Here is a 110217-nt window from a genome sequence, read left to right on the forward strand (position 1 = left end):
CGGGCAGGTCGACCGTGGTGAGCGACGGTATGACATAGGGCGCGAAGGGGTGGCCGCCGTACCCGACGACCAGCACGTCCTCGGGGACGCGCAGCCCCGCCTCGTGCGCGACGCGGTATATGGCCAGCGCGAAGTAGTCGTTCCCCGCGACGAAGGCCATCGGGCGCTCGGCGGCGCCGATCACCTCGCGGGCCATCCGGTAGGCCTCGCTCGGGTCCCACGGCATCGCACTCTGTTCCAGCCGCCTGGTCGGGACCTTGATCACCGTGTCCTGCCGCATCGGCAGCCCGCTTTCGGCCATGGCGCGGCGGTAGCCCTCGACCCGGTCGGTCACCGAGGAGACGCCCAGGTCCTCCTCCAGGAAGTAGATCTTCCTGGCGCCCTGGTCGAGGGCGTGCCTGGCCGCCTCGTAGCCGCCGCGAGCATGATCGACGCCTACGAGGTCCGCGTTCAGTTCGGGGATGTCACGATTGATCAGCACCAGCGGCACTCCGGCCGAGCGGAACGGGCGCCAGTGCTCGGCACCCTCCTGCACGGCCACCATCAGGACCCCGTCGACGCCGCGGCGCAGCAGCTCCTCGGCTGCTCGCCGCTCGTTGTCCAGAGACTCCTCGGTCGCCATCAGCAGCAGCGAGTAGCCGTGCTCACGGCAGTGCTGCTCCATGCCACTGATCAGCTGCGCGTAGAACGGGTTGGACGGATTCGTGATCACCATGCCGAGCGTGGTCGCGGAGCCCAGGACCAGGGAGCGGGCGGTCACGTTCGGCACGTAGCCGAGCCGAGCCGCCTCCGCTTTGACCCGGTTCCTGGTCTCCACGCCGACGCTGTCCTTGTCCAACAGCGCCCGCGACACGGTGTTGACCGACACCCCGAGGCTCTCGGCGATGTCTTTCAGCGTCGTACGGCGTCCCTCAGGCATGATCGGCGGAGACCGTCCTGAACTCGGGCTGGCTGTTGGCCGCCGGGCGGAAGCCCTTGACCGTGGAACGCACGCCGTAGGTGGCGGTCAGCGCCGCCGGGAACACGCCGACCGCGTCGGACCAGATGATCGCGCACGCCTGGCCGTACAGGGCCTTGCGTTTGTCCTGGTCGGCGGTCGACTTGGCCTCAGCCAGGAGCGCGTCGAGCTCCTTGTTGGCGTAGCCCATGCGGTTGGCCGCCGAGGTGTACAGCCGGCCGAGCGTGTAGTCGGCGTCGGCGGTGGTCACGGTGTTGACCTGGAGCTCGATGTCCCAGTCGAGCGCGGTCAGCCGCTTGATCCAGGCGGCCTTCTCGATCTGCTGCGGCTCGACGACCACGCCCACTTTGGCCCACGCGGAGATGAACGACTGGGCCAGCTCGGTAGCCAAAGGCCCGGTGTCCCTGAACCACATCATCGAGGTACGGATGCCGTCCGCGTATCCCGCCTCTGCCAGCTCCTTCTTGGCCAGGTCGGGGTCGTGCTCATAGGGCTTCTGCGGAGCGTGTCCGAACACCGCCGCCGGGATGGGCGCGTCCATGACCGTCGCGGCCTCGCCGTACAGGTTGGCGACGATGCCCTTGACGTCGAGCGCGTGGGAGAGCGCGCGGCGCACCTTGGGGTCGGTGAACGGCTTGCGCCCGCAGTTGAACCAGGTCAGGAAGTAGTTCAGGCCCGGTGTGCTCGCGACGGAGATCCCGGAAACCTGGCGCAGGCGCTTGAGCTCGTCGGGCGGGATGATCCAGGTGACGTCCACCTCGCCGTTCTGCAGCGAGGTCATCCGCGTGGACGCCTCGGGGATGTAGGGCAGGCGCAGGCCCCGCAGCGTGGACGCGCCGCCCCAGTAGTTCTTCACCGGGGTGAGGACCAGCTGTGACGACGGTGTGAACGACTCCACGGCGAACGGCCCGCTTCCCACCGGCTTGCGAAAGAAGCCCGCCTTACCCATCTGGGCCGCTGGGAGGATGAACGCCAGCGTCAGGTTCACCAGCATCGTGCCGAGCGGCTCGGTGGTGGTGATCTTGACGGTCCGCTCGTCCGGCGTCTCGACCGAGGCGACCGCGGCCCACAGCGGCTTCTGCGGCCCGGTCGACTTGACCAGCCGTTCCAGCGAGGCCTTCACATCGGCCGAGGTCAGCTTGCTGCCGTCATGGAAGGTGACGTCCTCGCGGAGCGTGAACACCCACGTCTTGTCGTCGGGCTGGGTCCACGACGTGGCCAGGCCAGGCGCCGGCTCGGCGCCGTTCCTGGTCACGAGGGTGTCGTAGATCTGCCGGTTGGCCAGCAGCGACGCCTCATCGACCGCGCTCGGACCGTGCGGGTCCAGGTCGTTGATGGCCTGGTTGAACGCGGCGCTGAGCGGGGCGTTCTGGTCGGAGCCGGGCCCGCCAGGGGCACATCCTGCGATCAGGACAGTCCCTCCGAGGAGGGTGAGGAACTGGCGCCTGCCTACATCGTCCATGTCGCTTACCTTCTGTCAGCTCTGTCAGCTCTTGAGTGCCAGGTAGATCAGGACCTTCGCCTTCGGATCGCCCCCGCGAAGTGAAGCCCGCAGCCGCAACCAGTGACCGAACTCCCGCACGCGCCAGGACACCAAGCCCGGCTCGGTGGTCACCAGCTCGGGTGTCTCCTCGTCGCACCAGTGCAGCCCGTCAGGGGAGATCTGGGTGACGAGGTGGAGGCTGGGTTGCTCACCTTCGAGCTCCAGCGTCCGCACGAACCATCGGGCTTCGCCCGCCCATGCGGCTTCGTACGGCTCAGTCGTGAAATCTGCGGTGAAAGTGGTGTTCCGCTCGAGTACGGCGGTCTGAGCGTTCTTCATGCCGATGCTCACCAGTCCACGGAGATCAGGGCGGAATCAAGGAAGAGGAAGTTGCGGACGGGAGAATGGGTCCGCACGCTGACGTAGAAGTTCAGCAGGTTCTCCAAGCCGTCATACTTGTCCGGATAGTGCGGGACAGGGACGTCACGTAGATCCATCACCCGGTCGTTGACCTGAAGTTCGACGTTGGTCCGTGAGCGGGTGTCGAACTGCCAGCGCAAGTAGTGCCAGTTGACCTTGGTCGGCACCTCGTTGTAGCAGAGGAACTGCGGCTCCTCGTCGAGCGGGTGCCAGTCCTCGGGGTTGGGCGCGGTGAAGTCCTCGGTCGCCACCAGGTTGTCCTGGTTGTGCAGGTTCTCCTTTGGCGTCGGCTCGGGCACCACCGGGTACACCCAGCGCCTGGTGAGCTTGTTGTCCAGGTCGGTGTTCTGGTAGCGCATCACCGTGTGGTAGCGGACGCCGTCGCCGTCGCACAGGTCGGTCGCGATCGTGAAGCAGCCGAACTGCGCCTCCGATGGGTGCAGGTTTCCGTCCCACTCGATCTCGCCGAAGCGGTTGCCGAGGCTGGACTCTGCCGTCGCCGCCTCGCTCTTGTAGGTGAAATAGGTCTCGAACTGCACGATGCCGCGCCGCGCCATCGTCAGCCGGCGGATCGCCACCCCCGTGTGTCCGGTGACCGGCCTGGTGGCCACCTTGAGCGCGTACGTGCCGCTCATCGCGCCGTGCGTGCCGGTGTCGAAGAAGTCGCACGAGCTGAGCTGCGGCGGACGGAAGTCGCGCATGTGCTTGTCGACGGTGTCCAGGTTGCCGTGGCCGTCATGGTTGCCGATGAGCTCGGTCCAGCCGTGCGTGCCGGTGTTGAACTCGTCGAAGGCGAGGATGCGGGGCAGCGGGTTGAACTTCGACAGCTTCGGATCGGCCGCGATCAGCGCGCGACGCAGATCATCGCTTTCCAAGTCGTCCTCCTACGAACCAAGAGGATTAACGTTCACGTGAACGTTAATCCTGAAGTTCAAGGAAGTTAACTTGTCCCATCCTGGGGCGTCAAGGCTTGGTTACAAACCGGACATCCAACATCTGACGCCTACGGGAGGCATCGGGCGTCACGAGCAGACCGTGCCGTCGGCCGGGACCTTGCCATCGAGCAGATAGCTGTCCACCGCGTCGGTGACGCAGTCGCTGCCGGGGTATGCGCCATGGCCCTCGCCCTTGTACGCGACCTCGACGCCGACGCCCTCGCCGAGCTGTTCGGCCATCCGCCGCGCACCCTCGTACGGGGTGGCCGGATCGCCGGTGGTGCCGATGACGACGATGGGCTCCGCGCCCTTGGCGCTGACCTCGACGGTCCGCGACGAGCCTTCCCTGACCTTCCAGCCGGAGCAGGTGAGCAGGGTCCAGGCCATGGATTCGCCGAAGACGGGCGATGCGTCACGGAAATCCGGGAGCCGGTCCAGGACATCCTGCTCGGTGTAGCGGTCGCTGGAATCGGCGCAGATCACGGCCGTGTAGGCGGACTGGAGATTGTTGTACCGGCCGTTCTTGTCCCGGCCGTTGTAGAAGTCGGCGAGGAACTGGAGCCAGCGTCCGTCCCCGTCCTTCTTCATGGCGTCCCGCAGCCCGGACTTCAGCATGACCCAGGTCTCCTTGCCGTACAGCGCGGCTGCCATGCCGGTGAGTGCCTCGGCCTGGGTGAGCTCGCCGCCGTCCACGCCGGCCTTCAGCGGCTTGCTGTCGAGCCGCTTCAGCAGGGCCGTGATCTTGCGGATCCCCGCGTCGGTGTTCTTACGGGCGGCGGGGCCGGAGCCGGTGGGGCAGTCGGGCTCCTTGGCGCAGTCCTTCATGAAGTTCTCCAGCGCCAGCTGGAAGCCCTTGGCCTGGCTGAGGGCCACGGCCGCATCGTCCTGAGTGGGGTCGACGACGGCGTCGAGGACGGTGCGGCCGACCTTCTCGGGGAAGAGGTGGGCGTAGACGCCGCCCAGTTCGGTGCCGTACGAGATGCCGAAGTAGTTGAGCCTGCGGTCGCCGAGGAGCTGACGCATCAGGTCCATGTCGCGAGCGGCGCTGACGGTGTCGACGTGCGGCAGTATCCTGCCGGAGTTCTTCTCGCAGGCCTGGATGAACGCCTTTGACCTGGTGCGCAGTTGCCTCAGCTCGGTGGCGTCGTCAGGGGTGGTGTCGGCCGCGAGCCAGCGTTCGAGGGCCTTGTCGTCCAGGCAGCGCACGCCTCCGCTGTTGCCGATGCCGCGCGGGTCGAAGCTCACCAGGTCGTAGCGCTCGTGCAGCTTCATGTACTCGTCGGCGGCGAACTGGGGCAGGGAGGCCACTCCGGAGCTGCCGGGGCCGCCGAAGTTGAAGACGAGCGAGCCGATCCGTCCCTTGGACTCGGTCTTCGGTTTGGCCTCGGCCCGGATGAGGGCGAGGTCAATCGTCTCGCCGTCCGGCTTCGCGTAGTCGAGTGGCGCCTTCATGGTCGTGCACTGCCAGGCGGTGCCGTCCGGCAGCTTGCCCGGTCTTCCGTCAGCGCCCTGGAGGACGGACGGGGCTGGGCAGGGCTTCCACCTCAGCTTCTGGGCGGTGAGGGAGGCGGGCAGGGTGACGGAGTCCACCTCGCTTCCGCTGCCGGTTGGGCTGCCGGATGCGGTGCCGGTTGCGGTGCCTTCGGTGCCGGTTGCGGTGCCGGGCTCGGCAGTGGTCCTGCAGGCCGTGGCCGTGGCGGCGATCAGCAGGACGGCGAGGGACAGGACGGTGGTGGTCTTGCGGCGGCGCATAAGGCAGCGTAGCCGTGGCCGTGCAGATCAGGGCGCGCCGCACGCCGTGCGGGCTAGGATCGGGCCATGCCCTTGACCGCGGACGACGTCGACCGGTTCGAGGTCTCCAGGCCGCGCATGGAGGCCATCGCCTACCGCCTCCTCGGCTCCGCGGGCGAAGCGGAGGACGCCGTGCAGGAGACGTTCCTGCGCTGGCAGGCCGCCGACATCGACCGCATCGAGGTCCCCGAGGCCTGGCTGACGAAGGTCCTCACCAACCTGTGCCTCAACCAGCTCACCTCCGCACGGGCGCGCCGCGAGACCTATGTGGGCCAATGGCTTCCCGAGCCCCTGCTCGCCGGGGATCCGATGCTCGGCCCGGCCGACACCGCCGAGCAGCGCGAATCGGTCTCCTACGCGGTCCTCACCCTCATGGAGCGTCTCTCCCCCAACGAGCGGGCGGTTTACGTGCTGCGGGAGGCCTTCGACTATCCGCACCGGGAGATCGCCGAGATCCTCGACATCACCGAGGCCGCCAGCCAGCAGATCTTCCACCGCGCCAAGAAGCACGTCGCGGACGGCAAGGCCCGCACCGAGATCGACAAGGCCGCCGCCCGGCGGATCGTCGAGGAGTTCCTGGCGGCCGCCACCAGCGGCCGGACCGAGCCGCTCGTGCGCCTGCTCACCCAGGACGCCATCTCGATCGGCGACGGCGGTGGCAAGGTTCCGGCCCGCGCCAAGGCGTTCGAGGGCGCCGTCGCGGTCGCGAAGTTCCTGCGGGGCCTGTTCAAGCCCAGCGAGGCCAAGCGGGCCCTGGCCGGCGGCGTGCCCGAGATCTACGCCTGGACCGCCAACGGCGACCCCGCCGTCGTGGCCGTCGTGGACGGGCGGGTCATCGGCGTCATGTGCCTGGATGTCACCGCTGAGGGCATCGTCGCGTTCCGCAACCAGGTCAACCCCGACAAGCTCGAACGCGCGACCGCGCACTGGGCGGGCGTCGACCACGGGGAGCCCCTGTTCAACGGCTTCTGACCGCTTGTGTGAGGTGCTTCACATCGCGTTCCTGTCAGGAAACGGCGGGCCGCCCGGTTCAAGGGGCAAACCCGCGCACGACAGGAGCAAGGACATGCAGCACCGCATCGTCGTCCTCGGAGCCGGATACACCGGAGCCGTCGCCGCCGGCCGCCTCGCCAAGCGACTCCGCCGCGAGGACGTTGCCATCACCCTCGTCAACGCCGAACCCGACTTCGTCGAACGCGTCCGCATGCACCAGTTGGCGACCGGACAGGACCTCAAGCCCCGGCCGTTCAGCGAGATGTTCGCGGGCGCCGGCGTCGAGCTGAGGCTCGCGAAGGTCACCGGCGTCGACGTCGACCGCAAGACCGTCACCGTCATCGACGCGAACGGCGCAGGCTCGAACGCGCCCGAGTCCGGCGCAGCCTTGATCGCGCCCGAGTCCGGCGCAGCCTTGATCGCGCCCGAGTCCGGCGCAGAAGAACTCGCCTACGACACGCTCGTCTACGCCCTCGGCAGCGGCTGGAACGCCCAAGGCGTCCCCGGGACCGCCGAGCACGCCTATGAGATCGCCAGCCGTCCCGGAGCACTCCGGCTGCGCGAGCGCCTGGCCCACCTCGATGCCGGGCAGACCGTGGTCGTCGTCGGCGGCGGCCTCACCGGCGTGGAAGCCTCGACCGAGATCGCCGAGGCCCGCCCGGACCTCGACGTCGCCCTCGCCGCCCGCGGCGGCCTCGGCGACTGGCTTTCCCCCAAGGGCCGCGAGCACCTGCGGAAGGTCTTCGGCAAGCTCGGGATCACCGTGCACGAGCACGCCGCCGTCACCGGCGTCGAAGCCGACCGCATCGCCACCGCCGACGGGACGGCCATCCCGGCCGCGGTCACCGTGTGGACCGCCGGCTTCGCGACCCACCCGATCGCGAAGGCGACCTCGCTGGAGGTCACCGGCAGCGGCCAGATCGTGGTCGACGGGACCATGCGTTCGGTCTCACACCCGGACGTGTACGCCGTCGGCGACGCGGCCATGGTGATGGGCCCAGGGGACAAGCCGCTGCGGATGTCGTGCGCCTCGGGAATTCCGACCGCGTGGCAGGCCGCCGACGCGATCGCGGCGCGCCTGACCGGCGGGAAACTCCCGAACACGCCGATCCGCTACTTCAACCAGTGCATCTCACTGGGCCGCAAGGAGGGTTTGATCCAGTACGTCACCGCCGACGACCGCGCCGTACCGGCGGTCCTGGCCGGACGGCTCGCCGCCGTCTACAAGGAGCTGGTCTGCAAAGGCGCCGCCTGGGGCGTGGCCAACCCGATGCTCGGGCTGCCGACCCGGCGCCGCCGCGTCACCCGGGAGCGGACCGCGGCGGGCTCAGCCGTCAAGGCGCCGGCGTAGAGCACGACGCGAAGCAAGCGCCCTCGATGCGAGGGCGCTTCGCTGTCGGTCTTTCGCGCTACCGCTCGTAGCAGAGGCCTCAAGAGTGCGGGTCGTCAGTGGTGGTAGGCGTGAATGACCGCATGCCCCTTCCCCCGTCCGATGATCCACTTGTTGATCGGCCACGTGACGAGGAACGCGACCAGCAGCGCAAAGGCCAGCGCACCCCAGAACAACACAGACGCGAGACCGGCGTCCATGGCGCCCGGAACGATCACCATGACGCCGTTGTCGACGATCTCCATGACGAGGATTGACAGCGTGTCCGCGGCCAGCGCGAGCCGCAGCGCCTTACGCCAGTCCACGCCGGCGCGGAACAAGCCACGCAGCGTGAGCGCGTACCCGAAGATGAACGCCAGGACGACGGCCAAGATGATGCTGGGCACGTCATGCCAGCCCAGCGCGGTGGCGATCACCATGCCGAGGACCTCGCCAATGGCGCAACCGGTGAGGCAGTGCAGCGTCGCCGACGCGGCCGCTCCCCAGGTCACCTTCATCCGGTGTGCTTCATGATCGCCGCCCTGGGAGTGGCCGTGATCATGCGAGTCGTGATCCTGGTGTTCATACCCAGCGTGGTGAATTGATTCAGACATTGCTACCTTCTAGGTCGATCAAGCGCATCTGGGCGCCAAATTTATACCCCGCTAGGGTATAGACGCAAGTAGAGGTCACGGCAGGCGGAAGCCTGCATCTACGATGATCAATAGGAAGCATCGTTTCGCGACCGTTACGGACGGTCGGCCAACAGCCTCTTCCCGGCCGCTCGACCACGCTTCTGACCCACATAGAAGCAGGTCAGAGGCATAGATGGCCTCACAAAGGAGCCGTGCAGCCGATTTACGGAGTTTACATATTGGGCACTTGTATCTACGGAAAACCTCTATAGAGTCGCATGAAACACCCGTTCGCCCACTGCGGCGGCGATCTCGACCTCTTATACCCCCGGGAGGTTCCGTGTACCGGCAATCGAGGATGTTCATCGCGATGGCGGCCGCACTCTGGTTAGCTCTGGCCGGGTGCGGCGCGGGTACCGAGCCTCCGCAGAGCGGGAAGACCTCCGCTGCCGCCAAGAGCGTGACGATCGCCATCTCCTCGGATGAGGGGACGCTGACCCCGTTCACCAACCAGACCGGTTATCCGGGGAACAACCTGGTGAAGCTGATCTTCGACACGCTGGTCATCGTCCAGGGCGACGGGGTCACCCCGCTGCTGGCCAGGCAGGTCCAGACCACCGACAACAAGATCTTCACCATGCCGCTCAGGCAGGGCGTCACCTGGCACGACGGCAAGCCGCTGACCGCCGACGACGTGGTGTTCAGCGTCGAGTTCTACAAGAAGCACCTGGAGGGTGACTCCTCGATCGACGTGCGGCCGGTGGAGAGTGTGACCGCGAGCGGCGACACCGTGACACTGACCCTCAAGGCGCCCGATCCGGAGTTCCCGCGGCGCATTCTGGCCGACATGGCGATCTTGCCCAAGCACCTGTGGGAGTCGGTGGAGAAGGTCGGCGAGGCCGGGACCGACAAGGCGATCGGCACCGGCCCGTACAAGCTCACGCAGTACGACAACGCCCGCGGCTACACGCTGACCGCCAACGCCTCCTACGCCATGGGCAAGCCGAAGGCCGACACCGTGAAGATCGTGGTCATCCCGGAGGAGTCCACGCAGTTCGCCGCTCTGCGCACCGGCGAGATCCACCTGTCCACCCGTATCGTGCCGCCGCAGCAGCTCCAGGCGCTGGAGCGGCAGCCGAACATCGGCGTGGTGAAGGGCACCGAGTTCGCCTCGACCCTGCTGGCCTTCAACACCACCAGGGCCCCGTTCGACAAGCCGGAGGTCCGGCGCGCCCTGGCGAAGGCGATCGACGTGACCGACCTGGTCAAGACGGCCCTGCTCGGCCAGGGCACGCCCGGCAACCCGGGCTTCATCCACGCCGAATCCCCCGTCAAGCCTGACAGCCTCGCCCCGCTCTACGACGTCGACGCGGCCAAGCGTGAGCTCGACGCGCTGGGGGCCAAGCCGGGCGCCGACGGGATCCGGGTGCTCGACGGCAAGCCCATGTCGTACGAACTGCTGGTCCAGAGCACCTCCACCGACCGGCTGCGCAGCGCGGAGCTGATCCGCGACATGCTCAAGGCAGTGGGTGTGGCCGTGAAGGTGTCCTCGCTCGACCCCGACTCGCTGGATGCGAAGGTGTGGCCCGACTACGACGTACGCAAGGGCCGCAACTACGACATGTCCATGTGGGGCTGGTCCGCTCCGGTGATGCTGAGCAGCGGCACCATTGCGCAACTGGTCGCCTCGGATCCGGAGGACGGCTCCCTCAACGTCGTCGGTTTCAAGGACGACCAGGTCGATTCCGTCGTGAAGACCCTGACCTCGGCCCCTACCATGGAGGACAGGACGGCGGCGGCCAAGCAGCTCCAGGCGCAGATCGCCGAGCAGATGCCGTTCCTGACGCTCTACTACCGCAACGGCGCCTACGCCTTCCGCAAGGACGTCTACAGCGGCTGGGCCTGGCAGAACGGCTCGGCGGTGCTCAACAAGTTCTCCCTCGTCGAGTTCAAGCCGTGATGCCGTGGCGATATGCGGTGGGCAGGCTGGCCGAGTACGCCGCCGTGCTGGCGGTGGCGCTCACGCTGAACTTCGCCCTGCCCCGCGCCCTGCCGGGCGGCCCGCTGAAGTCGTTCGGCAGCCCGGAGGCGCTCGCGAGGCTGACCGACGACGAACGGGCGCAGATCGCCACCCAGTACGGCTTCGGAAAGCCCCTGCACGAGCAGTTCCTCGACTACCTCGGCGGCGTCTTCACCCTCGACCTCGGCACATCCCTGTCCGACGGACGGCCGGTGACACAGGCGCTGGGCGAGGCGTTGCCGTGGACGTTGCTGCTCGTGGGCACCAGCATCATCTGCACTGCGCTGGTGGGCGTGACGTTCGGTGTGCTGGGTGCGCTGCGCCGGCGCGAAGGCAAGGGTTCGGGACTGCTCGGCACGGCCATCGTGCTCGACTCGTTTCCCCAGTTCTGGCTGGGGATGCTGCTCATCGTCCTGTTCGGCGTGCAACTCCAGTTGCTGCCGACCTTCGGGGTGTCGGGCGTCGAAGGCGTGACGGTCTCCGGGGTGTTGCTGCATCTGATCCTGCCGGTGACCACCATGACGCTGACCGGGATGGGCTACCTGTTCCTTTACACCCGCTCGTCGCTGCTGACGGTGTTGACCAGCGAGCCGATCCAGCACGCGCACGCCCGAGGCGTCCCTTATGGGCGGCTTGTCAGGCGGCATGCGTTGCGGCCCGCCCTGCTGCCCGTGCACACGATCCTCATGATGGAGATCGGCTTCCTGGCCGCGGGCTCGATCGTGGTGGAGACCGTCTTCGCCTATCCGGGGCTCGGCCGGCTGACCTTCGACGCGATCACGGCCCGCGACTATCCGCTGATGCAGGGCGCGTTCCTGGTGCTGACGCTGATGGTCGTGCTGATGAACGCGGTGGCCGACGCCACGTACCCGCTGCTCGATCCCCGCGCCAGAACCGGAGGCGGCCCATGATGTTCCTGCGCGCCCCCCGCCGCAGCCTCCTCGGCACGCAAGGGCTGATCGGCGCCTGCATCCTTGTCGCGATCGTCGGCGTCGCCCTTTACGGCACGGTGCTGCCCGACGACGCGGGCCGCGCCCGGGTGGCGCAGCCCTACGCCCCTCCCGGAGCGGGGCTGCCGCTCGGAGCCGACGATCTCGGCAGGAACCTCCTCGACCAGCTCATCGTCGGCGCCGGCACCTCGCTGAGCCTGGCGTTCATCGTCGCCGCGGCCACCACCGCGCTCGCGGCGCTGGTGGGCGGGGCGGCCGGGATCGGGCCGCGGTGGTTGTCGGCCACGCTGATGCGCGGCACGGACGTCATGCTGGTGCTGCCCGAGCTGATCCTCTACATTCTCGCGGCGGCCTTCCTCGGCCAGTCCTTCGGCACGCGGGTGACGATCCTGGCCCTGATCCTCTGGCCGGTCCCGGCCCGGGTGCTGCGGGCCGCCGTGCTGACCGCCTGGTCGCGGGGCCATCTGGAGGTGGCCCGCGCGATGGGGGCGCCCCGCTGGTGGCTGCTCCTGCGGCACGGCTCCTACCTGATCGGGCCGCTGCTCATCCCGGTCTTCGTCCGTACGGCGATGCGTGCCGTCATCTACGACGCGACCCTGTCGTTCCTCGGCCTCGGGGACCCGACCGCGCCGAGCTGGGGCACCACGCTGTTCTGGGTGCAGACCAACGGCGTGTTCCTGTCGGAGGCCTGGCTGTGGTGGGCGCTGCCACCGGGCGCCGCGATCACGCTCACCGTGCTGGCCCTCGCCCTCATCGGCATCGCCGTCGAGGAACGGCTCAACCCCGCGCTCAGGGAGGCCGGCCGATGACGCTGTCACTGCGCGATCTCACGATCAGCTACGGGGACCTGACCGCGGTGGACCGGATCAGCCTGGACGTCGCGGAGGGCGAGGTCGTGGCGCTCGTGGGCGAGAGCGGCTGCGGCAAGACCTCGCTCGCCCGCGCCCTGCTCGGGCTGCTCCCCCGCACCGCTTCCGTCACCGGTTCCGCGCAGCTGGGCGAGGACGAGCTGGCGAGGCGTACCGACTGGAAGGACATCCGAGGCCGCCGGGTCGCCATCGTGCCGCAGGGCGCGATGTCCGGCCTCAGCCCGGTGCACCGGATCGGCGCCCAGCTCACCGAGATGCTCACCCTGCACGGCGGCCACGCGGACCCGGCCGAGCTGCTGGAACGCGTCGGCCTCCAGCCGGCCATGCTGCGGTGTTATCCGCACGAGCTGTCCGGAGGCCAGCGGCAACGGGTCGCGATCGCCCTGGCCCTGGCGGGCGAGCCGCGGCTGCTGATCGCCGACGAGCCCACCACGGGGCTGGACGCGATCACGCAACGGCAGGTCCTCGCCCTGCTCGCGGGTCTCGGCACCACCATGCTCATCGTCTCGCACGACCTCGCCGGGCTGATGCCGTACGCGGACCGGGTCGCGGTCATGTACGCGGGCCGCCTCGCCGAGGTGCGCCCGGCCCGCACGCTGGCCGCCGAGCATGCCCACCCCTACACGGCGGGCCTGCTGACGGCGACGCCTGTCGCGGACCGGCAGGTGCCGTGGGGCAGCATCCCCGGCTCCGCGCCCGCCCTCGACCTGCTGCCGAAAGGGTGCCGGTTCGCCCCGCGCTGTCCCCTGGCCACCAGCCTGTGCAGCGAGGAAGCACCGCCGCTGCGCTCGCACGGCCCGGCGCAGGTAGCCTGTCACCACCACGACAAACCGGCATTCCCAGTGGTGCCGCGAGGCGACCATCCGCTGGGAGCTCCGGTGGTCCGCGTGGCCGATGTCCATCATCGCTACCGGACGCGAACCAGGACCGTGGAGGCGCTGCGTGGCGTCGATCTCGACATCCACGCCGGAGAGATCGTCGCGCTGGTGGGCGAGAGCGGCTCCGGCAAGAGCACGCTGGCCAGGATCATCCTCGGCTTGCTGCGCCCGGCCGGCGGCCGGGTCGAGATCGCGGGTGAGGACCTGACCACGCGGCGAGGCCGTGCGCTGCGCCGCCTCCAGCAGCGGATCGGCTTCGTCCACCAGGACCCTTACGACGCGCTCCACCCCGGGATGCGCGTCGCGAGCCTGGTGGCCGAACCCTTCGTGACGACCGGCGCACCACGGGAACAGCGAGCCAAGCGGGTGCGGGAGGCGGTGAGCGCCTCCGGGCTGCCGGTGTCGGACGAGTTCCTGCAGCGCTTCCCCGGTCAGCTGTCGGGCGGGCAGCGGCAGCGTGTGTCCATCGCCAGGGCGCTCGCCGCCGATCCCCTCCTGCTGGTCGCGGACGAGGCCACCTCGATGCTGGACGTCTCCACCCGCGCCGGCATCGCCACCACGCTCCGCACGCTGGCCGTCGATCGCGGGCTCGCCGTCCTGTTCGTCACCCACGACCTGGGCGAGGCGGTGCAGTCGTGCGACCGGATCGTGGTGCTGCGCAACGGCGCCGTCGTCGAGCACGGCCTGTCCGCCCACCTCGCCAGCGCACCTTCCCATCCGTACACGGCCCAACTGCTTGAAGCAGCTCAGACCTGACAAGGACGGACAGAGTGACGGACGTCTTCGCACGCCTGGAATCCTTCGGCGACCGCTTCCGCCTCCAGCGCGGTCTCGCGCCGGGAAAGGATTGGATCGCCTGCGACCGGCTGCTGGATCCGTGGTCCGGCGAGCTGAAACAGGTGCTCGACGCCGAGCGACGGGCCAGCGGCCAGGTCTCCGATCACGCGACCGCACTGACCGTGATGGCGGTGTACGCGGGCACCGTGACCGCGGCCGCCGTGCTGGCCTGGGCCGTCGACGGCGTGGTGATCGACATGCGCCCGCACAACGTCGCCATCCGGCTCTCCCCGCATCACGGCTTCGAGGGCGTCGGGCTGCGCGAACCCACCGTCACCGACGCGCCCGTGGAGACCCTGGTCACGTGGGTGCTGGACGACCACCTGCTGCCCCTCGCCCAGGCCATGCACGTCCGCACCCGAGCCGGGTTGCGCCAGCTCTACGGCGGCGTGGCCCACGGCTGCGCGGCCGCCTTCTGTATCGCGAGCCGGCGCGGCGGCGACGTCGACCAGCTGGAGAGCGCCTACCAGACCTTTCTGACCGCCGCCACCGGCGGGCTCGACCGCCTCGGCGAGGTGATCCGGCTCGCGGAAGGTGGCCGGGAAGGACTCTTCTACCTGCGCAACACCTGCTGCCTCTACTACACCTCGGCGGAGAAGGTGAAGTGCTCCAGTTGCTGCCTGGACACCGTCGAAGACCGCGTGGCGAACTACCGGCGGGTGCTCGCCGACGGTGTAGTCCCACATTGATGGGTTGGGGGATCAATGTCCGAGCCCTGCCCATCACACCCGGCAAACTGCTGTAGCAACGCATCTGCGTCCCCGCCCGGGCGCAGGTCACGCCCGGGCGGGTCAGACATCAGAGCCGATCAAGGATCTTCTGAAGGTCCTCCACCTCGGCTTGCTGAGCGGTCTCGATGGTCTTGGCCAGTTCCTTGGCCTCCGGGTTCGAGCCGTCGGTCTGCTCGGTGCGGGCCATCTCGATCGCTCCGTTGTGGTGGGCGATCATCTGCTGGGCGAACAGCTTGTCGAACTCCGTGCCCTTGGCCGCCTCGAGCTTCTTCATCTCCTCCTCGGACATGACACCCGGCATCTCATGGCCCATGCCATGCCCCATGTCACCCTCGGGCGCGGCCTTGCCCCACCCGGTCAGCCAGGCCTTCATGGTCTGGATCTCCGGGTCCTGAGCAGCCTTGATCTTGACGGCGAGCTCCTTGATCTCCGGATCGCTCGCCCGCGTCGCCGCCAGGTCGGCCATCTCGACCGCCTGCTCGTGATGCGGGATCATCATCTGCGCGAACGTGACGTCCGCGTCGTTGAAGGCGGCGGCCGGCGAAGAGCTGGCAGGGGTGGCGGCAGGCGCACTGCTACTGCTCATCCCCTCATGTCCCGCCATGGAGTCGCCGTTACTCCCGCAGGCGGTCAGCAGAGCGAGGGCACCCGCGGCAGCGGCGAAGGACAGCTTGCGGTTGATACGCATGGTCGTTTGATCTCTCGATGTTGTCGGAACTTTCGGCCTGTCGCGAACGGCCTCAGAGCTCGTCCGCAGGTCATTGGCCTATATGCGCAATATCGAGAGACTTGCCAGATTCACTGACGTGGGCTTCGGCGGAGGGCGAGCGACCTGCCGCACCGGTGGCACCGCCCCACTGCTGCCCCCGAGTCGTCGCCGCACTCGGACCCAGGCAGCGATCAACAGCACGACCATGAGTGAGGACAGGATGGCCAGGCACACGCTGGTCGGGTCGAGTCCGGGCCTCTTCTGCTCGGGAACGAATGCCTGCAGTCCCGCCGGAACGGTGAGAGGGGGCTCTTGAGCGACGCCCATGCCGTGGGCATCCGGCGGCGAGCCAGCGTGCCGGCCGTCCACGTGTCCCAGGGTGTGCATGCCGCCCACGCCTAGGGCGAGGGCGACGAGCAGGAGACCGCGCGCGACCCGCAACGCGAGGCGTCGCCGTACGACTCCCATCAGCCCTCCCCTGGTGATCGACGTATTCCGAGTCCCATAGTACTAACGAGTCTCGTAGTACTGGCCGAAGCCGGCCGGGTGCCGTCATGAGGAGGTACGGACCCCGGCCGGCCACCGTTCACCAATAGAAGCCGCTTCCACCGGGCATCAGGTCAGGCGGAGGTCAGCTCGTAGCCCGCCTCCTCGACAGCGTCGCGGACAAGCGCCTCGTCAATGGGCGCGTGCCCCGTCACGGTCACCTTGCCGGTGGCGAGGTCCACATCCACGGCCGTCACGCCAGCGATCTTGCCGACCTCGGACTTGACACTGCCGACGCAGTGGCCACAGGTCATTCCGCTCACAGTGTACGTAGCGCTGGTCATCTCAACCTCCTCAATCAATACCCCCAACGGGTATCTGTCGCTCGCACAATACGCCAGCAATGCCACCCCGAACAACCCTAACCCCCTAGGGGTATATGAGACGTAAATCACGCCAACGGCTTATACCCCCTGAGGGTATTCTCCTTCGCATGAGAGAGCTGAATGTCATCGCGGTCGTCGGAGCGTCCCTGGCCGGTCTGCGCGCCGTCCAGGCGCTGCGACGAGAGGGCTTCGACGGAACGATCACACTGATCGGCGCGGAAAGGCATCTCCCCTATAACCGCCCTCCCCTGTCCAAGAGCATGCTCAAGGGCGACGACGAGATCACGCTGCCCGGCGTGGAGGAACTCGGCGACCAATGGTTGAAGGGACGGCACGCGATCGGGCTGAACGCCGCGGAGCGGCGGCTCACCTTGGACGACGGTTCGGAGGTCCGCTACGACGGGCTGGTCATCGCCACGGGCGCCCGCCCGCGACGCCTTCCCGAGCACCCGGAAGGCGTGCACACTCTGCGCACGATCGAAGATTCGCTCGCCTTGCGCGCCGAACTGGCTGCCGAGCCCGGCAACGTGGTGGTCATCGGCGGCGGGTTCATCGGCGGGGAGGTCGCCTCGACCGCCCGCTCCCTCGACCTGCCGGTCACCCTCGTCGACGCGTCCCCGTACCCGATGGAGAGGATCCTGGGCACAGAGGCGGCGCGCTGGCTCGCAGGCCATCACCGGGACAACGGCGTCGACCTGGTGAGCGAGACCCGCGTGACCGGATTCGACGGAACCGGACGGGTGCGAGGGATACGCCTGAGCAACGGCCACACCCTTCCCGCCGATCTGGTGATCGCGGGCATGGGCGTGGTACCGAACACCGACTGGCTGGAGGGCAGCGGGCTGACACTGAGCGACGGCGTGGTCTGCGACGAGCGCCTGTTCGCCGTAGGGGCGCCGGACGTGGTGGCCGCCGGCGACGTCGCCCGCTGGCCACACGGCCTGTACGGCGGCGCGCTCGTCCGCGTCGAGCACTGGTCGAACGCCAACGACCAGGGCGCCGTCGCGGCGCTCAACCTGCTGGCCGGACCCGAGAACGCCAAGCCGTTCGCCGACCTCCCGTCCTTCGCCACCCATGTGCACGGGGCCCGCGTCCAGATCGCCGGCCTGCCGCACCTGGCCGACACCAGCCGCGTCGTCGCCGGATCGCCGGAGGAGAACCGCTTCGCGGTGGCCTTCGCCAGAGATGGTTTGCTCGTAGGCGCGGTCGCGGTGAACGCCCCCAAGGACCTGATCCGCGTCAAGCGCGCCATCGTGGCCGGCGACCGCCTGGACACCCTGGCATAGCGCGAAAGCACGCCTACTCGCTTGTCTACGACCGCCGGTAGCATCAAACGAACGGCGGGTAGAGGGGACTGGTAAAAAGGTGCGTGGTCTGGGGGAGCTCGAATCCGCGATCATGGATCGCATGTGGGCCACCAACGCGCCCGCCTCGGTGAGGGACGTCCTGGAGCACCTGCGGAAGAACCGCGCCTTGGCCTACACGACGGTGATGACCGTGATGGACAAGCTCCACACCAAGGGCCTGCTCAAGCGCAAGCCGGTCGGCCGGGCGTACATCTACGAGGCGGTGTCGTCGAAGGAGGCCTACACCGCCGACGTGATGCGCGAGTCCCTGGCCAAGAGCGGCAACAGGGCTGCCACGTTCGTGCACTTCCTCGAACGGCTTACCCCTGAGGAGGCCAGTGCCTTGGAGGCGGCGCTCCAGGTGTACCCGCCGAGGGGACGCAGCTCGTGACGGTCGCGATCGCCCTCGCGGTGTACGCGGCTTTCGCCGCCGTGGCGCTGCCGCGGCTGCTGCGGCGGGCCGCTTGGACCGACCGAGCGCCCCGGCTGGCCATCGCCATGTGGCAGGCGGCGGGCGCCTCGGTGGTGGCCTCGGTGTTGCTGTCAGCGTTCGCCATCGCCGTCCCCGCCTCCGTGGTGGGGCACGGCCTGGCCGCGCTGTTCGAGGCCTGCGCAGCCCTGCTGGGCCACGGAGCGACATTGAGCACGACGAGCGCCCGGATCGGCCTCCTCATCGGTGGACTGGTCCTGGCGCGGCTTGCCTATACCGGTGGAACCGTCCTACTGGGCACGTGCCGCGGACGACGACGGCATGCCGAGGCCCTCGCCCTGCTCGGCAGGCATGACCACGACCTCGACGCGCTCGTGGTCGACTACGAGGAGCGCCTGGCGTACTGCCTACCTGGCCGGAAGGGGCACGCCGTCATCACCACCGGGGCGCTGCGCTCGCTGGCGCCGGAGCAGGTCGCCGCCGTGCTCGCCCATGAGCAGGCACACCTGCGCGGGCGCCACCACCTGGTGCTGGCCGCCGCCGAGGCCCTGGCGCGGGCGTTTCCCCGCATCCCGCTGTTCGATCAGGCGCGAGTCGAGATCACGCGCCTGGTCGAGCTGCTGGCCGACGATGAGGCCGCACGCCATCACCCGCGCATCCACATTGCGGCGGCCCTGGTCCGGCTGGCGACGGGACGAGTTCCCGCATTCGCGCTGGGCGCGGGCGGGGAAACGGCGCTTACCCGCGTCCGCCGGATGTTGCATCCGCAGGCGCCGCTCGACCGGCGCGAACGCCTCGCGGGGCTCTTGGCGGTGACGGCGCTGCTGGCCGGTCCCACCGCCCTGGCCGCGGCCCCGGGTGTGGGCGCGTTTCTCGCCCACCACTGCCATTCCTTCCTCATCACGCTTTGATCTTCTACGAAGGGCGATAGTAGCGGGTAGTAGACTCGCGCCCATGAGGTGTGTGAGTCGGCGGCTGCGCACAAGCGCCGCAGGCGTGGCGCTTGTGGCGGCCCTAGCGGGCTGTGGTCAAGCGGCGCCGGAGCACGGCGGGCAGGCCGACCCCGACGTGGGTGTGGGCCATGTCCACGGACTCGGCCTCGATGTCGCTGACGGCAGCCTCTACGTCGCGGGACACCACGGACTGTTCAAAGTCACGTCTCCGACGACGATCGCCCGGGTCGCCGACCGCGACCAGGACCACATGGGCTTCACCATCGCCGGCCCGAAGACCTTCTTGGCCAGCGGGCACCCTTCCGCCGAGGACGTCTCGCCGGAACGCCCACCGCACCTCGGCCTCATCAAGTCGACGGACGCGGGTGTCACCTGGAAGGTGATCTCGGCGGACGGCTCCGCGGACTTCCACTCCATCCAGCCAGCCGGCGACAACCTGTACGCCTTCGACAGCCAGACCTCGAAGGTCTGGCGAAGCTTCGACGGCGGCGCCACCTGGACGCAGGGCACCGAGGAGAAGGTGATCGACCTCGGGGCCGGCGCCGAACAGCCCTCGCGCATCTACGCCACCACACCAGACGGGCTGAAGGTGAGCGAGGACGGCGGCGTGAACTTCACCGACGTGGCGAAGGCACCCCTGCTCAGCCACGTGGACGTGCTCCCCGGCGAGGTGCTGGTTGGGGCCGGAGCCGACAGGAAGATCCACACCAGTGAGGACGGCGGCAAGAGCTGGTCGGCCGTCGGCGAGCTCCCTGGCCAGGCGGCCGCGTTCACGGCCGTGAACCGGCAGCGCCTGCTGGCCGCCATGGAGGACGGGACGGTCCTGGATTCCAAGGACGGCGGCAAGACCTTCACCACGGCATTCGCCCCTACCGGCTGAGCGCCGCCGTCAGACGGCCAGACTGCGATGCCGCCCGCCTGCCGAGGAGGAATGCGCCAGGTACCGCCTTCTCGATCGCTTGATGATCAGGATGGCTCCGACCGGCGCGGCGAAGTCGCCGGCCGGGACAGCCACCGCGTCGACCAAGGACACGGCCGCCGGCTGGGCTACCTCAGCAAACCAGTCAGGATGACCTTGACGAGTCGGCGGGTGGCGGCCTCGGACGGCAGTTCACCGGCCGCCGATACGGCGTGGAGGCAGTAGGTTGCGAGCTCGTCCGGCGCGACGTCATCGCGGAACACCCCGCTCCGCACGCCTTCCGCCAAGACGTCCCGGATCATGTCGTGGAGCTGTCGCTGTGCTCGCGCAACCTGCTCGTCGCGGTGCAGGTGCACCATGAGCGCACCATCGCCGTGCCCCCGGGACCGCTGGGTGATGTGCGCGTATGCCTCCAGCACCGCTCGCAGCCGCGTGTCAGGGCCGCCGGCCCGGTCGCGGACACGGGCGAGCTGTCCGAGATGAGCGGTGATCTGCCGTTCGTGCCAGGCGAGCAGGATCGATTCCACGTCCGGGAAGTACTTGTACAAGGTCGCGCGCCCGATCCCGGCCTGCTCCGCGATCTTGGACATCGTGACCGACCGCAGCCCATGCTCGGCCACGAGCGCCGAAGTGCGGTCGAGGATCGCATCATGTACATCACGGCGATGCGCCTCGATCGTCTCATTCCACAGCCGCGGCATGCTTTGAGCATACGCCATAAAAGGATCAATACATACTGTATTGTCATAGACGGTATGTTTCGTAAATATGGGGCTACGCAGGCCGACAATCCATGGAGGACAGCCATATGGCTGATGAACGCGACCGAGCCGACGGCGATGTCGGCATGCCACGCTGGGTGAAGGTGACGGGGATCATCGCTGCCGTTCTCGTCCTGCTCTTCGTCGTGTTGATGCTCACAGGCGAGCACGGGCCCGGGCGTCACTCGGCTGCGACGTCGGCGGTCGCAGAACTCGTCACCTCATGAGGACCATGGCGCCCCCGCTCCGCAAACTGGTCCTCACCACGCACATCACCTCTTCGGTGGGCTGGCTCGGCGCGGTCCTCGCCTTCCTGGCCCTGGCTGTCATCGGCTTGACCAGCCAGGACGATCAGACCGTACGAGCCGTCTACCTGGTGATGGAGCCGGCCGCCTGGTACGCCCTCATCCCGCTGGCCGTCGCCTCGCTGCTCACCGGCCTCGTCCAGTCCCTGGGAACCACGTGGGGCCTGTTCCGGCATTACTGGGTCATCTTCAAGCTCCTGATCAACGTCGGCGCCATCGTCGTCCTGCTGATGTACACCGAGACGCTCGGCTATCTGGCAGGCCTCGCAGCAGCACCGGACACCGACGTGGGCCTGCTGCGAAACCCCTCCGTCCTCATCCACACCGTGCTCGCCCTGATGCTGCTGCTGGCGGCCACCGTGCTGGCGGTGTACAAGCCGCGCGGCCGCACGCGATATGCGCTCAGGACACGCCCCACCGCAACCAGAACTGCAGCGCCCCAGCGATGAGCTGAACAGCGATCGCCGCAGCCAGAAGTCCCATGATCCGGGTGACGAGATTGAGACCGTTGTCCTTGAGCAGGCGTCCGATGAACGGAGAGAAACGCAGCGTCAGCCAGGTCAGCAGCAACGCCGCAGCCAGAGCCAGCACGACGGCCGCCACGGCCGGAGCGCTGCCGGCCTGCTCCACGTAGAGCATGGTCGCTGCAATCGCACCCGGTCCGGCCAGCATCGGCGTACCGAGCGGGACGAACGCCACCGCGCCGCTCTCAGCGTCGGCGCGTTTCCGCGCGCAATCCGCTTTGAGGAGGTCGAGCGCGATCAGCGCCAGCAGCGCGCCGCCGGCGACCTGCAAGGCTTGGAGCGAGATGCCCAAGGCGTCGAGCAGATGGTTTCCGGCGACGGCGAAGACCGCCACGATCCCCGCGGCCACGAGCACCGAGACGCGGGCCGTCCGCCGTTGGGCCGACGGGCTCTGGTGCCGCGTCAGCGTCAGGAACACCGGAATCGCGGCGAGCGGATCGAAGATGACGAGCAACGTGACGAAGGCCTGCACGAAAAGGCTGGAAGACATGGTGCGCCCCACGGGTGACCGGATTGGCCCCGTCCACCTGCGGGAGCGCTAGACGGACGGGCTGGGCCTGGTGACCGTGGGGTGGCAGGGCACCGTCCAGCGCAGCCACGCGGCACTGCTGTCGTTCATGACCCGTACCTCCTCGGCCGCCTCAACCCGGCGCTCTTTTCGCCTATTCCAAAGGGATGGCTCCGTCGCCGATCGGCGACGGAGCCATTCCGAGTCGTTCTACTTAAAGCGGCGCAGCCGCAGGCTGTTGCTCACCACGAAGACGCTGGAGAACGCCATCGCGGCACCCGCGATCATCGGGTTGAGCAGGCCGAGCGCGGCCAGCGGCAGGGCGGCCACGTTGTAGGCGAACGCCCAGAACAGGTTGCCCTTGATCGTGGACAGCGTCCTGCGCGACAGCCGGATCGCATCGGCCGCCACCCGCAGATCACCCCGCACCAGCGTCAGATCGCTCGCCTCGATGGCGGCGTCGGTGCCGGTGCCCATCGCCAGCCCCAGATCGGCCTGGGCCAGTGCGGCGGCGTCGTTGACGCCGTCGCCCACCATGGCCACGACCTTGCCCTCGTTCTGCAGTTCCTTGACGACGTCGACCTTGTCGGCGGGCAGCACCTCGGCGATCACCTCGTCGATGCCCACCTCGGCCGCCACCGCCTTGGCCACGGCCTCGTTGTCCCCGGTCAGCAGAACCGGGGTCAGGCCCAGCTTCCGCAGCTGTGCGATGGCCTCGGCGCTGGTCGGCTTGACCACGTCGGCCACCACGAGCACCGCCCGCGCCTGGCCGTCCCAGCCCACCGCGACCGCGGTACGGCCGGCGGCCTGGGCGGCGTGCAGCTTTCGTTCCAGGTCGGTGGTGAGGTGCTGTGACCACTCCTCTAGCAGCCGGGGCCGGCCGACCAGCACCGCGTGCCCGTCGACGATGCCCTGCACGCCGAGCCCTTCGACGTTGGCGAAGTCCTCCGGCGAAGGGAGATTGCCGACCCGGGCGGCGGCACCCTTGGCGATGGCCTGGGCGATCGGGTGCTCGGAGGCGTGCTCCAGCGCTCCCGCCAGGCGCAGCACCTCCTCCTCGCTCTCGCCTTCGGCCACGTGCACGTCAACCAGGGTCATCTTGCCTTCGGTGACCGTGCCGGTCTTGTCCAGCACCACGGTGTCGATGCGGCGGGTGGACTCCAGCACCTCCGGCCCCTTGATCAGGATGCCCAGCTGGGCACCCCGGCCGGTCCCGACCAGCAACGCGGTCGGCGTGGCCAGCCCGAGCGCGCACGGGCAGGCGATGATCAGCACCGCGACCGCCGCGGTGAACGCCGCGCCCACGCCGTCGCCGGTGCCGAGCCAGAAGCCGAGCGTGCCGAGAGCCAGCGCGATCACGATCGGGACGAAGATGCCCGAGATGCGGTCGGCCAGCCGCTGCACCTGCGCCTTGCCGGTCTGGGCATCCTCGACCAGCTTGGCCATCTGGGCGAGCTGCGTGTCGGCGCCGACGCGGGTCGCGCGGACAATCAGCCGGCCGCCCGCGTTGACGGTGGCTCCGGTCACGCTGTCGCCGACACCGACCTCGACCGGGACGGACTCGCCGGTGAGCATCGAGGCGTCGACCGCCGAGCTGCCCTCTTCGATCACGCCGTCAGTGGCGATCTTCTCGCCAGGACGGACGACGAACCGGTCGCCCACCGTGAGCTGCTCGACCGGGAGGCGCCGCCCGTCGGCCAGCTCCACCTCCTTGGCACCCAGTTCCAGCAGCGCACGGAGCGCGGCGCCCGCGCGGCGCTTGGAGCGGGCCTCGAAGTAGCGCCCGGCCAGGATGAACGCCGTCACCCCCGCCGCAGCCTCCAGGTAGATGTTGCCGGAGCCGTCGGTGCGCTCGATGGTGAACGCGAACGGGTGCGTCATCCCCGGGGTGCCCGCGGTGCCGAAGAACAGCGCCCACAGCGACCAGCCAAGCGCGGCGATGGTGCCGATCGAGATCAGCGTGTCCATCGTCGCGGCGCCGTGCCGCAGGTTGGTCCAGGCGGCCTTGTGGAACGGCCAGCCCGCGTACACCACCACAGGCGCCGCCAAGGTCAGCGACAACCACTGCCAGTTCGTGAACTGCAACGGCGGGATCATCGCCATCGCGATCACCGGCACCGCCAGCACAATGGAGGTGATGAGGCGGTTACGCAGCGGCTGGAGCTCGTCCTCCGGCTCCTGCTCGGCCGATTCCGCCTGGGGCGGGGCGGGCAGGGCGGCGGTGTAGCCGGCCTTCTCCACCTCGGCGATCAGTTGCTGCGCATCGACGCTCTCGGGGAAGGTGACCTTCGCCTTCTCGGTGGCGTAGTTGACCGTCGCGGTCACGCCGTCCAGCTTGTTGAGCTTGCGCTCGATGCGGTTGGCGCACGAGGCGCAGGTCATGCCGCCGATCGAGAGCTCGACCGCATTGGTCCGGTCATCGGTGAGGGAGGACATCACCGTTCTCCTTTCTCTCGCTCAGTGGCCGTGGTCGTCGCCGTGCCCGGAGGATGTGGGCGTGGGCGTGGGAGTCGGGGCCTCGGGGCGCTCGCCCGCGCCGAGCGTGAAGTCGGCCGTGCGGACCTTGCCGTCATGCTGGAAGTCCAGGAAGAGCCGGTAGTCACCGACACTGGGCACCTCGGCGTAGAAGACGATCTCGGGTCCGGCAGGGGTCTTGCCGTCGCCTGGCTCGCCGTCCGGGTGAACGTGCAGGTAGGCCAGGTCCCGGGCGCGCAGGGCCACCAGATGCCCGTAGGCGCCGAGGTAGGGCTGCAGGTCCGTCACGGGCTTGCCGTCCTTGCTGACCTTGAGGGTGAGCTTGCTGGATTGCCCAGGTGTCAGGTCGCCGTCGAGGGTGACAGTGTAGCCGTCCACTTCCGCCGTCCGGCTGACCTCGGGCAGGGCTTTGGGTGCGTAATCGCCGTCGACCAGCAGGTCTGTGCCGAGTGTCAGTCCGCTCCCCCCCGTGGGGACGAAGTCGGCGAAGGCGCGATAGGCGCCTGGGCCGTCCAGCGTGAGTTTCACCGACCAGATGCCATCGGGTGTCATCTCGGGGTGCAGGTGCTGGAAGCTGCCCAAATCCCGGGAGACCACAATCAAATGCAGCTTCTTATCGTGCTCAACCTTGTAGTCGGTGACCGGCTTGCCGTCAGGACCGGTCACGGTGAAACGGAAGTCCGTCGGCTCGCCGACCTTGATGGTGGTCAATGGGCTGAGGGTATAGCCGTTCTCGGACACTTGGAGCCCCCCAGGGGTATCGCTCTTCGCCTGCTCGGTGGCGTGCTCCCCGTGTCCCGCGCTCGCCGTCGGCGTCGCCATGGTCGTCATCGCGGCGTGGTCCTCGGCCTGGGGCGTTCCGACCGGCCCCACCACCTTGCCCACGCCCAGGGCGCCGCCGAAGACGACGGCGAGCCCCAGGACGTAGGAACCGAGCTTGACTGCGGTGTTCACGGGTTCGCCACCTCATATCCGGCCTCCTCGACCGCGGCGACGATCTTCGCCGGGTCGACGGGGGCGTCGCTGTCCACGGTCAGCAGCCCGGTGGCCAGGTCCACCTCGACGCTGGTCACGCCGGCCACTTCGCTGACCTCTTCCTTGACCGAGCTGACGCAGTGGCCGCAGGTCATGCCGTTGACGGTGTAGGTGGCGGTGCTCATGGCGATCTCTCCTTCGATCAATGCGGTCAGGAACGGACAAGTCTGGCGATGGCGTCGGAGGCTTCCTTGACCTTCGCGTCGGCCTCGGGGCCGCCCTTCTTCGTGGCCTCGGCCACGCAGTGGGCAAGGTGCTCTTCGAGCAACGACAGGGAGAACGACCGCAGCGCGCTGGTGGCCGCCGACACCTGGGTCAGGATGTCGATGCAGTATTTGTCCTCCTCGACCATGCGCTGCAGGCCACGGATCTGCCCCTCGATGCGACGCAGCCGCATCGCCTGCTCATGCTTGCTATCGCTGTATCCGGCCATGTCAGTCCTCCATCGGGTTCGTTGCCCGTGACAACACCATACCCCCCTATGGTATTCCTGACAACCCGAGGGGCGCACCTCCGCGACGCTGGGCGCCCTGCTGCCGACACTGCAGGCCCGATTCCCGTTGGGACCGGGACCGCCGGCGACCCTGATCGTCGCGGTCTGTTCCATCGCGTCGTCGCTCACCCAGCCCTTCTTCGGCGCAATGGCGAAAGATCGCAGCCTGAGGCTCGCCAGAGCGCCGGACGCACCGGCGAGCGCTGCGGGTATGGCCCTCGGCGTGTCGGTCGCCGTGGCGGGGGGCGCTGTACGTGGCCTCGGCCGACTCCAGGAGTTCGTGGGGCTCGGCATCGGGATGGCCATCGGATTCGCACTGGTCATCCCGGCGGCGCCGATCGCCCTGGCAGACCTGTGGCGGCACCCGGAAGCCGATCGGACTTGACATATACCCCCCGGTGGTATTGATTAGCCGCCGTCGCCTATACCCCCATCAGGTATAGGACGGCTGCTTAATACCCTACCCCGGTATGGACACTCGAGGAGATCACCCATGTCCGCACCATCCCCCCGGCGCTGGACCGCCCTGGCCCTGATCGCCACTGCCCAGTTCATGGTCATCATGGACACGTCGATCATCGGCGTGGCCCTCCCCCGCATCCAGGAAGACCTCGGCTTCTCCCAGGAGAACCTGTCCTGGGTGTTCAACGCCTACGTTGTCGCCTTCGGCGGGCTGCTCCTGCTCGGCGGCCGTCTCTCCGACCTATTGGGCGCCCGCCGACTCTTCGGGGCGGGCTGGCTCATCCTGCTCGCCGGCTCGCTGGTGGCCGGCATCGCCCCCGAGGTCTGGGTGGAGCTCACCGGCCGCGCCGTACAAGGCGTCGGCGCCGCCCTGATCGCCCCATCCGCCCTCACCCTCCTGATGATGCTGTTCGGCCACGACCCCAAGGAGCTCACCAAGGCCCTCGCCCTGTACGGCGCGGCCGCACCGGCCGGCGGCACCGCCGGAGTGTTCCTCGGCGGCGTCATCACCGAGTACCTCAGCTGGCCCTGGGTCTTCTACATCAACATCCCCATCGCACTCGTCGCACTGCTGGCCACCGGCCCGCTGATGCCCGCCGCCCGGCCCCAGCGCGGCTCCGTCGACATCACGGGCGCACTGACCGTCACCCTCGGCCTCGGCGCCGCCGTCTACGCCATCGTCCGCGCACCGGAGATCGGCTGGGGCTCCGCGCAGACCTGGCTCGCGCTGGCCGGCGCCGTGGTGCTGCTCGGGGCGTTCATCGCCATCCAAGCCCGCCGCCGCGAGCCGCTCATGCGCCTGTCCATCTTCCGCACCCCGAACCTCGCCGCCGCCAACCTCACCCAGCTGCTGCTCGGGGGCGCATGGATCCCGATGTGGTTCTTCCTCAACCTCTACCTGCAGCAGGTCCTCGGCTACAGCGCCTTCCCCAGCGGCGCCGCTCTGCTGCCGATGACCGTCCTCATCATGATCGGCATGATCGTCCTGGCGCCCCGGGCCATCAACCGGTTCGGCCCCAAGGCCACGACCGTTACCGGCCTGGCCCTGCTCGCCGCGGGCATGGGCTGGCTCGCACTGATCAGCCCGGACGGCAGCTTCGCCGCCGACGTCCTGCCCGCCAGCCTGGTGGCCGCCCTCGGCATGTCGCTGGCCTTCATCCCCTCCCTCGGCACCGCCATCTCCTCCGCCCGGCCTGAGGAAGGCGGCCTGGCCTCCGGCATCGTCAACACCAGCTACCAGGTCGGCTCCGCGCTCGGCCTGGCCGCCATGACCGCGGTCGCCGCCGCCAACGGCGCCGCACAGCTCGGCAACCTGCCCGCCCTGACCAGCGGCTTCTCCGCCGCGTTCATCGGAGCCGCCGGCATCGCCCTGGTGGGTGCGCTGCTCGCCGCAGCGACCCTGCGCTCCCCCACGTCCGTGCCCGCCGACGAGGTCGCGGCCTCGCGCGGCTGACCCTCCCCTCGCGGCGTGCCCCCGGCTCCGGCGCTCTCCGGAACCGGGGCACGCCGCCGACCATCGCGCCGTTATCCGCCTCGCCGTAAGGCAGGGCCGGCCGGTGCTATCGCAAGTAGTAGGCATCGGCCTGCGAATTACCGCGGTTGAGGCCAATCACTCCTCGCACTTCTGTAGCATTTCGCCCCAGATTGGGAGACTTACGAGGAGGCGTCGTAGTGCTGACCAGGCTTGGGCGAATGGCATTGACCGCAGCGCTGGCCTTGATCGCACTGACCTCGAACGCTCAAGCGGACCCGTCTCCCGCCAAGGCCAGGGCCAAGCTGGTCAAGCTCAACGAGCAGGCCGATCAGCTCGTCGAGCGCTACAACCAGGCCACGGAGACCTACAAGAAGGCCAAGAAGAAGTACGACGCCGTCAACGCCGAATTCCGCCGCACGGGCGCGCGGGCCGACGCCCTGCGCAGGGACGTCGTCACGGTGGCGGTCAACGACTACCAGATCGGCCCTTCGACGGGCTGGCAGCGGTTCGTCGCCCAGGGCAGCCCCGAGCAGATCCTCGCCGGAATAGCCACCCTCCAGCAGATCTCCCAGGACAGAGCGGAAAAGGTGCAGGCCTTCGACGCGACGACCAAGGAACTGCGCGAACGGCGCCAAGAGGCCCAGAAGACTCTGGCAGAGGCCGAAACCGCGCGCGCCAAGGCAGGCGACGAGAAGGCCAAGGTCGACAAGATGGTCGCCGAACAGACCAAGCTCCTACGCAGGCTGGGCGCCTTCCAAGCCGGCGACCCCAACAGCCCGGGCATCGAATACACCGGCCCCGCCTCCGGCAACACCCGCCTGGCACTCGAGTTCGCCTTCGCCCAGGTCGGCAAGCCCTACAGGTACGGCGGCACGGGTCCCGAATCCTACGACTGCTCCGGCCTCACCCAAGCCGCCTGGCGCAAGGCCGGAGTCGAGCTCCCCCGCACCACCTGGACCCAGTGGAGCTGGGGCGCCGACCGTCGCGTCCCCCTGGACAAGCTGGAGCCCGGGGATCTGCTGTTCAGCAAAGGGCTGGGACACATGGGCATGTACGCCGGCAACGGCAAAATGGTCCACGCGCCACAAACCGGAGACATCATCAAGGTGGTCGACCTCGACGACTACTGGCGCAACCGCCTACTCGGCGCAGTCCGCCCATGACAGTGCGGGCGACCATATGACCGACCTACGACGCCGGTCGCCGGCGGAGGTCGGCATCGGGGCTGGTGGCCCCGCGCGTCCATATGACTGCGAGCACCCCGGGTAACTGTTTGGGGCTTGAGGTGGGTTTCGATACGGTTTGCGGGTTGTAGCCACATGCCATGGTGGCAAGCTCCGGAGAAGTGGAGACGCCGGATGGGGGAGTTCGGGCCGCTGGAGCAGGCGGTCATGGAGTGCCTGTGGGCGGCGAGCCGGCCGCTGCTGATCCGCGACGTTCTGGAGCAGGTCAATCATGCGCGGGAACGGCCACTCGCGTACACGACGCTTCAGACGGTCGCCGATCGGCTCGCCCGCAAGGCTCTGGTCACGCGCAGCCGGGTCGGCACAGCGATCGCCTACGCGCCCACGCGGTCGCGCGAGGAGCATGTCCTCGCCGTGATGCTGGACGCGCTGTCGGACCTTCCTGATCGCGGTCCCGTCCTGGCCAGATTCGCCGAGAGCGTCGATTCGGAGGACGCCCAGAGGCTCCTCGACGCGCTGGCCGACCGGGGCGCGAGCGGCCCGACACGGAGTGAGGGGCCATGGCAGGAAACATCGCGGGACTGATCGTCCTCGCCTTTCTGACGACCCACCTCGCCGGCCCGATGGTCGCACGCGCGGGGTGGCTGCGCCGCCATGCCGGCCTCGCCGTGGTGGTGTGGGCCGGTGTCGTGGCGAGTGTGGTCGTCGTGCTCCTGGCGCTGATGGGCTCCGTGCTCGCCTGGCCGCCCGGGCCGGTGCATTCCTGGGTCGAGCACCTGCTTTCCTGCCTGCCGGGACACACGCACAGCGGAGAACTGACCACGATGGCGCTCGCCCTGGTGTCCGGCGGGGTGCTGTTGCGGGCGCTGTACGTGGGCGCGGCTCGCGTGCGCCGCACGACCATCGGGCGGCGACGGCACCACGACATGGTGCGGCTGGTCGCGAGGTATCCGGACGACCCGGACGACGTCTGCCTGATTGAACATCCCGCACCGGTCGTCTACTGCCTGCCGCGACGTTCCCGGCCGATCGTGATGACCACCGGCGCCTTGGAGCGGCTGGACGCCGACCAGCTGAGTGCGGTGCTGGAGCACGAACGCACCCACCTACGGCGTAGGCACCACCTCCTGCTCGCAGTGGTCGACGCGGTCCAGGCGGCGCTGCCGTGGTCGGCGACCATCCGGCACGCCCGGAGCGAGCTGTCCCGGCTGGTGGAGATGGTGGCCGACGATGCGGCCGCCCACCGCTGCGGCCGCGCCCCGGTGATCGGCGCACTCCGGCGGCTCGAACTCGGCTCCGGCCCGCCGGGCGGCCTGGCCGCCACCGGCGAGTCCCGGCAGTTGCTGGACCAGCGGATCGCCCGCCTCGAATCGGAAGAGGCGCCGGGCAGGCTCAGCGCGGGAGCCGCGATCGCGCTGGCGCTCTCCCCGCCCTTCGCCCTCGTCGTTGTTGCGGTGGGATTACAGCTTTCATGTTGATAAGTTCGCATTTAACACCAAAACCGGACACTTCCCACCTGTAGCTGTAAGTCTCCTACGAAATGTAGGAGAACCTCTTCCGTGCTGCCGGTATCGGCCCTTATGTTCCCCGTATTGCCATCCTCTGCCACCACTACGGAGGAATTTCCCCTATGAGGCACAAGGCCGGCCGCTTAGCGGTAGCCGCAGCCATCGCTGCAGCCGCAACACTGGCATCACTGGCACCGTCCGCGTTCGCGCACGACGGTGCGACAAGCAGCGACGGCGCGATCGACAACGCGAAGATCACGCACAACCACCACCAGCACGGCGGCGACCACGGCCACCTGCCCGCATCGAGTGCCAACGTCGAGCTCATCAGCAAGCTCGCGCTGAAGAACGTCGAGCCGGAGAAGATCGCGGACGTCGGCGTCTTCAAGGGTTACGCGTACCTGGCCGCCTGGGGCGGCGCCACGTGCAAGTACAACGGCGTGCACGTCGTCGACATCAAGAACCCCGTGCAGCCCAAGGAAGTCGCGTTCATCGTCGCGAAGGAGGGCAGCGCGCCCGGTGAAGGCGTGCAGGCACTGAGCATCGACACGCCTGCCTTCAACGGCGACATCCTCGTCACGAACAACGAGGTCTGCAAGGGCCACACCGGAGTCGGCGGGCTGAACATCTACGACGTCAGCGACCCTGCCCATCCGACCCCGCTCGCGGTGGGCATCGGCGACGAGACCGTCGCGGGCGCCGGCAAGAAGGACGCGAACGAGATCCACAGTGTCTTCGCCTGGGACGCGGGCAACAAGGCCTACGCCGTCATCGTGGACAACGAGGAAGGCCCAGATGTCGACATTCTCGACATCACCAACCCGAAGAAGCCCAAGGTCATCGCGGAGTACGACCTCGACGAGAAATTCCCCGGCATCACCCAGCGGGGCCTCGATGAGGTCTTCCTGCACGACATGGTGGTGAAGGAGATCGACGGCAAGCAGGTCATGCTGCTGTCGTACTGGGACGGCGGTTACGTCCAGATCGACGTCACCGATCCGCTGAGCATCTCCCTGCTGGCGGACAGCACCTTCGCCGACCCCGACACCGAGGCGCTCGAGAGCGGGCTGACGGTCAGGCCGGAGGGCAACGGCCACCAGGCCGAGTTCACCCTCGACAACAAGTACGTCCTCGCCGCCGACGAAGACTTCTCACCGTTCGCGCTGAAAGCCTCAAATGTCACGGACGGCACGGAGATCAACGCCGGCCAGGGCGACGGCACCAAGAAGCTCGAGCCCGGGCAGACGCTGACCGGCGTGACCAAGTTCGTGGGACGCGCCTGTCCCCCGCCCGACGATCCCGCCGTCCCCGCCGGGGACCCGAACGTCGTCGACATCGCCGTGGTGGAGCGGGGCCTCTGCACCTTCTCGGAGAAGGTCGACAGCGTCATCAAGGCCGGCGGCTACGACGCCGTCCTCATCTTCAACCGCACCGGCACCGATGGTTGTGACGGCTCCCTCGGCATGAGCGTCGAAGGTGACATCCCGGCCTTCGGAGTGGCGCCGCGCAGCCAGGGCTTCGCGATCTTCAACCAGCCGTACGACAACGCCGCCTGCCTCGCCGGCACCGGCCCGGAGCGGCTGCCCGTGCCCCTGGGGACGGCGGGTGACACGCTGACCTTCTCGTCGTACTTCGACGGCTGGGGCTACGTGCACCTGTACGACCGCAAGACCATGGCCGAACTCGACACGTACGCGGTGCCCGAGGCGCACGACCCCGCGTACGCGACCGGAAAGGGCGATCTGTCGGTGCACGAGGTGGCGACGTCCGCCAAGCAGCCCGACCTCGCCTACTTCTCCTACTACTCAGCGGGCTTCCGGGTGACACGGATCGTGAACGGCAAGATCCAGGAAGTCGGCCACTTCATCGACGAGGGTGGCAACAACTTCTGGGGTGTGCAGGTATTCGAGCACAACGGTCAGGAGTACGTCGCCGCCAGCGACCGTGACCACGGCCTCTACATTTTCCGCTACACCGGCAACTGACCACTGACGAGTGAAGCCGATGCCGCTCCGGCAATCAGCCGGGGCGGCATCGCCGTCTCTGCCGACCCTATTCAGCCCTGTATTTCCGACGCGGCAAACCTGTGTGAACGTTGGTGACGTCCCGCACCTGCGTCCAGGGCCCTTCTTCGAGGTAGACGCTCTTGCATGGCCTGCGCAACAGTGCACGACGCGCAGATGACTCTTTTTCCGATTTATCAGGATTGATTACACACTCTTGCGCGCTCCATGAAAGTTTGGCTTAACTCCAGACATAGGCACTTTTATGCCAGATGGAGGAATGCAGATAAATGTCGGAGCGTATGCTGCTTATTGGTGTTTACGGGATGGAGCTGGTGGAGTGCGGAGGAGCCCTGGCGGCCAATGTCGCCGCAGGCGGCCAGTCGTTCGCCACCCTCATGCTGTGCCGCGAGCGCATGCGCGCGGATGTGAGCAAGGCGGCGGACGTGCTCGGCGTCGAGGTCGGCTTCCTGGGATTCCGCAATGGGTACGTGGCCGTGGACGAGGAGCACAAGCGCGCCCTGGTCCGCGCGATCCGCACGGTCCGCCCGACGATCGTCATCACCCAGGACCCCGAGCACTCCTTGGCCGATCTCGATCCCGACCGGCGACCGGCCATGACGCTCATCCTCGAGGCCCTCGGGCTGGCTTCCCGCGACTTCGCCGACGACGACGGCCTGGAGCCGCATCCCGTGCCGACCATCTACTACATGACCCCATCGCGCCCCAACTGCGTGGTCGACATCGCCCCGCACTGGGAGCAGAAGGTGGCCGCCATGGATCTCTTGGAATCGCAGATGGAGTTCTCCGGCCGGCACTGGACCGAACAACTCACCCCTGCCGACCTCGAAGCCCTGGTGCCCGGCTTCGCTGGGTTGAGCAGCGACCTCGAACGCGGACGGGCCGTCCACCGCGCCCTGGACAAGGCAGTGCACATCTACCACGGCATCGGTCATCACGGACGCTATGCCTTCGCCGAGGCCTACCGCCGGGAAGGCGACTTCTACCTGCCCACGCTGATGCGCTGATCGAGTTCGGACTGATCATCTGCGCCTTTCGGCGGCCCTCGGCCACCGAGTGGCCCGCCACGACCTCGCCCAGCTGACCTGACCACGCCCTGGGCGAACCGGCCGACCGTGGCCGACTTCAGGTCGCATGATGTCGCTGTGTTCTCTGGCGGTCGACACTGCGCCTGACGCGAGTCACGGTCGTCGCCGTCCGGACGTGTGCATGTACGCCTTCGCAAGTCCGCCGCGATCTCCGTTGTAGGGGCATGGCGTTCAAGAGCAGGCGTGTGCCCGGGCGCTGAGATGGGTCAGGCTGGTCAGCGCAACGGCTCGACGCGGTGATCGGTCACGCCGGAAGGAGCCGGCGCAGGCGGGCCGCAGGCGCGGAAGTGGCGATGCGGACGGGCAGGTCGCGTAGCACCAGGTGGAACGGACTACGCGGGATTTGCACACGTGCGTTGCGCCGGCCGATCCTTTGCTTCTTGCGCGCTTCGGGGTGAAGGGCGGTCTCCCAGACGTGGAGTGCCGCGGGGATGTCGCCTTGGGCCTCGGCGAGGGCGGTGCCGAGGCGGTCGGCCGCCCCTATGGCGAGTGAGGCGCCGTAGCCTGCGTAGATCGGCATCAGCCAGGCGGAATCGCCCAGCAGGACCACTCGTTGCTTACTCCATTGGCCGAGGACGATCTCGCTGCCGCTGTCGAAGTGGACCGCTTGGCTGTGGCGGAGCCGGTCAAGCAGATCGGGCACGATCCAGCCGAGGTCGCCGTACCTGTCGGCGAGCGCTTGTGCGGAGCCGCGTGCGAGTTCCGCGGCCGGGTCGGTGGTGTGGTAGGCGAAGATGCCGGCGGTCCGGTCCGGGCCGATGTTGAGGATGCCGAGCGTTCTGCCGGTGGTGGCGAGTGAGGTGAAGACCCGTTCCCCCAGCGTCTCTGGGAGCCGGTCCAGCATGAATGCGGCGACCATGTGGTTCAGGTCGCGGCGGAAGGTCTCCTCCGGGCCGAACAGGAGCGAGCGGACTTTCGAGTGGCGGCCGTCGGCGCCGATGAGCAGATCCGCGCTCTCGACCGTGCCGTCGGCGAAGACCGCGCGTACGCCTGTCGCGTCCTGTTCGATGTCCTGGAGTTCGGCGTCGAAGCGGATGTCGACCTGGTCGCGTACGGCGTCGTACAGGACTGCTTCGACGTCGCTGCGCAGCAGGTTGAGGTTGCGCCCGCCGAGCATGGCTTCGACGTCCCGCGCACGTGCGGAGAACCGTAGCCGCCCGTCCGGCTTGACGAAGACCAGGTCGAAGGCGCCGAAGTGGCGTTGCCTGAGTTCGGTCAGGATGTTCAGCCGCTCGGCGGCCTCGTACCCGAGTCCGGACAGGTGGAGGACGTAGCCGCCGGTGCGGCGGGCAGGCGCGCGCTCGAACACCACTGGCTCCCATCCGATCTGCCGTAGTCGTAACGCGGTCGCCAGGCCGGCGATGCCGGCTCCCACGATGATCGCCTTTCTGGTTGTGCTCATGGCAGAGCCCCTCACGTAGTATGAGCGGTGTGTTCATTCCAAGGTATGAGCGGAATGCTCATACCGCAAGGGAGATCCATGTCACCGCGAGGCGTAGCTGTTCCCGAGATTCGTCGCAGGCTGTTCGACGCGGCCCGGACCGTACTCCTGAGGGAGGGGCCGGGTGGGCTCAGCGGCCGGGCGATCACCCGTGAAGCAGGGGTCGCGACCGGGCTGCTCTACAACCACTTCGGCGATCTCGACGGCTTTCTGACCGAGTTCATCGCCGACGGCGCCCGCGAGAATGCGGGCGTCCTCGCGCAGCTGGGTTCGCGTGTAGGCGCGGGCACCGTGGCAGGCAACCTGACGCAGGCGGCTCTTGCCTTCGGCACTTACTTGCCTGCTGCCGTGGAACTCGTCCGAGTGCGGCCCGCCTTGACCGACCGGTTGCATCAGGCGCTCGCCTCGAATCTGCCGACGCTTGCGGAGATCCAGCGGTCCTTCGCCGCCTACCTCGCCGCCGAGCAGGAACAGGGAAGGCTGGGCCCCGGCACCGACACCGGGGCGCTGGCTCTTGCGCTCGTTGCCACCGCGCATCACCTGTTCACGTCACAACCTCCGCCCAGTGCGGATCCGGATGAAGATCTGCGGAGGGTCGTCTCCGCGCTCATCTCGGCGCCGCGGGCATGACGTCGCGTCATCCGCCGTGCATTTGCCGGATCAGGCCGGTGAAGTCCAGTTGCTGAGCGGCCACGACGAGGCCGATGATCGCCACGGCGACCACGAGCAGGATGAGCAGTGTCTTGCGCATCGGGATCCCTTTAGACGTAGGCGAGGGCTTGGCGGATGGTCAGGCGGGCCGCTCGTCGGGCTGGGGCCGCTCCGGCCACGGCCGAGCCGGCGATCGCGGCCAAGGCCCAGAGGGCGAGGGCCAGGGGCGAGAGGGTGAGCGGCAGTGAGGTGCGGAAGGCCAGGTCGCCGAGCAGGTTGCCAATGGCCCAGCTCAGCGGGAGCGCGAGCAGGGTGGCGGCGAGCCAGCTGAGCACGCCGATGAAGACGGTTTCGCCGAGCACGACCTTGAGGACCGTGCGCGGGGTGGCGCCGATGGCCTGCATGACGGCGAACTCACGGGTGCGTTCCACCACGCTGGTGCCGGTGGCGGCGGTCAGGCCGAGCACGCCGACGATCGCCATCAGGACGGCGAGGGCGATCAGCGCGCCGATCAGCACAAATATGTGGCCGTCGATCGCCTCGCGGAGCTCGGTGGTGGCCAGGGTCGCGCTCTCGACATGGGCATCTCGGAGGGTGCGCTGCACCGCCGCGGTGTCGGAGGTGGCGATGCGCAGGTCGCGGGCGGGATCGGCGTGTTGTTCGAAGGCGGTCTTGGTGACGTAGGCGGTGGCCGGGGAGCCGATCTCGCGTACGGTGCCGACGACGCGCCACGTGCTGGCGCGACCGTCGAGCTTGAGGGTGAGCATGTCGCCGGGCTTGGCGTCGGGGAGCGGGTTGGCGGCCATCGAGTTCAGCACGACGGCGTTCGTATCTCCGGGGCGCAGCCATCGGCCCGAGGTGACGGGCAGGTCGAGCACGCGGGACTCCTCCGGCACCCCGCGCAGGCTGAAGCTGCCGTGGCCGCCGTCGGGGTAGGTCGAGACCACGTCTCCGGCGGTGGTGGGGGCGCGGCCCCACGTTTCGACGCGAGTGACGCCGGGGGTTGTGCGGATGCGCTCGACCAGGGCAGGGTCGGCGGCGGCGAGCCGTACTTCCATGTCGTAGTGGCGGGCGGCCATGCCGTCGTCGACGGTGCGTTGCCACGCAGCGGCCACGTTCAGGCCGGACAGGAACAGCGCGCCGCCTGCTGAGAGCAGGCCGAGGGTGAGCGCGAGGCGTGCCCGGCGGCGGAAGGCATTGCGCAGGGCCAGGAGCAGGGTGCGGCTGAGGCCGGTCAGCCGGGCCGAGACGGTTTCCGGGCGGACGCCGTAGTCGCTGATCGCCTCGCGGACGGTGATGCGGGCGGCCCGGCGGATGGGCACGGCCGCCACCAGGAGCGGAACCAGTACGGCCGCCGCCAGCTGGGTGGCGTACACCCACAGCGGGACGGCCCGGCTGTGCAGGTCGAGATTGAGCAGGTCGGCGATGACGTCGGCGTAGGCGCGTCCGGCCAGTGTGCCGGCCGGGACGCCGACCGCGGCGGCGGCCAGTCCGAGCAACAGCACCTGGACGGCGTATAGGCCGGCGATCTGGCCGGTACGGGCGCCGACGGCCTTCATCACCCCGATCTGGCGGATCTGCTGGACCAGCATGCCGCCGATCACGGTGGCCACCAGGATCCCGGCCAACACGAGGCCGAGCACGGCGAAGATGAGCAGCATCAGCATGAGCGCCTGCATCTGGGACTCGTGCGGGTGCTTGCCCGGGGGCGGCACCTGGACCTCGTGCACCTGATGCCCTTGGGCGCGCAGCCAGGCCGCCAGGTCACGGCTCGTCCGTGTGATGCCGTCCTGGGTGGTGGCCTGAGTGCGGATCTTCAGCTCATCGAGCGGGCCACCGTCCAGCGCGGCGAACGTCTGCGGGGTGATGTAGCCGTAACCCGCGCGCTCCTGCCAGGCGGGAGCCAGAGCGGGGTCGTGCACCGTGCCGGAGACGGTGAGGGTGCGGCTTTCACCGCCGGGCAGGCGTACCTCGACAGGCCCGGACGGCACCATGTCCCGGGCGGATCGTTCGATGAGCATCGTGCCGGAGGGTGGGGGCCAGGCGCCGGACTCGCGGGTGAAGGTGGCGATCCGCAGGTGGTCGAAGTCGGGGACCACGAACAGCACCAGCCCCCGCCACTCATCCGGCCCGATCCGCATCCGGGCGGTGACGGTCGCCCTGGCCTGAGCATCGGAGATACCGGGGCGGGCGCGCACCTGCTCGACGAGCGCGGCGTCGACCCGATCCAGCTCCAGGGTGGCCGCGGCGGGCGCGGTGCCGAGGTAGTTGCGGGAGATCTCCCTGGAGGCGATCGCGTTCGCGCTGAGCACCGCGCCGATCCCGGTCACCCCGGCCGCGATGGCCACGACCATCATGACCGTACGCCCCCAGGCCAGCGCCATGTCGCGGCGGAGCTTGCGCCAGCGCGGCCTAGACATGCGCCCTCACCGTCCCGTCGGCCAGCTCCACAGTCGAGGTGATGAACGGGGCCGCCTCGCTGCCGTGCGTGACCATGACCACGGTGGTGCCCCCGGCAGCGATGGCCGCGAACAGCTCCAGCACCTCGATCGCGGTCGCCGAGTCCAGGTTGCCGGTCGGCTCGTCGGCCACCAGCAGCGGCGGGTCATTGGCCAGCGCGCGGGCGATGGCCGCCCGCTGCTGCTGACCGCCGGACAGCGCGGCGGGCAGCTTGTCGGCTTGCTCGGCGATGCCGACCCGCTCCAGCAACGCCAGCGCCCTGGGGCGGCGCTCGGCGCGTGGGTAGGTGTCGCAGAAGTCCATGGGCAACATGGCGTTCTCGGCGACGGTCAGCGTGGGCAGCAGCTGGAAGAACTGGAACACCACCCCGACGTTGCGCCCACGCCAGACGGCCAGCGCATGCTGGTCCAGCTCGTGCACGGCTGCCCCGGCGACGTGCACCTCGCCGCTGGTCGGCCGGTCGATGCCGGTGATCATGTTGATCAGGGTGGACTTGCCGCTACCGGACCGGCCCACCACGGCCAGAAACTCGCCAGGATCAGTCCTCAGCGAGACACGGCGGAGCGCGGTGAACGGCCCCTGCGGGGTGTCGTAGGTCTTGATGACCTCGCGTACGTCGATGACGGGCATCGAGCCTCCTGTCGGAACATCGAGTCAGTTACAGAACACGATGTTCGGTATGGGGAAGCCGGGTCAATCGACGAAAGCCCAGTTCAGTGCGCTAGTGAACAGATCGGCGAAAGTGTTCAGATCCCGTAGGCGGCCTGCACGCCAGGCACGATGAGCCGCATGTACATGTCGGCCATCTCCTCGGCCGTATAGGGCAGATCATTGTCCAGCCACCACACCAGCAGGCCGAGCAGTGAGCTCAGCAGGAACTCCATGGTCACGTCCACCGGCACCGCGCCGTCCCGGTGCGGCAGGAACTCGGGCATCCGCCGTGTCATCGCTTCCTTGATCCGGCGGCGCAGCCCGGCCCGCATGACCTCCGCGCCACGCTTGCCGGCCAGCGCCTTGTACAGGTCGCGCTGCCGGTCGGCATGCTGAAAAGCGGCCAGCACCGGGTTCGGCTCGGCACGGCTGGCGAAGTGGCGCTCCATGTGCTCCTCGAACGCCGTCGCGAGTTCCTCCAGGTTGCTGAGCAGCAGGTCGTCCTTGTCGGTGTAATGCGCGTAGAAGGTCGAGCGGCCGATGTCCGCGCGGTCGATGATGTCCTGCACGGTGATCCGGTCGTAGCCCTTCTGCAGGATCAGCTGCACCAGGGCGCGGCGAAGGAGTTCCCTGGTCCGCCGCACCCTGCGGTCCGCGACTGCCGGCATCGAACCCTCCAGATTCCGAACACTGTATTCAGCACCATACGCAGTGTTCATGAACCGACGGCGGTCAGCCCTATGGCATGGATGCCCCGTGCGCCACCGACCCCGCTCCCCCAACCACGATGCCCTCACCGCCGCGCGGCGTCGGCAACGAAAGTAAGCCAATGCGTTCGTCAGCATGGAAGCCGAAGGTTCGCACTCACAGGTGATTCACCAACACGCTCAGCGCCCATATGAGCACGATGGCGGCAAGCACAAACAACAGCGCCACCCCGGCACCCTTCACCCAAATCTTCACCCGGCCATCGTGCAGCCGCGTGGACGGAGAGAACAAGGGCCGTTGGGCGGGCATCGGGTGGCGACGCAGTATTCCTGTGCGAGCGGTGGGTGCGCCGGCCTGGCGGGTGCTCGACCGCGATCCGTCCACCGTCAACAGGTAGCGGCCTTGGGCACGTCCGCACCGTATCTCGTCCATGAGCACACTGTCTTGAACGAGATCTTCCAAACGCCGTCCTGGAACACCGCCCGGCCGCGCCCCCGTGAGAGCACGACCGTGTCGTCGCGGGAAAGGGAGTAGACGACTTCGGCCTCCGCCGGGGAGTCGAATCTTATGGTCTCGACGCTGCCGTCCATCCTGCGAAAGCGTTCGTCGTTGGAGAATGCCTCCACCATGAGCTCGTTGAGCTCCCCGTTCTCGACGACGTCCGCCCTCTCCGCGACCGACACCTGCGGGCTGAAGAACCTGTCCCACGCCCGCCTGATCTCATTCTCGGCCTGCCCCGGGTCGAGGGGTGCGGTCGCAGTGGGTGAAGGGGTCGGCGACGACGTCGGTGGCGGTGCGGTGCTGGTGACCGGGGTGCTGCTGGTGGGTGCGGCAGGCGTGGGCTTAGGCGGCGGTGGCTCGCCGGTGCAGCCGGTGAGCACGAGAACGGCGGTCAGCAGGGCGAGAGATGCTCTGGGATTCATGGTCTTGGTCTCCAGACTTCGACTGGGCGGAGCACTCGACGACGCTATGAGCGCGGCCGGATGATGGCCAGGCGATCCCTGGGGAGGAGGCCTGATGACCGGTCGCCGGATGTGGGTCTATGGTGGCGCGGCGGTGGCGGCCGCTGTTCTCGTCATGGTGGTGACGCTCCAGGCCGGGGGCGGCGGGCCGCAGCCGCAGATCAGTGACCTGCCCTCGCCGGGACTTGTCACCGATTGGGGCCTGCCGCTCTGCAGGCTGGCTCTGGATCTGTGCGGCGTGGTCGTGGTCGGCTTCCTGGTCACCGGCGTCGTAGTGAGCCCGCCCAGCGAGCAGAGCCGGGCGGTAGTGCGGGCGGCCGGCAGGTGGGCACTCGGCTGGGCGCTCAGCGCGGGCGTGCTGTTCTTGCTGACGCTCTCCAACCTCGCCGCCGTGCCGGTGACAGACGTCCTGCCGGACGGGCCGCTCCTGCTGTACGGGCTGAGCCAGGCGGAGGGGCGGGCACCGCTGATCGTGCTCGTCGCCGCCGTCGTGACGGCCATCGGCACTCGGGCACGACCGTCCGCGGCAGGGCGGGCGGCGTTGATATTGGTGGCGATCTTCGGCCTGCTGCCCATGGTCTACGTCGGCCATGCGGCCTCGGCCGACCATCACGACATCGCTCTGTCGGGGCTGGCGCTGCACGTCGTCGCCGTGGCCGTCTGGGTGGGCGGGCTCGCGGGGCTGCTGCTCTACCTGCGCGACTCCACGGAGCTGTCCGTGGCGCTGCCACGCTTCAGCGCGATCGCCCTGTGGTGCTTCATCGCGGTCGCGATCTCCGGCACGGCCAACGCATGGGTGCGTATGGGCGCGGTGAGCGACCTGTGGAACACGTCCTACGGGCAGTTCGTGCTCACCAAGACCGCGGCTTTGGGGGTGCTCGGGCTCTTCGGGTGGAACCATCGCCGCCATACTGTGGCCCAGGCCGGCCATGCCCCGGCGCGGCGCACCTTCGCACGGCTGGCGGCAGGCGAGATCGCCGTCATGGCGGCCGCCATCGGCCTGGCGGTCGGCCTGTCCCATACGCCGCCACCGCCCAGCGTCGGGCACCACCAGCATCTCCTGCTCGACTACGATCTCGAACCGTTCACGATCGGGGGCCTGTTCACCGAGATACGGGTCGATCCCCTGATCGTGCTGGCGCTGCTGGGACTCGCCGTCGGCTATCTGGCGGGGGCGCGCACGGCGGAGAGGTGGCCATGGCGCTACGTGACGTCGTGGTTCGGTGCGCTGGCCATGCTCGTGCTCGTCCTGATCGGCGGGTTCGGTGGATACTCCCGAGCACTGTTCGCCGCGTATGCCGTGCAACTGGCCGTGCTCGGTGTCGTCGCACCATTGCTGCTGATGGCGGCGGCACCGCTCACGCTGGCGGCCCGTACTCTTGGACCGTCGATCGACACTCTGCTGTACAGCGACACCGCCCGCCGGCTCACTCATCCCATGGTGGTGCTGGCCCTCTACGCGGTGCCGTACCCGCTGCTCTACCTCACCGGCTGGTTCTCCGCGGCCCTCGCCAACCATCCCGTCCACCTGATCACGCAAGCGTTCTTCGCCGTGACCGCCATGCTGTTCTTCTGGGTCGTCATCGGCGTCGATCCCCTACCCCGGCCGGTGCCCTGGCGCACGCGAGCCCTGATGCTCGCCGTCGCGGCGGGAGTGCACGTCTTGATGGGTGCGCTGTTATTGGCGGGGCCGATCCAGGCGGAGGATTGGTTCTTCCTGACGGCGCCGCCGCTGGCCACCGACCTGGTCGCCAGCCAGCGGATCGGCGCCATCACCGCGGGCAGCGTCGCCCTGGTTGCGATGGCTTGCCTGGCTGTCACGCTCGGCATGCAGCGCCACGCCGCCGCGAGCCGGATGGCCGCCCTCCACCCAGTCACCGATGAGTCGCGGTGATGGCGGCGCACAGCTCGCCGCCGCGTCGCGGCACCGGCCCCTGAGATGAGTCGGTTAGCGATGCGCGAGCAGGGGTGCGTGGTGATCGGTCCCGTCGGGGCCGTCGGGGTCGGCGTGTACGGTGGCGGCCCTCAGCCTCGGGAGGTCGTGGATGAGCCGGTGCTCGGCCTCGACGGCCACGGCATGCGCTTCGACCAGCGACAGCTCGTGATCGACCTGGATGTCCACTTCGGCGCGCATGGCGTGCCCGATCCAGCGCAGCCGCACTGACCCCACTCTTTTGATGCCTGGCACTGCGGCCAGGATGTGCTCCGCCTGCTCGATCAGCGCCGGGTCGACAGCGTCCATCAGGCGATGGTAGATCTCGCGGGTGGCGTCACGCAGGACGAAGCAGATGGCCACAGTGATCAGCAAGCCCACGATGGGGTCGGCGATGGGGAAGCCCAAGGCGGCGCCGCCCGCGCCGAGGAGCACGGCCAGCGAGGTGAAGCCGTCGGTACGGGCATGAAGGCCATCGGCTACGAGGGCGGCGGAGCCGATCTCGCGGCCGACCTTGATGCGGTAGCGGGCCACGAGCTCGTTGCCCAGGAAGCCGACGAATCCGGCGCCGGCCACCCAGGCGAGTGCCTCCACATCCTGTGGATTGATGAGCCGTTTGATCGCCTCGTACCCGGCCAGTCCCGCTGACGCCGCGATGAGCAGCACGATGACGATGCCGGCCAAGTCTTCGGCCCGGCCGTAGCCGTAGGTGAATCGGCGGGTGGCCATCCGCCGGCCCACCGAGAACGCGATCGCCAGCGGGACCGCGGTCAGCGCGTCGGCGAAGTTGTGCAGGGTGTCGCCCAACAAGGCCACCGAGCCGGAGAAGGCGACGATGACCGCCTGGGCCACGGCGGTGACCATGAGCGCGGCGAAGGAAATGGCCAGCACTCGCATGCCGCGGCTGCTGGACTCCAGTGCTGCATCGGTCTTGTCCGCGCTGTCGTGGCTGTGCGGGGTGATCACGTGCTTGATCGAACCCAATGCCCGCTTGATCCCATGACCATGCCCATGTCCGTGGCCGTGCCCATGACCATGGCCGTGCTGATCCGACATATCCGCCCTTACTCGCCTGAATTGGACAACGCAGGCAGTATATGTAGTCATGTGCGCACGCGACAACGAATCAGGTGCCACTCTTACGCAGCAGCGCATGCGACGTACATGCAGGTCAGCGCCGTTCTCGGCGCCTTCCGCAGCTCAACGCCCACCCTCCTCCGCTTCTGGCCCGTGTGAAGCCGTCCGAAGCGCCCCGCACATTTTTCAGCAGACGATCAGCCGGGCGCAGGAGTTGGGGATGGCGGAGCACAGTTAGCACGCAACGCGCTGACCGGGAGCATGCTGTCCTGCCCGACAGGCGGGTGAACTATCCGGGAGCGACGGGATAGTTCTGTCACTGGGGGAGTAGGAACAGGCTAAGCGGGGTGCTCGCCACCGTCAGGGCGACCGCCAGGAGCAGGGCACGTACCGGCCATGACGTGCGGGACGGCACGGTCAGGCGGGTGATGCGGGCGTCGAGGTCGTGACCGGCTCCACCGAGCGTGCCGGGCGGGGAGGCGATGCGGTCGCAGGCGCGGAAGCGGTGGAGCGCGGCGGCCAGGGTCACTCGGTCGTGCTCACGAGCTGCGCGGTCGTCGGCGCGCATCTCGACCAGGAGCGCGACCGCATCCAGCATCGCGCGCACCTGCCGGCTGGCGGGGAAGGCTCGGTGGAGGGCAGCGAACGGAAGGATCACCAGGTCGTGGCGCTCGCGGGCATGCGCGCGCTCGTGCGCCAGCACCGCGCGTAGCTCCTGGTCGGTGAGCAGATCGAGGCTGCCGGTGCTGACGACGATCGCGGCCTTGCGCCCTGGCACGCAGTACGCGACCACCGCAGGGTGCGTCACCACCAGGGCCTCCTGGAGGTCGGGGTGGGGATGCGCGATCAAGCCGAGCAACGACCGCTGCCGGCGACGCAAGGCCGCGACGGAACACGCGCTCCAGGCGAAGGCGACCGCGATCCAGGAGATCAGCGCGACGCCGCAGGCCGTGAGGAGAAGATGGAAGACGGTGACCGCGGTCGGCAGATCGCCGCGTGCCAGGTCGCGCGCGAAGCTGACGACCGCGGGGACAATGCCGAGCCGGTACGGGGCCATGCCGATCGCGAGCGCCGTGCCGACCACCGACAGGATTAGGGTCAAGCCGATGGCCTGCCAGATCAGCAGCGAGGTGCGCGGCGCTCGCCACGCGTGCCGGGAACGTGACATCGCCGCCATGGCGAGCAGGGATGCCAGGAGGGTGAGGACATGGTGGGCGGCATAGGTCACGACGGCTCCTGACCGTGGGGGAGCGCCTGGCGCAGCGCTTCGGCTTCTTCCAGGCTGACCGAGCGGGCGAAGTGGCCCAGTGCGGCGAGCCGGTCGCCGGTCTCGCTCAGCGCCGAGAGCATCAGCTCGGCGACGTACGCCTCGCGCCCGGCCGCAGGGCGGTAGCGCCAGGTGCGCCCGTCGTCGTCGCGTTCGCGGCGGATGAAGTCCTTGCGGACGAGCCGGTTCATCACGGTCATCACCGTGGTGTAGGCGAGATTTCTGTCGCTGAGCCGGTTGACGACCTCGCGTACGGTCAGCCAGTCGTCGGTGCTCCACAGCACTTCCATGATCGAACGTTCCAGCTCGCCGAGGCTGTTCACGCCCCCTCCTCAGGTCCTGCGGGCTCCAGAGTGGGGACGGCGAGCACGGCCGCGACCGCCAGCGCCGCCGATGCCGCCCCGGCCAGGTACGGTAGCGCCGCCCCGAGGTCGAACAGTAACCCAGCCGCGGCCGGTCCGACGATCCGGGCGGCGGCGCCAGCCGACTGTCCCGTGCCTAGCCGCGCCCCGCGCTGCTCGGGTGGTCCTGCGGCCGCCAGGAGGCTGGAGATGGTCGGGGTGAGCAGGCCGTGCCCGGCTGCCAGCACGCAAACCGCAGCCAGGCACTGCCACCAGGTCACAGCCAGCGGGATCGCCACCATGCAAACGGCCATCGTCACCGCGCCGATCGCCGCCACCCGCGCATCGCCCCAGCGGCGGGCCAGCCAGGCCACCAATCCTGCCTGAACTGCGGCCATCGCCAGCCCGGCCGCCGCGAGCGCCAGGCCGATCGAGGTGGCGTCCCAGCCATACCGATCACGGCCGAGGAACGCCAGTGTGGTCTCCATCCCGACGAAAGTGGCCATCGCGAGGAAGCCGGTTCCGGCCAGCAGTGCCACCGGCCTGCGCAGCCCGCGGTCCGGGGTGGGCATCTGTCGACGGTCCCGCGCCGTCCGCGGACGGCGCGGCTCGGGCAGCCAGGCGAGGGCGGCGGCGAGGTTCACCGCCGCCAGCCCTGCCGCAGCGTACGCGCACGCGGCGAACCCCAGCGGCGCCAGCGCGCCACCGAGTGCCGGCCCGATCACGAACGCCATCCCGATGGCGGCCCCCATCTGCGCCATCGCCCCGGTACGCCGCTCGGCGGGCACCGCATCGGCCAGGTACGCCTGCGCCACCGAGATGCTCCCGCCGCACGCCCCGGCCAGCGCCCGGCACGCGAGCAGCCAGGCGAGCGAGGTGGCCAGGCCGGTGAGCGCCATGGACAGGACCGACCCGGCGAGGGCCAGCAGCACCAGGGGCCGCCTGCCGTACCGGTCGGACAACCTGCCGAGCACAGGTGCGGCGACGAGCTGCGCCACCGAGTAGGCGCTCATCAACGCCCCGAACCACAGCCCGGTGGCGCCGAGATCGGCGGCGTAGAACGGCAGCGCGGGCAAGATCAGCGTGAAGCCGAGCAGATCCACGAACACCGTGGCCGAGATGATCGCCTGCGCCGAACGCCGCATCACGTCCCTTTCTCATGGGCGGGGCGGATAAGCCACCGCTACTACAGTGTGTAATGCTACAGCGTGTAGTAGACGGTCCTCCGGGAAGGCGGGACAAACACTGATGAGCGAGCTCATGGCCTCGCTGAGCGACATCGCCATGTTCATGGCACTGATCGGGTACGTCGTGGCATTACTCGCCTTCGCCGCCGAACAAGCCCTCGTCCGCCATCGCACCCCGGCACCTGACCTGGTCACGGCAGGCGGACCTACGCAAACAGCCGCCTCGGTACCGCCCCCGTCTGTTCTCGTGACCTCTCGCTTTGCGCCACGATGGCTGCTCGGCACCACCGCCGTGCACGCCCTCGCCGTCACGCTTCGCGGCCTGGCCGCCGGCGCAATGCCCCTGAGTAACATGTACGAGTTCGTCGCGGCCACGGCACTGGCCGTGTCCTTCTCCTACGCCGTCCTAGCCCACCTACGTCCCGAGGCGCGCCCGCTGGGCCTGTACGTGGCAGGCGGGCTGGCGGCAGCGCTCGGCTGGGCCATTACCAGCCTCTACACCGAGGCCGGCCCTCTCATCCCGGCACTCAAGTCCGGCTGGCTGGCCATCCATGTGACGGCCGCAGTGGCGGCCAGTGGCGCGTTCACTTTGGGTGCCATCGCCTCCGCCCTGTTCCTGCGCGCCCACGCACGTGGCACCGTCCACGGCCTGCGTCCCGGCCAGCTGGACAAGTTGGCTCGTCGGCTGCACACGTTCGCGTTCCCGGTCTGGACGTTCGCCGTCATCGCCGGCGCGATCTGGGCAGACAGCGCCTGGGGCCGCTACTGGGGATGGGACCCCAAGGAAGTGTGGGCGTTCATCACCTGGGTGGTCTACGCCGCCTACCTGCACGCCCGCGCCACCCGCGGCTGGAGCCCGCGCCGGGTCGCGCTCATCGCCGTCACCGCCTACGCATGCCTGCTGTTCAACCTGATCGGCGTGAATCTGCTGCTGAACTCGCTGCACTCCTACGCCGGACTGTGACCACGCAGCATCAGCGGCACCACGAGGAAGGCGAGACCGGCGGTGAGGAACGCGGCCGTGCCGAAACCGCCGGCCACCGCTCCCACCAGCGCGACCACGCCCGGTACCGCCGGCTGCGCGATACCCCACGACGACCCCTGGACGGCGAACCAGCGCGGCCGCTCCGACTCGGGCGCCACATCCGCGACCATGGCCTGCCAGCGGCCGAGCAGAATCCCGTTGGCGGCCGTCCAGGCCAGATAGGCGGCAATGGTGGAGGGAACGCTGTCCACCCGAGCCATGGCCAGCGCGAGTACGCCGAGCAGGACGGCCCCACCGGCCAGCGCCCGGCCGTGCGGCAGCGCGTCCACCATCCGGCGGGTGGCCCACAGCGCCACAGGGGACAGCAGCGCGGCGCCGGTGAGCGCGATCCCGGGCAGCCATGCCGGGGCGCCGCGCTGCAGCAGCACCAAGGGGATGAACATGATCACCGCGAGGTAGCCGACGGCGAACGCAGTGCTGGCGGCGGTGAGGTGCAGCAACCGCGCCGGAGGTCGCCAGCGCCGTCCGCCCTCGTCTGCGGTCATACTCTTGCCGATGTCGCGCGGCAGGAACGCGAGTGCCACTCCGCAGGCCGCCAGGCAGGTGACCGCGTCGACCACCATCAGCCACCGCACTCCGAGCGGCAGCAAGGCCGAGGCGATCAAACCAGCGATCGCGCCCGCCGCCACCAGCGCGCTGCCCAGCAGCGCGTACAGCCGTTGGCGCTGCTCTCCTACGGCCACCTGCGCCACCAGTTCCTGGGACGCCGGCTCGTAAATCTCAAAAGCCAGGCCCACCAGGGCGACGGCGACCAGGATCTGCGCCGGTGTCCGCGCGGCTGACAGGGCCACCAGTGAGAGCCCCGTCGCACCCAGCCCGACCGCGACCACCACCCGCGGCGACAGCCGATCCAGCAGCAGCGCCCCGCCCCATCGTGAGATCAGCGCCGCGACTCCGAAGACGGCAAGAGCGACGGGAGCCAGCTCGGGGCCCGCGAACACGGCGAGGAAGGCCAGCGCGTACGCACCCAGCTGGTTGAGGATCCGCACCCACAACAGCGCCTTGGCCGATCTCGGCACGTTTTGCTCCCATCGTCGAAGTGAACACCTCAGGGTGCCATGCGCCGGGCTTGTACCTGACGCGACGTCACGGCATAGCGTCCTCGACAGGTGATCGATATGACCGAACGGCGCTGGAAGATCGGCGAGCTCAGTCGGTTGCTCCTGCACAGCGCGATCGTGGGATCAAGCGGACATCGCGAGGACGAGCCAAGGCTGTCAGGATGCCGTACGAACTGATCCCAAACCTTGGCTACGTGATCAGGCCGTTAGGTGGGTGTCCACCCCACGCGCCGCCCACCAGAAGCCGCCGGGTGGCTCTTGCGCGAGCTGCCCGGTGTCGGCAGCGACTTGCAGGCCGTTCCTATGACCCCATGCCGGTGCCCGGTGACCCGACACCGGCATGACGCCATGAAGGTGACTGTCGTCAGGTCTCCGCATCGCCGGCGCGTCGCCGACCTGTCAGGAAGACGACCACGCCAACGATGAGCACGAGGGCGGCCACCACGAGCAGGACGATAAAGCTTGTCGCGCCGCCGTTGCCGGCGGAGTCGGCCGCCGCCGGGGTAGTCGTGACCTGATCCGGCGATGACGGAAGCGGCGAGGCCGGGCTCTGAGTCGGCGAAGCCTCGGCACTGTCCGTCTCCGACGGGGAGGGCTCAGGCGTGGGAGCATTGAGCGTGAAGTGGAGCTCCTCGGCGACGGGATGGCCATCGGCGGAGACCACCCGGAACGCGATCGCGTAGCGGCCGTTGGCCAGGTCCGGCTTCAACGCCTGTGTCACGGTCTCGCCCTCGACCTGCGGCTTGCCATCGGCCACCTTCGCGCCGCCCGGACCCGTGACGACCACGGTGGCGTATCTGGCGTTGATGTCCTCGCTGAACACGAGCTCGATGCTGGAGATGTTCTCCTTCACGGTCGAGCCGTCCTTGGGATCGCTGGACTTGAGCGCGGCGTGCGCGACTGCCGGGCCGCCGACGCTTACGGCTGTGAGCATGATCGCCATCAGGACGAGAAGACGGCTGAATAGGGGTCGGTATGTCATGGTGAACCTCTTCAAAGGCGGGGTGTGGCCAGGCGGGCGATGCGGCCCCGTCGGTGCTTCCTTTGTCTCGCCCTCGATGCTCATGTCAGCAGGGTCTCTCCGATCCAGCCGCCGGGCGCGCAGCCCGGCGGGATGGCGAAAACGGCCGAGCCGATCGGGGTGGTCCACTCGTTCAGCAGGTCCGCCTCGTCCAGCCGCCGCTGGATGGGGACAAACTGGCGGGTCACGTCGGCTTGAAAAGAGGCGAACAGCAGGCCGGAGTCGGCCTTGCCGTCCGCGCTGATGCCTTCGTCGTAGTTGTAGACGCGGCGCAGGATCCGCAGGCTGGGATCGTTGACGCGGGCACGGCGGATGTGGGCGTACTCGGAGATGACAGGGAAGCCGGCGGCGGTGAGCCGGCTGAAGTCCGGCTCGTCCTGCTCCCGTTTACCGGTCAGCGGAGCCCCATCTGCCAGGCGGCGGCCGATGGTGAACTCCTTGGCGACGGTGTCGGCGGCATCCCATGTCTCCAGTTCGGCTCTGATGCGTCTGAGCACCAGCGTGGTGCCGCCGTGAAACCAGCCGCCCGTGGCCCAGACGGCTCGCTCGAAGTCGGCAGTGCCGGGGGTGGGGTTCACGGTTCCGTCCAGCTGACCCATGACGTTGCGTTGCGTCATGTCACCCGGCTGGGAGTGGGCGGCCCGCCGGAACCCGCGCTGGGTCCAGCGGACTTGTGTGAACGACCGGGCGTCCTTGACGATCATTCGTAGCGCGTGGCTGACGGTCAGCGGATCGTCGGCGCAGACCTGCGCCAGCAGGTCGCCGCCGGACCAGCGGGGCTGCAGCTTGTCCACGGTGAAGGCAGGCAGGGCGCGTACCGATTCCGGGCGTCGATCGGACAGCCCGGCCGCTTCGAACAGGCCTGGGCCGAAGCCGAACGTGACGGTCAGGCGGGCGGGCAGGTTCGCCAGATGCGGCTCGGTGTCGGCGAGTGCGGGTTGTCCCTGGGTGAGACGGCGGGCGTCGTCGGTCAGCAGGCGCATCATGCGCGACAAGGCCTCGCGATCGACGTCGCCGCGTAGGGCGAAGGCGACGAATGCGGCGTGCGCCTGCGGCGGGGTGGCGATGCCTGCCTGATGCGGGCCGTGGAACGGCTCGACGGCCGTTCCATCGACAGTTGGGGCGGTCGTCGATGCCCGCACCGGCTCGACCTGGTGGGCGGAACGGTCGACCGCTGCGCCGCCGGCTGCGGTGACCGCACCCGCCGCCAGCACCGTGCCCCCGGTCAGCAGGCCACGCCTGCTGAGACCGGACGTGGACGTGTTCGGTCGGTCAGCCATCGCTGCCGCCCATGTCCATGCCCGGCTGGTAGTCCTCCTTCGCGCCGGCGAAATCCTTGCCCAGCGCGGTGAAGGCGAACGTGCCGCCGTCGGCGAGAGTGAGCGTGAAGGAGATCTGGGCGCCCGGCTTCACTTCCTCGGCCAGGCCGACGAGCATGATGTGGTCGCCGCCCGGCTGCAGCGTGAGGGAGCCGCGGGCGGGGATCACGAACCCGCCCTTCTTCGGCTGCATCACCATCTTGCCCTTGGCCTCCACTACCTCGTGCAGTTCGACCTTCGGGGACAGAGGGCTGGTGCCGGAGACCACGGTGATGTCGGCGTCGGAGTTGTTGACCAGGGTGCCGAAGGCGGCGGTCATCCCTTTATTGCTCTTCTTGGCGGTCTTGACCCAGGGGTCGGTGATGGCGAGCGCCGCCGCGCCGGCGGGGCGAGTGGGGGAAGCGGACGGGGTGGCGACGGCGGCCGCCGGAGCCGCTTGCGGGGTGGTGCCGCAGGCGGACAGCGCCGCCGCCGCGGCCATGCTGAGGACGACGATGGTCGTACGGGAGGACATCAAAGGGGCCTTTCTTCATGCCACTGCTCTGCATTCGATCCGGTCCGGAAAACACCGGGTACACCCCGTTACGAAGGGGTGGGAGAAAGATCGCGAAATGGCCGCGCTGCGACTGGGTCAGGCGGCGTGCGTGCAGATGGCGATGGGAGGGCCCCGCCTGCTCAGCTCGTGTTCGATCAGGGCAGAGCGCAGGATCGCAGGCTGGTGGACAGGCGTGAAGATCGGCTCGTGACCCGCCGGATCGATGAGAACGACCACGGCGATGCGCAGTCGTGCGGCCAGCCGGCGCAGCAGCGACCACAACAGCGTCTCGCCTCGCGACAGCCAGATCGAAGTGAGAGCAATGGCCCAGCCGTGCATGATCAGCATGCCGAGGCTGGGCACGAGCGACGTGTGGGGATGCTCCGCGTGGCCTATTGCCTCCCCCACGGCCTGCGTCGTGGAGAACAGCAGGTGTAACGCCACCTGGGTGAGCGACAGTGCGGCCACGATCGCGGTCAGGGAGCGCTCACGACCTGCCAGCAGGCAGGCGGGAAGGAAGGAGACGACCAGCGCCGCCAGCGCGGACCCGAGCGACACGGAGCCGCCGCCGAGGACGTGTGCCAGACCGCTCAACGCGAGTGCCACCACGCTGAACGCCGCGGCGCGCAGGGCACGCAGCGGGGCGAGGGCTGAGGTGGCGGCTGGCATGGCAGCGCCATCGTACCGTGATCCTCCGCCAGTCCCCCGATTCGCCCAGAGCCGATGGCAGGTCTCCGTACAGGGCCGGTCTACGGCCATGGTCAGTCCAGTCGGTCGGCGATGGTCGCCAGCTCTTCGCCCTGTTCACGGACAATCCGATCGGCCAGCAGGCGCGTCGGCTCGTGCTTGCCCGACGTCTGGACCTCCTTGGCCATATGGATGCCGTGTTCGAGGTGCCTGGACAGCACCGTCAGCCATCCACGGTCGAAACCGGGCCCGGCCCGCAGTTCGGTGGCCTCCTGTGAGGGCTCTTCCGCGGGCACCGGCTGCTGCCAGGACTTCAACCATTCGGACATCTTCTGGATGTCGGCCTGCTCGGCGGCGATGAGCTTCTTGCTCAGCTCCCGCACGTACGAGCTGCTGCTCCGGTCGGCCGCAAGCTCGGCCAACTGGATGGTTTGACGGTGATGAATGATCATTTGCTGGTTGAACCGCACATCCGCCTGGTCGTAGCCGGCCGATGTGTCCGCCGCCGCGGCGCATCCCGCCACTGCCAGCAGACCCAGCAGCGTGACGACCGCCGTCCACACACGCATGTACGGGGATACGCCGAGCGTCGCGGCCCGGTTCATCACACCAGGCCAAGCGTCCTCCTGTTGCCATACCCCGATGGAGGATGCCCCGTACGTCCGCTGTTACGATCTGTAATCAGTCATGTACGTACGGGGAAGAGTGGGGAATTGGCCACGCTGGCTGGCGTGGCATTCCGTGCTGCTTGGCCTGCTGGTGATCGCCCATCTCTGGGCGCATGCGAGAGCTGCGGAGGAAGAGCCTTTCGGGCCAGCGGGGTCGGTCGTCATCGAACACGGACACGACCACGATCACCACGTCGATCACGCCCATGGGGGCACCTTCCTGCTGCCCGCCGCCAAGTCCGCCTTCCTCAAGGCGATGCCGTTGCGCGCGCCCCTGCCACCCGCCGAGTCTCCCCCGGCGACCGAGCCTCACATGAAACCCCCGGAGCACATCCCGAAATGCGGCCACCGCGAGCGAGCCGTCCGGAATCACACGCTCGAGGTCTATCGACCCTGAGGACATGCATGCACCAGGTCTGTCCTCAGTTGGTAGCGTCCCGCGCCCGCCCGCGGGAGAGAGCGCGTCGTCGTCATGTCATCGATCTCGTCTGTTTCCGTACCCACGCTCGCCCTGGCCCAGCTGGTCGGCGACACCCCTGTGTGCTGGATCGGGGAGCCCTTCGCCCCGGCCGGGCGCGGGTTCTGGGCCAAAATCGAGGGAGCCAACCCCGGAGGGCTGAAGGATCGGCCCGCCCTGCACATCACCGAACAAGCCCGCCATCGGGGAGAGCTCGCGCCCGGCGCGATGATCGTCGAGTCCACGTCCGGCACCTTCGGGCTGGGGCTCGCACTGGCCGGTATCGTCTACGGCCACCCCGTCACCGTCGTCACCGACCCGGGCATGGAGACGATCGTGCACCGGCTGCTGGCGTCCTATGGCGCCCGCGTCGAAACCATCGAGCATCCGCACCCGGTGGGCGGTTGGCAGCAAGCACGCCTGGACCGGGTGGCACAGCTGCTCGCCCGGCATCCCGGAGCCTACTGTCCGCAGCAGTACGACAACCCCGACAACGTGGCCGCCTACGCCGGCCTGGCACGCGAACTCACCGACCAGCTCGGCCGGATCGACATCCTGGTGTGCAGCGTGGGAACCGGCGGCCACTCGGCCGGAGTCGCCAAGGGACTGCGTGAGCACAACCCGGCGCTGCGCTTGGTCGGCGTGGACGCCACCGGATCGACCATCTTCGGCCAGCCTGCCAGGCCGCGGCTGATGCGCGGGCTCGGCAGCAGCATCCACCCGCGCAATGTGGCCCACGACGCCTTCGACGAGGTGCACTGGGTCGCACCGCACGAAGCGGTCTGGGCCTGCCGCACTCTGGCGGCCACCCATTACACCACCGGCGGCTGGAGCGTCGGCGCGGTCACCGTCGTCGCCGCCTGGCTGGCGAGGACCAACCCGCAGGGCTGCCGGATCGCAGCGGTTTTCCCTGATGGCCCCGCTCGCTACTACACCACCGTCTACGACGACGCTTACTGCACTGAGCACGACCTGCTCGGCCGGCCGCCGGCCGACGAGCCGGACCAGATCAAACACCCAGATGAAGCCGAGGCAACGCGCTGGACCCGGATGGTGATGCGCTGATGGGGCGGCGATTCGTTTCGTTCGAGCGCAGTGTCCGGCTGCTGATGGTCAACCAGCTCGCGATCAACGTCGGCTTCTACATGCTCATGCCCTACCTCGCCGGCCACCTGTCCGCAGGGCTGGGACTGGCGGGCTGGACGGTCGGGCTGGTGCTGGGGGCACGCAACCTGAGCCAGCAAGGGTTGTTTCTGCTCGGTGGCACACTGGCCGACCGGCTCGGTTATAGGCCGGTCATCATCGCGGGCTGCCTGCTGCGAACAGCGGGGTTCGCCTTGCTCGGATTCGTCGACGCGGTGCCGGCCTTGGTGGCGGCCTCCATGATGACCGGTTTCGCCGGCGCCCTGTTCAATCCCGCCGTACGCGCCTACCTCGCACACGACGCGGGTACGCGGCGCGTGGAGGCGTTCGCGCTGTTCAACGTTTTCTACCAGGCGGGCATCCTGGCCGGCCCACTGATCGGGCTGGCTCTGATCACAGTGAACTTCCGGCTCGTGTGCGTGGCCGCCGCCGCCGTCTTCGCGCTGCTCACCATTCTCCAACTGCTCGCCCTACCACCATCTCGGGCCGGGACGCCGGCACGCACGAGCGTGCTGGCCGACTGGCGCGCCGTCGCAGGCAATCGGCCGTTCCTGCTCTTCTCGATCGCCATGGCCGGTTCGTACGTGCTGTCGTTCCAGCTGTACCTGGCCCTGCCACTGGAACTCGGCCAGACGGGGACCGTCGGCCTGCTGTTCGTGGTGTCCGCGCTGGTGGCCATCGCCGGGCAGCTCAGAATCACCGACTGGGCACGGCGCCGCTGGAGCGGACCGCAGGCCATCGTGCGCGGGGTTGCGCTCATGGGGCTCGCCTTCGTGCCCATGGCTCTGTACGGCCTCACCCCAGCCCCGGCTGAAATACGGACGGTGGCGGTCATCGCCTGTGCCGCGCTGCTCGCGGTGGGCAACGCACTGACGTACCCGTTCGAGATGGATGCCGTCGTCAGGCTCTCGGGAGAGCGCCTGGTCGCCACTCACTACGGCCTGTACAACACCGTCGCGGGGATCGGTATCGCCGTGGGCAACCTGCTGGTGGGTGCGCTGACCGGGAGCGCCGGAGTATGGATCGTGCTGGCCTTCGTCGGCTCCCTTTGTGCTCTAGCCGTCGGCCTGCTCAACCGCGGAGGAATGCTCACGACCGGCGTCGTGCCGGTTCAGGCCAGGCTCTGATGCCCGCTGAGTCCGTCATTCGCCCACGGTGGGCAGTAGAACATGTAGCACTCCGTCCCGCGATCAAGGCTTTGCTGTCACAACGGCAGGGGATCGGCCGCAGCCGGCGGGCTGGGCCTGGCGCGGTAACGGTGATTGTCGGCCTGGATCCAGGAATCCAGCGCACTCAGGCTGGCCGGTGATGACGCCAGGCCACCCAGCCTCGGGGGCGAGCACGGCACTGCGCAAGCCGATGCGATGCCCCTTCCGGCGCTCTATCAGCTTCAGAACGCTCGCCTCTCATTGCGCTGAAGCAGTACTGATCTTGTTATGTCAATGGTTCGTTCGTTTGTGAGAATCGCCGTTTGTGCCGCACCTTCGGCTCGTCCTCCACCACCAGGATCCGCATCAGCCTCCAGCCCGCCCTGTGTTCATGAAGCGCCCATGAAGGGGTCTTCGCTGTCATCGTGCCCGGCATGGCTTCATGTGAGCTTCATCCCCGCCCGCTACCACGGAAGAGAAGGCTCATATTTGTGCCGGGAGGTGTGGTGACAGCGATCTCAGGCGCACGGCGGCTGGCTGTGGCGGCTCTGGTGGCGGGCGGCCTTGTGGCCGGCTGCGGCACCACGACGATGGGCCAGGCGGCGGACCTGGCGGCGGTACACGGCGGACACCAGGATCAGGACCAGCAGGGCCAGCCGATCGACATGGTCAAGACCACGGAGGCCGACTGGCGGGCAGTCGCACTCGCGTTGGGCCGCCCCGGCAAACTGTCGGCTGACGGCACCGTATACCGGGTGGGCTTCTCCCGCACGGATCTGAAGGTCACCTCACATGGCGTGCGCATCAAGCCGGGGTTCGCGCTGGGCTCCTATGCCGCCTTCGCCCGATACGCCGACGGCTCCACCATGGTGATGGGTGACCTGGTAGTCACCGAGCCGGAACTGCCCAAGGTAACCGACGCGCTACAGCGGCGCGGCATCGCGCAGACCGCAGTGCACAAGCATCTGCTGGCCCAAGAGCCGGATGTGTGGTGGAGCCATCTGCACGCGGTCGGCCGTGACCCGGTGGCCATCGCCCGCGCTGTCCGCGCCGTGCTGGATCAGACCGCCACCCCGGCGCCGGCGGCGCCGTCCTCGCCGCCGCCCATCAATCTGGACACCTCGGCGCTTGAGGCGGCGATGGGTGCTAGGGGCAGCAACGACGGCGGCATCTACAAGTTCTCCTTCGCCCGCAAAGAGACGATCGCCTCTCACGGCCGGGTGATCAGCGCGGCGATGGGGGTGAACACCGCGCTGAACTTTCAGCCGACCGGCGGCGGCAAGGCCGCCATCAACGGTGACTTGGTCATGACCGCCGGCGAGGTGCAGAAGGTTATCCAGGCGCTGCGGGCCGGCGGCATCGACATCGTCGAGTTGCACCAGCACGCCCTGGACGACGAGCCGCGCCTGTTCTACATGCACTTTTGGGCCAACGCCGACGCTGTCCGCCTCGCGCGGGCGCTACGCGCGGCAGTCGACGCCAGCGCGGTGAAACCGGTATGAGACGGCGGTTCTGGTGGTGGCTGCTGACCGTCCTCGCCTGCTCGGGATGGCCGCAGCGGTGTTCTTCACCCAGCTGTGGGGCCGCCCCACCGTGGTCTACCCGGCAGGCGAGGCCACCGGTACGGCACAGCGCTTCGACTTGCCGCCGGACTGCTGCTGCGCGTGCAGAATGCCGGCAACTACCTCATCGGCCGCTCCAACGCCCTGGAGGGCAACGTCAACCTCTACCGCTACAGCGGGGGCGTGCGCCGCGCCTTGGGCGGCGGTGCCGTCCCGCGGGCGGGGTCGGGTTTGGACCAAGGCCGACTCCCAGACGTGCTTCGACGACGTGACACTCGAACCGCTCCGCTGATTTCCGTCCTGCTGCAGCACGGCTACAGTCGTTTGAGGGCCAGGCCGCTGCCCGCAAGCACGGCTTGCCATGGCGGGCGGTCCAAGGTGTCCGACGCCGACATGATCGCCTATGCGCGCGCTGTAGGTGTGCCGAGGCTGGCGCCTGAGCCGGCGGCCGGCCTGTTGATGGTTTACTGCAGCAGGACGGTAGCCAGGCCCAGCAGAGCACAGATGCCGAGGATGCGCAGCATCGGCCATTTCAGGACGAACGTCATGGCGAGCGCGGCCACGGTGATCACCAGAGCGATGGGGCTGACTGTGCTCGGTTCGGGGAGCTGGATGCTGAACGGCCCCCAGGCCCAGGTGAAGGTGCGGGCGAACAGGGTGTGCTCGGCGAAGTACAGCGCCAGGTTGGCGATCACGCCGACGACGGCGGCGGTGATGCCCGTCAGCGCGGCGCTGATGGCGGTGTTGTGGCGCAGCCGTTCGACGTGAGGGGCGCCGAGGAAGATGAACAGGAAGCAGGGCACGAAGGTGACCCAGGTGGTCAGCAGGGCGCCGAGCAGCGCGCCGGCCCACGGGGTCAGAGCGCCGGGGTCGCGGTAGGCCCCGAGGAAGGCGACGAACTGCACCACCATGATGAGCGGTCCGGGGGTGGTCTCGGCCAGGGCCAGGCCTCGGACCATCTCGCCGGGGGTGAGCCAGGCGTAGGTTTCCACGGCGCGCTGGGCGACGAAGGCGAGCACGGCGTAGGCGCCGCCAAAGGTGACCAGGGCGGTGCCGGAGAAGAACAAGCCCTGGGTGGTGAAGACGCTGTCGGTGCCGAGCAGCAGCGCGACCGCGGCCACGGGCAGCCACCAGGCGACCAGCCCCACTGCGAGGATCTTGCCCGCAGAGCGCCAACTGGGTTGGACGTGGTGCAGTGCGTCGTCGGGGATCAGCGGCGCCGGCCCGCCGTCGCCGCCGTGCCCGTTGCCTTTCTTGAGGACGTGCGGGGCGAGTTTGTGCACCGTCCAGCCGATGAGCGCCGCCACCGCAATCACGATGGGGAACGGCGCGCCGAACAGGGCGAGCGCGAGGAAGGCGGCGACCGCCACAGCGACAAACAACGGATGCGTCAGGGAGCGCTTAGCGACCCGGATCACGGCCTGGGAGACAATGGCGAGCACCGCCGGGGCGATTCCGGCGAACAGGGCGGTCACCACGGTGGTGTCCTGCCACAGCACATACACGGCCGATAGAGCCAGCAGCGCGAGCATGCCGGGCAGCACGAACAGGGTGCCGGCCACGAGTCCCCCGCGGGTGCCGTTCAGCAGCCAGCCCACGTAAATGGCCAACTGCTGCGCCTCAGGGCCAGGCAGCAGCATGCAGTAGTTGAGCGCGTGGTTGAAGCGTTGCTGACCGATCCAGCGTTTCTCCTCCACGAGGGTGCGCTGCATGACGGCGATCTGCCCGGCCGGGCCGCCGAAGGTCTGCAACGAGATCAGGAACCAGGCGCGTACGGCCTCCCGGAACGGGATCACATCTGCCGGTGCCTGCGTGGTCACGTCGTCCTCCTAGGTTCAAGGGAAATGGTGTCGTCATGTCGCTCCGGCGGCAGCCGGACCGGCCGGAACAGCCGCCAGAGAGCCAGGTCGTAACCGATCTTGGCCGTGCCCGCCAGCAGGAATGGCCAGGCGAGCCCGAGTCCCTGCGCCAGCCCGGCCAGGGCAGGCCCGGCGGGACGAGTGACGTAGCGGGCGGTGTTGGTGACCGCTGCGGCGGCGGTCCGCTCCTGCTCCGGCACCAGCGCCATCACGTACGCCTGCCGCGTGGGCACGTCCATCTGCGACAGGCAGGCGCGAGCCAGCAGCAGCGCGATCGCCCCGGGCAGGGCGGGGGCGAACGGGACGGCGGCGAGCAGCACGTTGGACGGGATGTGGGTGAACACCATCGTGCGCAGCAGACCGACACGGGCCGCCACCAGGGGCGCGGCGAGCAGGGATGCGGTCTGCAGCACGCCGACTGCTGCGAAGGTGATCCCGATCGCCTGGGTGGTGGCGTCGAAGCGCAGGGCCAGCCAGTAGCCGATGTAAGCCTGGACCACGAACCCTCCGGCGAGGCTGTCCACCGCGAACAGGGCGGACAGCCGCGTCACCACTCCCCTCGATCGGGCTGGCGTCTTCTCGTGAGAGCGGCGCGCCGGCGCCTCCACGGTGGCGGGCAGGCGTACGGCCAGGAGTCCGCCTGAGACGCCGGCCACGATCAGCGCTCCTCCGAGTAGCCGCCGGTCGGCGGGCAGAGCGCCCAGCAGCGCACCGGCCGTGCCCGCGAGCGCCGCGACGGCGTTGTAAAGTCCGAAGCCCTTGACGATCTGCCGCTGCGGGCGGCCGGTGCCGGCCAGCATGACCTGTTCCAGGGTGGTGAACGGCCCGGACTCCATCACCTCGACCGACAGCGCCCCGGTCATGGCCACTACGGCCAGCAGCCAGAAGGGTGCCCCGGCCGCGATGACGATCCCGCAACAGACGAGCGCGCCGTACAGGACCGCGTAGCAACGACGGCGGCCGACGTGATCGCCCCATCGGGCCAGGACGAGGCTGGCCGCGAGGCTCCCTCCGACGATGGCCGCGAGCAGCAATCCCACCTGCGATGGGGACAGGCCGCCGAGTCGCAAGATCGCGCCCAGCTGAACAGCGGCAACCCCATATCCCAGGCCGCGCATGGCTTGGGCGCTCAGCAGGATGCGCACGGTGCGCGCGGCATCCCTGCCTCCGTCGTTCATGCCGGTTCGCGCCCTAGCAGCAGGCCGCGCCGGTAAAACTCGTACAGTCCGTCGAAGACCGGCCCAGTGATCTCCAGCACGCGCGAGTCGTCGCAGATCATCGACAGCCCACGCAAGATGGCATCCAGACCGGGAGCCTCCGGCGCGTCGAAGCGCTCGTCGTCGATGTCAGCCTCGTGGACGATCTCGGCGATCTTCCACAGCACTGGATCGGCCACCTCATACCGGTGCAGGATCGTCTCGAACGTACAGTCGCCGCCGTGATGGGACAGCTCTACCCCTCGCATGTCGAACGGCGTCGCGTCCTCGGGCACCTTGGCGGGATCGTCGACGAAGACGAACTCGGCGTCAGCATCGACATGGCGGCGGATCAGCCAGGCACACGCCGCCCGATCGATATGCACCCCGCTACGCGTCGCCCACTTCACCGGCTCTCCTCCTTGACGACGACCTCCTGAGCCAGTGCTCGCACCGCGAGACGAGCCTCCTCACGCTCGGGCGGCGGGAAGTAGTCGCGGCGGCCGATCCGGCGCAGTTCGGCCTGCAGCCGCTTGACGGCCCGCGCACGCTCCCCCGGCCGAGCATGTGCTGCCGCCTCCACTTGCGCGATCACCGCCCGATACTCAGCCACCCTGGCCTGCCGCATCTCCGCCGCGGTCGCTTGCTCCTGAGCCTGGCTACCCGGGGCCGCCAGCCAGAGCGTCGAGCTGCCGCCCATCTCGCCGATCTCCTCGGCGATCCACTCCAACTGCTCGCGGGTACGGGCGTCAGCCGGCAGCGCGACCAGCCCGTCGCCCAGCCGCGCCACCCCGAGCCGGTCGAGCTTGCGCCAGATCGTTATCCGCAACGTCGAAGGCTGCCGGGGAATCCGGTATGCCAGCAGCACCCACTGGCCAGTCACACCCCTCATGGCCACCTCCTATCGTAACCATTGTTACTGTAACCAAAGTTGCATGCAAACCCTCTGTCCTGCTCCGGCTCCGACCTCGACCAGCAAGGCATTAGTCGATGTGTGTCGACATCGACCGTGTGACGGCGGTGTCGCAGGTCGGAGCATAAGTTGATCCGCCACGGCGTGCTGGACTTGCTCCCGGGATAGCAAAGGACAGGAGTGCCTTCGGTCAGACACGGGCTCCCGGCTTGCGGACGATGACCTGCCGACGGGACAAATGTATGCATGTACGCACGTGATAACGGTTCGGATGCCGGCCGGCCGCAAGAGCAACCGGCTGCTCTGACAGACGCCGCCCAGAGAAGGGCGTGAGCCATGCTGCGACTCGGTGTCCCCAACAAGGGCGAGCTGGCTGACGGCGCCCAGGTGATGCTGGCGGAGGCTGGATACCGCCAGCGGAAGAACAGCAAGGAACTCATCGTCGTCGATCCCGACAATGCCTGCGAGCTGTTCTTCCTGCGCCCTCGGGACATCGCCGTCTATGTCGGTGAGGGCATGCTGGATGCCGGGATCACCGGTCGGGACATGCTGGTCGACTCCGGGGCACGGGCTGAGGAGATCATGGGGCTCGGTTTCGGTCGTTCAGCCCTGTACTTCGCCGCCCCGCCGGGCGGCTGCCGCGCCGCAGAGGACCTGATGGGCCTTCGCGTGGCCACCGCATATGCAGGGGTGGTCGAGAAGCACCTGGCCGACATCGGGGTCGATGCCCGCATCATCAAGCTGGACGGTTCAGTGGAGACCGCGATCCGGTTGGACGTCGCCGACGCGGTGGCCGACGTCGTCGAGAGTGCGGCCCGTCTTCGCGAGGTCGGGCTGGAGGTCTTCGGTGACCCGGTCATGCGATCGGAGGCCGTGCTGATCAAGCGGCTCGGGGCACCTGTGGAGAACGGGCTACGGCAGCTCATCGGGCGGCTCAACGGTGTCCTGGTCGCGCGTGACTTCGTGACCATGGAGTACGACATCGCACGGGAGCGTGTCGAGGAAGCGATCGCGATCACGTCCGGTATGGAAGCGCCCACGGTGTCGGAGCTGCGCAGGGACGGCTGGGTGGCGGTTCGCGTCATGGTCCCCCGGGAGGGCCACCAGCAGATCATGGACCGGCTGTGGGAGGTCGGCGCACGCGCCATCCTGGTCACCGGCATCTACGCTTGCCGCCTCTGAAACCGATCACCGGCCCAGTGTGCTGACAGTAACCAGGGCACTTGTTTCAGGGGGCCGCGACAGATCAGATGTGCCGGGGGCGGCTCCCTGGCCGTCCGGGATCGCACCTCACGTGGGCATTTCGACCGAGAAGCCGTAAGGGAGCTCCAGCCGGTTCCGGCCCAGGAGGTCGGGATCGGCGAGGATCGTGGTTGTCGGGCCGTCCGCGACGATGGTCCCACCGGACAGGATGAGGGACCGCTCGCACAGTTCAAGGGCGTACGGCAGGTCGTGGGTGACCATGAGGATGGTGACGTCGAGCCCGCGCAGGATGTCAGCCAGTTCCCGGCGCGCGGCCGGGTCCAGATTCGAGGAGGGCTCGTCGAGGACCAGGATCTCGGGTTCCATGGCCAGCACGGTCGCGACGGCGACCCGGCGGCGCTGACCGCCGGACAGATGGTGGGGTGGCCGGTCGATCATGTTGAGCATTCCGACTCGCTCCAGCGCCCCGCGGATCCGCCCTTCCAGCTCGTCGCCCCGGATGCCGAGGTTGGCCGGGCCGAAGGCGACGTCCTCGCGCACCGTCGGCATGAACAGCTGGTCGTCAGGATCCTGGAAGACCAGGCCGACGCGGCGGCGGATCTCCTTGAGGTTGTCGCGGGCCACGGGCAGGCCGCCGACGGCGACCGTCCCCAGGCTGGGCGTGAGGATGCCGTTGAGGTGCATGACCAGGGTGGTCTTGCCCGCGCCGTTGGGCCCAAGCAGCGCGACACGCTCTCCCCGCTCGATCGACAGGTCCACGCCGAACAGGGCCTGGGTGCCGTCGGGGTAGGCGTGCATCAGCCCTTCGACCAGCAGAGAGTTCACCACAGTCCTCCGATGAGTATCGTGATCGCCGCGGCGGGCAGGGTGGCGGCCAGCGCCCACTGCGAGACTGAGCCGCGCACGTCGTGGATGATGGGCATGGTTCCGGTGTAGCCGCGGCTGAGCATGGCCAGGTGCACGCGTTCGCCGCGTTCGTAGGAGCGGATGAACAGGGCACCCGCCGAGCGGGCCACGACGGGCAGGTGCCGGATGTCGCGTGCCACGAACGCGCGGGACTCCCGCGCGATGCGCATCCGGCGCATCTCGTCGAGGATCACCTCGACGTAGCGCAACATGAAGGAGGCGATCTGCACCAGCAACTGCGGAAGCCGCAGCCGCTGGGCACCGAGCAGAAGGGTCCTCGGCTCGGTGGTGGCCGCCAGCAGGATGCTTCCGATCACTCCGAGGGTCGCCTTGGCCACGATGTTCCACGCGGCGAGCAACCCGTCGGCGCTCATCGACACGCCGAAGACGGTCATGCGCTCCCCCTGGGACAGGAACGGCAGCGCGACCGCGAAGATCACGAACGGCACCTCGACGACCATCCGCCGCAGCAGGAGCTTCAAGGGGATGCGGGCCGCCACGGCCACTGCGCCGAGCAGCAAGAGGTAGAGGGCGAACGCCCAGAACCGTTCCCGATCGGTGGCCACGACGATCACGATGAACGCGATCAGTGACAGGAGCTTGCACTGCGGTGGGAGCCGGTGGACGGGCGTGTCGGCGTGGACGTACAGGTGGTGGCTCTGTCCGGCGGCCACGGATTCACGACTCCGGCGTCAGCGGCTCGGCGGCTGACCGGCGGCGGGCTCTGCGTCGCAGCGCCCAGGCCACGCCGCCGCCCACCCCCAGCGAGATCGCCACTCCCAGTGCGCCGGCCAGTCCTGTGGACAACCGTTCGTCATCGACGCCTTTGACGCTGTAGTCGGCGAACGCCGAGTTGTCCAGCGGATGATCTTGCGCCTGGTCCAGGAACCCGAGGTCGGTCGCCACCCGCTCGAGACCGTCAGGATTCGCCGAGGCGTAGAAGCTCACCAGTCCCGCGAGCACGACGGCGGCGGCGACCCCGCCGAGGAGGAACGGCCGAAGCCGCGGAGCCGCGCGATGGCCTCCCGCCGCAGGCCGAACAGGAACCATCTCACCGGAGGCGGTGCGCAGCATTGCGGGCCTGGCCAGGCTGCGCGCCCCATAGACCAGGTCGGGCCGTACGGCCAGCACGGTACTGACGGTCAACGCGGTGATCGCGCCTTCGCCCAGGCCGATGACCACGTGGACGCCGCCCATGGCCGCGGCGACCGTGACGGGATCGATCGAGGAGGTCCCGCCGATGGCATACAGTCCCGTGAAGAGCAGGGCGGACATCGGGACCGACACCATGGCGCCGGCGAAGGACGCGACGACCACTCCGGTACGGTTGCGCGGCGCCAGCTTGCCGACTACGCGGAAGACCCCGTATCCCGTGAGGACGGTCACCAGCCCCATCAGGCAGATGTTGATGCCCAGGGCCGTCAGTCCTCCGTCGGCGAAGAACAAGGCCTGCACCATGACCACCACAGCGATGCACAGGACTCCTGTATAAGGTCCGACGAGGATCGCTGCCAGAGCTCCTCCGATCAGGTGGCCGCTTGTCCCTGCGCCGACGGGAAAGTTCAGCATCTGGACGGCGAAGACGAAGGCAGCCACCAACCCGGCTAGCGGAGCCATCCGGTCGTCCAGTTCGTCTCTCGCCTTACGCAGGCAATAGGCGACGCCACTGGCGGCCACGACGCCCGCGGCCAGGGACATCGGGACGGTGAAGAAGCCGTCGGGTACGTGCACGAGATCCTCCGGGATTGCTTCCCAAGCGATTGGCTTCGCCGCGCTCGCTCGTCGCCGCCGTAGCAGCGCTGGTTTCGGGCCGAGCTCACCCGGGGGGCAGTGATCACCGGAACTGCGGGCGGGTCAGCGCCATTGCCGGGCTGACCCGTAAAGATGTACGCACTCGCGAATATGTCATCCAGGCGACGGCCGCAACCCCGCTTCCCGGCGGACCATACTGAATCCGAGTCCCGGTTTGAGAGTGTCTTTGATGATCGACACGGCGCTCACCGGCCAGGGCATCCGGCCGATGCGTCTGAGCCCGGCCGGATCACTCGTGCCGCGGGATCCTCGACACCTCGTGATCGGCATGATGAACCGCCTCGGCGATCAAGGCCCGAATATGGGCGTCGCGGGCACGGTAGAGAACCCGCCGCCCCTCCCGGCGGCAGGCCACCAGCCCAGCCAGCCGGAGCTTGGCCAGATGCTGGGACACGGCAGGCCGTGCCGCTCCCACCGCTGCGACGAGGTTGCCCACGTCGTGCTCACCGTGAGCCAGGGCCCACAGCAAGCGCAACCTGGTCGCATCGGAGAGCATCCGAAACGCCGCGACCGCCACCTCCACCTGAGCGTCGGTCGGCGAGGCGCCGGTCGGCCGACCCTCATTGTGCTGCTGCATAGTCGACGCACCTAACATGTGCTTGCGTGCGCATACGAATACATATCGAAGGGGATAACCGTACTGTCACCCGTGCTCCATGACAGGACGAGGAGCGGCAGATGAGCGTGCACAGCCACCCAGGACCGTCCCACGAGCAAGACCACAGCCACGGACATGGCCACGGACATGGCCACGGACATGGCCACGGACATGGCCACGGACATGGCCACGACGGGCATGACCACGGATCCCCCAGCCGCACCCTAGGGGAACGGCTGCGTCATGTGGTGACGCCACACAGTCACGACGCGGCAGCCCGGACCGATCACGCACTGGAGACCAGCCGCCGCGGCATGCGCACCCTGGCGATCTCCTTCGCCGTGCTCACCGTCACCGCTCTCGCCCAAGTCGTGATCTTCACGATGTCGGGATCGGTGGCCCTGCTCGGTGACACCCTGCACAACTTCGCCGACGCCCTGACCGCCGTGCCCCTGGCGATCGCCTTCACGGTGGGCCGGCGCATGGCTTCGCGCCGGTTCACCTACGGGTACGGCAGAGCCGAGGACCTGGCCGGCATCGTCATCGTGCTGATCATCGCCGCCTCGGCGGGCCTGGCCGGATACGAGGCCGTCAAGCGCCTGATCAATCCACAAGACGTGGAGGCGCTCGGCTGGGTCGCCGCCGCAGGAGTGATCGGCTTCCTCGGCAACGAACTGGTGGCCCGCTACCGGATCAAGGTCGGCCGCGAGATCGGCTCCGCGGCGCTGGTCGCCGACGGCCTGCACGCCCGCACCGACGGCTTCACGTCACTGGCCGTGCTGCTCGGAGCAGCCGGAGTATGGGCCGGCTGGCCGTACGCCGACCCGATCATCGGCCTGCTCATCACCGTCGCGATCCTCTACGTGCTGCGTGACGCCGCCCGCGAGGTCTACCACCGGCTGATGGACGCCGTCGACCCCGCGCTGATCAGCAAGGCTGAGCAGATCGTCGCCGAAACCCCCGGCGTGCGCCGCGTCGGCTCCCTGCGCATGCGCTGGATCGGCCACTCCCTCCGCGCCGAGGTCGACATCGTGGTGAGCCATGAACTCTCCCTGGTCGAAGCGCACGCCGTAGCAGTGGAGGCCGAGCACCGGCTCATCCACGACCTACCGCGCCTGCGAGCCGCCACCGTGCACGCCGACCCCGACGGGCCCGACGGCACCGACCACCACGCCGTCCTGGTCATCCACCGGTAGATCACCTCACCTCGACCTTCGTTTCGACTGCGCTGCAGCCGCCGGAGGCTGCAGCGGCGGCTTTACGATGTGCTCATGAGCATGAGCGCGGCCCACGCAGATGCGCTGACCTCCCAGCAGAGGGGTGAGCGGTTCGAAGTCGCCGCGTCCGTTCTGGCCCTGCTCGCCGATCGCACACGATTGGCGCTGCTGAGCCGGTTGAGTGTCGGCGAAGCCGATGTCACCACCCTCACCGAGGCCATCGGGGCCTCTCGCCCCTCTGTCAGCCAGCACCTGGCCAAGCTCCGGCTCGCCGGCCTGGTGGCCGCCCGCAAGGACGGGCGCCACGTGGTTTACTCCCTCCACCATGGACACCTCCGCCGCCTGGTCGAGGAGTCGCTGAACGTCGCCGACCACCAGATCGGGTCACTGCCGCCGCATGACTGAGCGGCACGCTCTACGCCCGCCGGCGCGGCAGCGTCACACGCTTGGGCCGAACGGCAGGCCCTTCTCGGCCTTGGCCACGCAGTCCGGGCACACCGGCAGGTCCACCGACCGAGCCACGGCCTCCGGCGTGGCCGGACGCATCGTCCCCAGGACGGTGAAGCCCGGCGGGAGCCCGGTCGCCAGATCCACCAGGAACGTCGTCACCTCCGCGGGGTCGTAGTCGAACTCCCGCTTGCACGCGTAGCAGCGACCGGTCTCCATAGGCCCGCCTTTCCGTAGGCAGCCAGCCTACGTCGGCAGCCAGTCCGAACTCTTGGCCTTCACCGCCGGCGCCCGTGTCCCGAGCCGGCGAGTCGGCGAGTCGGAAGGCCGGCGGCTGTGACGCGGCACGTGCCGTAATGGCCCGTAATCACCAGGTAAGCCATGCGTAAGATCTTGAAGGCAGATATGGCCATAACGTCCTGTGCGTCACATCCACCCGAAGGAGCACATGTGATGCGCCCTGTCCAACTGTTCGCAGGCCTGACCGCCCTCTGCGCCGGTATGGTCGCCCTGCCTGCCGCCGCACAGGCGAAACCCATGACGACGTGGACGGTGAAGATCCAAAACCTGACGCCGCCGGGATCTCAGCCGCTGTCACCACCCGTGGTGGTCGTCCACTCGCCCAGCGTCCATGTCTGGCAACTCGGCCGGTTTGCCAGCCGCGGCGTCGCCGCGGTGGCCGAGGACGGCGACGCGCCGACGCTGATCAAGGAGATCTCCAAGCGGCCCGGCGTGCGTGACGCGTTCGCCCCGGCCAGCGCTCCGATCGCACCGGGCCAGAGTGCGACGTTCCAGGTCAAGGTACGGCCAGGCGACCGAATCAGCGTCGTCAGCATGCTCGTCAACACCAACGACGGCTTCACCGGCGTGGACGCGTTGCGGCCCCGGCCGGGCTCGATCCGGACCATGGCCTACGACGCGGGCAGCGAGAAGAACCTCGAGACCAAGGCCACCATCCCCGGTCCCTGCTGCGGCAACCCGATGGTGCGTGCGCCCGAGAGGAGGCCGATCAGCAAGCACAAGGGGATCATGGCCTGTGGTGACCTGGACCGCGAGACCTACGGCTGGACCGGCCCGGTCGCCAAGCTGACCTTCGCGAGTTGACGATCCAGGCGCCGACCGAGGAAGACTCCGGCCGTGCCACACCGGGGACAGCCGTTGCGTCCGTTGTCTACGGCCGGTTGAGGCCGGTCTCGTAGGCGAAGATCACGGCCTGGATGCGGTCGCGGAGGCCGAGTTTCATCAGGATGCGCTTGACGTGCGTCCTGATCGTCGACTCCTCGACGAGGAGTGCGGCGGCGATCTCTCGATTGGACAGGCCACGCGAAATGAGCCCGAGGACCTCCCGCTCGCGTGGTGTCAGCCCCTCGAGCTTGGCCTGATCGCTGAGGTCGGGAACCGGCTGGCGGGCCATGCGGTCGATCACGCGACGGGTGACCGACGGGGACAGCAGTGAGTCGCCGGCGGCGACGGTGTGCACGGCGGCGATCAGGTCCTCGGGCCGGGTGCGTTTGAGCAGGAAACCGGAGGCGCCGGCGCGCAGGGCGCCGAAGATGTAGTCGTCCTGTTCGAAGGTGGTGAGGATCAGGACCTTCGTGTCAGGGGCGATCCTGGACAGCTCGCGGGTGGCGGCGATGCCGTCCATGTCGGGCATGCGTACGTCCATCAGGACGACGTCGGGCGCGAGTCTGCGGGTCCGGTCGACGGCTTCCCGTCCGGTCGACGCCTGGCCGACGATCTCGATGGCGGGATCGGCGGTGAGAAGCTCGGCGAGCCCGGCACGCATCAGGTCGTCGTCGTCTGCGATCAGCACCCGCGTCACGCGTGGTGACCCCTGTCGGGAAGCGAGGCGTGGAGCCGGAACGTGCCGCCCGCCTGCTCGGTGTCGAGGCTGCCGCCGAGCAGGCGGGCGCGCTCGAGCATGCCGATCAGTCCATGTCCTCCGCCGGATCGGGGTGTGCCCCCGGCGCGCACCGGGTTGGTGACGGTGAGCTCGACCGTCGCCTCCCTGAACATGATCTCGACCGTAGCACTGCCGGTTCCATGGCGGGCGGCGTTGGTGAGGGCCTCCTGGAGGATCCGGTAGACGGTTCGATCAGCGGTGGCGGCGAGGGGCCGGGGTCGGCCCGCGGATGTGAGCATGACCTCGAGTCCGGTCGCGGTGTGGCGGGCGATCAGTGTGTCGAGCGAGGCGAGTCCGGGTGGCACCTCCACGGCGCCGTTCGCCGGGGTGGGCTCGCGGAGCGTGCCGACGACCTGATCGATCTCCGCCGCTGTCTGCCGGGCGAGCTCTTCGATCGTCTCCAGGGCGCGGAGCGAACGATCCGGGTCCTGGTGGTGGCGCAGCCGGGCGGCGCCGGCCCGGACAGCGATCAGGCTGATCGCGTGGCCGGCCGCATCGTGCAGGTCGCGGGCGATCCTGGCGCGTTCTTCTGCGACGGCGAGCTGACGGTCGCGTTCGGCCTGCTGGGCGGTGAGCAGGGCGCGCTGTTCAAGGACGGCCATCTGCTCGCGCCGCAGGCGGGTCCGCTCGCCGGCGAACCACGCGACGGCCCAGGCGAGGCCGGTGTGGAGGAGCTCGAGCCAGGGGAAGCCGGCCTGCGCGACGGCGGCTGCGCTCACATACGCCGCGAAGACGCCCACGACGATGCCGGTGGTGCGCATGGTCCACGGCGCGGCACGATCGCGGCTCGCGGCGAGCAGGTAGAGCGCCACCGTGGGGGCGAGCGTCACGGCGGCGGGGCCGAGTATCGCGGCCGCGGGACCTCCTATCGGCTGGTCCGGGTAGCCGATGCCGGCCATCGCCACGCTCGCCGCCGCGGTCGCCAGGAAGACGCCGAGAGTGAAGCGCCGCCAGAGGAGAAGGGGCAGCGCCGAGAACGTCGCGAGCACGGCGCCGATCAGGTCGAGGTCGTGCGCACTGAGGTGAGCGGCACCGCCGTGGCTGAGCCTGGCCAGCGAGGCGGCCAGGACGAGGGCCGTGATGGCGGCGTCGAGGATCGTTCGCGAGCTCGGCCGGGTCGCGAAAAGGCTGCGGGCGGTGGTTGTCGATGGCATAGGCCCTGCGAGCGTAACGCCTGCGCCGGTGGCCGGTCGTCGCCCTGCGGGGGGATCCGTGTGGACGCGATGGGGACGGACGAGTTCCTCTCGCGGGGCGTTTCGCGCGTTCTGGATGATCCGTAGCTTGACGACACGTGACACAGGACAACGTGAGGACGCCCACATGAGCGAGTCCGGTATGCCGCGGTGGGTGAAGGTGCTGGTGCTCGTCGCGGTCATCGTGATCGTGCTGCTCATCGCCGTGATGCTGCTGGGTGTCGGTGGCGGTGGGCACACGCCCATGCGCCATGGCGCGCCCGGCCTCTCGTACGAGGAGGTCTGAGGCCATGGAACGCGTGATTCACCTCAGCGATGTGCTCAAGACATACCCGTTGAGCGCGGGCGAGGTCGTCGCCGTCGACCATCTCGACCTGGAGATCGGGGTGGGCGAGTTCGTCGCGATCGTGGGGCGGTCGGGCAGCGGCAAGACGACGCTGCTCAACCTGCTGGCCGGCATCGACCGCCCCACGTCGGGGACGGTCCGGGCAGCAGGCGCAGATCTCGGCGCGCTGTCGGAGTCCGGGCTGGCCGCCTGGCGGGGCGCCAATGTGGGGCTGGTCTTCCAGTTCTTCCAGCTGCTGCCGACACTGACCGTCGCGGAGAACGTGATGCTGCCGATGGACTTCGCCGGGAAGATCCCGATCGGTGAGCGGCGGGACCGGGCCGTGCGGTTGCTCACGCAGGTCGGCATCGGCGACCAGGCCGACAAGCTGCCCGCCACGTTGTCGGGCGGACAGCAGCAGCGTGCGGCGATCGCCCGGGCCCTGGCCAACGATCCGCCGCTGCTGCTGGCCGACGAGCCGACGGGCAACCTCGACTCCGCCACCGCGGATGCCGTGCTGAAGCTGTTCGCCGACCTGAACGGCGAAGGACGGACCATCGTCGTGGTCACGCACGAACGCGACATCCGCTCGATCGTGGGCCGCGAGATCACGCTCGTGGACGGCCGTGTCGTCAGTGACGAGGGGGTCAGGAAATGAGTGGGCTGATGACGGTCAAGCTGCGCCGGGATCTGCGCGCGGCCTGGCCGCGGTTCGTGCTGATGGTGATCGCGATCGCGGTCAGCCTGACGGTGTTCGGAGGCGTGCTCAATGCGTGGTCGGCCATTGGAAGGGAGACCAGCGGCGCGTACATGAGCACCGAGCCCGCCTCAGCGACGATCGTTCTCGACCGTGATCTCGCCCCCCAGCGGATGGCGGCGATCGCGGCCCAGGCACGAGAGCAGCCGGGGGTGCTCGAGGCCACGGCGCGCGCCCAGTTCGACGGCGAGATCGAGGTCAACGGCCGCAAGCTGGACGTCGCGCTGCAGGTCTTCGTGGCCGCGCCCGACGACCCGATGCGGATGGTCAAGTTCGACGTGGGGCAGGCAGGCAGCTGGCCACCGGCGCCCGGCGAGATCCTCATCGGACAGGATTCCCTCGGCCTGCTGGGCGTGGCGGTCGGCGACACGATGACCGTCACGCCCCCGAGCGGCGATCCCGTACGGCTGCGCGTGGCGGGAACGGTGTACGACCCCAGCCTCGCCCCCTCACCCCAGGAACAAAGGGGGCACGCCTACCTGTCCACCGCATCGCTGTCCACGCCCGGACTCGACCAGTTGAAGATCCAAGTCGCCGATCCGGGCACGACGGAGCCGAGCCGGGACCGCGATGCGGTGGTCGCCGTGGCGGGCGCGGTCAGCACGTGGCTGCAGCGCGAACACGGCCTGGCGATCAGCGAGATCCAGGTTCCCGAGCCGTACGCGCACCCGCACCAGTGGCAGGCCGACGTGCTGCTGTTGTCGCTGCTGGCCGGCGGCGCCGCCGCGCTGCTGCTGTCCACGGTCCTGGTGGCGAACATGCTCAACAACCTGTTCACCCAGCAGATCCCGCAGATCGGCATCATGAAGGCGATCGGCGCGGGGGCCGGCCGGATCGCCCGGCTCTACGCGGCGATGACGTTGTCGGTGGCCGCGGCGGCCACGCTGCTGGCGTTCGGGCCCGCCGTTTTCCTTGGCCAGGACCGGCTCAAGGGCCTGCTCGAGATGCTCGGCGTCCAGCCGGTCAGCCTGGCCGCTCCTTGGTGGAGCTACGCGATCATGCTCGCCGTCGGCCTCGGCCTCCCGCCGCTGATGGCTCTGGTGCCGCTGGTCAAAGCCAGTCGCATCACCGTACGCGCGGCCATCGACCATCACGGGCTCGCAGCCAAGGCGAGTTCGGCAACCGGTGTCCTGGCCCGGTTGAGCCGCCTGCGCCGTCTCGACCGCGGCCTGCTGATGGCGCTGCGCAACACCGTCAGGCGGCCGGCCCGATTCTGGTTGTGCGTCGGACTTCTGGCCGGGGCGGGCACGGTGTTCGTTTCCGGGATGTCCCTGAGCTCCGGCACGCAGGCGGTCGAGGAGGAGAAGCAGGCGCTGCGCTACTGGGACGTCGAGGTGAAACTGGCCGGCCTCACTGAGGCGGACACCGTCGCCGGCGCGGTCGGGCGCGTGCCCGCCGTGGCCAGGGTGGAGACGTGGCAACGGGTCCAGGTCGGCATCGCCGCCCAAGGGCGGCTACCCGTCACCCGTACCTATCCCGACCAGGGTCACGGCAGCATCGCGTTGAACACGCTGATCGCTGGCCGCCCGGCGCCGCGACTGTTGGAGGGACGCTGGCTGAACCCGGGTGAGACCGGCGCGGTGGTGCTCAACCAGAGCGTCCGCGCCAAGACCGTCCCCGGACTGGGGGCGGGTGACAACGTCCTGCTGTTCATCGAGGGCAAGCCCACCACGTGGCGCCTGGCCGGCATCGTCGAGGAACGGGAGGGAGCCGGTGGCGGCGTCTACACCACAGCCGAGGGCCTCGCCGCCGCCACCGGGCAGCCGCAGCGGGTCAACCAGGTCCGCGTCATCACCGGCAGCCACGACGAGCCCACGCGCGACGCGGTCGCCGCCTCCGCCCGTACGGCACTCGCGGGCGCCGGCGTCACGGTGGAATCCGCGGCGTCGATCAGCAGGGCCGAGGCCGCCTCGGCAGGCCACCTGGGCCCTGTGCTCCTGGTGCTGCTGGGGATCGCCGTGCCGCTCGGAGTGCTCGGCGGCATCGGGCTGGCCTCCACGATGAGCACCAACGTCCTCGATCGGATCCGGGAGTTCGGCGTCATGCACGCCATCGGAGCACGCCCCAGAGCCGTCCGCCGCGTCGTGGTCGCCGAAGGCGTCTTCCTCGCGCTCACCAGCTGCGTGCTGGCGATCCTGCCGACGCTCGGGCTCACCGCGGTCCTGGGCGCCGGGCTGGGCAACCTCTTCAACAACGCGCCGCTGCCGTACCGGATCTCCGGTCTCGCGGTCGCCGTCTGGCTCGTGCTGGTGATCCTCGGCGCCGCGCTGGCCACCGACGCGGCGGCGACCCGGGCCTCCCGCATCACGGTACGAGAAGCCCTCGCCTACACAGGATGACAACGCCGATCCCCAAGGAACCGTCGAAACCTGACCGGAGGGAGACCTTAAGCGATCCGTAAGCAGGTCCCGCGAGGCTATAAGCACATCAGATCGGCCGGGCCGGACAGCCCAGCCCCTTCCTTGGAGGACCAGCATGAGGACGATCGCCGCAAACCTGTTCATCTCACTCGACGGGGTCATCGAGGACCCGCAGGACTGGCATTTCCCCTACTTCAACGACGAGATGGGCGCCGCCGTGACGGAGCAGATGGCCGACACCCTGCTCCTGGGACGCAAGACCTATGACAGCTTCGCCGGAGCATGGCCGGAGCGGGAGGCCGAGGGCGGCGAGGACGCGGGCTTCGCGAAGACGCTCGGCGACGCACGGAAGATCGTCGTGTCGCGCCAGCCTCTGGAGTTCACCTGGCGGAACTCCGAGCTGCTCCAGGGCGACCTGGTGGAGGCCGTGACCGCGTTGAAGAGCGAGCAGGGCGGCCGCATCGCCATGAGCGGCTCGGTCTCGGTGGTCCGCCAGCTGCTGACCGCGGGGCTGCTGGACGAACTGCACCTGCTGGTGCATCCGATCGCCGTCCGCAAGGGCGAGCGCCTGTTCGACGAGGGCGACAACCCCATCCCTCTGGAGCTGATCAAGTCCGAGACGTTCACGACCGGTGTGCTGTACCTGGTCTACCGGCCTGCCAAGGCGGCCGGCGACGTTTCCTACGACGACGCCAAGGGCCACCTGTCCCAGGGCGAGTAGCAGGGCGAGTCCTTGCCGCGGGCCTTTCGATTATTCGGCCTCGCGGGTAGGCGAGCAGCACCCGTCGTGGGCAGTGCTGCTGGAGGCGGCGGCGGCCGGGACGGCGCAGCAGGCGTCCCCCCGCCAGGCCTCTCGGCCCTCCTTGACCGCGACGGCGGCGATGACCAGGGCGGCGATCGGGTCGGCCCAGGACCAGCCGAACAGGCTGTTGAGCGCCAGCCCGACGAGGAGCACGCCGGACAGGTAGGTGCACAGCAGAGTCTGCTTGGAGTCGGCGACGGCGGAGGCGGAGCCGAGTTCGCGGCCGGCGCGGCGCTGCGCCTGCGACAGGAACGGCATGACGACCAGCGACAGGGCGGCCAGGATCAGGCCCGCCGTGGAGTGCTCGGCCGCACCGACGCCGAGCAGCGCTCGGACGGCGTCGAAGGTGACGTACGCGGCCAGCGCGAAGAAGGAAATGGCGATGACGCGCAGCGCCGCCCGTTCCCGCCTCTCGTGGTCGGCGGTGGAAAACTGCCAGGCCACCGCGGCGGCGGAGGCGACCTCGACGATCGAGTCGAGGCCGAAGCCGATAAGGGCGGCCGAAGAGGCGATCGTGCCGGCGGTGATGGCCACCGCGGCTTCGATCACGTTGTAGGTGATGGTGGCGGCCACCAGCAGCCGGACGCGGCGCTGCAGCAGCGCGCGCCGTGCCGGGGACGAGCCCAGGCCGGGCAGGTTGACCGCGGTCATGCGACCGCCTCCCCCGCCGGCTGCCCGCGGTGGTCGCCGGTGACGCCGATCGGGCGGGCGGCGCCCGGGGCCGGACAGAGCGTGACCGCGTGGCCGGTGGCGGCCAGCAGTTGCTCGGCCGAGGCGAGCAGGTCCATCAGCTCGGGCCTGGTGAGGGAGTAGAAGGACTGGCGGCCTTCGGCGCGATAGTCGACCAGGTGGCAGTCGCGCAGGCAGGCCAGGTGCTTGGAGATGGTCGACTGGGCCAGGCCCAGCTCGGCGACGAGGTCCACCACCCGGGCTTCGCCGCGGGCCAGCCGTTGCACGATGCGCAGCCGGTTCTGATCGGCCAGGGAGTGGAACAGCGCGGCCGCCGGGGGGATGCCGGCGGCAATGTCGGCGCCGACGCAGGGGCCGGCATTAGCACTATTAATCGCCATAGAGCGATAATAGTTTGCTATCGGAATATCATCAAGCGACGCGATCGGTCCGGCTTCTGATTCGACAGACTTCTATATTGACATGTCTCTAATCAGAGCGGGATGCTTGTTTCGATAGACATCGACACAAGTCGGCGCCGCCGTTCCGGTCAGGCGTCAGCCCGGATCAGTTTCAGACGGGAGCCTGTGATGAGCGAGCAGTCCGTTCAGCTGCGCGAGCAGGTACGGGAGCGGTACGCGGCGGCCGCGACGGCGGTCACGGCCGGCGGAGCCGCCTGTTGCGGTCCGCAAGAGATCGAAGAGGGCTTCGGCGCGGCCCTGTACGCCGCCGACGAGCGAGCGGGCCTGCCCGCCGAGGCGGTGGCGGCCTCACTGGGCTGCGGCAACCCCACGGCGGTCGCCGAGTTGCGCGAGGGCGAGCGGGTGCTGGATCTGGGCTCGGGCGGCGGCATCGACGTGCTGCTGTCCGCCCGCCGGGTAGGCCCGGCCGGTAAGGCGTATGGGCTGGACATGACCGAGGAGATGCTCGCCCTGGCGCGCGCGAACGCCGCCAGGGCGGGCGCGGCGAACGTGGAGTTCCTCAAGGGCGCGATCGAGTCCATCCCGCTGCCGGCCGCCAGCGTGGATGTGGTCATCTCCAACTGCGTCATCAACCTGTCGGTGGACAAGGACGCGGTGTTCGCCGAGACCTTCCGGGTGCTGGTGCCCGGCGGCCGCCTCGGCGTCTCCGACGTCGTCGCCGACGACGCCCTCACCCCGGCCCAGCGGGCCGAGCGCGGCGACTACGCCGGCTGCATCGCCGGCGCCCTGTCGTTCGCCGAATACCGGGCCGGGCTGCGGGCGGCCGGGTTCACCGGCATCACCATCACCTCCACCCACCAGGTCGCCGACGGCATGCACTCGGCCATCGTCCGCGCCGTCAAGCCCGCCGAGACCGGCCAGGGCGTCCCGGCGACCGATTGATCAGAGCCGGTCGAGGATCTTCCGCAGCTGCTCCACCTCGGTCTGCTGCGTGGTCTCGATCGTCTTGGCCAGCTCCTTGGCCTGCGGGTTGGAGCCGTCGGCCTGCTCAGTGCGGGCCATCTCGATCGCGCCCTTGTGATGGGCGATCATCTGCTCGGTGAACAGCTTGTCGAATCGCTTGCCCTTGGCCGCCTCGAGCTTCTTCATGTCCTGCGCGGACATCATGCCCGGCATGCCGTGCCCCATGTGCCCTTCAGGGTCGGACTCGGGCTTGCCCCACTCGGTCAGCCAGCCTCTCATGGTCCGGATCTCCGGATCCTGCTCCGCCTTGATCTTGGCCGCGAGCTCCTTGATCTCCGGGTCGCTCGCCCGCGTCGCGGCCAGGTCGGCCATGTCGACCGCCTGCTCGTGATGCGGGATCATCATCCGCGCGAACGTGACGTCCGCGTCGTTGAAGGCAGCCGACGGCGAAGCGCCTGTGGCGGTAATGGCAGGGGCGCTGCTGCCCACCTTCTGGTGTCCGGCCATCGAGTCGCTCGTGCCGCCGCAGGCGGTGGGCAGGGCGAGCGCCCCTGCGGCAACGATGACGGACATGGTGCGGTTGATATGCATGGTTGCTTGGTCTCTCGGTCGTGTCGGGACTGCCGGCCTGATCGCGGACAGCCTCGGAGCCCGTCCGCGTGAGCATCGGCCTATGTGCGTACACCGAGAGACATGGCAGGTGTGAGCTTACTAAAGGACGGTCTTGCGGAGCTGGGCCACCTCGGCCCGGCAGTCCGCGCACTCCCTCAGATGCGCTCGCACGGCAGCCATCTCAACCGGTCCGAGAAGGTCCAGGACGTACGCGCCGAGCGCGGTCGGGTCGTGCCGCACGGACCATCCCGGCCAGAGCCGGAAGGCCACCGTCCGATCGAGACGGCCGCCCAGGTGCATGGCGCGCCAGACACCCCGGTACCCGGGCAGCAGCCCCGCCGCGACCAGCACGTGTCCGGCGATCAGCAGCGTCGCCAGGTACGTCGCCCAGACATGGATCCTGACCAGCACCGCGAACACCGGCCCTCCGTGCAACAGGCCCATGCCCGCACCGCTGGTGAGCAGGGCCAGCAGGGTCCCGGCCAGCGCGAGGTTGAGGACCCGCTGGCCGGGATCGAAGTGCCCCTCGTGGTGACCGAACCGGCCGGTGAAGAGCGCTGCGGGCCAGCGTACGAACCATTCCAGATCACCCCTGCGGAAGCGCACCGATTCGGTGACGAACGTCCGGATGGCGCGGCGCCCGAACGCGACCGCCACCAGGACGAGCACCGCGAGCGCCCAGCCGAGCCAGGTGTGCAGGACGGTGTCGGGCAGCCGGGTCAGCCACACGAGCGGGCTGGGGTCGCCCTCCCTGCCCGCCAGCAGCCACCAGCCGGTGCCGAGCAGCCCCAGCGTCGTCAGGTAGACGCCCGCATGGAACCATCTGGTCCTGCGGTCATAGCGCTCAGTAGTAGTCATTGCCGGAGCTCTGCGTCGGCGAGGGATCCTGGCCGCCCCCTGTCACGTTCACCGTGAGCTCGGCCGAGGCGCCCGCAGGCGAATGGTCGGCGTTCTGCAGCGTAACCCCCACCGTGTGCTCGCCCGGCGGCAGCCCGGCGATCTGGAACGGCGAGGCCGTGACGACGGTGTAGTCATCGGTGTGCCCGTCGGTGAACACGTGGACATGGTGCTTGCCGGATTCCGGTGGGCCGATCTCCACGCTGGTGGTGAACTCCAGGGAGAACGTCCCGGCGACGTCGGCGTTGTTCGCCGGGCCGGTGATGGTCACGGTCGCGGAGCCGTCGGCGCCTGTCGCGCCGGCCGTGCTGCACCCCGCGAGCAACATGCTCGCGGCGAGAGCGAGAAGGATTTTTCTCATGCCGGTTGTACGGGTGGCGGCCCGCCCCGGGATTCACCTCGGTGAAGCCAGAATGGTGATCCTTACCGTAGTACCGACTGTGGGCACTTTCGGATGAATCGCTCCTGGCCGGGATGGCGTCGGGCGACACGCAGGCCGCCACCACGCTCGTACGCCGCTATCAGGCCAGGGTGTTCGGCCTTGCCAGAACCATCGTGGGAGAGGCGGCGTTGGCGGAGGAGGTCGCGCAGGAGACCTTCGTGCGAGCATGGCGGCACGCGGCTGCCTACGATGCCAGGCGTGGTGCCGTACCGACCTGGCTGCTCACGATCACGCGCAATCTCGCCATCGACGCGCTGCGGCTCCGGCGCGAGCTGCCGGTCGATCCGCAGGCGCTGCTCACGCGGCTGATGTCCGCGGAGAGTACCGAAGACGCGCCGCGTGATGAGGAGTTCGTCCGCCGGGCGCTGCGCATGCTGCCACAGGAGCAGGCCAGGGCCATCGCCCTCACCGTGTTCTACGGACTGACCAGCAAGGAGGTGGCGCAGGTCGAGAGCATACCGCTGGGCACCGCCAAGACCCGCCTGCGCAGAGGGCTGGCCAAGCTCCGTGAACAGTTGGAGGTGAACGATGACTGAGCGGCCGGAATGTGAAGGGATCCGCGAGGCGATCCCGGAACTCGCCGCCGGCGCCCTCGCCGGCGACGAGCGCGCCGACGTGCTGCGCCATCTGTCGGGCTGCGCCGCCTGTCGCAGGGAGCTGGAGCAGGCCACCCAGGTGGTGGACGCGCTCACCACGCTGGCCCCCGCGGAGGAGCCGCCCGCCGCCTTCGAGTCCGCCGTGCTCGCCCGCATCAGCGGGGGACGCCCGCGCCATCGATGGCGGCCGATCGGGATGCATCTGCTCACGGCAGCGATCGTCGCCGCGCTGGTGGGCGGGGGCGTGTGGGGGGCCACCGGCCCGGACCGCCGGCTCGCGGAGAGCTACCGGGAGACGCTCGCCATCGCCGACGGGCGCTACCTCACCGCCGCGGTGCTCTATGCCGGCCAGCGGCGAGTGGGCCACGCGTTCGCCTATCAAGGGTCACCGAGCTGGATCTTCCTCACCGTCGAGGCGGCCGGAGACTCCGGCTCCTATCAGGCCACGCTGGCCGGCAGGGACGGCGCCTGGAGCGACCTCGGCCAGGTCACCGTCTCCAGCGGGCGGGCTTCGTGGGGCACCACCGTGCCGACGCCCATCGCGGAGATCGACCGGGTCGTGCTGCGGAAAGCCGGCTCCCCCGATGTCATCGCCGTCTTCGCGCGATGAGAGTCACTTGCGAGACGGGATCTACCGGCGTGTGCTTCGCTGAAGCCCGATCTCATCCCGCAAGCAAAGGCAACGAGGAGGAGGTTGGCGGTGGGCAGGATCGTAGTCACCGATTCATCTCGCTCGACGGCGTGGTGGAGGCCCCCGGCGGTGAGGACTTCAAGCACCGCAACTGGAGCTTCGCCTTCGACCGCGGCGAGGACGGCGACCAGTTCAAGCTGGACGAGGCGCTGGCGGCCGAGGTGCTGCTGATCGGCCGCAGGACCTATGAGAGCTTCGCCGACGCCTGGCCGAAGTACACAGGTCCCTTGGCCGACAAGTACAACAGCATGCCCAAGTACGTGGTCTCGAGCACCCTGACCGACCCCCAGTGGAACAACACCCACGTGATCGCGGGCGACGTGGTCGGGGAGGTGACCAAGCTGAAGGAGCAGGTGGACGGTGAGATCCAGATCCCCGGCAGCATCCGGCTCGTGCAGGAGCTGATCGAGAACGACCTCGTCGACGAGATCCACCTGATGACCTTCCCGGTCATCCTCGGCACCGGCAGGCGCCTGCTCGGGGAGACCACCGACAAGACGACGTGGAAGCTGACCGAGTCGAGGACGGTCGGCGAGGGCATCCCGATCACGATCTTCCAGCAGGCCGGCCGATAAGCCTTGCCGCTTCTGAGGGCCGGACGCGAGGGAGGTTGTCAGAGCCGGGCTCCGACGTCGGCGCCGTTGGCGGGGCGTAGGAAGGTGGAGGTGCGGATCGAGCCGTCGGCGTTGCGCGGCCCCGTGATGATGCTCGGGTCGGTGCTAGCGAACGACCAGCTGCCGCCGAGGTTCCACGAGTTGCCGGTGCCGCTGGAGTTGGCGCCCAGTGACACGTTGGCGCCGTTGGCGACGGCGAGGTTCTTGGTCAGCGTCGCGTCGGCGTCGGCGAAGTCGAAGCCGGTGCCGGGGTTGTCCCAGGCGGTGCAGTGGTCGATCACCATCTGGCCGGGGTTGGCGTTGTCGATGAAACCACCGGTGGCGTTGTCCCATGCCATGCTGTTGCGGACCACGTGTGCCGCCGGCAGATCCTCGTCTCCCCCGCCGAGCTTGAACCCGTTGCCGTCACCGGTGTAGTCGGGCAGGTTCCAGCGGTTGAAGCCGTTGCCGTAGGCGATGCTGTTCTCCACCGTCACCGGGGACAGGAACTCCCAGAAGTCCAGTCCGTCGTCGGAGTTGTTCCACAACCTGGCGCCGCGCACCACATTGCCGGTGCCGGAGCCCTCCTTGATGGCCAGGCCGTCGGCGCTCTCCCCGTTGTTGCGGGGATCGCGGTTGCCGTACGCGTCCAGGTTGATGATCTGGTTGTTGCTGGACACGCCCTGGAGGTGCAGGCCGCTTTCGTAGTTGTCCCGCGTGATGAGACGTTCGAAGACATTGTTGTTGGTGTCGAGGCCGAAGACGGCGTACGGGCCGTTGATGATCTCCAGGCCGATCAGCCGCCAGTAATCGCCCTCGATGTGAATGGCCCCGCGCTCCGGGCGCGGGATGCTGCCATCGACCGGGGCCGGGGTGTGCGGCATGTTCTCGCCGTCGATGACGACGCGCTCCCCGTTGTAGGTGGTCATCGTGATGGGGGCGCTCGCGGTGCCGTTCTTCAGCAGCTGGATGTTGGTGCTCGGCGCGTACGTGCCGCCGCGGAGGAGGATCGTGTGCCCGGGCTGCGCTAGGTCGACCGCGCGCTGGATCGTCCGCAGCGGTTGGGCCAGGGTGCCGGCGTTGCTGTCGTTGCCGTTGGTCGCGACGTAGAGCGTGGTGCCCGGCGGTGTCGTGCCGTCGGTGGTGACGTCGATGAAGTCGATGTTCGGCAGGCCGCCGGAGGCCGTCGGGCTGAACCGGATCGTGTTGCTCCCGGAGCTCACCGAAACGCTCACCGTCTTCGTGACCCACGTCGACCACGCGCCGGTCCCCTCGAACGACACCGACTGCACGGTCGAACCGTTGACCATCAAGGTAGCGGGCCGGCTCGTCGTGGTCCCGTTGGCGAAGCGGACCGCCACCGTCGCGGCGCCCGCGGCCGGCGCGTTCACCGTGAACTGCGCCGCCGCGCCCACCGCGTTGGCGGCGTTGCAGAAACCGGTCCCCGAGTAGCCGGAATGATTGGAGTCGATGGTGCCGTCGCACGTCGCGGGGGCGGTCTCCGCCTCATAGCGGGTGGTCGCCGCCGCCGCCGTGGCAGCGGGTAATGCCACGAACGCACCGGCTGCCAGGGCGGCGCATGCGATGAACGGTCTCAGTCTCATCATCCTTCTCCAAGGGTCACCGACGTACGGTAAGCGCTTTCCAAACGCGTGGGAGGAGTGAAGCACAGGGGGTCGACGGCGAGAAGCCCTCAAGGGCGGCGCGACCTCCCGGTTCGTCATCCGGCCAGGTCAAGCCGCCTGCCCAGCACCTGCTCGAGTTGCAGGTGCGCGGTGAAAGTTTCATGGCCGGCGCCGCACTCATCAGCGATCGGCCGGTTTTTGTCGCAGAGCGCCGCTACCGTGAGGGCGTGGCTGCCACCGAGACGAAACAGGCCGCGCCGACGCTCCTCGCCGCGGCTCAGGCGGGTGATTCCGGGGCCTTCGCCGACCTGGTCGCGCCCCACCGGCAGAGCCTGCATCTGCACTGCTACCGCATGCTCGCCTCGGTGGAGGAAGCCGAGGAGGCGCTGCAGGAGACGCTGCTGCGCGCATGGCGCTCTCTGGGCGGCTACCAGGAGCGGGCGCCGCTGCTGCACTGGCTCCACCGCATCGCCACCACCACCTGTCTGAAGGCCATCACCGCGCGCGGGCGCAGACCGGCGACCTTGGCGGAGGTCTCGCACCTGCAGCCCTACCCCGACCGGCTGCTCGACCGCGTCGACCCGGCCGACGCGGTCGAGCTGCGCGAAAGCGTGCGGCTGGCGTTCGTCGCCGCCCTGCAACTGCTGCCCGCGACCCAGCGCGCGGTGCTCATCCTGCGCGAGGTGTTGTGCTGGAGCTCCGCGGAGGTGGCCGAGTTCCTCGATTCCAGCGTGCCGGCGGTCAACAGCGCGTTGCAACGGGCGCGGGCGACCCTGCGCTCGGCCGATCCGCCGCGACAGCCGACGTTGGAGGCCTACGACCGAGAGATCGCCGAACGGTTCATCGCCTCCTGGCGGCACCTCGACCTCGACGCGCTGGCGGCGCTGCTACGCGAGGACGCGATCTTGCGCATGCCGCCCGAGCCGGTCGAGATCGTCGGCCGGGACGCCGTCTGCCGATTCTTCGCCACCACCCCAGCGGAGGGCCGGCTGGATCGCATCCACCTGGTCGCGACCGCCGCGAACGGGCAGCCGGCGCTGGCCGCCTACCTACCGGACGCCACCGACACGTGCCAGGGCTACGGCATCATGGTCCTCACCACGACCCCGGCGGGCATCGCCGAGATCACCGGGTTCCCCGACCAGGCCCTGTTCGAATGGTTCGGCCTGCCGCAGGAGTCTGCGCTCCTCCGGTGAGCCGCCCCGCCTTACGCCTGATGCGCGGCCGGCGTCTCCTCCAGGGTGGGGTGGCCGGCCGTACCGCGCGAGGACCGCGGCGCCGGACTGCTCTACTGAGCGGCACTCCAGGTGTGTGGCCGGGCCGTCGGCAGGAAAGAGCCGGTCGCCGGCGCCGAGGATCGTGGGGAAGGTCAGGAGCCGATACTCATCGATCAGGTCCGCGGCCATCAGCGCGCGCACGACGCTCAGGCTGCCGGTGATGATCACATCGCGCTGCTCGCGCTTCACGGTGTCGAGGAGGTCTCCGTCGATGACCTGGGAGTTCACCCACGCCGACGGGTCGGTCAGCGTACGGGAGGCGACCAGCTTCGGCACGGCGTTCATCCGCGCCGAGAACGGGTCGTCGCGCCCGGGCCAGATCCGGGAGAACACCTGCCAGGTCGTGCGCCCCAGCAGCATGACCCCCTCGTCCAGGGTGCTGCCCAGCCGGAACTTGTCGCCGGCGACAGCCTCGGGACCGTGCCGGAACGCCCAGCCGCCGTTCAGCGTGCCTCCGGACCCGTCAGGGTCGGACACGATCCCGTCCAGGGTGATGAACTGGATGACGATGACGCTCACGATGGGTGTCCCTTTCGCTCGGTGCTCACCCGTACGTACCGGCGGCATCGGCCCGGCTCATCGCGCCTTGCGAAACTCCTCGGAAGAAATTCGCTCGGGCAGGTCGAACGCCTGGAACACGCGTGGATCGGCGAACACGACGTTGTGCGCGACCCGGCCACCGGTGACCGTCAAGACCTGGAGCGTGTGCAGCCGCTGCCCGCCGCCGGGCTCCGGCGCATACGCGGCGAGCGTGGGCTGCCCGTTGGCGGTGAGCCGGCGCATGGCCCAGCCCGGCCCCCACATCTCGAACACGCGGTCCATGAACAGGCCGTAGTCGCGGCTCCCCCGATACCACAGCGGCACCGGCGGCATCTCCATGATCGCATCGTCGGTGAGGAGCCGCACGAGCCCGGGGACGTCGGCCGCTTCGAAGGCCCGCATGTACCGCTGGATCACCGCGCGCACCTCGGGATCGTCCGGCTCGGCGACCTCGCCGACGTCACCGGCATCCGCGAGGGCGGCGCGGGCCCGCTGCAGTGCGCTGTTGACGGCCGTGACCGTGGTCTCCAGCTGCGTGGCGACCTCTGCGGCGCTGAACTCCAGCACCTCGCGGAGCACGAGCACGGCACGCTGCCGCGGCGGCAGGACCTGCATCGCCGCCACCAGCGCCAGCCGCAGGTCGGCCCGCGCCCCCACGTCGAACCGCGCGTCAGGGAACGGCTGCAGCCACGGGATGTCGAGCGCCGGCGTCAGCGGCGCCCCGGGGTCGTCGCTCGGCGCTCCCAGCCCGGACGGCAACGGCCGGCGCGCACGCCCCTCCAACGCGGTCAGGCACGCGTTGGTCGCGATCCGGTACAGCCAGGTCCGTACGGAGGCACGCGTGTGGTCGTACCGGTCGCGGGCCTTCCACGCGCGCAGCATCGTCTCCTGCACCAGGTCCTCGGCCTCGTGAAACGAACCCAGCATCCGATAGCAGTAGGCCACCAGTTCGCCCCGGTAAGGCTCGAATTCCATGAGCCCATCATGGTGCATCCCTGTTCCGCGCGGCTCCCGACCGCCGGCCGAGCGGCGCCATGTTCTTGGCCCTCGTCACCTGGCCGCCCAATTCCAGGAGCTGGGCCTCGGAACAGGCCTGCCGCAGCCGCGGGAACAGGTCGTTCTCCTGCTCCCGCACGTGGTGGCGGATCTGGCCCATCAGCCGCTCCAGCGTCGGCCAGAATGCCGTGTCGGACGACTCCAGCCCTTCCAACTGCTTCATCGTCCGCTCGGCGGCGGCGTGCTCGGCGATCTCCGCATCCGCCAGCGCGTCGCCGCCCGGGACGTGCTCGCGCACCGCCGGGTACAGGTACGCCTCCTCCGCCACCGAGTGGCGCACCAGTTCGATGACCACCTGCTCCGCCAGGGTCTCGGCCTTCTCGTCGATCCGGCCGACCATATGCTCCAGCCGGCTGAACAGCTCCTCGACCTCGCGGTGGTCGGCGACCAGGACCGCGATCACATCCTGTTGTTCGCTCATCGGCGGGCTCCTTCGACCGGGATCAAGTCGCGGATCAGGGACGTCAGGTCGCCGATCGGACGTTCTCGCGGACGTCCTTGGTCGCCACGCCCAGCAGTTTGCCGGTCAGATCGATCAGTGCGCGGCCCACGGCCAGTTCTTCACCGATCTGCGGCGCGGGCGGGTCAGCCGGATTGCGGTGAGCTTCGCCGCACCCGGTCAACCGCACGTCGGCTGGGCTGGTCAAAGTGACGTACGCGGTGGCAAGATCGCCGGTCTCGGCGATGTCGATCTGAATGGACCATTGTCTGTCGGCCATGGGTCTCACCTCACTGGTACCTCACTGTCGCGCTACCCCAGGTCATGTGGGCAAACGCGGCTCGCCGAGGTAGCCGGGCAGCGCGGCGCCCGCCGAACGCCCGCTCGCGAGCGGCGTTCCGATCAATAGGCCCAGGAAAGCCTAATTTGATTCAACTTCGATCACTTTCGATCGCTACTATGGGGGCGTCGCGAGGAGGACCATGACGAACACTGCAACCGGCTCCGCGGGCTGGCGGACGGAGAGCGGACCGGCGGAAGACGGGGCGGTCGGTCCTCTGCGTACCGTCTGGGGGGCCGCGATGTCGCCGGAGGCCCTGGTCCGCAGCCTGCTGCCGGCTGAGGCGGCGCTGCCGGTCCCACCGGCGGGGGACGCCGCCTGGGATCAGATCCGCAGGTCCGGCGCGCTGGCCGCCGTACGGGAGCGGGCGGAGGCAGAGCTGGGCACGCCCTGGCCGCAGCCGCTGGCCTCGCAGTACGCGCGTTACTTCCGTGACGGCAACCGCACCCGCTACGAGAGCCAGGTGTTCGAGCGCCAGGACCGGCTGACCCGGGCAGTGCTCATGGCGGCGAGCGGCGAGGCGGGCGGTGAGCAGAAGTGGCTGGACGAGGCCGCCGACGGGATCGTGCAGTTGTGTGAGCAGAGCTCGTGGTGCTGGCCGGCGCACGAGGACACCTGCCGGCCCCGTGGCACGGTCCTGCCCGATGTGGCGACACCCTGCCTCGACCTCGGCGCCGCCGACGTCGCCGCCCAGCTGGCGTGGGCCGACCAGGCTCTCGGCGACCGGCTGGCGGAGCGCTATCCCGGGTTGCGCGAACGCGTGCGGGCGGAAGTGCGCGTGCGGGTGCTCGACCCGTTCGTCCAGCGGCGCGACTGGCACTGGCTGGGCCTGGACGGCGATGTGCACAACTGGTGCCCGTGGATCTGCGGCAACGTGCTCGTCGCCGCGCTGCGCCTGGCCGAGCCTGGGTGGGAGCGGGCCTGCCAGGTCGCCTGGGCGGTGGCGGGCCTCGATCGTTACCTCACGGCGCTGCCGGCCGACGGCTCCGTCGATGAAGGTTATGAATACTGGTGGAACGGGGCATGCCGGGCGCTCGAGGCGCTCGACCTCCTGGAGCACGCCACGTCGGGGCGGCTCGACGCGGCGGACGTCCCGGTCGTGCGGGAGACGGTCCGGTTCCCGCACCGCATGCATCTGGGCGGGCCGTGGTATCTGAACCTCGCCGACGCGCGGGCTCGGCCGCCGGCCGACCGGCCGTGGCAGGTGCTGCACCGCTGGGCTCGCCGGCTCGGCGAAGTGGACGCCCGCCGGCACGCGGAGTCGCAGCGTACGCCGGGGATCCGCGCCTCCGCCGAGCTCGGGCGGGCGCTCTGCGAGCTGGCCGATGACGCGTGGCAGCACGCCGAGCGCGGCGAGCCGCCTCTCGTGGCCGGGGTCTGGCTGCCGGGGACGCAGGTCGGCCTCGCGCGTACGGCGGGCGGGACGGCGCGCGGTCTCGCGCTCGCGGTCAAGGGCGGGCACAACGGGGAGCACCACAACCACAACGACGTCGGGTCCGTGGTCGTCGCCGTGGACGGGGTTCCCGTGCTGGTCGACGCGGGGCGGCCGACGTACACGGCGCAGACGTTCGGGCCGGACCGTTATGCGATCTGGACGATGCAGAGCACCTGGCACAACGTTCCCGAGGTGCGGGGCGCCGCGCAGGGGCAGGGGCACGGGTTCCGGGCCCGCGACGTGCAGGTGGTGGACGAGCCCGGCCGGTTCGAGGTGCGGCTGGACCTGGCCGCCGCCTACCCCGTACCCGAGCTCGAGCGTTGGTGGCGGACGGCGTCGCTCGATCGGCGCGCGTCACGCGTGACGATCGGGGACTCCTGGAGCTTCACCGGGGACGGCGACCCGAGCGTGCTGCATTTCCTGCTGAACGGGCAAGTGGAGCAGCCGTCCGCCGGGCAGGTCGTCGTCCGGCCGCCGGACGGCGCGCGGGCGGTGCGCCTCGCGTGGGACCCTGAGGTCGCGGCGGCCGTGCTCACCGTCCGCATGCTGGAGGACCCCATGCTCTCCGAGGTGTGGGGCGAGCGGCTGACCAGGCTGGAGCTGCGCCTGCCCGGCACGGCGCGGGGCGCTTTCGAGGTCCGCGTGGGGGTGGGGGAATGACCGTGTCCGATTCGCCGGGAGCGCTGCCGGACGAGCGCCGCGCCCAGATGGTGGAGTTGCTGCGCCGACGCGGCGTGGTGCGCGTCAGCGAGTTGGCGACCGAGCTGGACGTCTCGGCCATCACGATCCGGCGCGACATCGCGCTGCTCTCGTCCCAGGGACTCATCCGCCGGGTACGCGGCGGCGCCGTGCTCCACGACGGGCCGGTGGCCGAGACGCTCGCCGGCGCCACGGAACCGGAGGACTCGCGGGCGCCCGACGCGGCCCACGCGGAGGAGCCGCAGGTCACGATCGGCATGGTAGTGCCGTCGTTGAACTATTACTGGCCGGACGTGATCCGCGGGGTCCGTGAAGCCGCCGCGGCGGCCGGCGCACGCGTCATCCTGCGTGGCGCCACCTACCGGGCCACCGACGAGCGCCGCCACCTCTCCCGGCTGGTCGAGGCGGTGGGCGTGGACGGCCTCCTGGTCGCGCCCACCACGACCGGCGACGAAGGGAAGGAGCTGGTGCGGTGGCTGCAGGAAGCCGACATGCCCATGGTGCTCATCGAGCGCACCGCCGCCTCCGGTTCTTACCACGAGGCGATGGAGTCGGTGGTCAGCGATCATGCGCTCGGAGCCGGGATGGCCGTGCGGCACCTGGTCGAGCTCGGCCACCGGCGGGTCGGGCTGGTCACCACCATCCGGAGCCCCACCAGCCCGCACGTGCGGCGCGGCTGGCGGCAGGCGTGCGAGGAGTTCGGCCTGCCGCTGGACGACACCCTGGACTTCAACACGGTCGATCAGTTCCATCCCGAGTGGCCCAGGACGGTCGAGAATGTGATCGACCAATGCGTCGACTCTGGGACGACGGCGCTGCTCATCCACTCGGACCCGGAGGCGATCGACCTGGTCGAACGTTGCCAGGAGCGCGGCATCCGCGTGCCCGGCGATCTCGCCATCGTGACCTACGACGACGAGGTGGCCGAGTTGTGCGACCCGCCGTTGACCGCTGTCCGCCCGCCCAAGACGGCCATCGGGCGGGCGGCCTTCGGGCTGCTCGCCGAGCGCCTGACCGACCCGGAGCGCCCCACCCACCGCATGGTCATCGAGCCACGCCTGATCGTGCGCTCGTCCTCGGCGTCATGAGCATGCCACGCCTGATCGTGCGCTCGTCCTCGGCGTCATGAGCATGCCACGCCTGATCGTGCGCTCGTCCTCGGGGTCGTAGCGTTCACGGTCCGCTGGGCGCGACGGACGTGTCCAGGAGGTCGTCCGTCCCGTCCGGCCAGGTCACACGGGCGAGCGCCGGGCCGTCCCAGGACAGGACCGGCGACCGGTCCGGCTCCTGACCACCGAGGAACACCGCCACGTCGTACCAGATGTCCGGCCGCGCCGGCGCGGTGGTGGCGCACCAGGGCACGAGCGTCCACGGTGCGAGCGGCGAGCAGTCCTGGGCGGAGAGCACACCGCACAGGTCCAGCCCTGGTCCCGCCATGACGCGCGCGTGCATGGTGCCGTTCGACACGGCGGGCAGGTCGCCCTGGACGGGGTCGGCGGCGGGGAGCGGCCATCCGCCGACACGCAGCCGGCCGGGCTCCACCCCGGTGGCCCGCACCCGGACCAGGCGCAGCTCCCAGGGCCCGCGCACGGCGGAGAGCAGCTCCAGCCACGGCCCCAGGCGTACCGTCCCTGGCCGCCCGTAACCGTGGTCCCCGCGAGCCTCGCCCTCCGGGGTGACCCAGTGGGCCTGCCAGCGTGAGGCCCCGATCGCCGTTCCCGAGGGGAGGCGGTCGAGGAGGAGTGTCTCGAATCCCGTGCGGTGGCTCGGCCGCCCGTCCTCGTCCAGGAGCACGACCGACTGGTCGAAGGGGTCGGCGGCGTGCTCACCTGCGAGCGCGGGCGAGGTGGCAGTCGAATAGCCCAGCCGCGCGTACAGGGGCGAGTCGGTCAGGTGCGTCCCCGGGTGGGAGTGGTCGGTGCCGTGGTTGATCACCCGTACGACGCCGTCGCCCCGGGTGCCGCTGACCAGCCAGCCCGGCGCGCGGACGACTCGCTGGTAGTCGCCGGACTCGATCGGCAGCGGCTCCTCCACGGCCGTCCACACCGGATGGTCGGCAGGCAGGGACAGGCCGAAGAAGCCCTTGGCCGCCCAGTACGGCGAGCCGGGCCCGGAGTAGGACTGGGCGATCGGGGGCCAGGCTCCGTGCCAGCCCAGGGTCAGGACTCCGTCCTCGTCCGGCGCCCCGCGTTCGGTGAAGTGGCGGGCGATGCCGGAGGCGGCGCGGCGCAGCAACCCGGGGCCCGGCGTGGCGATCCCCGCCCGGGCGCCGGTCCAGAACTGGGTGGCGGCGGCGAACCGGTAGGTCAGGCTGCGTCCCTGGACCAGCGGGGATCCGTCCGCGCCGACGAGGTGGACGGCGTCGTGCAGGTAGCGTTCGAGCCGCTCCAGGTAGAGCGGTCGCCGTGAATCCGCCGCCGGATCCCCGGCCGCCATCTCGCTCCACATCAGCGGATAGAACTGCAGCGCCCATCCGGCGTAATGGTCATAGGCGCGCTCGGCGCCGTCGGCGTACCAGCCATCCTCCCTGGCGAAGCCGTCGGTGAACGCGAGGCCTTCCTCGATGTCCTTGCGCTCGAAGGGACCCCCGACGGAGGCGAGGAACTGCTCGACCACGATCTGGAACCAGATCCAGTTGATCGGCGGGTAGTCCGAGCCGATCGCGGGCGCGAGGTAGTCGACGACCTGCTCCTGCACGATCGGGTCGAGCCGGTCCCACAACCACGGCCTCGTCAGGTGGAGCACCAGTGCGAGGGACGCGGCCTCGACCTTCGCCTGGCCGTGCTCGTCGAGGCGCACCCAGCGCTCGGGTGAGCGGGGGTCCGTGCCGGTGGCAAGGCCCTGCGCGTACCACTCCATCAGGCCGAGCGGATCATGCCCGCCCTCGCCCGCGACCCGGAACCCGGCCGCCAGGAACGTGCGCGCGAAGCCTTCCAGCGCGTCGACGTCGGGCCCGTACCCGCCCGGCGGGCCGGGGAAGGAGATCCGGGCATGGGACGCCGAGGCGTACCGCCGGGCGGACAGGAGGAGATGGTCGGCGAGTGCCGCCCAGTGGTTCCTGGTCCATCCGGTGTGGGGCGAGAGCCGCAGGTCGTCGAACTCCCGCAGCATGAGCATGGGTCCTCCTGGCCGTGATCGCGCACGTTAACGTCTCCGTTTCGTACCATGCCGAACGCTCTTTGGTACGAGACCGATCAATATCGATCAGATAACGTGATCGTTCTGATTAACGAGGTATTGACGTGATTGTAATGATCAGACATGATCAGCGGCACTGGTAAGCGCTTGCCCGGAAGGACACTGGTGAGACGACCCCCTGCCCTGCTGGTCATGGACCCCGCGAAGTTCAGCGTGCAGTTCCACGAGCCGCAGCTTCGCCGGTTGCACGACCTGGTCGAGGTGGGCGATCCGATCGTGACCGCGGACCTCGACGCACCCTCCGTGCGCCGCCGGTTGCGCGACGTCGAGGTGCTGGTGACTTCGTGGGGCTGCCCGCCGCTGACGACCGAGCGGCTGGCCGACGCGCCACGGCTGCGGGCGATCTTTCACTGCGCGGGCACGGTCCGCACGTTCGTCACCGACGAGGTGTGGCGGCGCGGGATCCTCGTCACCAACGCCGCCGACGAGAACGCGATCCCGGTGGCCGAGTTCACCCTTGCGGCGGTGATCTTCGCCGGGAAGAAGGCTCCGTTCCTCGCCCAGGACGCCCGCCGGCTGCGCGCGGACTGGTCCTACTCCGCCGGTCGCGGGGAGCTGACCAACCGCGGGCGCACGATCGGCGTCGTCGGCTTCTCCCGGGTGGGGCGCCGGGTCGTCGACCGGCTCCGCAGTCTGGAGGTGGACGTCCTCGTCGCCGATCCCTATGCCGACCCGGCCGCGGTGAGCGCGCTGGGCGCCCGGCTGCTCCCGCTGCCCGAGTTGCTGCCGCGTTGTGACGTGCTCACGCTGCACGTCCCGGAGCTGCCGTCCACCCAGCACCTCATCGGAGCGCCCGAACTCGCCCTGCTGCGTGACGGGACCACCATCATCAACACCGCGCGCGGCGCCGTCCTGGACACCGCGGCCCTGGAGCGGGAGTGCGCCCAAGGCCGGCTCGACGCGATCCTCGACGTCACCGACCCCGAGCCCCTGCCCGCCACCTCACTGCTGTACGACCTGCCCAATGTCATGATCACCCCCCACATCGCCGGATCTCTGGGATCGGAGACCCGGCGGATGAGTGAGAGCGCGCTCGACGAGCTCGAACGCTACCTGTCCGGTCAGCCGCCCCGCGCGGCCGTGACCCCCGACGACTTCATGGTGAGCGCCTGAGCCCTGAGACCGGCTCAATCGAAAGGAGACCGGAGCAAATGACCGCTTCGAACACGCCAGCAAGGGTGCGCCACCCCCTCGTGAGGACGCTGAGCGCCGCCGCCGCGCTTTCGCTCGCGCTCACCGCCTGCGGCGGGTCGTCGGAGCCCGCGAGCGGCGGCGACGGAAACGTCACGCTGAGCGTCACGGTGTGGAACATGGCCAAGACCCCCGAGTTCAAGGCGCTCTTTGACGCCTTCGAGGCGGCGAACCCCGGCATCAAGATCAAGCCGGTGGACATCCTCGCCGACGACTACGCCGAGAAGGTCACCACGATGCTCGCCGGTGGTGACAAGACCGACGTGATCACGATGAAGAACGTCACCGACTACTCGCGTTACTCCAGCCGCGGGCAGCTCCAGGAGCTCACCGACCTGGCCAAGTCGGGCGACGCCGCGAACCTGGCGGGCCTGGACGCGTTCAACGTCGGTGAGAAGTACTTCGCGCTGCCGTACCGGCAGGACTTCTGGCTGCTCTATTACAACAAGACGTACTTCGACAAGGCCGGCGTCAAGGCTCCCGAGACCCTGACCTGGGACGAGTACGCCAAGCTCGCGCAGCAGCTCACCAAGGACGAAGGCGGCAAGAAGGTCTACGGCACCTACCACCACACCTGGCGGTCGGTGGTGCAGGCCATCTCCGCGGCCCAGACCGGCGGCGACCAGCTCAGCGGCGAATACTCCTTCTTCACCGACCAGTACAACGTGGCACTCGGGGTGCAGAAGTCCGGCTCGACCCTCGACTTCGGCACCGCGACCGCGCAGAAGTCGGACTACAAGACGCTGTTCGAGACCGGGGCCACGGCCATGCTGCCCATGGGCACCTGGTACATCTCCGCCCTCTTGGACGCCAAGAAGAACGGCAAGACCGACGTCGAGTGGGCGCTGGCCCCGATGCCGCAGCGCCCGGGCGGCTCGGGGGTGACGACCTTCGGCTCGCCGACCGCCTTCGCCGTCAACAAGAAGGCCGAGCACGCTGACGCCGCCAAGAAGTTCGTGCAGTTCGCGGCCGGCAAGGCGGGCGCCGAGGCGATCAGCAAGGTGGGCGTGGTGCCGGCGCTGCAGAGCCCGGAGATCACCAGCGCCTACTTCGCGCTCGACGGCATGCCCACTGACGAGGTGTCCAAGAAGGCGTTCGAGCCGGACAAGGTCAATCTCGAGATGCCGGTCAGCGAGAACACCTCCGACATCGACACCATCCTCAAGGAGGAGCACGAGCTCATCATGGTCGGCGACAAGTCGGTCGCCGACGGCATCAAGTCGATGAACGAGCGCGTCAAGAGCGAAGTGCTCAACTAAGGACCGGCCCGGGCGGGCCTGGAGACCTCCAAGCCCGCCACGTGTCGCCGCAGGTCCTGCAGGAGAAGGATGGCCATGGCTCACGTTGCAACACCACCGGCGCCCACCGCCCCGCCTCACCGCCGGCGGGCCTGGCGCGACATCCTCGTCGGGTGGAGCTTCATCCTCCCGAACTTCGTCGGCTTCGCCCTGTTCACGCTTCTGCCGATGCTCGCGGCCTTCGCCCTGGCGTTCCTGGACTGGGACTCCTACAGCACGCCGGAGTGGGTGGGGCTGGAGAACTTCCAGCAGCTGTGGGCGGATGAGAACTTCCACGTCGCCCTACGCAACACGCTCTACTACGCCGCGGGCCACATCCCGTTGACGCTGGTGGCGGCGCTCGGCCTGGCCATCGCGCTCAACCGGAAACTGCGCGGGGTGGCGTTCTTCCGCACCGCGGCGTTCTTCCCGTACATCACCTCGCTGGTCGCCGTGGCGATCGTGTGGAACACGTTGTTCAACCCGACGGCGGGGCCGATCAACCAGGTCCTCGAAGCGCTCGGCGTGGCGAACCCGCCCAAGTGGGTGGCCAGCACGGACTGGGCGATGCCGTCCGTGATCATCACCAGCGTGTGGCGGGACATGGGGTACTACATGGTGCTCTACCTGGCCGGGCTGCAGACCATCCCCAAGGAGTATTACGAGGCGGCGCGCGTGGACGGCGCGAGCGCCTGGCAGCGGTTCTGGAACATCACGCTGCCGTGCCTGCGGCCCACGACGTTCTTCGTCATCGTCATGCTGACGATCCAGAGTTTCAAGGTCCTCGACCTCATCGTGGTCATGACCGACGGCGGCCCGGGCCGCAGCACGCTGGTGCTGGCCCAGCTCGTCTACCGGGAAGGCATCACCGAAGGAAAGTTCGGCTACTCCTCGGCGGTCGCCCTGGTGCTGTTCGTCATCGTGCTCACCGTCACCGTCGTCCAGTTCCGTATCAACGAGCGGAGGAGCGCCCGATGACCGCGCTGCACGATGCTCCCCCGGCCGCCGCCCGGCCACGCCCGCCGGCAGCACCCGAGGACGGGGACCGCTCCGGCGGGAGCCCCATCCGCAAGGCGCTGGCCTACCTCTCGCTCACCGTCGTCACGCTGATCGTGCTCGTGCCCTTCGCCTGGATGGTGTCGTCCTCGCTGAAGCGGGACAACGAGGTCTTCGCGATCCCCATGCAGTGGATCCCGCAGGAGCTGCGCTGGTCGAACTTCGTGGAGATCTGGGACCGCATCCCGCTGCTGACCTACCTGGGCAACTCGGCGTTCCTGTCCCTGACGATCACGCTGCTGCAGCTGCTCACCGGGAGCTTCGCGGCCTACGGGTTCTCCAAGGTGCGCTTCCCCGGCCGGGACGCGTTGTTCCTCGCCTACATCGCCACCATCGCCGTGCCGTGGCAGGCGTACATGGTGCCGCAGTACATCATGATGCAGCAGGCCGAACTGACGAACACCTACTGGGCGATCATCCTGCTGCAGGCGTTCGGCGCGTTCGGCGTGTTCCTCATGCGCCAGTACTACATGTCCATCCCGGACGACCTGTGCGAAGCGGCCCGGATCGACGGGCTGAGCGAATACGGCATCTACTGGCGGATCATCCTGCCGCTGTCCAAGCCGGCGCTCGCCAGCCTGGCGCTGCTCACCTTCGTCAACACGTGGAACGACTACATGGGGCCGTTCATCTACCTGACGGACAACGAGCTGTGGACCGTGCAGCTCGGGCTGCGTTCCTTCGTCGGGCAGTACGACGCCGACTACGCGATGATGATGACCGGCGCGGTGCTGTCGGTGCTGCCGATCCTGGTCATCTTCCTGGTGGGGCAGCGTTACTTCATCCGCGGCATCGCGACGAGCGGGCTGAAGGGATGAGCGGGCACGACGCCGGCTCTGCGGTTCGCCGTCTGCTCCGCCCGGCCGAACAGGCGACGTACGAGAAGGTCTTCTCCACCGTTTACGTCGGTCTCATGACGAACGTCCTGCTCGCCGTCGCCTGCGCGCCGCTCCTGGCGGCACTCGCGATCGTGCGGGACCCGCTGGCGTCGTGGCCGTTCTTCACCGTGCTGTCGTCGCTGTGCGCGCCCGCGCTGGCCGGGGCGTTCAGCTGCTTCGCCGCGCTGAGCGACGGCTCGACCGCCGTCTTCCGCACGTTCTGGAGGGGCTACCGCCGCTGTGCCGCCCGCGCGCTGCTGCTCTGGGGGGCCGGCGCCGCAGCCGTGAGCATGCTGACCGTGGACGCCGTCATCGTGGCGCGCACCACCTGGGGGCCGGCGCTCGCGCCGTTCTTCGCCACGGCGGCGGCCCTGGTCGCGGCCGTGATCTGGGCCTCGCTGGTGCTGCTGGCCGAGCCCAGGAACGAGCCCGTACGACTGCGCGACCTCGTGCGGCCCAGCCTTTACCTGGTGGCGCGGCGCTGGTATCTGGCCGCAGTCAGCATCGCCGTGCTCGTGCTGGCCGCGGCCGTCATCCTGGTCAAGCCGGTGATCGGCCTCCTGGTGTTGTGCTCGCCCCTCCTGTACGTGGCGTGGGCCACGACCAGGTTCGTCGTCGCCCCGCTCCTGCCGGAGTCCACCGGGCGCTGAGAGTCGCCCGCCTGCCGGCGAGTCAGTCTCCCTTCGTGACGGGGACCGACGAGAACGGCGCCATCGCGAACCTCACCAGCTGCTGCCGATAGCTCATGTCGGGGCGCCGGACGACGAGATACCGGACCGTGCGGATGTAGGACGCCAGGGCGTCGATCGCGACCAGCTGCGACGGCTGGTGCACAGAGGCGAACGGCGAGACCGCCCGCCACGATGACGCCGAGCGCGATCGCGAATTGCCACATCGATGTGAATGTATAGGTAAGGCCGGTGACGGCCAGCGCGCTTGCCGCAGCGCCTACTTTATGTCCCCCTATGTGATCCATCTCGGCACGTTAGCCCCGAGCGCGGTAATAGACCTGGCAAGGCTGAGTATGTACGCGCCTGCGGCAATAACCCGGCTGCCGACCGACAAATGCGATATGTCATCAAATTTGATAGGGCGACTCAGTGGCATGTTCGCCGATGAGGGGGACGAACTGCGCGGGCGTCACGGTTCGCTGCGGCTCCAGGCTGCCGTGCCGCTTGGTGAACAGCGTGACGAGGTCGGCCACACCCGCCGCGATGGGCATGACCAGACGGCCGCCCTCCACGAGCTGCTCGGCCAGCGGGGCGGGCACCTCGGCGGCCGTGGCGGAGACGACGACCGCGTCGAAGGGAGCGTGCTCGGGCAGGCCGGCGGTGCCGTCGCCGACCACCACCTCGGCGTTGGTCACGCCCACCGCGGCGAGATTGGCCCGTGCGTGTTCGGCCAGGTCGGCGTAGCGCTCCACCGAGTACACGCGGTCGGCCAAGTGCGCCAGCAGGGCGGTCTGGTAGCCGTACCCGGTGCCGATCTCCAGCACCGTATCGTCGTCCGTCAGCATCAGCGCGTCGATCATCTGGGCGACCAGGGACGGCTGCGAGGTGGGCTGCCCGTGGCCGATGGGGATAGGCGTGTCCTGCTCGGCACGCCCGGCCGAGCGCGGCGGCACGAAGTGCTCGCGCGGCGTGGCGGCGACCGCGGCCAGCAGGCGGGGATCCGTCATCCCCATCTGCCGGATGATCTCCACCAGATTCCTGCCCATGACCTTCCGCTCCCCAGGCACCTGGGAATCACACCTGCTCAGGGCCCAAAGCGGTGGCGCGGCGTGTGCCCCGTCCCGTTACGACGAAGGAGCATCCCGCCTGCCGTCCTCATGGTCGAAGTCGATCCGCATGACCACTCGCCGGACCGTGGGATGGCTGACCTCCTTGAACCCGGCGTCCTCGAAGACCTGACGTGCCCCCACGTGCAGCTCGCCCCAGGTGATCTCCTTGCCCGGCTGGGTGATCATCGGGTAGGCCTCGAGCGCGCGGGCGCCGTGCCCACGGGCGAAGTCGATCGTGGCCTGAGCAAGGGGGTAGGTGAGGCCGCGGCCCCGGTAGCCCCTGCGGACCACGAAGCAGGTCACCGCCCAGACCCCGTCGTCGTCCTTGTCCTCGGTACGGCCGGTCCACGGGACCCGAGAGGTACGCAGCTTGGGATACGCCGTCCGCGGCTCGACCGCGACCCAGCCCGCGGGCTCGTCGTCGACGTAGGCCACCAGACCGCTGGTCGCCCCCGCGTCCGGGTCGCCGCAGGCGGTCTGCGCGCGGAGCATCGCGGTCCGCCCCTCTTGCGTGGAGTCACGCCAGATCCAGCCGACGACCTTGAACCGCTGGCACTGGCACCGGCCCGCGTCGGTGGTGCCGAAGATCGTGGCAAGGTCGTCCCACGACGCCTCGTTGGCGGGGACGATGGTCACCCGCTCGGCCGGGATCGGCGCGGGCTCTGCCGTCATCGCCGGCTCGTGAAGGGTGTCCTCGGTCATGGCCCGCATGCTAGGTTCCATTCCGGACGTTCTGCTACCGGATTGCGGAGATGGCGTGAAGCCCGACGCGAGCCCCACGGCACGCGCACTGCTGGCACTCGAACTGATCCAGGCCGGCCCGGGCATGACCGCGGACCGGATCGCCGACAAGCTCGGCGTCTCGGAGCGGGCCGCACGGCGATACGTCGGCATCCTCCGCGAGGCCGGCATCCCGATCGAGTCCGTCCGCGGACCCTACGGCGGCTACCGCCTCGGCCGCGGGCTGCGGCTGCCGCCCCTGACGTTCACCGCGGAAGAGGCGCTCGGCCTGGTCATGGCCGTGCTCGACGGCCACCACGACGCCGGCGATCCCACCGACCCGGTCGGCAACGCGCTCGGCAAGATCATGCGGGCGCTCCCCGGCCCGGTGGCCGCCCAGGCCGAGGCCGTCCGCCGGACCACGGCGCCCGCCCCCGACCGCGCCGCCGCCCGCCCTGACCCGGCGATCACGACCACGCTCGTGCGGGCCTGCTCGAGCCATCGGCGGGTGCGGCTCGGCTACCGTTCCGAGGCCGGGTCGCAGGAGCGGGCCATCGAGGTCGACCCGTGGGCGGTGGTCGTCCGCCACGGCCGGTGGTATCTGCTGTGCTGGTCCCACGTCGCGGACGCCCGGCGGGCGTACCGGATCGACCGGGTGCGCGGCGTGGAGGTGCTCGACGCCGACTTCAGCCCACCCGCCGACCTCGACCCGGTCGCGACGCTCGAGGAGCATCTCGCCGTCGGATGGGAGTACGACGTCGAGGTCGTCATCGACGCCCCCGTCGACGCGGTGGCCCGGTGCCTCCCCCGGGCCCTCGGACGGCTCGAGCCGCTCGACGCCGAGACCACCCGCCTGGTCGGCAGCACCAGCAACCCTGTGTGGTACGCCGAGCAGCTCGTGACGATCCCGGCGGCGTACCGGATCGTGCGGTGCCCCGAAGTCCAGGAGGCCGCACGTGTCCTCGGGCGGCGGCTGCTAGGGGCGGGTGAGCACCCCTAGGGGTCAGTCGGTGCCGGACTCCATCGCGGCGGAGTCGAGCAGCTCGTCGCCGGGGATCTCGCCGCTGGAGGCGATCGCCTCGGCCCCGCCCTCCGGCATGGCGCCGATCAGCTCGGTCGGGGTCGCCGGCACGGCGCCGATCAGCGTCGGGTGCGCGCTGCCGACGATGCCCAGCCGGGCATATTGCTCCAGCTTGGCGCGGGAGTCGGCGATGTCGAGGTTGCGCATGGTCAACTGGCCGATGCGGTCGACCGGCCCGAAGGCGGAGTCCTCGGTCCGCTCCATGGAGAGCTTGTCCGGGTGGTAGCTGAACGCAGGACCGGACGTGTCCAGAATGGAGTAGTCCTCACCGCGCCGCAGCCGCAGGGTCACCTCGCCGGTGACCGCCGTGCCGACCCAGCGCTGCAGCGACTCGCGCACCATCAGCGCCTGCGGGTCCAGCCAGCGGCCCTCGTACAGCAGCCTGCCCAGTCGCCGGCCCTCGACGTGGTAGGCGGCGAGGGTGTCCTCGTTGTGGATCGCGTTGACCAGCCGCTCGTAGGCCGCGTGCAGCAACGCCATGCCCGGCGCCTCGTAGATGCCCCGGCTCTTGGCCTCGATGATCCGGTTTTCGATCTGGTCGGACATGCCCAGGCCGTGCCGGCCGCCGATGGCGTTGGCCTCCAGCACGAGCTCGACGGCAGAGGGGAACTCCTTGCCGTTGATGGTCACCGGCCGCCCCTGCTCGAAGCCGATCGTGACGTCCTCGGCGGCGATCTCGACCTCGGGGTCCCAGAACCGCACGCCCATGATCGGTTCGACGATCTCAACGCCCGTGTCGAGGTGCTCGAGCGACTTGGCCTCGTGGGTCGCGCCCCAGAGGTTCGCGTCCGTGGAGTAGGCCTTCTCCGTGCTGTCCCGGTAGGGCAGGTCGCGGGTGAGCAGCCACTCCGACATCTCCTTGCGGCCGCCGAGCTCGCTGACGAAGTCGGCGTCCAGCCACGGCTTGTAGATCCGCAGGGAGGGGTTGGCGAGCAGGCCGTAGCGGTAGAACCGCTCGATGTCGTTGCCCTTGAAAGTGGAGCCGTCGCCCCAGATCTGCACGCCGTCCTCGAGCATCGCGCGCACCAGCAGCGTGCCCGTGACGGCCCGCCCGAGCGGGGTCGTGTTGAAGTAGGTGCGGCCGCCGGAGCGAATGTGGAACGCCCCGCAGGCCAGGGCCGCGAGCCCTTCTTCCACGAGGGCCGCGCGGCAGTCGACCAGCCGGGCGACCTCCGCGCCGTACGCCGTGGCGCGGCCGGGCACCGAGGCGATGTCGGGCTCGTCATATTGGCCGATCTCGGCGGTGTAGGTGCACGGCACTGCACCCTTCTCGCGCATCCACGCGACCGCTACCGAGGTGTCGAGGCCGCCGGAGAAGGCGATCCCGACACGTTCACCGACGGGGAGGGAGGTGAGTACCTTGGACACGAGCAGAAGTATATACACATCAATGCATGACCATGCAAAGCGGGTGTGCGGTCGCGGCACGTCGTCTTCCGGTCGGGCGGTCGTCAGGCGGCCAGGCTCGACTCGCGTATGACCAGTTCAGTGGCGAGTTCGATGTGATGGGATTCGATCTTCTCGCCTGAGGCCAGGCGCAGCGCCGTACGCAGGGCGACCATCCCCATCTCGCGCAGCGGCTGGCGTACGGTCGTCAGCTGGGGCGAGGTCATGGTGGCGATCTCGGTGTCGTCGAAGCCCACGACGCTGAGGTCTTCGGGAATGCGCAGGCCGCGGTTCCTGGCGACCTGCATGGCGGCGATGGCGCACTCGTCGCTGACGGCGAAGACGGCGGTGGGCGGGGACGGCAGGTCGAGCAGCGCGATCGCCTCCCCGACTCCGTCGGGGTAGCAGAAGCCCGCAGTGCGCACGTATTCCGGGGGTACGGGCACACCCGCCGTCTCCATCGCGGCCCGGTAACCCTGCATGCGCGCCTGGTTGGAGGCCGCGTCCGCGGGGCCGCCGAGGTAGGCGATGCGGCGGTGGCCGAGGGCCAGCAGATGCTGAGTGGCGGACAGGCCGCCGGCGAAGTTGGTGGAGCCGACGCTGGTCATGGGCGTGACCGGCGGGTTCATCGGGTCGACGACGACCACCGGGAGCTGAGCCAGGGACAGTGCGGCGAGGTGGGCCGCGGTCGGCTCACAAGCGAGGGTGATCATCGCTCGCCGCCCGGCCGTGACCAGGTCGCGCACCCAGGAAGTGTCGTTGCCGGACTTCAGGTGCGTGACGACGACCGCCACTTCCGACTCGTCGCCGGCCTCGATCGCACCCTTGATGATCTCAGTGGCGTAGGCGGAGAGTTTCCCGTCCACCCACACTTCGACCGTGGCCGAGCCCGCGGCCTGGTTCCGGTGCGACAAGCGAGGGATGTAGCCGTGCTCCACCAGCAAGGACTGCACCCGCGACCGGGTGGCCGGTGCGACGTCGCTGCGACCGTTGAGCACCTTGGACACGGTGGCGACGGACAGACCGGCCGAGGCGGCGACGGTGGCCAGCGTGGTCCGATGGGATCTGCTCGGCATCGAATCCTCCCTCACGCCCCGCTAACCCCAAGACCACTCCACCGCCGGGGCCCTGTGATCCGGCGATGGCGAGCGCACCCATGTATCGATCTTCCTGCACCGCGTGAGTGACATTTTATCAATTTCACCCTGCGGCGGGAGGTTATATATGGCTGGGTTCCTTTCCCGCATGGATTTTCGGCCGGCACCGTCCCCGTCGCCGTCCACGGCTGACCAGCGGGCGGCCCCCCGCTGGTCGAGCTCCGGGGACGGTGAGCACGCGCGTCAGCGGCGAATGCCGATGGCCTCCAGATATTCGCCGGCCGCCAGCACGGTCCCGTCGTCGGCCTGGTTGAACTTCTTGGGCACCTCGGCCAGGTCCGCGGCGAAACGTGCCCGCGTGGCCTCGTCCATGGTGCCCGCCAGGCGGTGGATCGGCCCGTAGTTCGCCAGGAACCATTCCGCGAAGTGCTCGGGCGAGCGATAGCAGAACTCGAACGTCCGCGTCTTGAGCGCGACCCATTCGACCTCGTCCCCGAACAGCTCCCGCAGCCGCCCCTGTGTGCCCCACAACATCGGGGACCTGACCTGCGGCGGGGGCGGCGCGTACGTCCCGATCGTCCGGAAGAGCACCCCCACCAGCCCGTCAGGCGTCCAACTGGCCAGCCCGATCGTCCCGCCCGGCCGCGTCACCCTCAGCAGCTCGGCCGCGGCCCGCTCCTGGTCGGGCGCGAACATCACGCCGACCGTGCTGAGCGTGACGTCGTAGGACGCCTCGGCGCACGGCAGCTGTTCCGCGTCCCCTTCCGTGAAGGTCACCTCCAGGTGCTCGGCCGCCGCCCGCTCGCGGCCCTGGTCGAGCAGGCCGGGCACGTAGTCGACGCCGGTCGCGGCGGCGAAGCGCCGCGCTGCGGCCATGGCCGCGTTGCCCTGGCCGCAGGCCACGTCCAGGATGCTCTGCCCGGCGCGTACGCCGGCCGCCTCCACCAGGCGTTCCGCCATGAGCTGCAAGGTGACGCCGACGCGTGCGTAGTCGCCGGACTCCCACCCCAAACGCTGGCGTTCCTTGAGCGCGACGAGGTCGGGCCGCGCCGGCGCCTGCGGTGTCTCCATGATTCCTCCCCTTTCCCGGCGCCGTCTCGGACGGAGGCGCCTTCACCACCTAGGCCGTTCCATGCCGTGACATCACGTGGAACGGAGGGCAGTACGCCGTCGGCAAGATCGGCGGGAAGAAGGGCGGACATGATCGCCTGGCGTTGCCCGATCGCGGCGGCCTCAGGTCCGGCGGGCGACGCCGGCCACGACGTTGTAGCGGGTCAGGTCCTGGCGGATCAGGTCGTCCGGCTGGGAGCGCCAGTCGGCCAGCGGCACCAGACCAGGCTCGAGGAGCTCCATGTCGCCGAAGTACGACATGATCTCCGCCCGGGACCGCCAGCGTCCGGTGCACGATCTCGCGTTCCGCCTGCCGCACCGGCATGTCCAGGAGGGCCGCCACCGCCCGGGAAGCGAAATCGGGTGCGTCGAGCAGCCCGGCCAGCCGGAAGGCCCGCTGCGCGCCCGCGCGGGAAGCGTCCGATGACTACGCCGCCCACGCCCGGCTTCCCCGGGAGTCGTGAAAACTTGACACAAACGTCCAGAAGCTCAAGGCCAAAGATCGTTAGGCCCCTCGCAAGACCGGGAAGGCTCGGAGACCACGGGGTATTCCCGACGTATTCCCGGCGTATTCCAAGTTGCCACCGGCGTATGCAAGGATCTGGCCAGGAGTTGTGAGCAACGGCCGCGCGAGAAACGTGGTCCGCGGCGGAGTTCTTCTACGGAAAGGGCGTGCGTTGCTAACCAAGAGAAGTTTCGGATCTGCAATGCGGCAGATACCCGTGATCGCGCTGTCGCTTTTTCTTATGGTCGAAATGACCGCAAGCGCAAGCGCCGCATCCACACTCACGCAAGTTCAAGTGAGCAGCTCGGCCGATGACCGGGCTTCCCAGGCTACTTCCGCTGGGACCACCGCGATGCGCACATGCGGCAGGCGTTCGGATTGGTACATGAGTTGCGTGTGTCCAGCGGGCTACAATGTGCGGGTTTTCGGTTATGCGACCGACACCCCCGCAATGATGTGGTGGGGCATCACCCTCTCTCACATGCGGAAAAGCCGTTCTCCCATCAGTGGATACGGAACCAACCCAAGGCAATACAACTCTACGGGCTACAAGTCGTTTATAACCGGGCAACAGATCGTGTACTACAGCACCGGCGGGGGCTGGCAGGCTGATCAATGGTCCAGCATGGGCGCGGCCTGTACGAACGTGTTCTGAGTCCGACCTAACGTGAAGATGGGTGTCAGGTATCAACGGACCTGGCACCCATCTTCATTGTCGGAGTGGTTTTGTCGGTGACAAGTGACAGCGTTCGCCGGTCTGCTGCGACAGCGACCATTGCCGTTGAAAGGCGGTGTCGCTGAGAAGTAACAGCGCCCGAGGGCTTGCGGTCGGAGCATTGAACTGCGCACCGGCGTGTCACCCCGCTTTTAGAGGCTTTTGGGAAACCCCCCGGGTTGGACGCCGCACTGCGTGCCTACGGCCCGCTGGACTCGCCGTAGGCGCGCATCGGTCAGGCACCTCAGAAATGGAACGCCCAGGCGCCGGCCTACCTCGCTTTAACGCTCGCCCTTCGGGGTGCTACGCAGTAGGCGGGCCCCTGGCTCCCGCCGCACTACCTTTCCGCCAACCCCAAGACCAGCTCCGCCGCCTTCATCGCGGCGACATGCCCCCCCGACACCCGCCAGTCCCGGCAACGGGGTTGGTGGCACCGGCACCGCCCGACTATGAAGCGAGGTTTCGACAGCTACATTGGCCTAGAAGCCGAGGCATCGGGACTCAGGACCTACCACCCCCAGGTCATCCCCGGCCTACTCCAAACCGAGGCGTACGCCCGAGCCGTCATCACCGCGACTGCCCTTGGTTCAGTCGATGACGAGGCGATGGCCGAGAAGCTGACAGTCCGTCTCTCTCGTCAGCAACTCCTCACGCGCCAGCCGCCGTTTCGCGTTCACGCCATCCTTGACGAAGCCGTCCTACGCCGCACTGTTGGAAGTCCCGCGACGATGGCCGAGCAGTGCCGCCACCTGATCCAACTCCGCCAGTCGCTCCCACACGTCACCGTCCAAGTGCTTCCCTTCACCGCTGGCGCACACGCCGCCCTCGATGGGGCGTTCAACATCCTTGAGTTCCCCGTCAGCACGGACCCGGACATCGTCTACCTGGAGCAGGCACAGAGCGGTCTTGTCCTTGAAGACCCCCACGAACTCAGCAGCTACACCGCCAGATTTCAAAGCCTCGCCGATCTCGCCCTGTCGCCGGACGAGTCACGAGACTTAATCGCAACCCTTAGCGCCTAGCGCTCCTGTTAGAAGGACTCCACGCAAAATGATCTCCGCTTCGGGGCTGCATTGGACCAAGAGCAGCTACAGCACGAACGGTGGCGACTGTGTCGAGGTAGCAGTTACCACCGCTGGCGTGCACGTCCGCGACTCCAAGGACCCTGACGGCCCCGTTCTGACGTTCACACCTTCCGAGTTCCGTGCGTTAGTCGCCGGTGCGAAGGATGGCGAGTTCGACGGCTTGGCACACCAAGCAGAGTGATCCGTCGGTTCATCCTCCGTCAGAGCATGCCTCCGGCGGGGGACTCCGGATCCAGGATGATCAACTACGCGCGCCCCCACACATGGCTGGGCTGGAAGTCGTGATCTTCCCGTCCCGTCCCCCAGACAAGCCCAGCAGATCAGGGCCAGGGTGTCACGGTCGTTCGTCCGGTAGGGCGCTCCACCGTGACACCCTGCCCCTGGCCCGCTCTCGTGGATGCTGGGCGGCGGTGACGGGAAGATCAGACGGGGGCTTGGCCCAGTGCTCTACCTGCAAAGACGGCTCTGCCCGATCATTGCGATATAGACACACTTTCAGCAATAGCTGGATTACCGCCCAGGAAGTAGTCGTACACGCGGGCGATGCTGGGCACGGTCGGATCGATTCCCGGGGGCACTCGCTGCCCCGGCCTCAGACCCGGCTCGTCGTCACCCATCGCACACCTCGCACCTCGCCGGCCGATGATCAATAGGCATGGTAGCCCCGCTTGACGTCAAATGTCCCCATGCCCGCCGGTACTACTACTCGTATTAGTTGCCAGTCGGGTGGCCGCCTCGCTCCCGTCGCGGTGACGGCGCGCGACTACGACGGCCGGTAGCATTGACGACATGACGCGCGGGTTGGGCGAGCTCGAGTCCACCATCATGGATCGCATGTGGGCGCGACGCCGGCCTGCCTCCGTCCGTGAGGTGCTGGAGGAGCTGCGGCAGGAGCGCCAGATCGCCTACACCACCGTGATGACCGTGATGGACAAGCTGCATACCAAGGGCCTGCTCAAGCGCCGCGCGGTGGGCCGGGCCTACGTGTACGAGCCGGTCGCCTCGAAGGAGGCTTATACAGCCGACCTCATGCGCAGCGCGCTGGCCGGCAGCGGCAACCAGGCCGCCACGCTCGTGCACTTCCTCGAACGGCTCACCCCGGAGGAGACGACCGCGCTGGAGGCGGCCCTGCAGGTGTTCCCGCCCAAGGGCAAGCCACCACCGCACTGACGCACCCTACGCGCGGCCCGCCGCCATGAAGAGCGGCAAGGCCAGGAACATGCGGCCGGACCGGGCGCGCTCCGCCTGCTCGGCCACCCAGACACTCTCCTGCTCGGCGGTGATGGCCCCGGCCGCACGGACGGCCGCGGCGGTCCGCGCGAGCAGCGGCACCATCGTGGCGTCGGTGAAGACGGCCGTGTGCACCTCCACCGTCACGTCCTCGAATCCGGCGTCGAGCAGCAGGTTACGGTGACGGCGGGCGACACGGGGGTTGGGGATCAGGTCGGCGCGGGCGTGCACGATGGCGCGGGTGAGCGCCGGGTCGTCGGAGTCGATGACCTGGGTGTCCCAGTCCTGGCCGACCAGCACGACCCGCCCGCCCGGCACGAGCACCCGCCTGGCCTCGGCCAGCGCCTTGGCGGCGTGCCCATGGTCGCGCTTGCTGCGGCCTCCGTTGGCTCGTCCCTCGCTCTCTCCGGCCTTTCGCGCCGCTCCGTCGGGGAGCAGGTGGAAGACCTTGTCGGCCCTATACCCGGCAACTTCGCCGTCCTTGAGCGGCAGGTCGCAGGCGTCACCGACGCGGAAGTCGGCGTCGGGCCAGCGGCCGCGGGCCACCGCGATCACCTCCTCGCTGAGGTCGACGCCGATCGCCCGCGCACCGCGTTCCGCCAGCTCGCCGACCGCCCGCCCGGCGCCGCAGCCCACGTCCACCACGCCCGCCCCGTCCTGGAGGTCGAGCAGCTCGTACGAGCGGGCACGCAGCGCGGCGGCGGCCGGCATGGCGTCGGCGGCGTCCAGCAACTGGATGAGTTCTGTCATCGACATGGCAGCCAGCATGCGACTTCAAGTCGGCTTGAAGTCAACCCGCCGGATGCCGACCTTCCAGAAGTCTCAGCTGATGAGCTCCGTCAAGTGACGAATCGCGGCGGTCTCCGCCTCGTGAATGGTGCCCAGGCGGGCGCTGAGATCGGCGAACAGCTCGGACGGGTCGGTGGCGGCGAGTGACTCGTTCGCGGCGGCCCGCGCCTGCCACAACTGCCGGCCGGTCTCGGCCGCCTCCTCCCCGCCCGCACTGCCGTCCGCCATGACGCTCTCCTTGATCGCGGCGGTCAGCTCGCGGACGCGGGCGAACTCCGGCACCTCGGCCGGGAGCGCCGCCTCGGCCAGCCCGTGCCAGAGGGCGGAGATCTCCCTGAACCGGCCGGCCAGCCCGGCCAGCTCCGGCTCGTCCAGCAGGAGCGCCGCCTCGTCCAGCGCGTCGGCGAACAACTCGCGCAGGTTCCCGCCGTCCATGCCGACCGGCTCCGCACCCTCCCACAACGACAGCAGCGCGTCGGCCAGGCCGCGGCCGTCGGCGAAGACCTTGGGCCAGGCCTTGGCGTTGCGGGTGTCGGTCAGCAGCCGCGCCCACTTCCGCCAGGCCGGCAGCGAGAACGAGTCCGAGGGCGCCGACAGATGCGTGGCGCAGTCCCGCAGACCCTCGCGAGCCGCGTCCGCCAGCGTCGCCTCGTCCGGCTTGGCGTCGCCGAGCACGTGCATGACGTTCTTGTACGACGGCACCCGCGCCCGTGCGGCGTCCAGCCGCTCCCGCGGGATGCGGATCGGCGCCTGGCCGCGGTCGTCGAGGTAAACGCCGCTCTTGTCACGCCGATAGGCCACCACGGGGCCGCCACCGTGCCCGTCGAGCGCGGCGGGCAGCTGCCAGTAGCCGAGGTGGTAGCGGTCGGGCAGGATCACGCACGGCCGCCCGGCGTCCAACTCGGCGGCGAGCCGATCACTGGCGGCCCGAGCTCCGGCCGTCCGGTGCTCCTCGTACGGGACCCCGAGCCGGCCGAGTGTCTTGGCCATCCACCGGTCGTGGTACTGCCACTGGTTGCGGAAGCCCAGGGTCACGTGGCGGGAATCGTCGTGCTTGAACTCCCACAGGATGTAGCCCGCGCCGATGCCGCCCCCGGCCAGGAACACCAGCGGCTCGCTCACGGAGGCGCCCTGGTTGACCAGGACGGAGGTGATCGCCGCGCTGGACGGATCACGCCCGCCGACGAACCGCCAGCCCGCGTCGGAACGCGTCTCCGCCTGGCCCAGCACGTGGTCGCGGGCTGTCGTGTAGCTCTCGCCGGTCTTGGCCATCCGGGCGCGGATGCGGGCCTTGAGCTGCTTCTTGCTGGTCATGACGGCTCTTCCTGCGACCATCGCCAGGGCCCGGCCCACGCCCGCGGCCCGTGGCGGCCGCGAAAGGATCGCCTGCCGGTCAGACCACCGCTCCCGAGGCGCGTCACGTCCCCTTTGCCCCCGCGGCCGGCGCGCCGCGTGGGGGCGCGCTCAGAGGGTTGGGCGGAAGAGCACCGCCACACCTCGGATCGTAGTACAGCCACCAGCACCAGGCCAGATTTTGCTGGGGTAGTTGGGGCACATGGTTATGGTCTGCACCAGAATGGGGGGATGGCATACCCTCCACAGCCTCCGCAGCCCCAGCAGCCACAAGGGCCGTGGGGCCCGCAGGCACAGGGAGCACCGCAGGGCCCCGGCCAGCCTGGGTACGGCCAGACGCCCCCGCAACCGGGATACGGCCCCAACCAGCCGGGACCGACGGTCCCTCAGCCCGGCTACGGCCACCATGACCCACCTGGACAAGAGAGTCCGTACGGCCAACAGAACCCACCGAGCCAGCCACACCCGTACGGCCAGCAGAACCCATCCGGGCAGCAAAACCCCTATGACCAGCAGACCCCGTATGGACAGCAGGGCCCCTACGGGCCGCAGAACCCATACCCGCAGGGCCAGTACCCCCAGCCCGGCCCGCACGGCCCGGGCCGGCAGTTCAGCCCGCCGCCCCGGCGCAACAACGGCCTGATCATCGGGATCTCGGTCGCCTTAGGGGCGCTCCTCCTGGGCGGCGGCGCGATCGGCGCGGTCTTCTACCTCAACTCTTCCGGCCCGGCGACGACCGTGGCCCTGAAGAGCACCGCGCCTTCCGTCCCCACGACGACGCCCGAGGAGTCGGACCCGCCCTCGGCCACCCCGTCGGACCCGCCCACGTCCGAGCCCAGCACGGCCCCCACGCCCACATCGAAGCGGGCCCAGCCGGGTTCGCCGCTCACGCACAACGAGTTCGACGACTGGAGCTTCGGCCTGGGCGGCGTCAAGTTCAACGCCAACAAGGTCGGCGGCTGGACGTACAACTCCTGCGACCCGGTGGACGGCGAGGGCGTGCTGGCCAAGTACGACTGCGAGCGCGCCATCGAGGTCGCGTACTCGGCATACGGCGGGCACCTCAAGGCGGTGCAGCTCATGATGTCGTTCCCGAACGAGAAGGCAGCGAAGAACACCGCCACGCGGCTGTCCAAGCTCACCTCGGACGCGGTGACGTGGCGCAAGGACAAGGCGCACACCACGTACGCGTACGGGAAGATCCGATCGAGCGCGTCCAAGAAGTATCTGATCATCACGATCGTCACCGCGGACAAGTCGGCCAAGGCCCGGGCCGAGAAGTTCCACGCGTACCTGCAGACCGACCACGCGAGTTACTTCCTGTTGCGCGACCTGACAATCACCAGTTGACGGCCCGGCACCCGGCGGCGGTCCGCACAAGCTCGCTGCTGTGCACTGATGCACACCCGCCGCACTATGTCAGCAGGCCTCGCCGGCGTGCTGCCGCGGCCGCCTGGGTACGGGTGGAGACCTCCAGCTTGCCCAGGATGTTGGAGACGTGCACGCTCACCGTCTTATGGGCGATGAACAGCCGCTCCGCGATCTCCCGGTTGGTGAGGCCCTCGGCGACCAGCCGCAGCACCTCGAGCTCCCGAGCCGTCAACCCGCCGTCGCCCTGCCGTTCACCGCCGCCTGGACCCCCGCCGCCGGCGATGCCGAACCGGGCCCGCCGCCCGAACTCCAGCAGCGCGCTCTCCAACGGCGCCGCCCGCAACT

The 110217-nt window shown here is 69.1% G+C and carries 114 protein-coding genes and 1 pseudogene (2 of these 115 cut by a window edge); 54 read left to right on the plus strand and 61 right to left on the minus strand.

All coding sequences use genetic code 11. The features are described from left to right. The 5 genes from Q9G87_RS25790 to Q9G87_RS25810 all read right to left on the minus strand — a co-directional run. Positions 1–919, minus strand: partial view of a LacI family DNA-binding transcriptional regulator gene (locus tag Q9G87_RS25790; protein ID WP_305919040.1) — the 5' portion only. Its footprint begins 125 nt before the window's first position; only the first 919 of its 1044 coding nucleotides appear in the window; it begins with the start codon at positions 917–919; its stop codon lies off the left edge, out of view. After that, on the minus strand, positions 912–2420 hold the full coding sequence (locus tag Q9G87_RS25795) for an ABC transporter substrate-binding protein (RefSeq protein WP_305919041.1): 1509 nt from the start codon (positions 2418–2420) through the stop codon (positions 912–914). Before Q9G87_RS25795 ends, Q9G87_RS25790 begins: the two co-directional genes overlap by 8 nt. Positions 2421–2444: 24 nt before the next feature. Then, the gene (locus Q9G87_RS25800; RefSeq protein WP_305919042.1) at positions 2445–2780 is read right to left on the minus strand and encodes a hypothetical protein; all 336 of its coding nucleotides are present in this window, start codon (positions 2778–2780) and stop codon (positions 2445–2447) included. A gap of 8 nt (positions 2781–2788) precedes the next feature. After that, a complete protein-coding gene (locus Q9G87_RS25805; protein ID WP_305919043.1) occupies positions 2789–3736 on the minus strand; it encodes a DUF6772 family protein in 948 nt (315 codons plus the stop codon). A 147-nt stretch (positions 3737–3883) separates the two neighbouring features. Then, positions 3884–5548: an alpha/beta hydrolase gene (locus Q9G87_RS25810; RefSeq protein ID WP_305919044.1), complete on the minus strand. Its 1665-nt coding sequence runs from the start codon at positions 5546–5548 to the stop codon at positions 3884–3886. Between the two features lie 66 nt (positions 5549–5614). Between Q9G87_RS25810 and sigJ the strand changes: the two genes are divergently transcribed. Both sigJ and Q9G87_RS25820 read left to right on the plus strand, forming a co-directional pair. Further along, the gene (sigJ, locus tag Q9G87_RS25815) at positions 5615–6559 is read left to right on the plus strand and encodes an RNA polymerase sigma factor SigJ (RefSeq protein WP_305919045.1); all 945 of its coding nucleotides are present in this window, start codon (positions 5615–5617) and stop codon (positions 6557–6559) included. A 94-nt stretch (positions 6560–6653) separates the two neighbouring features. Next, on the plus strand, positions 6654–7931 hold the full coding sequence (locus tag Q9G87_RS25820) for an NAD(P)/FAD-dependent oxidoreductase (RefSeq protein WP_305919046.1): 1278 nt from the start codon (positions 6654–6656) through the stop codon (positions 7929–7931). Positions 7932–8026: 95 nt separating this feature from the next. Here the strand turns inward: Q9G87_RS25820 and Q9G87_RS25825 are convergent, their stop codons facing one another. Next, complete coding sequence (locus Q9G87_RS25825; RefSeq protein ID WP_305919047.1) at positions 8027–8467, minus strand: DUF4396 domain-containing protein; 441 nt, start codon at positions 8465–8467, stop codon at positions 8027–8029. Between the two features lie 457 nt (positions 8468–8924). Here Q9G87_RS25825 and Q9G87_RS25830 point away from each other — a divergent pair, with 457 nt between their 5' ends. The 5 genes from Q9G87_RS25830 to Q9G87_RS25850 are packed head-to-tail and all read left to right on the plus strand — an operon-like array spanning position 8925 to position 14827. Continuing rightward, on the plus strand, positions 8925–10544 hold the full coding sequence (locus Q9G87_RS25830; protein WP_305919048.1) for an ABC transporter substrate-binding protein: 1620 nt from the start codon (positions 8925–8927) through the stop codon (positions 10542–10544). Continuing rightward, positions 10544–11515, plus strand: a complete 972-nt coding sequence (locus tag Q9G87_RS25835) for an ABC transporter permease (protein WP_305919316.1) — start codon at positions 10544–10546, stop codon at positions 11513–11515. Before Q9G87_RS25830 ends, Q9G87_RS25835 begins: the two co-directional genes overlap by 1 nt. Next, a complete protein-coding gene (locus Q9G87_RS25840; RefSeq protein ID WP_305919049.1) occupies positions 11512–12363 on the plus strand; it encodes an ABC transporter permease in 852 nt (283 codons plus the stop codon). The genes Q9G87_RS25835 and Q9G87_RS25840 overlap by 4 nt, the downstream gene beginning before the upstream one ends. Further along, a complete protein-coding gene (locus Q9G87_RS25845) occupies positions 12360–14057 on the plus strand; it encodes an ABC transporter ATP-binding protein (RefSeq protein ID WP_305919050.1) in 1698 nt (565 codons plus the stop codon). Before Q9G87_RS25840 ends, Q9G87_RS25845 begins: the two co-directional genes overlap by 4 nt. Positions 14058–14071: 14 nt before the next feature. After that, positions 14072–14827 carry a (2Fe-2S)-binding protein gene (locus Q9G87_RS25850; protein WP_305919051.1) on the plus strand — a complete coding sequence of 252 codons (756 nt, stop codon included), beginning with the start codon at positions 14072–14074 and terminating at the stop codon, positions 14825–14827. Between the two features lie 109 nt (positions 14828–14936). Here Q9G87_RS25850 and Q9G87_RS25855 read toward each other — a convergent pair whose 3' ends face one another. Next, positions 14937–15557: a DUF305 domain-containing protein gene (locus Q9G87_RS25855; RefSeq protein WP_305919052.1), complete on the minus strand. Its 621-nt coding sequence runs from the start codon at positions 15555–15557 to the stop codon at positions 14937–14939. A 641-nt stretch (positions 15558–16198) separates the two neighbouring features. Further along, positions 16199–16408 carry a heavy-metal-associated domain-containing protein gene (locus Q9G87_RS25860; RefSeq protein WP_305919053.1) on the minus strand — a complete coding sequence of 70 codons (210 nt, stop codon included), beginning with the start codon at positions 16406–16408 and terminating at the stop codon, positions 16199–16201. Between the two features lie 149 nt (positions 16409–16557). Here Q9G87_RS25860 and Q9G87_RS25865 point away from each other — a divergent pair, with 149 nt between their 5' ends. The 4 genes from Q9G87_RS25865 (at position 16558) to Q9G87_RS25880 (ending at position 20059) form a co-directional block, all read left to right on the plus strand. Then, positions 16558–17736: an NAD(P)/FAD-dependent oxidoreductase gene (locus Q9G87_RS25865; protein ID WP_305919054.1), complete on the plus strand. Its 1179-nt coding sequence runs from the start codon at positions 16558–16560 to the stop codon at positions 17734–17736. Positions 17737–17815: 79 nt separating this feature from the next. Next, the gene (locus Q9G87_RS25870) at positions 17816–18187 is read left to right on the plus strand and encodes a BlaI/MecI/CopY family transcriptional regulator (protein ID WP_305919055.1); all 372 of its coding nucleotides are present in this window, start codon (positions 17816–17818) and stop codon (positions 18185–18187) included. Then, complete coding sequence (locus Q9G87_RS25875; RefSeq protein ID WP_305919056.1) at positions 18184–19137, plus strand: M56 family metallopeptidase; 954 nt, start codon at positions 18184–18186, stop codon at positions 19135–19137. Before Q9G87_RS25870 ends, Q9G87_RS25875 begins: the two co-directional genes overlap by 4 nt. Positions 19138–19180: 43 nt before the next feature. After that, positions 19181–20059 (plus strand): F510_1955 family glycosylhydrolase, encoded by an 879-nt coding sequence (locus Q9G87_RS25880; RefSeq protein WP_305919057.1) that lies wholly within the window; start codon positions 19181–19183, stop codon positions 20057–20059. 167 nt (positions 20060–20226) lie between these two features. Here Q9G87_RS25880 and Q9G87_RS25885 read toward each other — a convergent pair whose 3' ends face one another. After that, positions 20227–20799, minus strand: a complete 573-nt coding sequence (locus tag Q9G87_RS25885) for a TetR/AcrR family transcriptional regulator (RefSeq protein ID WP_305919058.1) — start codon at positions 20797–20799, stop codon at positions 20227–20229. A 92-nt stretch (positions 20800–20891) separates the two neighbouring features. Between Q9G87_RS25885 and Q9G87_RS25890 the strand changes: the two genes are divergently transcribed. Next, on the plus strand, positions 20892–21086 hold the full coding sequence (locus Q9G87_RS25890) for a hypothetical protein (RefSeq protein ID WP_305919059.1): 195 nt from the start codon (positions 20892–20894) through the stop codon (positions 21084–21086). Positions 21087–21091: 5 nt separating this feature from the next. Then, complete coding sequence (locus Q9G87_RS25895; RefSeq protein WP_305919060.1) at positions 21092–21613, plus strand: hypothetical protein; 522 nt, start codon at positions 21092–21094, stop codon at positions 21611–21613. On the opposite strand, the gene Q9G87_RS25900 is transcribed toward Q9G87_RS25895, so the two are convergent. The 5 genes from Q9G87_RS25900 to Q9G87_RS25920 all read right to left on the minus strand — a co-directional run bounded on the left by Q9G87_RS25900 (position 21567) and on the right by Q9G87_RS25920 (position 26139). After that, positions 21567–22190, minus strand: coding sequence for a MarC family protein (locus Q9G87_RS25900; RefSeq protein ID WP_305919061.1), 624 nt, complete (start codon positions 22188–22190; stop codon positions 21567–21569). The two genes, Q9G87_RS25895 and Q9G87_RS25900, sit on opposite strands and share 47 nt — an antisense overlap. Positions 22191–22406: 216 nt before the next feature. Beyond that, the gene (locus tag Q9G87_RS25905; protein WP_305919062.1) at positions 22407–24632 is read right to left on the minus strand and encodes a heavy metal translocating P-type ATPase; all 2226 of its coding nucleotides are present in this window, start codon (positions 24630–24632) and stop codon (positions 22407–22409) included. Positions 24633–24653: 21 nt separating this feature from the next. Beyond that, positions 24654–25625, minus strand: coding sequence for a hypothetical protein (locus Q9G87_RS25910; protein WP_305919063.1), 972 nt, complete (start codon positions 25623–25625; stop codon positions 24654–24656). Further along, the gene (locus tag Q9G87_RS25915) at positions 25622–25831 is read right to left on the minus strand and encodes a heavy-metal-associated domain-containing protein (protein ID WP_305919064.1); all 210 of its coding nucleotides are present in this window, start codon (positions 25829–25831) and stop codon (positions 25622–25624) included. The genes Q9G87_RS25910 and Q9G87_RS25915 overlap by 4 nt, the downstream gene beginning before the upstream one ends. A 26-nt stretch (positions 25832–25857) precedes the next feature. Further along, positions 25858–26139: a metal-sensitive transcriptional regulator gene (locus Q9G87_RS25920; protein ID WP_305919065.1), complete on the minus strand. Its 282-nt coding sequence runs from the start codon at positions 26137–26139 to the stop codon at positions 25858–25860. Positions 26140–26347: 208 nt separating this feature from the next. On the opposite strand from Q9G87_RS25920, the gene Q9G87_RS25925 reads away from it, so the two are divergent. The 7 genes from Q9G87_RS25925 (at position 26348) to Q9G87_RS25955 (ending at position 33858) form a co-directional block, all read left to right on the plus strand. Next, positions 26348–26584 carry a hypothetical protein gene (locus Q9G87_RS25925; RefSeq protein ID WP_305919066.1) on the plus strand — a complete coding sequence of 79 codons (237 nt, stop codon included), beginning with the start codon at positions 26348–26350 and terminating at the stop codon, positions 26582–26584. Between the two features lie 108 nt (positions 26585–26692). After that, positions 26693–28114 carry an MFS transporter gene (locus tag Q9G87_RS25930; protein ID WP_305919067.1) on the plus strand — a complete coding sequence of 474 codons (1422 nt, stop codon included), beginning with the start codon at positions 26693–26695 and terminating at the stop codon, positions 28112–28114. A 239-nt stretch (positions 28115–28353) separates the two neighbouring features. Further along, positions 28354–29298 (plus strand): C40 family peptidase, encoded by a 945-nt coding sequence (locus Q9G87_RS25935; RefSeq protein WP_305919068.1) that lies wholly within the window; start codon positions 28354–28356, stop codon positions 29296–29298. Positions 29299–29493: 195 nt separating this feature from the next. Next, entirely contained in the window at positions 29494–29904 is a 411-nt protein-coding gene (locus tag Q9G87_RS25940; RefSeq protein ID WP_305919069.1) for a BlaI/MecI/CopY family transcriptional regulator, read from the plus strand. Beyond that, on the plus strand, positions 29880–30797 hold the full coding sequence (locus Q9G87_RS25945) for a M56 family metallopeptidase (RefSeq protein ID WP_305919070.1): 918 nt from the start codon (positions 29880–29882) through the stop codon (positions 30795–30797). Before Q9G87_RS25940 ends, Q9G87_RS25945 begins: the two co-directional genes overlap by 25 nt. 152 nt (positions 30798–30949) lie before the next feature. Then, positions 30950–32812, plus strand: coding sequence for a PA domain-containing protein (locus Q9G87_RS25950; RefSeq protein ID WP_305919071.1), 1863 nt, complete (start codon positions 30950–30952; stop codon positions 32810–32812). Between the two features lie 308 nt (positions 32813–33120). Then, a complete protein-coding gene (locus Q9G87_RS25955) occupies positions 33121–33858 on the plus strand; it encodes a PIG-L deacetylase family protein (protein WP_305919072.1) in 738 nt (245 codons plus the stop codon). A 325-nt stretch (positions 33859–34183) separates the two neighbouring features. On the opposite strand, the gene Q9G87_RS25960 is transcribed toward Q9G87_RS25955, so the two are convergent. Then, positions 34184–35341: an FAD-dependent monooxygenase gene (locus Q9G87_RS25960; protein WP_305919073.1), complete on the minus strand. Its 1158-nt coding sequence runs from the start codon at positions 35339–35341 to the stop codon at positions 34184–34186. Positions 35342–35419: 78 nt separating this feature from the next. Between Q9G87_RS25960 and Q9G87_RS25965 the strand changes: the two genes are divergently transcribed. Beyond that, entirely contained in the window at positions 35420–36010 is a 591-nt protein-coding gene (locus Q9G87_RS25965; RefSeq protein ID WP_305919074.1) for a TetR/AcrR family transcriptional regulator, read from the plus strand. A gap of 131 nt (positions 36011–36141) precedes the next feature. On the opposite strand, the gene Q9G87_RS25970 is transcribed toward Q9G87_RS25965, so the two are convergent. The 4 genes from Q9G87_RS25970 to Q9G87_RS25985 all read right to left on the minus strand — a co-directional run bounded on the left by Q9G87_RS25970 (position 36142) and on the right by Q9G87_RS25985 (position 40773). After that, complete coding sequence (locus Q9G87_RS25970; RefSeq protein ID WP_305919075.1) at positions 36142–38451, minus strand: FtsX-like permease family protein; 2310 nt, start codon at positions 38449–38451, stop codon at positions 36142–36144. Next, the gene (locus Q9G87_RS25975; RefSeq protein WP_305919076.1) at positions 38444–39121 is read right to left on the minus strand and encodes an ABC transporter ATP-binding protein; all 678 of its coding nucleotides are present in this window, start codon (positions 39119–39121) and stop codon (positions 38444–38446) included. Before Q9G87_RS25975 ends, Q9G87_RS25970 begins: the two co-directional genes overlap by 8 nt. Before the next feature lie 116 nt (positions 39122–39237). Next, positions 39238–39810 (minus strand): TetR/AcrR family transcriptional regulator, encoded by a 573-nt coding sequence (locus Q9G87_RS25980; RefSeq protein WP_305919077.1) that lies wholly within the window; start codon positions 39808–39810, stop codon positions 39238–39240. 426 nt (positions 39811–40236) lie between these two features. After that, entirely contained in the window at positions 40237–40773 is a 537-nt protein-coding gene (locus Q9G87_RS25985) for a hypothetical protein (protein ID WP_305919078.1), read from the minus strand. A 94-nt stretch (positions 40774–40867) separates the two neighbouring features. Between Q9G87_RS25985 and Q9G87_RS25990 the strand changes: the two genes are divergently transcribed. Beyond that, positions 40868–42706, plus strand: coding sequence for a cytochrome c oxidase assembly protein (locus Q9G87_RS25990; RefSeq protein WP_305919079.1), 1839 nt, complete (start codon positions 40868–40870; stop codon positions 42704–42706). A gap of 54 nt (positions 42707–42760) precedes the next feature. Here Q9G87_RS25990 and Q9G87_RS25995 read toward each other — a convergent pair whose 3' ends face one another. The 4 genes from Q9G87_RS25995 to Q9G87_RS26010 form a co-directional block, all read right to left on the minus strand. Beyond that, positions 42761–43711 carry a cation diffusion facilitator family transporter gene (locus tag Q9G87_RS25995; protein ID WP_305919080.1) on the minus strand — a complete coding sequence of 317 codons (951 nt, stop codon included), beginning with the start codon at positions 43709–43711 and terminating at the stop codon, positions 42761–42763. 427 nt (positions 43712–44138) lie between these two features. Further along, a complete protein-coding gene (locus tag Q9G87_RS26000) occupies positions 44139–45050 on the minus strand; it encodes a M56 family metallopeptidase (RefSeq protein WP_305919081.1) in 912 nt (303 codons plus the stop codon). Next, positions 45047–45412, minus strand: a complete 366-nt coding sequence (locus Q9G87_RS26005) for a BlaI/MecI/CopY family transcriptional regulator (protein WP_305919082.1) — start codon at positions 45410–45412, stop codon at positions 45047–45049. Before Q9G87_RS26005 ends, Q9G87_RS26000 begins: the two co-directional genes overlap by 4 nt. Next, positions 45409–46575, minus strand: a complete 1167-nt coding sequence (locus tag Q9G87_RS26010; RefSeq protein WP_305919317.1) for an MFS transporter — start codon at positions 46573–46575, stop codon at positions 45409–45411. Before Q9G87_RS26010 ends, Q9G87_RS26005 begins: the two co-directional genes overlap by 4 nt. A gap of 103 nt (positions 46576–46678) precedes the next feature. On the opposite strand from Q9G87_RS26010, the gene ccsB reads away from it, so the two are divergent. Continuing rightward, positions 46679–47581: a c-type cytochrome biogenesis protein CcsB gene (ccsB, locus tag Q9G87_RS26015; protein ID WP_305919083.1), complete on the plus strand. Its 903-nt coding sequence runs from the start codon at positions 46679–46681 to the stop codon at positions 47579–47581. Here the strand turns inward: ccsB and Q9G87_RS26020 are convergent. The 6 genes from Q9G87_RS26020 to Q9G87_RS26045 all read right to left on the minus strand — a co-directional run bounded on the left by Q9G87_RS26020 (position 47566) and on the right by Q9G87_RS26045 (position 52890). After that, positions 47566–48681: an MFS transporter gene (locus Q9G87_RS26020; RefSeq protein ID WP_305919084.1), complete on the minus strand. Its 1116-nt coding sequence runs from the start codon at positions 48679–48681 to the stop codon at positions 47566–47568. The two genes, ccsB and Q9G87_RS26020, sit on opposite strands and share 16 nt — an antisense overlap. Positions 48682–49087: 406 nt before the next feature. Continuing rightward, complete coding sequence (locus Q9G87_RS26025; protein ID WP_305919085.1) at positions 49088–49657, minus strand: copper resistance CopC family protein; 570 nt, start codon at positions 49655–49657, stop codon at positions 49088–49090. 128 nt (positions 49658–49785) lie between these two features. After that, entirely contained in the window at positions 49786–51024 is a 1239-nt protein-coding gene (locus Q9G87_RS26030; RefSeq protein WP_305919086.1) for a Dyp-type peroxidase, read from the minus strand. Next, positions 51017–51577: a copper chaperone PCu(A)C gene (locus Q9G87_RS26035; RefSeq protein WP_305919087.1), complete on the minus strand. Its 561-nt coding sequence runs from the start codon at positions 51575–51577 to the stop codon at positions 51017–51019. Before Q9G87_RS26035 ends, Q9G87_RS26030 begins: the two co-directional genes overlap by 8 nt. Positions 51578–51694: 117 nt before the next feature. Beyond that, complete coding sequence (locus Q9G87_RS26040) at positions 51695–52267, minus strand: MFS transporter (protein ID WP_305919088.1); 573 nt, start codon at positions 52265–52267, stop codon at positions 51695–51697. Positions 52268–52359: 92 nt separating this feature from the next. Next, positions 52360–52890: a DUF305 domain-containing protein gene (locus tag Q9G87_RS26045; RefSeq protein WP_305919089.1), complete on the minus strand. Its 531-nt coding sequence runs from the start codon at positions 52888–52890 to the stop codon at positions 52360–52362. 136 nt (positions 52891–53026) lie between these two features. On the opposite strand from Q9G87_RS26045, the gene Q9G87_RS26050 reads away from it, so the two are divergent. The 4 genes from Q9G87_RS26050 to Q9G87_RS26065 all read left to right on the plus strand — a co-directional run bounded on the left by Q9G87_RS26050 (position 53027) and on the right by Q9G87_RS26065 (position 57203). Beyond that, on the plus strand, positions 53027–53350 hold the full coding sequence (locus tag Q9G87_RS26050; RefSeq protein ID WP_305919090.1) for a hypothetical protein: 324 nt from the start codon (positions 53027–53029) through the stop codon (positions 53348–53350). 75 nt (positions 53351–53425) lie between these two features. Then, on the plus strand, positions 53426–54475 hold the full coding sequence (locus Q9G87_RS26055; protein WP_305919091.1) for a PLP-dependent cysteine synthase family protein: 1050 nt from the start codon (positions 53426–53428) through the stop codon (positions 54473–54475). After that, positions 54475–55680, plus strand: a complete 1206-nt coding sequence (locus tag Q9G87_RS26060) for an MFS transporter (RefSeq protein ID WP_305919092.1) — start codon at positions 54475–54477, stop codon at positions 55678–55680. Before Q9G87_RS26055 ends, Q9G87_RS26060 begins: the two co-directional genes overlap by 1 nt. A gap of 560 nt (positions 55681–56240) precedes the next feature. Next, positions 56241–57203, plus strand: coding sequence for a DUF1259 domain-containing protein (locus Q9G87_RS26065; protein WP_305919093.1), 963 nt, complete (start codon positions 56241–56243; stop codon positions 57201–57203). A gap of 524 nt (positions 57204–57727) precedes the next feature. Here Q9G87_RS26065 and chrA read toward each other — a convergent pair. The 4 genes from chrA to Q9G87_RS26085 are packed head-to-tail and all read right to left on the minus strand — an operon-like array spanning position 57728 to position 61210. After that, positions 57728–59083 (minus strand): chromate efflux transporter, encoded by a 1356-nt coding sequence (gene chrA / locus Q9G87_RS26070; RefSeq protein ID WP_305919094.1) that lies wholly within the window; start codon positions 59081–59083, stop codon positions 57728–57730. After that, positions 59080–60300, minus strand: a complete 1221-nt coding sequence (locus tag Q9G87_RS26075; protein ID WP_305919095.1) for an MFS transporter — start codon at positions 60298–60300, stop codon at positions 59080–59082. The genes chrA and Q9G87_RS26075 overlap by 4 nt, the downstream gene beginning before the upstream one ends. Further along, positions 60297–60728, minus strand: a complete 432-nt coding sequence (locus tag Q9G87_RS26080) for a chromate resistance protein ChrB domain-containing protein (protein ID WP_305919096.1) — start codon at positions 60726–60728, stop codon at positions 60297–60299. Before Q9G87_RS26080 ends, Q9G87_RS26075 begins: the two co-directional genes overlap by 4 nt. Then, entirely contained in the window at positions 60725–61210 is a 486-nt protein-coding gene (locus Q9G87_RS26085) for a Chromate resistance protein ChrB (protein WP_305919097.1), read from the minus strand. Before Q9G87_RS26085 ends, Q9G87_RS26080 begins: the two co-directional genes overlap by 4 nt. A gap of 357 nt (positions 61211–61567) precedes the next feature. Here Q9G87_RS26085 and hisG point away from each other — a divergent pair, with 357 nt between their 5' ends. After that, positions 61568–62413: an ATP phosphoribosyltransferase gene (gene hisG / locus Q9G87_RS26090; RefSeq protein WP_305919098.1), complete on the plus strand. Its 846-nt coding sequence runs from the start codon at positions 61568–61570 to the stop codon at positions 62411–62413. Positions 62414–62521: 108 nt separating this feature from the next. Here the strand turns inward: hisG and Q9G87_RS26095 are convergent, their stop codons facing one another. The 4 genes from Q9G87_RS26095 to Q9G87_RS26110 form a co-directional block, all read right to left on the minus strand. Then, positions 62522–63262 carry an energy-coupling factor ABC transporter ATP-binding protein gene (locus Q9G87_RS26095; protein WP_371825824.1) on the minus strand — a complete coding sequence of 247 codons (741 nt, stop codon included), beginning with the start codon at positions 63260–63262 and terminating at the stop codon, positions 62522–62524. Beyond that, positions 63256–64014, minus strand: coding sequence for a cobalt ECF transporter T component CbiQ (gene cbiQ, locus Q9G87_RS26100; protein ID WP_305919099.1), 759 nt, complete (start codon positions 64012–64014; stop codon positions 63256–63258). Before cbiQ ends, Q9G87_RS26095 begins: the two co-directional genes overlap by 7 nt. 4 nt (positions 64015–64018) lie before the next feature. Further along, on the minus strand, positions 64019–65071 hold the full coding sequence (locus tag Q9G87_RS26105) for an energy-coupling factor ABC transporter permease (protein WP_305919100.1): 1053 nt from the start codon (positions 65069–65071) through the stop codon (positions 64019–64021). Positions 65072–65381: 310 nt separating this feature from the next. Further along, on the minus strand, positions 65382–65729 hold the full coding sequence (locus Q9G87_RS26110; RefSeq protein WP_305919101.1) for an ArsR/SmtB family transcription factor: 348 nt from the start codon (positions 65727–65729) through the stop codon (positions 65382–65384). A 269-nt stretch (positions 65730–65998) separates the two neighbouring features. On the opposite strand from Q9G87_RS26110, the gene Q9G87_RS26115 reads away from it, so the two are divergent. Both Q9G87_RS26115 and Q9G87_RS26120 read left to right on the plus strand, forming a co-directional pair. After that, positions 65999–66946: a cation diffusion facilitator family transporter gene (locus Q9G87_RS26115; protein ID WP_305919102.1), complete on the plus strand. Its 948-nt coding sequence runs from the start codon at positions 65999–66001 to the stop codon at positions 66944–66946. Positions 66947–67021: 75 nt separating this feature from the next. Next, entirely contained in the window at positions 67022–67372 is a 351-nt protein-coding gene (locus Q9G87_RS26120) for an ArsR/SmtB family transcription factor (RefSeq protein WP_371825825.1), read from the plus strand. A 33-nt stretch (positions 67373–67405) separates the two neighbouring features. Here the strand turns inward: Q9G87_RS26120 and Q9G87_RS26125 are convergent, their stop codons facing one another. Further along, on the minus strand, positions 67406–67633 hold the full coding sequence (locus Q9G87_RS26125) for a hypothetical protein (protein WP_305919103.1): 228 nt from the start codon (positions 67631–67633) through the stop codon (positions 67406–67408). 234 nt (positions 67634–67867) lie between these two features. Between Q9G87_RS26125 and Q9G87_RS26130 the strand changes: the two genes are divergently transcribed. Next, positions 67868–68518 carry a spondin domain-containing protein gene (locus Q9G87_RS26130; protein ID WP_305919104.1) on the plus strand — a complete coding sequence of 217 codons (651 nt, stop codon included), beginning with the start codon at positions 67868–67870 and terminating at the stop codon, positions 68516–68518. A 67-nt stretch (positions 68519–68585) separates the two neighbouring features. Here Q9G87_RS26130 and Q9G87_RS26135 read toward each other — a convergent pair whose 3' ends face one another. Then, positions 68586–69236: a response regulator gene (locus Q9G87_RS26135; RefSeq protein WP_305919105.1), complete on the minus strand. Its 651-nt coding sequence runs from the start codon at positions 69234–69236 to the stop codon at positions 68586–68588. Continuing rightward, positions 69233–70471: a sensor histidine kinase gene (locus tag Q9G87_RS26140; RefSeq protein WP_305919106.1), complete on the minus strand. Its 1239-nt coding sequence runs from the start codon at positions 70469–70471 to the stop codon at positions 69233–69235. The genes Q9G87_RS26135 and Q9G87_RS26140 overlap by 4 nt, the downstream gene beginning before the upstream one ends. A gap of 166 nt (positions 70472–70637) precedes the next feature. On the opposite strand from Q9G87_RS26140, the gene Q9G87_RS26145 reads away from it, so the two are divergent. The 4 genes from Q9G87_RS26145 (at position 70638) to Q9G87_RS26160 (ending at position 74673) form a co-directional block, all read left to right on the plus strand. Further along, positions 70638–70796: a hypothetical protein gene (locus Q9G87_RS26145; RefSeq protein WP_305919107.1), complete on the plus strand. Its 159-nt coding sequence runs from the start codon at positions 70638–70640 to the stop codon at positions 70794–70796. Positions 70797–70800: 4 nt separating this feature from the next. Then, on the plus strand, positions 70801–71493 hold the full coding sequence (locus tag Q9G87_RS26150) for an ABC transporter ATP-binding protein (protein ID WP_305919108.1): 693 nt from the start codon (positions 70801–70803) through the stop codon (positions 71491–71493). Positions 71494–71501: 8 nt separating this feature from the next. Beyond that, positions 71502–73931: an ABC transporter permease gene (locus Q9G87_RS26155; protein WP_305919109.1), complete on the plus strand. Its 2430-nt coding sequence runs from the start codon at positions 71502–71504 to the stop codon at positions 73929–73931. Between the two features lie 136 nt (positions 73932–74067). Next, on the plus strand, positions 74068–74673 hold the full coding sequence (locus Q9G87_RS26160) for a dihydrofolate reductase family protein (protein ID WP_305919110.1): 606 nt from the start codon (positions 74068–74070) through the stop codon (positions 74671–74673). A gap of 30 nt (positions 74674–74703) precedes the next feature. Here Q9G87_RS26160 and Q9G87_RS26165 read toward each other — a convergent pair whose 3' ends face one another. Together Q9G87_RS26165 and Q9G87_RS26170 are read right to left on the minus strand one after the other, a co-directional pair. Next, entirely contained in the window at positions 74704–75405 is a 702-nt protein-coding gene (locus tag Q9G87_RS26165; protein WP_305919111.1) for a cation transporter, read from the minus strand. After that, positions 75402–75824: an ArsR/SmtB family transcription factor gene (locus Q9G87_RS26170; RefSeq protein ID WP_305919112.1), complete on the minus strand. Its 423-nt coding sequence runs from the start codon at positions 75822–75824 to the stop codon at positions 75402–75404. The genes Q9G87_RS26165 and Q9G87_RS26170 overlap by 4 nt, the downstream gene beginning before the upstream one ends. Before the next feature lie 189 nt (positions 75825–76013). On the opposite strand from Q9G87_RS26170, the gene arsM reads away from it, so the two are divergent. After that, the gene (gene arsM / locus Q9G87_RS26175; protein ID WP_305919113.1) at positions 76014–76787 is read left to right on the plus strand and encodes an arsenite methyltransferase; all 774 of its coding nucleotides are present in this window, start codon (positions 76014–76016) and stop codon (positions 76785–76787) included. Here the strand turns inward: arsM and Q9G87_RS26180 are convergent, their stop codons facing one another. The 3 genes from Q9G87_RS26180 to Q9G87_RS26190 form a co-directional block, all read right to left on the minus strand. Continuing rightward, the gene (locus tag Q9G87_RS26180; RefSeq protein ID WP_305919114.1) at positions 76788–77381 is read right to left on the minus strand and encodes a DUF305 domain-containing protein; all 594 of its coding nucleotides are present in this window, start codon (positions 77379–77381) and stop codon (positions 76788–76790) included. Positions 77382–77519: 138 nt separating this feature from the next. Next, positions 77520–78278, minus strand: a complete 759-nt coding sequence (locus Q9G87_RS26185) for an anti-sigma factor family protein (RefSeq protein WP_305919115.1) — start codon at positions 78276–78278, stop codon at positions 77520–77522. After that, the gene (locus Q9G87_RS26190) at positions 78265–78678 is read right to left on the minus strand and encodes a hypothetical protein (protein WP_305919116.1); all 414 of its coding nucleotides are present in this window, start codon (positions 78676–78678) and stop codon (positions 78265–78267) included. Before Q9G87_RS26190 ends, Q9G87_RS26185 begins: the two co-directional genes overlap by 14 nt. Before the next feature lie 113 nt (positions 78679–78791). On the opposite strand from Q9G87_RS26190, the gene Q9G87_RS26195 reads away from it, so the two are divergent. Genes Q9G87_RS26195 through Q9G87_RS26205 form a run of 3 tightly spaced genes read left to right on the plus strand, consistent with a single transcriptional unit; the run spans position 78792 to position 80621 of the window. Continuing rightward, positions 78792–79295: an RNA polymerase sigma factor gene (locus tag Q9G87_RS26195; RefSeq protein ID WP_305919117.1), complete on the plus strand. Its 504-nt coding sequence runs from the start codon at positions 78792–78794 to the stop codon at positions 79293–79295. After that, positions 79288–79965, plus strand: coding sequence for a zf-HC2 domain-containing protein (locus tag Q9G87_RS26200; RefSeq protein ID WP_305919118.1), 678 nt, complete (start codon positions 79288–79290; stop codon positions 79963–79965). The genes Q9G87_RS26195 and Q9G87_RS26200 overlap by 8 nt, the downstream gene beginning before the upstream one ends. Beyond that, the gene (locus tag Q9G87_RS26205; protein WP_305919119.1) at positions 79962–80621 is read left to right on the plus strand and encodes a dihydrofolate reductase family protein; all 660 of its coding nucleotides are present in this window, start codon (positions 79962–79964) and stop codon (positions 80619–80621) included. Before Q9G87_RS26200 ends, Q9G87_RS26205 begins: the two co-directional genes overlap by 4 nt. Positions 80622–80659: 38 nt before the next feature. Here the strand turns inward: Q9G87_RS26205 and Q9G87_RS26210 are convergent, their stop codons facing one another. Beyond that, entirely contained in the window at positions 80660–82192 is a 1533-nt protein-coding gene (locus Q9G87_RS26210; protein WP_305919120.1) for a right-handed parallel beta-helix repeat-containing protein, read from the minus strand. Positions 82193–82491: 299 nt separating this feature from the next. On the opposite strand from Q9G87_RS26210, the gene Q9G87_RS26215 reads away from it, so the two are divergent. After that, a complete protein-coding gene (locus tag Q9G87_RS26215; protein WP_305919121.1) occupies positions 82492–83460 on the plus strand; it encodes an RNA polymerase subunit sigma-70 in 969 nt (322 codons plus the stop codon). Between the two features lie 84 nt (positions 83461–83544). Here Q9G87_RS26215 and Q9G87_RS26220 read toward each other — a convergent pair. The 4 genes and pseudogenes from Q9G87_RS26220 to Q9G87_RS26235 form a co-directional block, all read right to left on the minus strand. After that, a pseudogene (locus tag Q9G87_RS26220) lies at positions 83545–84108 on the minus strand (dihydrofolate reductase family protein); the annotation flags it as partial. Between the two features lie 9 nt (positions 84109–84117). Beyond that, positions 84118–85056: a sigma-70 family RNA polymerase sigma factor gene (locus tag Q9G87_RS26225; protein WP_305919122.1), complete on the minus strand. Its 939-nt coding sequence runs from the start codon at positions 85054–85056 to the stop codon at positions 84118–84120. A gap of 7 nt (positions 85057–85063) precedes the next feature. Continuing rightward, positions 85064–85558: a hemerythrin domain-containing protein gene (locus Q9G87_RS26230; RefSeq protein WP_305919123.1), complete on the minus strand. Its 495-nt coding sequence runs from the start codon at positions 85556–85558 to the stop codon at positions 85064–85066. A gap of 43 nt (positions 85559–85601) precedes the next feature. Continuing rightward, positions 85602–85856, minus strand: a complete 255-nt coding sequence (locus Q9G87_RS26235; protein WP_305919124.1) for a dsRBD fold-containing protein — start codon at positions 85854–85856, stop codon at positions 85602–85604. Positions 85857–86058: 202 nt separating this feature from the next. Between Q9G87_RS26235 and Q9G87_RS26240 the strand changes: the two genes are divergently transcribed. Next, positions 86059–88011, plus strand: a complete 1953-nt coding sequence (locus tag Q9G87_RS26240; protein WP_305919125.1) for a heparinase II/III domain-containing protein — start codon at positions 86059–86061, stop codon at positions 88009–88011. Then, the gene (locus Q9G87_RS26245) at positions 88008–89138 is read left to right on the plus strand and encodes a substrate-binding domain-containing protein (RefSeq protein ID WP_305919126.1); all 1131 of its coding nucleotides are present in this window, start codon (positions 88008–88010) and stop codon (positions 89136–89138) included. Before Q9G87_RS26240 ends, Q9G87_RS26245 begins: the two co-directional genes overlap by 4 nt. Before the next feature lie 85 nt (positions 89139–89223). On the opposite strand, the gene Q9G87_RS26250 is transcribed toward Q9G87_RS26245, so the two are convergent. Next, positions 89224–91167, minus strand: a complete 1944-nt coding sequence (locus tag Q9G87_RS26250; protein ID WP_305919127.1) for a DUF2264 domain-containing protein — start codon at positions 91165–91167, stop codon at positions 89224–89226. A 186-nt stretch (positions 91168–91353) separates the two neighbouring features. On the opposite strand from Q9G87_RS26250, the gene Q9G87_RS26255 reads away from it, so the two are divergent. The 5 genes from Q9G87_RS26255 (at position 91354) to Q9G87_RS26275 (ending at position 96300) form a co-directional block, all read left to right on the plus strand. Continuing rightward, positions 91354–92361, plus strand: coding sequence for a hydroxyacid dehydrogenase (locus Q9G87_RS26255; protein ID WP_305919128.1), 1008 nt, complete (start codon positions 91354–91356; stop codon positions 92359–92361). 80 nt (positions 92362–92441) lie between these two features. Then, a complete protein-coding gene (locus Q9G87_RS26260; RefSeq protein WP_305919129.1) occupies positions 92442–93698 on the plus strand; it encodes an ABC transporter substrate-binding protein in 1257 nt (418 codons plus the stop codon). Between the two features lie 75 nt (positions 93699–93773). Next, entirely contained in the window at positions 93774–94694 is a 921-nt protein-coding gene (locus tag Q9G87_RS26265) for a carbohydrate ABC transporter permease (protein WP_305919130.1), read from the plus strand. Further along, positions 94691–95590, plus strand: a complete 900-nt coding sequence (locus Q9G87_RS26270; RefSeq protein ID WP_305919131.1) for a carbohydrate ABC transporter permease — start codon at positions 94691–94693, stop codon at positions 95588–95590. The genes Q9G87_RS26265 and Q9G87_RS26270 overlap by 4 nt, the downstream gene beginning before the upstream one ends. Further along, positions 95587–96300, plus strand: a complete 714-nt coding sequence (locus tag Q9G87_RS26275) for a hypothetical protein (RefSeq protein ID WP_305919132.1) — start codon at positions 95587–95589, stop codon at positions 96298–96300. Before Q9G87_RS26270 ends, Q9G87_RS26275 begins: the two co-directional genes overlap by 4 nt. A 22-nt stretch (positions 96301–96322) precedes the next feature. On the opposite strand, the gene Q9G87_RS26280 is transcribed toward Q9G87_RS26275, so the two are convergent. From Q9G87_RS26280 to Q9G87_RS26290, 3 genes are all read right to left on the minus strand, one after another. Beyond that, the gene (locus Q9G87_RS26280) at positions 96323–96484 is read right to left on the minus strand and encodes a hypothetical protein (RefSeq protein WP_305919133.1); all 162 of its coding nucleotides are present in this window, start codon (positions 96482–96484) and stop codon (positions 96323–96325) included. Between the two features lie 244 nt (positions 96485–96728). Then, positions 96729–97367 carry a protein-L-isoaspartate(D-aspartate) O-methyltransferase gene (locus Q9G87_RS26285; protein WP_305919134.1) on the minus strand — a complete coding sequence of 213 codons (639 nt, stop codon included), beginning with the start codon at positions 97365–97367 and terminating at the stop codon, positions 96729–96731. A 78-nt stretch (positions 97368–97445) separates the two neighbouring features. Further along, positions 97446–98132 (minus strand): GNAT family N-acetyltransferase, encoded by a 687-nt coding sequence (locus tag Q9G87_RS26290; protein WP_305919135.1) that lies wholly within the window; start codon positions 98130–98132, stop codon positions 97446–97448. 55 nt (positions 98133–98187) lie between these two features. Between Q9G87_RS26290 and Q9G87_RS26295 the strand changes: the two genes are divergently transcribed. Continuing rightward, positions 98188–99150: a helix-turn-helix transcriptional regulator gene (locus Q9G87_RS26295; RefSeq protein WP_305919136.1), complete on the plus strand. Its 963-nt coding sequence runs from the start codon at positions 98188–98190 to the stop codon at positions 99148–99150. Between the two features lie 3 nt (positions 99151–99153). Here the strand turns inward: Q9G87_RS26295 and argG are convergent, their stop codons facing one another. The 4 genes from argG to Q9G87_RS26315 all read right to left on the minus strand — a co-directional run bounded on the left by argG (position 99154) and on the right by Q9G87_RS26315 (position 103067). Next, positions 99154–100599 (minus strand): argininosuccinate synthase, encoded by a 1446-nt coding sequence (argG, locus tag Q9G87_RS26300; RefSeq protein ID WP_305919137.1) that lies wholly within the window; start codon positions 100597–100599, stop codon positions 99154–99156. Positions 100600–100682: 83 nt separating this feature from the next. After that, positions 100683–101693: a LacI family DNA-binding transcriptional regulator gene (locus Q9G87_RS26305; protein WP_305919138.1), complete on the minus strand. Its 1011-nt coding sequence runs from the start codon at positions 101691–101693 to the stop codon at positions 100683–100685. A 264-nt stretch (positions 101694–101957) separates the two neighbouring features. Next, on the minus strand, positions 101958–102785 hold the full coding sequence (locus tag Q9G87_RS26310; protein WP_305919139.1) for a class I SAM-dependent methyltransferase: 828 nt from the start codon (positions 102783–102785) through the stop codon (positions 101958–101960). Positions 102786–102947: 162 nt separating this feature from the next. Further along, on the minus strand, positions 102948–103067 hold the full coding sequence (locus Q9G87_RS26315) for an SAM-dependent methyltransferase (protein ID WP_305919140.1): 120 nt from the start codon (positions 103065–103067) through the stop codon (positions 102948–102950). On the opposite strand from Q9G87_RS26315, the gene Q9G87_RS26320 reads away from it, so the two are divergent. The 5 genes from Q9G87_RS26320 to Q9G87_RS26340 all read left to right on the plus strand — a co-directional run bounded on the left by Q9G87_RS26320 (position 103066) and on the right by Q9G87_RS26340 (position 106299). Further along, positions 103066–103251 (plus strand): hypothetical protein, encoded by a 186-nt coding sequence (locus Q9G87_RS26320; RefSeq protein WP_305919141.1) that lies wholly within the window; start codon positions 103066–103068, stop codon positions 103249–103251. The two genes, Q9G87_RS26315 and Q9G87_RS26320, sit on opposite strands and share 2 nt — an antisense overlap. A 280-nt stretch (positions 103252–103531) precedes the next feature. Next, positions 103532–103984, plus strand: coding sequence for a hypothetical protein (locus tag Q9G87_RS26325; RefSeq protein WP_305919142.1), 453 nt, complete (start codon positions 103532–103534; stop codon positions 103982–103984). Between the two features lie 509 nt (positions 103985–104493). Then, on the plus strand, positions 104494–105066 hold the full coding sequence (locus Q9G87_RS26330; protein ID WP_305919143.1) for a DUF5753 domain-containing protein: 573 nt from the start codon (positions 104494–104496) through the stop codon (positions 105064–105066). Positions 105067–105094: 28 nt separating this feature from the next. Beyond that, entirely contained in the window at positions 105095–105310 is a 216-nt protein-coding gene (locus tag Q9G87_RS26335; RefSeq protein WP_305919144.1) for a DUF397 domain-containing protein, read from the plus strand. Between the two features lie 608 nt (positions 105311–105918). Next, on the plus strand, positions 105919–106299 hold the full coding sequence (locus tag Q9G87_RS26340; RefSeq protein ID WP_305919145.1) for a BlaI/MecI/CopY family transcriptional regulator: 381 nt from the start codon (positions 105919–105921) through the stop codon (positions 106297–106299). A 6-nt stretch (positions 106300–106305) separates the two neighbouring features. Here the strand turns inward: Q9G87_RS26340 and Q9G87_RS26345 are convergent, their stop codons facing one another. After that, positions 106306–107115 (minus strand): methyltransferase domain-containing protein, encoded by an 810-nt coding sequence (locus Q9G87_RS26345; RefSeq protein ID WP_305919146.1) that lies wholly within the window; start codon positions 107113–107115, stop codon positions 106306–106308. A 66-nt stretch (positions 107116–107181) separates the two neighbouring features. Next, positions 107182–108462: a BtrH N-terminal domain-containing protein gene (locus Q9G87_RS26350; RefSeq protein ID WP_305919147.1), complete on the minus strand. Its 1281-nt coding sequence runs from the start codon at positions 108460–108462 to the stop codon at positions 107182–107184. 270 nt (positions 108463–108732) lie between these two features. Here Q9G87_RS26350 and Q9G87_RS26355 point away from each other — a divergent pair, with 270 nt between their 5' ends. Then, on the plus strand, positions 108733–109851 hold the full coding sequence (locus Q9G87_RS26355; RefSeq protein ID WP_305919148.1) for a hypothetical protein: 1119 nt from the start codon (positions 108733–108735) through the stop codon (positions 109849–109851). 64 nt (positions 109852–109915) lie between these two features. On the opposite strand, the gene Q9G87_RS26360 is transcribed toward Q9G87_RS26355, so the two are convergent. After that, positions 109916–110217, minus strand: the final stretch of a protein-coding gene (locus tag Q9G87_RS26360) for a helix-turn-helix transcriptional regulator (protein WP_305919149.1). It continues 2467 nt past the right edge of the window; the window shows 302 of its 2769 coding nt (coding positions 2468–2769); the start codon falls outside the window, past its right edge — the gene reads right to left on this strand; it ends in the stop codon at positions 109916–109918.

It is taken from the genome of Nonomuraea turcica (assembly GCF_030718205.1).
Taxonomy (GTDB): domain Bacteria; phylum Actinomycetota; class Actinomycetes; order Streptosporangiales; family Streptosporangiaceae; genus Nonomuraea.

What these genes read in the sequence shown, in the direction of transcription:
- Q9G87_RS25925 (WP_305919066.1), top strand. Translation starts at nt 26,348, where the DNA reads ATGGCGAAAGATCGCAGCCTGAGGCTCGCCAGAGCGCCGGACGCACCG.
- Q9G87_RS26125 (WP_305919103.1), bottom strand. Translation starts at nt 67,633, where the DNA reads ATGGAGACCGGTCGCTGCTACGCGTGCAAGCGGGAGTTCGACTACGAC.
- Q9G87_RS25935 (WP_305919068.1), top strand. Translation starts at nt 28,354, where the DNA reads ATGGCATTGACCGCAGCGCTGGCCTTGATCGCACTGACCTCGAACGCT.
- Q9G87_RS26310 (WP_305919139.1), bottom strand. Translation starts at nt 102,785, where the DNA reads ATGGAGACACCGCAGGCGCCGGCGCGGCCCGACCTCGTCGCGCTCAAG.
- Q9G87_RS26040 (WP_305919088.1), bottom strand. Translation starts at nt 52,267, where the DNA reads ATGCCAGCCGCCACCTCAGCCCTCGCCCCGCTGCGTGCCCTGCGCGCC.
- Q9G87_RS26225 (WP_305919122.1), bottom strand. Translation starts at nt 85,056, where the DNA reads ATGGAATTCGAGCCTTACCGGGGCGAACTGGTGGCCTACTGCTATCGG.
- Q9G87_RS25840 (WP_305919049.1), top strand. Translation starts at nt 11,512, where the DNA reads ATGATGTTCCTGCGCGCCCCCCGCCGCAGCCTCCTCGGCACGCAAGGG.
- Q9G87_RS25985 (WP_305919078.1), bottom strand. Translation starts at nt 40,773, where the DNA reads ATGAATCCCAGAGCATCTCTCGCCCTGCTGACCGCCGTTCTCGTGCTC.
- Q9G87_RS25965 (WP_305919074.1), top strand. Translation starts at nt 35,420, where the DNA reads ATGTCACCGCGAGGCGTAGCTGTTCCCGAGATTCGTCGCAGGCTGTTC.
- Q9G87_RS25940 (WP_305919069.1), top strand. Translation starts at nt 29,494, where the DNA reads ATGGGGGAGTTCGGGCCGCTGGAGCAGGCGGTCATGGAGTGCCTGTGG.
- Q9G87_RS25855 (WP_305919052.1), bottom strand. Translation starts at nt 15,557, where the DNA reads ATGCGTATCAACCGCAAGCTGTCCTTCGCCGCTGCCGCGGGTGCCCTC.
- Q9G87_RS26155 (WP_305919109.1), top strand. Translation starts at nt 71,502, where the DNA reads ATGACGGTCAAGCTGCGCCGGGATCTGCGCGCGGCCTGGCCGCGGTTC.
- Q9G87_RS26205 (WP_305919119.1), top strand. Translation starts at nt 79,962, where the DNA reads ATGAGAGTCACTTGCGAGACGGGATCTACCGGCGTGTGCTTCGCTGAA.
- Q9G87_RS25860 (WP_305919053.1), bottom strand. Translation starts at nt 16,408, where the DNA reads ATGACCAGCGCTACGTACACTGTGAGCGGAATGACCTGTGGCCACTGC.
- Q9G87_RS25800 (WP_305919042.1), bottom strand. Translation starts at nt 2,780, where the DNA reads ATGAAGAACGCTCAGACCGCCGTACTCGAGCGGAACACCACTTTCACC.
- Q9G87_RS25920 (WP_305919065.1), bottom strand. Translation starts at nt 26,139, where the DNA reads ATGGCCGGATACAGCGATAGCAAGCATGAGCAGGCGATGCGGCTGCGT.
- Q9G87_RS26350 (WP_305919147.1), bottom strand. Translation starts at nt 108,462, where the DNA reads ATGACCAGCAAGAAGCAGCTCAAGGCCCGCATCCGCGCCCGGATGGCC.
- Q9G87_RS25955 (WP_305919072.1), top strand. Translation starts at nt 33,121, where the DNA reads ATGTCGGAGCGTATGCTGCTTATTGGTGTTTACGGGATGGAGCTGGTG.
- Q9G87_RS26035 (WP_305919087.1), bottom strand. Translation starts at nt 51,577, where the DNA reads ATGTCCTCCCGTACGACCATCGTCGTCCTCAGCATGGCCGCGGCGGCG.
- Q9G87_RS26190 (WP_305919116.1), bottom strand. Translation starts at nt 78,678, where the DNA reads ATGAGAAAAATCCTTCTCGCTCTCGCCGCGAGCATGTTGCTCGCGGGG.
- Q9G87_RS26250 (WP_305919127.1), bottom strand. Translation starts at nt 91,167, where the DNA reads ATGCTCATGCTGCGGGAGTTCGACGACCTGCGGCTCTCGCCCCACACC.
- Q9G87_RS26235 (WP_305919124.1), bottom strand. Translation starts at nt 85,856, where the DNA reads ATGGCCGACAGACAATGGTCCATTCAGATCGACATCGCCGAGACCGGC.
- Q9G87_RS26315 (WP_305919140.1), bottom strand. Translation starts at nt 103,067, where the DNA reads ATGGAGCTCCTCGAGCCTGGTCTGGTGCCGCTGGCCGACTGGCGCTCC.
- Q9G87_RS25825 (WP_305919047.1), bottom strand. Translation starts at nt 8,467, where the DNA reads ATGAAGGTGACCTGGGGAGCGGCCGCGTCGGCGACGCTGCACTGCCTC.
- Q9G87_RS25865 (WP_305919054.1), top strand. Translation starts at nt 16,558, where the DNA reads ATGAGAGAGCTGAATGTCATCGCGGTCGTCGGAGCGTCCCTGGCCGGT.
- Q9G87_RS25890 (WP_305919059.1), top strand. Translation starts at nt 20,892, where the DNA reads ATGGAGGACAGCCATATGGCTGATGAACGCGACCGAGCCGACGGCGAT.
- Q9G87_RS26165 (WP_305919111.1), bottom strand. Translation starts at nt 75,405, where the DNA reads ATGACCGCGGTCAACCTGCCCGGCCTGGGCTCGTCCCCGGCACGGCGC.
- Q9G87_RS26130 (WP_305919104.1), top strand. Translation starts at nt 67,868, where the DNA reads ATGCGCCCTGTCCAACTGTTCGCAGGCCTGACCGCCCTCTGCGCCGGT.
- Q9G87_RS26290 (WP_305919135.1), bottom strand. Translation starts at nt 98,132, where the DNA reads ATGACCGAGGACACCCTTCACGAGCCGGCGATGACGGCAGAGCCCGCG.
- Q9G87_RS26150 (WP_305919108.1), top strand. Translation starts at nt 70,801, where the DNA reads ATGGAACGCGTGATTCACCTCAGCGATGTGCTCAAGACATACCCGTTG.
- Q9G87_RS26160 (WP_305919110.1), top strand. Translation starts at nt 74,068, where the DNA reads ATGAGGACGATCGCCGCAAACCTGTTCATCTCACTCGACGGGGTCATC.
- Q9G87_RS25810 (WP_305919044.1), bottom strand. Translation starts at nt 5,548, where the DNA reads ATGCGCCGCCGCAAGACCACCACCGTCCTGTCCCTCGCCGTCCTGCTG.
- Q9G87_RS26145 (WP_305919107.1), top strand. Translation starts at nt 70,638, where the DNA reads ATGAGCGAGTCCGGTATGCCGCGGTGGGTGAAGGTGCTGGTGCTCGTC.
- Q9G87_RS26120 (WP_371825825.1), top strand. Translation starts at nt 67,022, where the DNA reads ATGAGCATGAGCGCGGCCCACGCAGATGCGCTGACCTCCCAGCAGAGG.
- Q9G87_RS25970 (WP_305919075.1), bottom strand. Translation starts at nt 38,451, where the DNA reads ATGTCTAGGCCGCGCTGGCGCAAGCTCCGCCGCGACATGGCGCTGGCC.
- Q9G87_RS26245 (WP_305919126.1), top strand. Translation starts at nt 88,008, where the DNA reads ATGACCGTGTCCGATTCGCCGGGAGCGCTGCCGGACGAGCGCCGCGCC.
- sigJ (WP_305919045.1), top strand. Translation starts at nt 5,615, where the DNA reads ATGCCCTTGACCGCGGACGACGTCGACCGGTTCGAGGTCTCCAGGCCG.
- Q9G87_RS26140 (WP_305919106.1), bottom strand. Translation starts at nt 70,471, where the DNA reads ATGCCATCGACAACCACCGCCCGCAGCCTTTTCGCGACCCGGCCGAGC.
- Q9G87_RS26325 (WP_305919142.1), top strand. Translation starts at nt 103,532, where the DNA reads ATGCGGCAGATACCCGTGATCGCGCTGTCGCTTTTTCTTATGGTCGAA.
- Q9G87_RS26075 (WP_305919095.1), bottom strand. Translation starts at nt 60,300, where the DNA reads ATGAACGACGGAGGCAGGGATGCCGCGCGCACCGTGCGCATCCTGCTG.
- Q9G87_RS26045 (WP_305919089.1), bottom strand. Translation starts at nt 52,890, where the DNA reads ATGAACCGGGCCGCGACGCTCGGCGTATCCCCGTACATGCGTGTGTGG.
- Q9G87_RS26345 (WP_305919146.1), bottom strand. Translation starts at nt 107,115, where the DNA reads ATGTCGATGACAGAACTCATCCAGTTGCTGGACGCCGCCGACGCCATG.
- Q9G87_RS26270 (WP_305919131.1), top strand. Translation starts at nt 94,691, where the DNA reads ATGACCGCGCTGCACGATGCTCCCCCGGCCGCCGCCCGGCCACGCCCG.
- Q9G87_RS26010 (WP_305919317.1), bottom strand. Translation starts at nt 46,575, where the DNA reads ATGCGGCGTTCGGCGCAGGCGATCATCTCGGCCACGGTGTTCGTGGAT.
- ccsB (WP_305919083.1), top strand. Translation starts at nt 46,679, where the DNA reads ATGAGCGAGCTCATGGCCTCGCTGAGCGACATCGCCATGTTCATGGCA.
- Q9G87_RS26285 (WP_305919134.1), bottom strand. Translation starts at nt 97,367, where the DNA reads ATGGGCAGGAATCTGGTGGAGATCATCCGGCAGATGGGGATGACGGAT.
- Q9G87_RS25885 (WP_305919058.1), bottom strand. Translation starts at nt 20,799, where the DNA reads ATGCCGCGGCTGTGGAATGAGACGATCGAGGCGCATCGCCGTGATGTA.
- Q9G87_RS26030 (WP_305919086.1), bottom strand. Translation starts at nt 51,024, where the DNA reads ATGGCTGACCGACCGAACACGTCCACGTCCGGTCTCAGCAGGCGTGGC.
- Q9G87_RS26330 (WP_305919143.1), top strand. Translation starts at nt 104,494, where the DNA reads ATGAAGCGAGGTTTCGACAGCTACATTGGCCTAGAAGCCGAGGCATCG.
- Q9G87_RS26305 (WP_305919138.1), bottom strand. Translation starts at nt 101,693, where the DNA reads ATGCCGAGCAGATCCCATCGGACCACGCTGGCCACCGTCGCCGCCTCG.
- Q9G87_RS25990 (WP_305919079.1), top strand. Translation starts at nt 40,868, where the DNA reads ATGACCGGTCGCCGGATGTGGGTCTATGGTGGCGCGGCGGTGGCGGCC.
- Q9G87_RS26275 (WP_305919132.1), top strand. Translation starts at nt 95,587, where the DNA reads ATGAGCGGGCACGACGCCGGCTCTGCGGTTCGCCGTCTGCTCCGCCCG.
- Q9G87_RS26355 (WP_305919148.1), top strand. Translation starts at nt 108,733, where the DNA reads ATGGCATACCCTCCACAGCCTCCGCAGCCCCAGCAGCCACAAGGGCCG.
- hisG (WP_305919098.1), top strand. Translation starts at nt 61,568, where the DNA reads ATGCTGCGACTCGGTGTCCCCAACAAGGGCGAGCTGGCTGACGGCGCC.
- Q9G87_RS26170 (WP_305919112.1), bottom strand. Translation starts at nt 75,824, where the DNA reads ATGGCGATTAATAGTGCTAATGCCGGCCCCTGCGTCGGCGCCGACATT.
- Q9G87_RS26230 (WP_305919123.1), bottom strand. Translation starts at nt 85,558, where the DNA reads ATGAGCGAACAACAGGATGTGATCGCGGTCCTGGTCGCCGACCACCGC.
- Q9G87_RS25980 (WP_305919077.1), bottom strand. Translation starts at nt 39,810, where the DNA reads ATGCCGGCAGTCGCGGACCGCAGGGTGCGGCGGACCAGGGAACTCCTT.
- Q9G87_RS25880 (WP_305919057.1), top strand. Translation starts at nt 19,181, where the DNA reads ATGAGGTGTGTGAGTCGGCGGCTGCGCACAAGCGCCGCAGGCGTGGCG.
- Q9G87_RS26180 (WP_305919114.1), bottom strand. Translation starts at nt 77,381, where the DNA reads ATGTCCGTCATCGTTGCCGCAGGGGCGCTCGCCCTGCCCACCGCCTGC.
- Q9G87_RS26085 (WP_305919097.1), bottom strand. Translation starts at nt 61,210, where the DNA reads ATGAGGGGTGTGACTGGCCAGTGGGTGCTGCTGGCATACCGGATTCCC.
- Q9G87_RS25820 (WP_305919046.1), top strand. Translation starts at nt 6,654, where the DNA reads ATGCAGCACCGCATCGTCGTCCTCGGAGCCGGATACACCGGAGCCGTC.
- Q9G87_RS26110 (WP_305919101.1), bottom strand. Translation starts at nt 65,729, where the DNA reads ATGCAGCAGCACAATGAGGGTCGGCCGACCGGCGCCTCGCCGACCGAC.
- Q9G87_RS26240 (WP_305919125.1), top strand. Translation starts at nt 86,059, where the DNA reads ATGACGAACACTGCAACCGGCTCCGCGGGCTGGCGGACGGAGAGCGGA.
- Q9G87_RS26195 (WP_305919117.1), top strand. Translation starts at nt 78,792, where the DNA reads ATGGCGTCGGGCGACACGCAGGCCGCCACCACGCTCGTACGCCGCTAT.
- Q9G87_RS26320 (WP_305919141.1), top strand. Translation starts at nt 103,066, where the DNA reads ATGTCGCCGAAGTACGACATGATCTCCGCCCGGGACCGCCAGCGTCCG.
- Q9G87_RS26200 (WP_305919118.1), top strand. Translation starts at nt 79,288, where the DNA reads ATGACTGAGCGGCCGGAATGTGAAGGGATCCGCGAGGCGATCCCGGAA.
- Q9G87_RS25975 (WP_305919076.1), bottom strand. Translation starts at nt 39,121, where the DNA reads ATGCCCGTCATCGACGTACGCGAGGTCATCAAGACCTACGACACCCCG.
- Q9G87_RS25915 (WP_305919064.1), bottom strand. Translation starts at nt 25,831, where the DNA reads ATGAGCACCGCCACCTACACCGTCAACGGCATGACCTGCGGCCACTGC.
- Q9G87_RS25905 (WP_305919062.1), bottom strand. Translation starts at nt 24,632, where the DNA reads ATGTCCTCCCTCACCGATGACCGGACCAATGCGGTCGAGCTCTCGATC.
- Q9G87_RS26340 (WP_305919145.1), top strand. Translation starts at nt 105,919, where the DNA reads ATGACGCGCGGGTTGGGCGAGCTCGAGTCCACCATCATGGATCGCATG.
- Q9G87_RS25895 (WP_305919060.1), top strand. Translation starts at nt 21,092, where the DNA reads ATGGCGCCCCCGCTCCGCAAACTGGTCCTCACCACGCACATCACCTCT.
- Q9G87_RS25845 (WP_305919050.1), top strand. Translation starts at nt 12,360, where the DNA reads ATGACGCTGTCACTGCGCGATCTCACGATCAGCTACGGGGACCTGACC.
- Q9G87_RS25950 (WP_305919071.1), top strand. Translation starts at nt 30,950, where the DNA reads ATGAGGCACAAGGCCGGCCGCTTAGCGGTAGCCGCAGCCATCGCTGCA.
- Q9G87_RS26335 (WP_305919144.1), top strand. Translation starts at nt 105,095, where the DNA reads ATGATCTCCGCTTCGGGGCTGCATTGGACCAAGAGCAGCTACAGCACG.
- arsM (WP_305919113.1), top strand. Translation starts at nt 76,014, where the DNA reads ATGAGCGAGCAGTCCGTTCAGCTGCGCGAGCAGGTACGGGAGCGGTAC.
- Q9G87_RS25795 (WP_305919041.1), bottom strand. Translation starts at nt 2,420, where the DNA reads ATGGACGATGTAGGCAGGCGCCAGTTCCTCACCCTCCTCGGAGGGACT.
- Q9G87_RS25835 (WP_305919316.1), top strand. Translation starts at nt 10,544, where the DNA reads ATGCCGTGGCGATATGCGGTGGGCAGGCTGGCCGAGTACGCCGCCGTG.
- Q9G87_RS25960 (WP_305919073.1), bottom strand. Translation starts at nt 35,341, where the DNA reads ATGAGCACAACCAGAAAGGCGATCATCGTGGGAGCCGGCATCGCCGGC.
- Q9G87_RS26060 (WP_305919092.1), top strand. Translation starts at nt 54,475, where the DNA reads ATGGGGCGGCGATTCGTTTCGTTCGAGCGCAGTGTCCGGCTGCTGATG.
- Q9G87_RS26265 (WP_305919130.1), top strand. Translation starts at nt 93,774, where the DNA reads ATGGCTCACGTTGCAACACCACCGGCGCCCACCGCCCCGCCTCACCGC.
- Q9G87_RS25945 (WP_305919070.1), top strand. Translation starts at nt 29,880, where the DNA reads ATGGCAGGAAACATCGCGGGACTGATCGTCCTCGCCTTTCTGACGACC.
- Q9G87_RS26185 (WP_305919115.1), bottom strand. Translation starts at nt 78,278, where the DNA reads ATGACTACTACTGAGCGCTATGACCGCAGGACCAGATGGTTCCATGCG.
- Q9G87_RS26025 (WP_305919085.1), bottom strand. Translation starts at nt 49,657, where the DNA reads ATGCTCACAGCCGTAAGCGTCGGCGGCCCGGCAGTCGCGCACGCCGCG.
- Q9G87_RS26055 (WP_305919091.1), top strand. Translation starts at nt 53,426, where the DNA reads ATGTCATCGATCTCGTCTGTTTCCGTACCCACGCTCGCCCTGGCCCAG.
- Q9G87_RS25930 (WP_305919067.1), top strand. Translation starts at nt 26,693, where the DNA reads ATGTCCGCACCATCCCCCCGGCGCTGGACCGCCCTGGCCCTGATCGCC.